Genomic DNA, 85,049 nt, shown 5'->3' with positions numbered 1-85,049 from the left:
AATTGACCGATGCCCAAGTGGCCACTGCGGTGAACAACGAGTTCCCAAACCTGGATACCGACAGCACAGACGATTTCGACGGACAGTGGAGCAGCTTGACAGGTGTTCCAGCAGACTTCGCAGACAATGTGGACAATGTTGACGATGCTGACAACGACCCGGCTAACGAATTGCAGGCCATCACCTCTACCGACGGAACGGTGACGGTAACACCGAACGGCAACGATTTTGACCTGTCCGGCTTCAGCGGTGATTTTGGTGATTTGACCAACTTGCCTGCCAATTTGGACTTGGATGCCACCGACGATTTCGATGGACAGTGGGGCAGTTTGACAGGTGTTCCAGCGGACTTCGCCGATAACGTGGACAATGTTGACGATGCGGACAACGACCCCGCAAACGAATTGCAGACCATCACTTCGACCGACGGAACGGTAACAGTGACCCCGAACGGCAACGATTTTGACCTATCCGGTTTCAGTGGTGACTTTGGAGACTTGACCAATGTCCCTGCCAACTTGGATTTGGATTCCACCGATGATTTCGACGGACAGTGGAGCAGCTTGACCGGGATTCCAGCAGGTTTTGCCGACAATATTGACAACGATACACAATTGACCGATGCCCAAGTAGCCACAGCAGTAAACAACGAGTTCCCGAATTTGGACACTGACAGTACGGATGACTTTTCTGGAGACTTTGGCGATTTGACCAATATTCCAGCAAATCTAGATTTGGATGCCACCGACGATTTCGATGGCCAGTGGAGCAGCTTGACTGGGATTCCAGCAGGTTTTGCGGATAATATTGACAACGATACCCAATTGACCGATGCCCAAGTGGCCACTGCGGTGAACAACGAGTTCCCAAATTTGGATACCGACAGCACCGACGATTTCGACGGACAGTGGAGCAGCCTATCGGGAGTTCCTGCAGACTTCGCAGACAATGTGGACAATGTGGACGATGCGGACGCTAGTGTCACAAACGAAATCAATACGCGTTTTGAAGTAAGTGGAGCCAATCTCGAAATAGAGGATAGCAACGGTACACTTCAAGTAGCCTTGGTTGATATCGATACCGACGACCAAACGGCAGCACAAGTGAATTCAGATTCGCCTGTAGATGTCGATGGAGACGGCAATACAGAGGCTACGGTCGAAGATGTCATTCAAGACATAGCACCGATTACATCAAAAGCGGCAAGAATATTTTACCCTCCTTCCATAGCCATTGATGCGTCATCAAATGGAACAGGAAGAACCGTGGATTTGTATGCACAGTACGTTGCACAATATGGAACCCCAGCAGTATCAAGTGCAGGAGCTCCAACAGCGCTTCCAACCTATAGTGCAGCCGAATTGTATTATTACGTAACCTATGCAGACCCTACGGTGTTCGACAATATGAGTATTGATGCCAATGGGGTGTTGACCTACGATATTATTGGTCAACCAGCTGATTACAACGCATTGATCAACGTAGTGTTTGTGGTAAAATAGTAATGACTAAAGACAAATCTATTTTGAAATCCGACACCTCATATAAGTCTTTATTCATTGGACTATTCATTTTCTTCTTGGGAATGAACCTTGCCAGCGCCCAATTTTTGTTGCAGGCGCCCAATACTGAAGATGAAACCAATTACCGTTGGTATGAAGCATCGGATACCTCAACAGTTCTTGGTACCAATTCATTCTACGAAGCGACCCAACCCGGCATCTATTTTGCCACTTACGACGGTACGCTTTGTGGCTCCAATGCAACGGGGTATTTTATTTTGACCGACTGTGAGGCACCCAATAATCAGGTGACCTTGGATATTTCGGCCAGTGTCCCTTCGGGAGCTACCGTAAGCTGGAGTCCTGCTTTGACAGGTGATCAATCTAGACCCACGGTCACCAGCACACAGACCGTGATGCGATATGTGGCCACAATAACCAAAGTAGGGAACAGCACGGCACTTCCCAGATTTACGGTGGTGTGTATGAGTCAAGCCGCTAATCTGTCGGATGACCTGATTGCTGTCAACGAGGACATTTCGGTCATTGTACCCATTTTCGACAATGATACCGACATACCTACAACCGGAGTGCTAACAACCACTGACCCGGCGAACGGAGCGGTGAGTATTGATGACAACGGTACAGCTAACGACCCTTCCGATGATGTGGTCACATACACCCCAAATCCCGATTATAATGGTAGTGATAGTTTTGATTATACCATTTGTAATTCCTTCGGGGATTGCAGCACCGCGACCGTGACCATTGATGTGGTGCCCATTGTGGATACCTTGGATGATTCGGTTTCCACGGATATCGGTGTCAATGCCACGATATCTTGGAGAGCAAATGACAATGATATACCAACCCTAGGAACGATTACAGTGACCAACCCATCAAACGGAACAGTTGTGCTAAACGACAATGGAACAGCCAATGATCCTTCCGATGACGATATCATATATGTGCCGAACCCCGCATTTACCGGTACAGACTCCTTTACGTATACTGTTTGTGATGATGACGGAAATTGTGATACCGCAACAGTAACTGTCATCGTCAATGACCTTGGCGTCGATATCGATAGTGATAACGATGGCATCGTGGACGTCTTCGAGGATTTGAATGCGGACAGCGATGATGATCCATCAACCAACCCAACGGACACCGATGGGGATGGAATTCCAGATTACCTCGATATCGATAGTGATAATGATGGAATTCCTGACAATATTGAGGCACAGCCTGCCCTGGGATATCTTGCGCCCAGCATGGCAGATGCCAACACAAATGGCCTGGATGATGCTTATGAAGCCGACGGCAATCTTGGACTGATTCCATTGGATTCCGATAATGACGGTATTCCAGATTATGTGGATGAAGACAGTGATAATGACAATGTGCCGGATGCTATTGAAGGACACGATTTAGACCATAATGGAGTACCAGAGGTAACCTTGATCGGTTCCGATAAGGATAATGATGGTTTGGACGATGGATACGAAGGTGAAACCATGATTGATATCGATATCAATGACGAGATGGACGACCCAACTACAGCGTTGCCCGATAATGATGGAGATGGCATTCCAGACTTTAGGGATTCTGACGACGACGATGACGGTATTGAGACCATTGATGAGGATATGAACGGAGATGGCAATTATGCCAATGACGATTCCAACGAGGACGGTATCCCTAATTATCTAGACCCCGATTTGGGTGAGGCCACCGTTGATGAAGAAGTAGTTGATGTCATTAATGTTATTACACCTAATGGCGACGGCGTACACGATACCTTGGAGATCCGTGGACTTGAAAACTATCCGAACAACACGGTAAGAATATATAACAGATGGGGTGTAATGGTCTACCAGACCAAGGCCTACGCTTCCAGCGGAAATGTATTCGATGGGACATCCCAAGGAAGGGTGACCGTGGATAAAGACAATAAATTGCCTGTAGGTACCTACTTCTATGTTATCGATTATCAAGAAACAAGTGGAAATATGAAACAGCTAACGGGCTATATATACATAAATAGATAAGATGGTTACTGTGAGAAAAAAGCGAATTAAAATACACATCCAATGGCTGATTGCCCTTCTATTTTTGGGAGCGGTAAACGTACAGGCGCAGCAGGATGCACAGTACACCCAATATATGTACAACACCGTAAGTGTCAATCCGGCCTATGCAGGTTCGCGCGGACATTTGAGCATTGCCGCCCTTTATCGCAACCAATGGTTGGGACTTGACGGTGCTCCAGAGACCCAAACATTGAACCTCCACACCCCAGTAGGGTATCGTGGTGTAGGTCTTGGGCTCTCCATCGTAAATGATAAGATCGGACCCACTTCAGAGACTTATTTTGATGTTGATTTTTCCTATACCATTCAAACCTCTTGGGAAGGAAGGTTGAGTTTTGGCCTTAAGGCCAGTGCCCATATGTTGGATATTCGCTTCTCCGAGCTCGATGAGTTTGAAATAGACCCCCAATTGCAGTCACAGCAGGATATTCAGAATAAATTTTCTCCGAACATTGGAGCAGGGGTGTACTATCATACCGATAGATTTTATGCAGGTTTATCAGCCCCAAGGATACTGGAAACCACACATTTTGATACATCATCCATCTCCACGGCCAAAGAGCAGATGACCCTATATTTGATTACGGGATATGTTTGGGACCTGAATCCTATGTTAAAGTTTAAACCGGCACTTTTGACCAAAGCCGTTCAAGGGGCACCATTGCAGTTGGATCTTTCCGCAAACTTTATGTTCAATGAAAAATTCGTAGCGGGGGTTGCCTATCGATGGGATGCAGCCTTTAGTGGTCTTTTTGGTTTTATGCTATCCGACCAGTTTATGGTGGGCTTGGCCTACGATCGTGAAATCACCGAGCTTGGTGCTGCTACCTTTAATGATGGTTCCTTTGAGATTATCCTCAGGTACGATTTCATCAGAAATATCGGGAACCTAAAATCACCACGCTTCTTTTAGGAAGAATTTACAAGCCTTTACCCTATTATTTTACCTCAAAGGTCATATTTTTACCGTATGAAAGAGGAAAAAGTAATATTGGTGAATGAACATGACGAACCCATTGGCTTAATGCCCAAAATGGAAGCACACGAAAAAGCACTGCTCCATAGGGCATTTTCTGTTTTTGTGATGAATGCAAAGGGTGAAACCATGCTACAACAGAGGGCCAAGGACAAATACCACTCCCCTTTGTTATGGACCAACACCTGCTGTAGTCACCAAAGGGAAGGGGAGAGCAATGTAGAGGCAGGTAAGCGCAGGCTTATGGAAGAAATGGGCTTTACCACGGAACTCAAGGAGTTGTTTCACTTTGTATACAAGGCCCCTTTTGACAATGGCCTCACCGAACATGAATTTGATCATGTTATGATAGGATATTATGAGGATGAGCCCCACATCAATCCAGATGAGGTGGAAGATTGGAAATGGATGTATCCAGAAGATATTAAAAAGGATATGGACCAAAATCCTCAAGAATATACAGCATGGTTCAAGATTATTTTTGAACGTTTCTACGATCACCTAATGGAAAACACTCCTGTACAATGAAAGTAAAGGCAAGTAGGAAGGCAACATTCAACGCAGCGCACCGATTGTTCAGGCCGGATTGGGACGAAGAGAAGAACAATGCCGTTTTTGGCAAATGCAACAATCCTAGGTTTCATGGCCATAACTACGATTTGATTGTGAGCGTAACTGGGGAGATTGATCCAGAAACTGGATTTGTGATCGACCTCAAGGTGCTCAAGGATCTTATCAAGGAACAGGTGTTGGACCCTTTTGATCATAAGAATCTGAATTTGGACGTACCCGAATTCCAGAATTTGAATCCTACGGCAGAAAACATAGCCGTGGTCATTTGGAATAAGCTCAGGCCCCATATCGATGCTGAAAGGGAATTGGAAGTAGTGCTCTACGAAACCCCTCGAAATTTTGTGACCTATACCGGATAAAATGAATCTGTACCCCTTAAAATTTAAACCTATCCTCAAAGAACGCCTATGGGGAGGAACCAAGTTAAAAGAAGTGCTGAACAAACCGATTGAAAGCGATATTACCGGTGAAAGCTGGGAACTTTCAGGTGTGCAGGGAGATATTTCCGTGGTGTCCAATGGTGAGTTGGAGGGCACTTCACTACAAAGTATGATGGAAGAGGAAGGCAATGCACTTTTGGGGAACAGTGTGGTGCAGCGTTTTGGGAACGATTTCCCCATTCTCATCAAGTTTATTGATGCCAAACAAGACCTTTCCATCCAATTGCACCCCAACGACGAACTGGCGAAGAGCAGGCACAATTCCTTCGGGAAAACAGAGATGTGGTATATTATGGATGCCGACCCAGGTGCCAAACTCATTGTAGGATTCAATAAGGATGTAGAGAAAGAAGAATATGTGAAAAGTCTTGAAGAGGGCACCTTGACCGATTTGATGAACTATGAAGAGGTTAAAGAAGGGGATACCTTCTTTATCAACACGGGAAAGATTCATGCTATTGGTGCAGGCGTGCTATTGGCCGAAATCCAGCAGACTTCAGATATTACCTATAGAGTTTTCGATTTCAACCGAAGGGACAAAGATGGTAATTTAAGGGAACTACATACCAGTTTGGCCGTAGATGCCATCGATTACGAAAAAAAGGACGATTTCCGTGTGAACTATTCCAAAGAAGGGGACAAAGTTAATAGCATGGTCGATTGCCCTTATTTTAAAACGAATTTTATGGAGTTGAGCAAACCCATGAAACAAGATTTGACCCAAAGGGACTCATTTACCATTTATATGTGCGTAGGAGGTGAAGCGACCATAAAAAATAATCAGGGGAGCACTTCCATAAAAAGAGGCGAGACTGTTCTTCTGGCTGCTGCCAGTCATCATGTAGAAATCGACACCCAGCACGCCAAACTTTTAGAAGTTACCATTTAATAGTATCTTTAATCAAAACCACAGTGTTATGCCAAGTATCCGTGACTTAAAAAAGGATGTCAATTATGTATTGGGAGACATCATTGAAGCAGTTTATATCTGGGAAGCCGGTTCCGGCAACAAAGAATCCGAAGAAGGGACCGTAATCATTGATGAAGCCATTGAGGTCTACGATAACCTTATGGATAAAATCAACCAGAAAAAGGTAGATGACACCAGAGCACACTTCAAGTCCATCCGTAACGAACTAGAAGAGAAGGCCACCAAGCTTGTGGAACGGCTCAACAGTTTGGAAGCTTAATTGGCCTGGTCCAAGAAAGCTTTAAACTCTTTTCCGTATTTCGATGATGCCACTTCTGGAGCTAGGCTGTTGTAAATAGAATCCAAGTATTTCGGATTTGCTTCCTTTGCCTCTGTCATCATAATATATGGGGTGGCATAGGAATTAGGATTGCTAAGCCCAAAATTAAGGGCGTAACGATAGCGGCCAATAGTGTTTTGATTGATCAAACGCTGAATGGAATCCAAAGCAATGGAATCTTCTTGAAGTTCTGGGGCAGACCCTTGTTGAATGAGGCCAAGCTCCCTTATGTTGAATTTGGAAGCCATTTGATAGAATTCTTCTAACTTTTTATGTGATTTTGACCCTGAAATCTCAGCATTGGTATCAAAAGTGTTCCATGCGGTATTGATGACAATATTCCCTGTCTCACCAAAGAAGGTAATACGGTCGTTGATGTCGTTGTTGTCCTCTTTTTTCAGATATAAATAAAAAATTTCTGGCTCTTCCACTTCTTGTATAAAACTGAAATTTCCATCCCCTTGGATTTGCAAAGAATCCAACACTACCAAGGTAGAGTCCTTAAACTGCTGCAAATAGAGCGTCCCTTTTTTCAGCCCTTTAATAGTACCACTAAGGTTCATGGTGTTTTTCGTACTTTTTTCACAGGCAAGCACAGCGATTCCAATCAGTATTACAAACAATATCCGCTTCATCTTAAAATTTTTGCTGGGCAAAGATGCACATTCTTCTCAAAATATTAAACATTGGAGGCGACTTCCATCAACAAAGCGCACAAATAGGCTCCGGCCGTTCCTACCACATAGCCAAAAACGGCCAATAGTATTCCTACGGAAGTCAACGAAGGGTGAAATTCCGCTGCGACAACGGGTGCCGATGCCGCTCCACCCACATTGGCCTGACTGCCCACAGCCAAGAAAAAGAAGGGTGCCTTTATCAGTTTTGCCATCAAAATCAGTAGTCCTGCATGAATGGTGATCCAAATCAGTCCGATGGCAATAAGTCCAGGGTTGTCCAATACCCTGCCCAAGTCCATTTTCATGCCTATGGTCGCTACCAAAATATAAATGAACATGCCCCCAACTTTGCTCGCCCCTGCACCTTCATAATTTTTGGCCTTTGTAAAGGAAAGTCCAATACCAATGACTGTGGCAAAAACCACCATCCAAAGGAAATCCGAACCTAAAGAGGACAGGACTTTCTGTGGATTTCGGACCACCTCAAAATTGTTCTGCAGGAAATTGGCAAAGTGATGCCCTGCCAAATGGGATATGCCAACTCCCACGAAGGCGAAGAACAATAACATCATCAAATCTCTCAGCGTGGTTACCCGCGCTATTTTTTCGGTGTAGGTTGATACTTTTACCTTTAGTTCTTCAATGGAAGAGGTGTCCGCTTTGAGCCAACGATCAATTTTATCAGTTTTGCCAACGCCCAAAAGAATAATGGCCAACCAAAGGTTGGCGACCACGATATCTATGAGGACCATGCCCCCATAACTTTCTTGATTGTATTTAAAGACTTCCAACATCGCTGCTTGGTTGGCACCTCCACCAATCCAGCTCCCTGCAATAGTGGCCAAACCTCTCCAAACGGCATCTGGGCCAACACCACCGACCGTTTCTGGGGAAAATATCGATACGATCAAAATAGCGATGGGTCCGCCAATTACGATACCGACGGTACCGGTTAAAAACATGACCAAAGCTTTTGACCCCAAATTGAGGATGGCCTTCAGGTCTATACTGAGCGTCATCAAAATCAAAGCAGCGGGCAGCAGATATCTACTGGCTACATAATAGGTATTGGAAGACGATTCGTCTATGATTCCCACACTGGCTAAAATGGCTGGCAACAGATAGCACATGAGTACCGTGGGAACCACGCTATAAAATTTGCTCCAAAAGCCTGTTTTGATGGATGAAGTATAAAATACAAAGCCTAAACAGAGGCAAAGCAGCCCAAAGATAATAGTGTCTTGGGTAAAGGGTAGTTGGTCCATAGATGTTAAGCTAAAAGCTCAAATATAGGAAAATAACAGGGGTGTGTTCGGGCAATTTACTATTTACAAGAGTATGCGCTGGATGTCCTATCAAATATTCAGCCAATAGGTCAATTTTAAATTGACGGAACGGGTCCGTGGCATAAAGGTGTTCACGAAATAATTGTCGTTGTATACCAAGAATAGGTCGGATAGGGGAGCAAAACGCCATTGTAAGCGCGAATTGATGCCCAAATTATCTGCTTGGTTGCTGTATTGTACCAAAGTAGACCAAAAAACGGATTTATTGAAAGTAACGTCTATTCTTGGACTTATCAACCACAGATCTTCACTTTCGTAAGGTTCCGGTAATTTTATACTGTTATAATTGACCCTAACGGAAAACAACATCTTGGGCTGGAGTCGCAAACTTAAATCTCCTTCCATAACAAAGCGATTGCCATTGTAGAAATCACCATAGCCCGGTTGCACAGAATACGAAAATACCTTTCTTCGGTCGCTTTGGAACGCCATTTCGTAACTTGTATAATAGTAGCCTATATCTCCTGGAAGCCCAACCCCGCCATCTGTTCCAGTAGGGTCAAATTCTTCGGTGAGGAAAGTGTAACGGTTGAACATCCGTACCGAAAACTCTTCTTGTGACTTAAATCTGGCCTGCCAACTAGAAAATATGTTATAATCTGTGTTCTTATAATCCAAGGTAGGCCGCCAAATTGCATTGGGGTTAAATCGAAAACCGTGGGAGTTCAATTTTCCCTTTTGGGGCCAAAAGTTGAACTCTACGAACGGTCTGGCTGCCACAATATCTTGCCGGCGCACGAAACCGAGGTCTGATCGGAAATCGTTGCCCACGAAATTTCCGCGGAGGCCAAAGTTGAGGAGCCTCGAATTGTATTGCAAATCAACACCTCCTGATGCATTCCGGTTTCCAATCTCGCGAGCAAAGGATTTATGGTAGAAAAATTTACCGGTCCATGTGTTATCTGCGGAGGCAAGATTGTAATCTAGGCCAACCACCCGATTGTATCTATCCGTTTCCTCCAGAAAGTCGTAGTCTCCAAAACTTTGTCGGTTCACAAAAATGAAGCTGAGGTTGGAACGGGAGAACATCTTTTTTTGGAGCGCCAACACGGTATTGTTGTTACTGGCAATCTCGTTTTCCTCGTCCTTTTCCGTTTGAATGTTCAGAAGACCAAGCCGCCAATTTTCATTTAGTTTACCACTAAGCCGGATTCCTCCAACAATACCATTCTCAATGGTTTCACCATCTTGATTTTTAGCAATACCTATCCTTCGCGAAAAAAAGGGGTTGGCATCCCTTTCGCTCCCAAAGGAACCAAAAAGGTCATTGTTATCGATAAAAAACTGTCGTCTTTCGGGCAAGGCCACTTGAAAACGGGAAAGGTTAACGATTACATTGTCCACCTCCACATTGGAAAAGTCGGGGTTTACGGTCACATCCAGGTTCATTCCATTGCCAATGGAAATTTTGGCATCGCCCCCGACATTGAAATTGTTGAATTCCTCATTGCTTTCGTAATCCTTGGCCAAAATTCCATTGATGTAAGGGATAAGTGCCATTGGTGTTCTTGATTTACCAAGGGGCTTTTCAAAAATCATATCACCCATAAAGGCCAAGCTGTAAATCAATTGATTTTGTGGTATTTTCATCCAACTACTGGTTTCATTGGACTGCATGTCAAAACGATAGCTATTGAACCGCCATTTGGTTTCACCTTGCTTGAATTTAAAAGAGGTGAGGGGTATGGCCAACTCACAAATGTAGTAGCCATCATAGATTTTGGTCTCACCTTTCCATTTTACATCCCATGAAGTAGTAAATCCACTGGGTCCGGAACCACCATTGGATATAAGGGCTTCCCGGCGCACCCCGTATGGGTTCATCCCGAATAGGAAAGCGTTGGTACCATCGTTAAAGGTGTCGAACATTAAACTGATGTTATCGTTGCCCCCAGCTCGGTAATCGCGTTGTAGTGAGGGAATCACATAATTATCACCTTCGGTGTTCAGTTTGATACCAACATACAAGGTAGTATTGTTGTACAGCATCTTAATATCCGTTTGCTGAAAAGCAAGCGTGGTATCGCTTGGAAAATATTGATGGAAATCAGCGGCGCTCTCTGCCATGTCCCAAACACTTTCGTCCATAATGCCATCAACCTTGATGATGTCATCAATGTATTTTACGGTAAAACTTTTCGTGTTGGATTGGGAAAACAGTGCATAGGAACAGAGGATTGTAACGAGTACAAAACTTTTTTTGAGCATTGGTTTAGTTTAGTTGGTTTAACAAATGTAAAGTTTACATAGTTAAAAAAATCCCAAAATTTTAAAATCGGTTGTTCTTTGCCAAAACATTCAGAAATTTCCAGAAATAAAAATCACATTATTTTTTGTCAACCTTAGCTTCGTTTCAAATGAAAAAAATCACATTGTTATTGCTATTGCTTCCTGTTATTGTATTGGCAAATATCACTTGGGGAAAAACTGGTCATCGCGTCACGGGTGAAATTGCCGAGGCCCATTTGACCGGGAAGGCCAAAAGGGCATTGAACGATTTGCTGGATGGGCACAGTTTGGCATTCGTGTCGACCTTTGCCGATGATATCAAAGCTGATCGTGCCTTTTCAAAGTACTCTGCTTGGCACTATGTAAATTATCCACTGGGAACGAGTTATCGGGATGCCGAGAAAAGTGAATATGGCGATATTGTAATGGCCATTGAGGAGTGCACGGCCAAGGTAAAGGACAAAAACAATAGCCGTGAGGACCGGGTCTTTTATTTAAAGATGCTCATCCATTTGATTGGAGACCTTCATCAACCCATGCACGCGAGCAGGGCAGAGGATAAGGGTGGCAACGACATTCAGGTGCAATGGTTTGGTGAGGGCAGCAACCTACATCGGGTATGGGACAAAAATTTGATCGAATCTTACGGCATGACCTATACCGAACTGGCCAATGAACTGGTTGAGGTTAGCCGTACTGAAAGGAAGCAAATCCAAGCGGGTACCATTTATGACTGGGTAGACGAATCCCATCAGATTTGCGCCAAACTCTACGATTCCGTGGAAATAGGGGAAAAGTTGGGGTATCGGTATTCCTACGACTACAACGAGCTGTTGTTCGAGCAGTTGCAAAAAGGAGGACTTCGATTGGCCAAGGTGTTGAACGACCTATTTGCCTAAAGCGATTAGGATTGCAAAACCGTTTTCAACTGGTTCCTATATTCTGAAGGATTTTGGCCAGTAAATGCCTTGAAAGATTTGTTGAAATGTGAAAAGTTATTGAAACCACTGTCGTAGCATACTTGGGTGATGCTAATAGGCTGCTCGGCCAATAGCTTGGAGGCATGTACCAGTCTGTACTCATTTACGAACTGTGTAAAGGTCTTTTTGGTAATCTTTTTAAAGTATCGACAAAAAGAAGGTACTGTCATGCTCACCATATCGGCAATCTGTTCCAAACTAATATCCTCCTTAAAATGTGTTTTCACGTGGTTAAAGACCACATTGATTCGGTCGTTGTCCTTTAACTCGGTTTCTATGGAAAAACCCTCGGCATTAAGCACGTGCATTTCCTTGGAGGTGGCCAAAATGTTCAAAATATTGAGAATGGAGAGCAAACGTTGGAAATCCGTCTGATACTCTAAAATTTCCATTTTCTCCCCTACCTTCATCTTGGTTGTTCCAGAAAAGGCGATGCCCCCTTTGGCAACCTCGAACAGTTTTTGGATGTTTTTCATCTCGGGAATGTTGAAGAAGTCACTTCCCAAAAAGTCCGCTTTCATTTGTACCAAGGTCTCACTTTTATTGCCGGTAAGCTTATCCGTAAAACCACAGTGGGGCAAATTGGAACCAATTAGTATCAGGTCACCGTTCCTGTAATAGGAAACATGGCTCCCTATCTGTCTTTTTCCTGAGCCCCCGTTCACATAAACCAACTCCAGCTCCGGATGGTAGTGCCAACCATTGTTTTTGTTCTCATTGCTTTCATTGAACTTTTGAAAGGTAAATGAGTGGCCAAAACTAGGGGCGATTGCTTCAAATGCTGGTTTTTGAATCATGTACTGCAAATTTTGTTCGTCACTTTAAAGGTATAACAACACCTATCATATAAATGTCTACAATATTACCGCAAAGTTATGCTATTTTATCATTAATACTATGTTAAATGATATAACATGTTAATATAGCACATAAACTGGAAAAAAGAGTGGTGTTCATGTGGAGTATTGCTCCCTACATTTGTCATGTAATCTTAAAAAAACGAAGTGTTATGAAAGTAGTTAAGAATCTAACAGTAGCAGCGGCCCTTTTGATAAGTACAATTGCGGTTGCCAACACAACAGCAACAGAATTTGGTAAAAAAACAGTTGCCAAATACGAAGTTGAAAAGAACTTGGTAAAAGTAAACCTAGATCCAGTTTTTGTAAGGAAAGGTCAAAAAATCATGATGAACCTTTTGAACGTTTCCCAAGGAAAGGTGCTTTTAAAGGTATATGATAGCGAGCAAAGACTTGTTTTTGATGAAGCTATCGATGGTGATATTGTAGTTGAAAAAGCATTCAACTTTGAAAAAGCCTACAGAGGAGAATATACCATTGTTGTAGTGGACAAATTTGGAACCTACAAAAGTAAAATGGTTGTAAGATAGTTTGTTTAGTTAATTTTTATGTGCATTGGGGAGCTGGGAGGCTCCCCTTTTTTTATGCCCATTTCTGAAGTTTCTCCCTTTTTGTCAACGGTAGGGCCTCATTGTTGAGGGCCTGTTGCAATACATGCTGGTCCTTTTCTTTGGCAAAAAGCAGCTCATAGAACTGTGCTATGGTCAAAGTGCTTTCCGATGCTGTTACCAGTTCCATGGAATCACCTTTAGATACGGTACCTGGCTCCAAAACCCGAATGTAAGTGCCCGGCCGCCCATGGTCTATGAACTCTTTCAGTATATTTTGATTGCCAAACCGGATGCCCAATTTATAGCAAGGTTCCCTAGGTTGTGTTATCTGTACCAAGGCTGTTCCCAGTTTGTAGCTGCTTCCGATCTGTAATTTCGATTCATCCAAGCCCTCTATGGTCAGGTTTTCCCCGAACATGCCCCAGTCCCATTCCAAGTGGGGGTATTTCGTCTTCCAATAATTGTAATTGTCCGCCGAGAACAAATAACAGGCTTTGAATGTGCCGCCATGGTATTTGCGATCCACAACGGTATCGCCCTGCACATCTTCGGTATCCAGATAAATAGGTTGATCCACAGGATATTTGTAGATACCCGTAAATGTTTGTTTGCCGTTCCAATTGATTTTTGTCGGCTCCCCTAAATTTGTTGAGATGACTTTCATAACGGAAAGTTATAAAAAAACCACCGCTGGTGGCGGTGGTTTATCAATTTAATCGATGTTTTGAAAATTATTCCTCCTGATACAATTTCTTTGTCATGGTAAAGCCTACAAAAAGCCCGAGGCCTGCCATTAGAAAGATAGTGCCTGGATAGGCCACCTCTTCCTCCACGCCCAAGCTATAGTGCAATATGGATGCTATAAAAATAGCGGCTCCAATGCCCATGAGCAATAGGGAGAGGTTAAGGATAATGATTTTCCACCCGGGAGCTGCTTGATCCCGTTTGCCTCTTACAAAGATGCTGGCATCGGCTCCTTTTTCAATCAAGGCCAATCGTTCCTTGTTCCTAGTTGAAAAATAGAGGTAGGCAATGGCAAAAATGACTCCGAAAATAATAGGTATGATAATTACTTCTGATCCCATAACTGTTCGTTTTAATGATTATTCCATAATTTATTTGTTCATAAGCTATGACGACAGTTTTTCAAAGTAGGTTACACCAAATTAAAAATTTTATTTTCGGTGTAACCTAAATGGAGCATTTGGCGTCCAATGAACAATGCTGACCAATACAGAACAAGAACTGATCTCGGAAATTCGCAGGGGCAATACCCGCGCGTTCTCGGATTTGGTGGAACGCTATAAGGATTTGGTCTTTACGCTGGCGATTCGGATGTTGGGTAATAAGGAAGAGGCTGAAGAGGTGTCGCAAGATGTTTTTATCAAGGTGTATAAATCTTTGTCCAAATTTAAGGGTGACAGCAAATTATCGACTTGGGTATATCGAATTGCCTACAACAGTTGTCTGGATCGGATTAAGAAAATTAAAAAGGAAAGAATCTTTGCCGAGCTTGAGCATATCCATCAAACTGCCTACGCGGATTTGGATAATGCCTTTGAAAAAATGGCCGATGAAGAAAGAAGCGAAATCATACAACTATGCCTGTCGCAATTGTCGTCGGAAGATGCGGGAATTCTTACCTTGTTTTATCTGGAGGAAAAGAACCTACTTGAAATGGAGAAAGCGACCAGCCTGACTGTAAATACGTTAAAGGTGCGGTTGTTCAGGGCCAGGAAAAGACTGGCCAGTATTATGGAAAAGAGTGTGAACAAAGAAATTTTGCAAAGCAATGGATAAACTAGAGGATAAAAAACTGGAAGCATTTATCGATAAATTGATGGAGGAGGCCCCATTGGAATCGCCTTCTGCCGATTTTACCCAAAATGTCCTGCACAAATTGGAAGCCGATGTCCAGAAAGAGGTGTTTCAGTACCAACCTTTGGTATCCGGTAAGGTATTGTCCATGATATCTATTGCGTTTGTGGGCTTACTTGTTTTGATGGGGTCTCAACTTGGACTGGATAGCGGACAAGGTTGGTTCGGAGGCTGGAACATGGACGCATGGTTCCAAACGGATTGGCAATGGATGAAGCAGTATACATCTTCCAGGATAATGGTGTACGCGTTTTTGCTGTTTGGCTTTATGTTTTTTGTACAGGTGGGCTGGTTGAAAAAGCAAATGGACCGAACCTTAGGTTAAACATAGGCATAATAGTATGCCCAGTACATTAAGAAAAATTGAAGGGGAATCCGAAGTATCAATACCCATTTAGGAATTCCTGCTGCGGCTTTTTTACTGGAGAGCATATAAAAGTGTACGGGGAGAAAAGCGGCCAACATCAAAATAATCCCGAAAGTGCTCAATTTTCGGGTGGCATCAAAACAGACCCCTATACCCAACAAAATCTCCGCAATACCGCTCAAATACACTAAAAGTTTATGGTTGGGCAAGTAGAGCGGCATAATCCGCATATACATTTTTGGTTTAATGAAGTGCATGGCTCCTGCCAACACATACATTCCTGCCATTACGTATAAATCCCAAGTTGCCATATGTACTACTTTTTATAATACCAGAACGGCAAGATAACATCTGTTTGGCTTATCACGCTATCTTTGATCTTTCTTTTCCGAAGAAGCCGTAAAATATGCTTGCCTTGCTGCAAGTCCGATATATTTAGATAGGTTTCAAAACCAAGCGTATTGTTAATTCCCGTGGTCAGGATAAATTCCTCGTCCAGTTCCAAACTGTCAATGCGAAAGGAATGGATTTCATTGAAAGTTTTGAGATATACCTTTCGAATACTGTCCTTTTGGCGCCGGCTGGTAATTTCATCGTCCCAACTTGTGCTGAATTCCATGCTGGAGGTCAGCCCGCGACGGTCGATTTTAGGTGAAAGGGAATCGTTGTAGGCAAAAATCCGGTTTTCCAAGCTTTCGGAAAAGGGCACAAATACGTTCAAATACGGTTCGGTGATTACTTTGGCGGGTATCACCAACTTTCCCGGAAAATCCTCTTTATCCTTTAGCATATCCAAATAATTCTCCTTGTTGGCAAAAATACTGGACGATTCGAGGTCTTTTTCCAGATAATTTGAATGGCGATATTCCAAGGTGGTCACCATCAAAATGGCAATATAAATGGGCACCAATAATAGGATCAATCGTTTGCCAAAACGATTGTCCAAAAAATTGTAGACCAAGGGTCGGTAAAGAAACGAAAGCGTGATAAAACTGAATATCCAATACACAGGGAAATACAAACGGGATATCCATTTTTTCCGTTTTAACCAGCCTTGGGTCACAAAATCAATGAATGTAAGGAGCATCCCTAGGATAATAAGAATGATCAGGATGGTGCCTAAAGTCGCGGACAGTGCGTCTGGCAATTGGTCGTTGTCAAAAATAAAGTTGGCCACCAAGACTATGGATAAAATAATCATGGTTAGAGCCAGCACGTAGAAAATCAACAAAAACGAAATGGCAAAAAGAACACTGCAATAATTTTCCAAGTTGGCGATGTAGCGGTCAAACGATACGATACGTTTTTTTAGATAGTTGGTGAACCGTTCGGAGTAGCGCAGTTTTTCAAATTCGATATCACCGGAAACATAACGGAGTCCCAAGGCACCTATCCAAAGTCCCCGAAGGATGACGTGCAACAACAAGTTGAAGAGCAAAATGGAGGATGCGATATGTAAAATAAGGTAAACGAGAAAACTGTAGACGGAATCCTCGTTTTCGGCATGCAACATTTCCAGCCGAAGGGGTTCGTAGGCCGTAAAAAGTCCAAAAATGGCAAAACCCGAAATGATGAGTTCCAGTTCCCAGCTTTGCTGCTGTAGGGAATCCAAAAGCTTTTTAAAGGCTGGACTGTTATAATCGTTATTGCCCACGGTTGGATTGGTTTGTTACACCAAGATAGTCATAAAATGCAAAAGCCGCTCATTTTGAGCGGCTTCGCGTTGTTGATTATAGTGCAAATCCAAATTATTTGATCATCTCGTAGCTGCGAGCGATAAAGTTGGTGAGTTCCTCACCTTTCAATAATCCTTTGGATAGCCGAGCCAAGTCCAAGGATTGATTGATCAATCTTTCCCGCTTTTTGGCGGTTTTAGTGTTCAATATTTCGCTGACCAGTTCGTGATTGGTGTTCACGATCAGGTTGTACATATCGGGCATATTACCCATGCCGAACATACCACCTCCGCCAGTTTTCTGCATTTCCTTCATTCGGCGCATAAACTCAGGCTCGGTGATGATAAAGGGAGAGGCGCTACTTTCCATGGCCTCCATTTGAATAGTGTACCCTTTCTCCTTGGTCACTTCTTCAATCTCTGTCTTTAATTTCTCCTTTTCCTCATCGGACAGCTTTGAAATGGTGGTGTCCTCTTTTTTGATGAGGTTATCCACATGGTCGGCATCCACACGCACAAAGGATAGGTTCTCCTTGCTGGTCTCCAACTTTTGCATTAAGTGCGGTACAATGGGGGAATCCAACAATAGGACCTCGTATCCTTTTTTCTTGGCAGCTTCAATATAACTGTGCTGTGCCTCTTTGTCGGATGCGTAAAGTATCACCAACTTATCGTCCTTATCGGTTTGATTGTCCTTGATCTTGGCTTCCAGCTCTTCAAAAGTGTAAAAATCACCATCAATGGTAGGGTAGAGGGCGAACTTGTCCGCTTTCTCAAAGAATTTGTCCTCGGAAAGCATACCGTACTCGATTACTACTTTGATGTCGTTCCATTTCTTTTCAAAGTCCTCTCGGTTGTTTTTGAAAAGGGATGTCAATTTATCGGCAACCTTTCTGGTGATGTAGGAAGAAATCTTCTTAACGGCACCATCTGCTTGCAAATACGATCTGGAAACGTTCAACGGAATATCTGGTGAATCGATGACTCCTTTCAACATGGTCAAGAACTCTGGAACGATTCCCTCCACATTATCGGTAACGAATACTTGGTTCTGGTAGAGTTGTATTCTATCCTTTTGAATGCTCAGATCGTTGGTCAATTTAGGGAAGTATAGAATACCTGTCAGATTGAACGGATAATCCACGTTCAAGTGAATATGGAACAGCGGCTCTTCGAATTGCATTGGGTAGAGCTCACGGTAAAAGTTTTTGTAATCTTCCTCTTGTAAATCTGTGGGCTGCTTGGTCCAAGCAGGCTCGGGGTTGTTGATGATGTCATCCACCTCCTTGGTCGGCGCCGGATCGTCCTCTTTGGCTCCCTCTGGTTTGGGAAGGGTTTCCTTTCGGGTCCCGAACTTGATCGGAATGGGCATAAACTTGTTGTACTTGACCAACAGTTGGCGAATCCTTGAATTTTCCAAAAACTCAATGGAATCCTCCGCGATGTGAAGAATGATTTCGGTTCCGCGTTCCGTTCTATCGCTGGGCTCAATGGTAAATTCAGGCGAACCATCGCAACTCCAATGTACGGCAGGCTCATCTTTGTGGCTTTTGGAGATGATCTCTACTTTTTCGGCAACCATAAAGGCCGAATAGAAACCAAGACCAAAATGCCCTATAATACCAGCATCCTTACCAGCATCTTTGTATTTGTCCAAAAATTCCTCAGCACCGGAAAAAGCCACTTCGTTGATATACTTTTTTACTTCTTCCTCGGTCATACCGATACCTTGGTCCAAGATATGGATGCGTTTGTTGTCCTTGTCCACCTTCACCTCAATGATGGGGTTTCCATAATCTACCTTCGCTTCCCCGATGGAGGTAAGGTGCTTTAATTTTAAGGTTGCATCCGTAGCGTTGGAAATAAGCTCCCTCAAGAAAATTTCATGATCACTGTACAGAAATTTTTTGATCAAGGGAAAAATGTTCTCAACTGAAACATTGATTTTACCTGTAGCCATTGTTTTGTCGTTTTATGCTTTTTTAGACCTATATAGTCAAAAAAAATACCAGAATATAAAATCTGACAAACTGACATTTTATAAGGATTGGCAGCCCATTGGATAGTTTTAACAAAATTTTGTTTATTTATTTTTCAAAAAGATTAAACATAATGAGTATCTTTACATCGTTATGGGAAAATTGCTATGAAACAGTAATACTATAACAAGTTTGTTTATTTATTGGTTAGGTTGTGAAAATGCACTTTCGCTCGGAAGTGCATTTTCTTTAAAAGCGTAATTTTGTAAACAGCACCACACGACGATATTAGTAATCCATAAAAAATACCACAATGGCAAATACATCAAAATCCAAAATCACCGAGGATAAAATTATAAGCCTATTCATGGAATCCGTTCTGGAACATGAAAAGGTGCCAAGCTCGGTATTCAAATTCTGCAAGGAAAACAAGATAACCGAAGAGGAGTTCTACGGCTTTTTTGGTTCGTTTGACACGCTTCAGAAGTCTATCTGGAGCAAATTTTTTGACAATAGCTATGGTCTGATGCAAAAGAACAAGGATTACGAGTCGATGACCAATGAGGAAAAGATGCTTACTTTTTTCTTCACCTTTTTTGAAAATTTGACCCTCAACAGAAGTTATGTGTTGTTTATCATGAACGAGCACAAACATTCCATGGAAGGTCTGATGCAATTAAAAGGACTCCGAAAAAAGTTCAAGGATTTCGCTTCAACTTTGATTGAAGAGGGCAATGAGGAGAAAGATCTCAAAATATTTAGATACAACGTTCCTCTGTTTTCCGAAGGGGCATGGCTACAGTTCTTGTTCATCCTAAAATTTTGGATGGAAGACGGCTCCCCAGGATTGGAAAAAACAGATATTGCCATTGAAAAATCAGTGACCACGATTTTCCAAATATTCGAGACTACGACTTTGGAAAAAATCGTCGATTTTGGAAAATTCCTATACAAAGAAAAATTAGCATAAGGCCCATGAAAAGTCTGGATACTATTCCCACTGGCAAGATTGAGCGGGCCGGTAAGCTTGTGAAAACAGGCGTGAAAATAGGCGGTAACTACGTAAAGTACTACGGCAAAAAGTTGGTGGACCCAAAGACCTCTAAGGATACTTTGGACCAAGATAATGCCGAAGATATTTATGATGGGCTCAAGAGCTTGAAAGGAAGCGCCCTCAAAGTTGCACAAATGCTCAGTATGGAGAAGAACCTTTTGCCACGAGCTTACGTGGAAAAGTTTTCGCTCTCCCAGTTTTCCGTGCCCCCCTTGTCTGCACCCCTTGTGCGCAAAACCTTTAAAAAGTATCTCGGCAAATATCCCGAGGACGTTTTTGATAAGTTCGAGAAGGATTCTGTCAATGCTGCAAGTATAGGCCAAGTGCACCGTGCCGAAAAGGACGGTAGAAAACTGGCGGTAAAAATCCAATATCCCGGTGTGGCGGAAAGCATCAGCAGTGATTTGGCATTGGTAAAGCCCGTAGCAATAAAAATGTTTAATCTTAAGGGAAAAGATTCTGATAAATATTTTAAGGAGATAGAGAATAAGTTGGTAGAAGAGACCAACTATATATTGGAATTGAAACAAAGCGAAGAGATTACCAAAGCCTGCGCCGTGATTCCCAATATGCGATTCCCAAAATATTATCGAGAACTTTCAAGCGAGCGTATCCTAACCATGGACTGGATGCAAGGCAAGCACTTAGGTGAGTATACCAAGACGGATTTTGATGTTGAAGTAGGAAACAAATTAGGACAGGCCCTTTGGAATTTTTACATGTTCCAAATTCATGGGTTAAGAAGGGTCCATGCAGACCCGCACCCTGGTAATTTTTTGGTGAGTGATACCGAAGAACTGATAGCAATTGATTTCGGTTGTATCAAGGAAGTACCTGAAGAGTTTTATGTCCCTTATTTTGAGCTGGCCAAGGAAGAAAATATAAACAATGATAAAATCTTCATGGAAAAACTGTACGAATTGGAAATCTTGACACCTACCGATTCTGACGAAGAGTTACAGTTTTTCAAGGCCCTTTTTAAGGAGATGCTAACGATTTTCACTTCTCCCTTCCATAAGGAGACCTTCGATTTTGGAGATGAGGTATTTTGGTCAAAGATTGCCAACTTAAGTGAACGTTACTCCAAGGATGAACAGATACGCAAAATGAACGGGAACCGTGGTTCTAAACACTTCTTGTACATGAATAGAACTTTTTTTGGGTTGTACAATTTACTACACGACCTCAAAGCAAAAGTGAAAGTGAATTCATTCAAAAAATATATGGACTAGTCGATTAGATAAGGCGAAAAAAACCTGTTGGATGTTTCCAACAGGTTTTTTTGTTTCAAAGCGGTAACTACGTCATTTCTTTTGCTTCACGTATTTTTCCAGCCATTGGTCTTGTTCCCAAAGCATGTGGAGTATACTTTCCTTGCCTCGGTACCCATGGCTTTCCTTGGGTAGCATTACCAAACGAACCGTAGCCCCCAATCCTTTGAGCGCATTAAAATAGCGTTCACTCTGCATTGGGTAAGTACCAGAATTGTTGTCTGCCTGTCCATGAATCAACAACAAAGGGGTTTTCATCTTATCGGCATGCATAAATGGCGACATGGTATAGTACACCTCTGGTGCTTCCCAGTAGTTTCTTTCCTCACTTTGGAAACCAAAGGGTGTCAATGTCCGGTTGTATGCACCGCTACGGGCGATTCCAGCGGCAAATAAATCGGAGTGGGAAAGCAGGTTGGCCACCATAAAGGCACCATAACTATGACCACCTACTGCAATTCGGTCCCTGTCAATATAACCGAGTTCGTCGACCGCATCAATGGCCGCTTTGGCATTGGCCACTAGCTGGCTCCTGAAGGTATCGTTGGGTTGTTCGTCTCCTTCTCCAATAATTGGGAAAGCTGCGCCATCCAGCACTACATATCCTTTGGTGACCCAATATATGGGTGAACCCCAATAGGGATAGGTAAACTCGTTGGGGTTTGAAGTATTCTGCGAAGCACTGTTCTTGTCCTTGTACTCCCTTGGATAGGCCCATAGAATCATGGGCATCTTTTCCTTTTTCTCCATATCGTAGCCTACGGGAAGGTATAAAGTTCCGGAAAGTTCCAATCCGTCGTCCCTTTTATAAGTAATCACTTCCTTGTGCACGTCCTGGATGCTTTTGTACGGATTGTCAAAATCTGTCAACTGAACAGGTCCACGTCTCTTCACCAAGCTTTTGTAATAGTAATTGGGGTATTCGTTTGCCGATTCGATTCGGACCAATAACTGGTCTTTTTTGGGATCATACTCAATCAAATTTTCCAACTTCCCTTCAAGCTTTGAGGTATATAGCCTTGTTTTCTTAAGGCTGTTCAAGTTCATTTTTTCAACGAACGGAAACTGTCCCTCCTCGGTGTACCCATCACCTATAAGATAGGCATTGTTATTTTTGTCCAAGGACAATACCCAAGAGCCGTTCTCATCTCTTTTGGTGACGAAGCTCCCTGGATTGCTATACACATCCTGATAGTTCCTATCCTCAATGATTTTAGCTTCTTCATCGGGATTGGAAGGATTGAACAAATATGTTTTTGTATTCCTGTTGTTCCACCAGCGGTCGTGGGCAATGGCTACATTATCATTGCCCCATTGGATGTAACTGAATCTATTCTTTGTTTTGAGAATGGACTTTCCTTCACCATCAAACGGAGCCTCCAGCTCAAAAACTTCGTCACGGTAGGGAACTTCGTTTTCTGGATTGCCACCATCCAAGGCCTCAACATAGGTCAAGGTTGCGGGCTTATCATTTCTCCAACTGATATCCCTCATACCTGTTCGTGTGGCCATAAACCCTTGGGGCAAATCTTCGATAAGCGGAACCTGCAAAAGAGTTTTTACCTTGGTTCCGTCTTTTTTGTAAACATTGGTGGTGTTGGGAAATCTATAATAAGGTACCAAATAGGAAAAAGGCTTGTCCAATGTCACGGTCATTACGTATTCACCATCTGGGGAAAAACTGATGCTGGTGTAGAGGTTGGCGTCTTTCCACTTCGTCTTGGTGCCGTCCATCTGGACTTTGTAGAGTTCCGATCGGGCCAATTGCTCAAAGTTGAACTCATCGTTGGGATTCTTTAAAAGATCTTGATAGGTCCTGTTCTGTGCCTTTTTGCCATCGTTGGTAGAAATGGTGGGGCCATCGGGAACAGCTTCATCGGTATTGATCAATGGTTTTCTATCGTCGGGGAGCATTTTTACCAAAACCGACTCGCCATCCTTGAACCAATTGATAATGTCCCTCATGTTTGCATTTACGTTGGTCCCGGTAATGGCGGTAACCGAGGCCGATTTCAAATCGAGAACCATCACCTCCACACCTTCGGAAGTGGTATTGGTGAATGCTATTTTGGACTGGTCTGGCGACCAGTTAAAATTGGCCAGTCTTGGATTTTCTGGAAGTCCCTTAACCTGAGTGGCTTCGTTGTCGCCAATCTTTTTTACCATCACATTGTTGTAATAGTTGGTTCGGCTCCCAATGTTGGTCTTCGGGTTGATGCGGAGGCCGGCCAAACGCAGTTCGGTTTCGGACAATTCGGCAATAGTTTTATAGTAGTCCCTGTACAATAGCACCATGTAGTTGCCCTCGTCATTAATAAGAACACTAGGTGCCAGAGGAGCGTTCACAAGTTCCAGTATTTCCTCGGAAGGCTTTTGATACGTAAGTTTTTCCTGTGCATGGACAATGCCAATGGAGAGCAGTGCCCAAAATACCCAGAGATAATTTTTCATAATTCTGATTTAGTAATTAATTGCATTAGATTTTACGTTTTTAAAAATACGAGTTTTAAAAAGTATTATTTTGACGGAATAATGAATATTTACTGGGAATATTTATTAATTTTCAAATTGCTACGAACATTTTTCTTTAAAAATTATAATAAATGTATAATTCCAAGATTGCTGGATTAGGGTTTTACGTCCCTGAAAATGTGGTCACTAACGACGATTTGTCAAAAGTGATGGACACAAATGATGAATGGATTCAAGAACGTACGGGGATAAAAGAGCGGCGTCATGTTATAAAAGATACCGAAACCACGACCTCCATGGGGGTGGAGGCTGCTAAAAAGGCCATTGAACGGGCAGGTATCGATAAGGATGAAATCGATTTTATCGTTTTTGCCACCTTGAGCCCTGATTATTACTTTCCCGGGCCAGGCGTATTGGTACAACGTGACCTTCAATTAAAACGGACCGTTGGGGCGTTGGATGTTCGAAACCAATGTTCCGGCTTTGTGTACGGAATTTCGGTTGCCGATCAGTATATCAAAAGCGGTATGTACAAGAACGTGTTGGTAATCGGTTCTGAACTGCACTCTCGAGGATTGGACATGACTACTCGGGGTAGGGGCGTTTCCGTAATCTTTGGTGATGGTGCCGGTGCCGCGGTGCTTACCCGGGAAGAGGATACCTCCAAAGGAATTTTGAGCACCCATTTGCATTCCGAAGGGCAACATGCCGAAGAACTTTCGTTGATAGCCCCTGGAATGGGCAAACGTTGGGTACTGGATATCATTGAGGACAATGACCCTGACGATACTTCTTATTATCCACACATGAATGGGCAGTTCGTGTTTAAAAATGCAGTGGTGCGCTTTAGCGAGGTGATTATGGAAGGGCTTACCAAGAATAATTTGACCCCGGCAGACATTGATATGCTGATACCTCATCAAGCCAATCTCAGGATTTCCCAGTTTATACAAAACAAGTTTCGTTTGAATGACGATCAAGTCTTCAATAACATCATGAAATATGGGAATACCACCGCTGCTTCCATACCTATCGCCTTGACGGAGGCGTGGGAGGCCGGTAAAATAAAAGAGGGTGATTTGGTGGTGCTTGCCGCCTTTGGCAGTGGCTTTACTTGGGGCAGTGTGATTATTCGCTGGTAGGTTCGCCAAACCATTTATAAAAGTAAAACCCCGATCTGAAAAGATCGGGGTTTTTGATTAATGCCCCCACAAGATAACCAACCAACACTCGAATATGAGGCATCAATGTTAAACTTATATTATCTGCGCCAAAACATCATCTTGGTGAATAGGTTGTATGTTTTTTGGAAAATAAGCATCTGAAAGATGCTTTGGGAAAAGCTTTGCATGAGCTGTTCGTTTTTTGATTGATGATTGATGACACTATATAGACGCACTTTGGGATAGAATGTTACGGCTTTGGGCCACTTTAACATTCTTTAACCACTAGGAAGCAGGGTTGGGTACACTTTTGTAAGGAGTTGTGTGTTGATGTGACATAACAAGAACACTTATAAAGAAGAAACCCCGGCTAAAAGCCGGGGTTAAACATTGATAAGCTATACTAAACACTAACCATTAACTATAAAAATACAGTCTTACCAATGACGATAAGTTATGAATAAAAGACGACTTTTGTACTCAAAAGTTACAGTCAATTCTAAGTTTAACACAAAAATTAACAAATGTCAAAAACACTTGTTGTAGGGGCTTCTACAAACCCGGGAAGATACAGTAACATAGCTATACGTAGGTTGGTCGAACACCATATTGAGACGACCGCATTTGGGATACGTGGGGGAACTGTATCAGAAGTGCAAATTAAACACAACTTGGAAGAATTTCAAAATATTGACACGGTAACTTTATATTTAAATCCAAAAAATCAAGAACCCTACTATGAGCAAATATTGGATTTAAAACCACGGCGGGTCATTTTTAACCCAGGTACCGAAAACCCGGAGTTCTACAAAAAGCTTGAAGCTCAGGGGATAAAGGTAGAGGCGGCCTGTACCTTGGTTCTCTTGGCTACTGGGCAGTACTAGTGTTAGGAACCGATTTTTTGTTTCGGATAAGCCAAAGCCCGATGAATGTCAACAATCCGTTGAGTGGTAACAATTCATAGCCCATTTGGTAGCCACCTAAATATTCCGTGGGCACATTGGCGACCAATACAATGGTCAGCACGGAGGCGAGAGCAACCATCCATACATAACTGTCCTTGATTTGGTGCTTGGTAAAAATACCAAAGGCAAATAGCCCCAATAAAGGGCCGTAAGTGTATCCGGCCACGGTAAGCAAACTGTCTATAACATTGCTACTAAGAATGTACTTAAAAGCAATGATCACGATCACCAAGGCAACGCTCATCAGTATATGGGTACGCTTCCTGATTCGTTTCTGCTCTTTTTCCTCTTTTTCCTGGACGTTCAAAAAATCTACACAAAAGGAGGTTGTGAGCGAGGTCAGGGCGCTGTCCGCACTACTGTACGCCGCAGCGATAAGGCCCAACATAAAAGTGATGGACAAGGCCAATCCCAAGTCGCCGTTCAATGCAATTTCTGGGAATAGAAGGTCTGTTTTGGGTGTTCCATCCATCAAGGGGATGGAAATACCGTCCCGCTTGGCATAAATGTAAAGCAAAGCGCCCAAGAGCATGAAGAGAAAGGTGACCCCGACCAGCACAAAACTGAAGGACACCATATTTTTCTGTGCATCTTTCAAGGATTTACAGGTTAGGTTTTTTTGCATCATGTCTTGGTCCAAACCTGTCATGCAGATGGTAACGAACATACCGCCCACAAAGGATTTGATAAAGTAGTTCTTGTCCAGAAAACTTTCGGTCACCAGAAAATCATCGTAGTTTTTCAATGCGTCGGATGACAAAAATTCACCAAAGCTCCATCCCAATTCCTGATTGATCATTACAATGGAAAGGATGACGGCCACAATCATAAAGAGCGTCTGCAAAGTATCGGTCCAAACAATGGTTTTGATACCACCTTTATTGGTGTAGAGCCAAATCAATAAAATGGAAATGACCACGGTAAACTCAAAACGTACCCCTAGATCATCGAACACAAACTGCTGAAGCACAATGGCCACCAAATACAATCTAAACGCAGCACCCAACACCCTCGAAACAAAAAAGAAGAAGGCCCCGGTCCTGTGGCTCACCTTGCCGAAGCGGTCCAGCAAATACTCATATATCGAAGTCAGGTTTAATTTGTAATACAGAGGCAGTAGCAAAAACGCCACTACAAAATAGCCGAAAAGGTAACCAAGCACTACCTGCATATAGGTCAACTGGCTGTCGCCCACCCAACCTGGAACAGAGATAAAGGTCACCCCTGATAATGACGCACCCACCATTCCAAAAGCAACTATATACCAGGGCGATTGCTTGCCCGCCTTAAAAAAATCCGCGTTGGAATCATTCTTTCCGGTAAAATAAGAGATAAGGATAAGCACCAAGAAATAGGCGCCGATGAGCAACAGAATTTGGGTAGCTGTCATATATGTAATTTGAATTGCAAAGTACGAAAGTAAATTGGTAAAGGTAAAATCGTAATTTTGTGATAGAATTGATGCTATGGAATTTTCGTCGAAGCTATTGGAAAACGCCGTGTACGAGATGTCACAATTGCCGGGAATTGGCAAAAGGACAGCGTTACGGTTGGTATTGCACCTGCTCAAACAGCCGGAAGAGCGAACCGAGTTGCTGGCTCATGCCCTCTTAAAGTTGAAGAGCGAGGTGAATTTTTGTAAAAACTGCCATAACATTTCCGATACCGAAATTTGTGAAATTTGTGCGAACCCAAAGCGTGACGAGACCTTGGTCTGTGTGGTGGAAGACATCAGGGACGTGATGGCCATTGAGAACACCTCACAGTACAACGGCCTATACCATGTACTGGGCGGTAAAATATCTCCCATGGAAGGCGTCGGTCCGCAAGACCTTACAATTGCCCAGTTGGTAAAAAAAGTAAAGGAGGGAACTGTTAAAGAACTAATTTTGGCGCTAAGCTCAACCATGGAAGGAGATACCACCAATTTTTATATTTATAAACAATTGGAAGGATTGGAGGTCACCACCTCCACCATAGCCAGAGGAATCTCGGTGGGTGATGAGTTGGAATACGCCGATGAAGTGACCTTGGGACGGAGCATCATTAATAGAGTGCCGTTTGAAAGTTCCATAAAAGCGAATTAGTGAACATAAATCAAAAATAAGTCGATTTCTTTAGTATTTTTGTAAAATACAAATCAAAATCAATTTGATAAATACGAATATGTCAAAATTTGAATTGAAATTACCGCAAATGGGAGAAAGTGTTGCCGAAGCTACCTTGACCAACTGGTTGAAGGAAGTAGGGGACACCATTGAGATGGATGAGGCCGTCTTTGAGATTGCCACCGATAAAGTGGATTCCGAAGTGCCCAGTGAAGTGGACGGTGTGTTGTTGGAAAAACGGTTCGATGTAGATGACGTAATAAAAGTAGGTGAAGTTGTGGCCGTAATCCAGATTGATGGAGATGCGGACGATATAACCGATGATAGCTCAGGGGAGGAAATGACCCAAGAGGAACCGGCAGAAGTTCCAGCGCAAGAACTGGAAGCCCAAATGGCCAGTGTAAAGGAGTCTGTTTCAAACGCAACCCCGGATTATTCAAGTTCTGAGCGTTTTTATTCACCTTTGGTGAAAAATATCGCCAAGGAAGAAAATATATCGATGGACGAATTGGAAGCCATCGTGGGAACAGGTAAGGAAGGAAGGGTCACCAAAAATGATGTTATGGCCTATTTGGAGAATCGTTCCAATGGAAACCAGCCCCAAGTTCAGGCTGCTCCCCAACCTGAGGCCAAAAAAGAAACTCCTGTGGCACCGGAGCCTACAAAAGCGGCACCAGAAAAGCCCAAAGAATCCAAAGTAACGGTAGGAGCTGGGGATGAGGTCATCCCATTGAGCCGTATGGGCAAATTGATTGCCCATCATATGATCGAGAGCGTATCCACTTCGGCCCATGTACAAAGTTTCGTGGAAGTGGATGTGACCAATGTGGTCAAATGGAGGGATAAGGTGAAAAATGCCTTCCAGCAGCGTGAAGGTGAAAAGCTGACCTTTACCCCCATTTTTATGGAAGCTGTGGCCATGGCCCTAAAAAAATATCCGATGATGAACATATCCTTGGATGGGGATAAGGTCATCAAAAAGAAAAACATCAATTTGGGTATGGCAGCCGCCCTGCCCGATGGGAATTTGATTGTGCCCGTCATCAAAAATGCCGACCAATTGAACTTAGTGGGCATGGCCAAAACGGTGAACGACCTTGCCGATAGGGCCAGGAACAACAAATTAAAGCCCGATGAAATCAAAGATGGTACGTATACCGTAACCAACGTAGGGTCTTTTGGTAGTGTCTTCGGAACGCCTATCATCAATCAGCCGCAAGTAGGGATTCTAGCTTTGGGGGCGATAAGAAAGATGCCTTCGGTAATCGAGACCGACCAAGGTGAATACATTGGCATCCGTAGTAAAATGTACCTTTCGCACAGTTATGATCACCGGGTGGTGAACGGTGCTTTGGGTGGAATGTTCGTAAAAGCAGTGGCCGATTATTTGGAGGCGTGGGACATCAATAGGGAAATATAACCGAAAAACATTCGTATTCCTTTCACTATTCTTAATTTAGGAGCCTAGTGAAGTTTATTTAAAAGTCCCAACATGCAATTACAATTGACCAAGCCTATCTGCTTTTTTGACCTTGAGACCACAGGAACCAATGTGGCAAAAGATCGGATAGTCGAGATTTCCATTTTAAAGGTATATCCGAACGGGAACAAGGAGAGTAGGACGTGGTTGGTAAATCCAGAAATGCCCATTCCGCCAGAATCGACCGCCATACACGGTATTTCCGATGAGAAAGTGGTCAATGAGCCCACCTTTAAACAATTGTCCAAGGAAATTTATGCCATGATCAGGGACAGCGACCTAGGCGGATTTAATTCCGACCGGTTCGATATTCCGCTATTGGCTGAGGAAATGCTCCGTGCGGACATCGATTTTGATATGAAAAGCATGGTATCCGTCGATGTGCAGACCATTTTCCATAAAATGGAAAAACGCACTTTGGAGGCGGCGTATCAATTTTATTGTAACAAAAGCTTGGAAGATGCCCATAGTGCCGAAGCGGACACCTTGGCAACCTATGAAGTGCTTTTGGCACAGTTGGAACGCTACCCCGAACTGGAAAATGATATTAAGAAACTCTCCGAGTTCACCACCAGAAGGCAAAATTTGGATTTTGCAGGTTTTATTGGATTGGACGAGGACAATAACCCCGTATTTTCCTTTGGAAAACATAAGGGGAAAACGGTGGATGAAGTCATGGAAAAGGAACCTGGCTATTTTGGTTGGATTTTGAATGCCGACTTTCCACTGTACACCAAAAAAGTACTTACCCAGATAAAGTTGAGCAAGCTCAACAACAAGTTTTAATAGAAGCAAGCGTTAACCCCCGTACACATTATGAAGCTGATTTGTATAGGACGTAATTATGTAGACCATATTGAAGAGTTGAAAAATGAGCGTCCGGATAAACCTGTGGTTTTTATAAAGCCTGATTCGGCAATTCTGCCCAAAGAGCAGGATTTCTATATCCCCGAATTTTCCAACGATGTCCACTATGAGGTGGAAGTTTTGGTGAAAATCAAAAAAGTGGGAAAGCACATTGCCAAGGAATTTGCCCATAAGTATTATGATGAGGTGGGGCTGGGCATCGATTTTACCGCCAGAGACCTCCAATCCAAATTGAAGGCCAAAGGATTGCCCTGGGAAAAGGCAAAAGGTTTTGATGGAGCTGCAGTAGTGGGTCATTGGGTGTCCAAAAAGAAATTTCATGATATGGACAACCTGAGCTTCTCGTTAGCAAAAAATGGTGAAATGGTGCAGGAAGGAAACACCTCATTGATGCTGTGGAAGATAGATGAAATCATCGCCTACGTTTCTACCTATTTTATGCTGAAAAAGGGCGATATCATATTTACCGGAACGCCTGCCGGTGTTGGTAAAGTAAGCCCAAATGACTACCTTGTCGGCACTTTGGAAGGAGAACAACTTTTTGATATTAATGTAAGATAATGATATACAACCTCGATAAAATAAATGAAATGGCAGAAGGAGATGAAGATTTCATCGTCTCTGTAGTTTCTGTGTTTTTGGAAGAAGTCCCTGAAGATTTGGACGGCTTGGAAAAAGCCATCAATAACAGGGATTACGAAAACATTTATAAACTGGCCCATAAAATAAAACCCAATGTGGACATATTGGGCATGGAGCAGACCCGGGCCAAGGCCCTCGAAATAGAAACCTTGGGTAAAAACACGGGTAGTATGGCGGAAATCGAGGAAAAATTTCCTATCCTTAAAAAAGATGTCCTGCAAGTGGTGGCAGAACTAAAAAATGACTTCGATTTATAGATGCAGGCTGAAATCATCACCATTGGGGATGAAATTCTCATCGGGCAGATCGTGGATTCCAATTCCGCATTTATTGCCAAGGAACTGAACAAAATAGGGGTTTCTGTCTATCAGATTACTTCTATTCAGGATGATAGGGAGCATATTCTAAAATCATTGAAAGAAGCCGGTGAACGGTCCTCGGTCGTTATCATAACAGGAGGTTTGGGCCCTACCAAGGACGATGTGACCAAACACACCCTATGTGAATTTTTTGACGATGAACTGGTTAGGGACGAGTCGGTTTTGAGCCATATTGAAGAATTGTTCCGAAAATATATTTCAACCCCTATTTCCGATTTAAACCGCGAACAAGCGATGGTACCCACCAAGGCAACGGTTTTGCACAATTCTTATGGCACAGCGCCAGGACTCTGGATGAAAAAGGGGGAGACTGCCTTTGTATCCCTGCCCGGCGTTCCCTACGAGATGAAAAATCTGATGCTAAAATCGGTGCTGCCCAAAATCGTGGAGGATTACGAACGCCCGCATATTGTCCATAGAACCATTTTGACCTATGGTTTGGGCGAGAGTGCAGTGGCGGAGAAATTGGAAGATTGGGAGAATAACCTACCGCCCTATATCAAGTTTGCCTATTTGCCCAGCTTGGGAAGTGTGAGGTTGCGGCTATCGGCAAAAGGAGATGATAAAGCGGCTTTGATGGCGGGTATCGATGAACAGGTAAAGAGACTGTATCCGTTAATTGGAGATATCATCTACGGGGAAGAAGAGGAAGACGGCCGCGTGGAGAAACAGATTGGTGCATTGTTGAAAGATAAAAAAATGACCCTGTCCACGGCGGAGAGCTTTACCGGCGGAAGCATAGCCGAGCGCATTACTGCCGTTCCAGGAGCATCCAACTACTTTAAGGGAAGCATGGTTTGCTATGCCACTGAGGCAAAAGTAAAAGTGTTGGGCGTACCACAAGCTTTGATTGATGCCCACTCCGTAGTTAGCGAAGAAGTGGCTGTGGCCATGGCCCAAAATGCAAAGGAAAAACTGGGAACGGATTTTGCCATAGCGACTACGGGCAATGCTGGACCCACCAAGGGAGACTCCAACGTTGAAGTAGGTACGGTGTATATCGGAATAAGTAGCCCCAAACGAACTTTTGCCCAAAAATTCGTTATGGGCAAGCACAGGGAAAGGGTAGTGGAAAAGTCTGTGAACAAGGCTTTTGAGCTGTTGTACAAAGAAATTTTAAATTTCTGAAAAAGATTTTTGTACGTCCCGTTAAAAAGGTATAAATTTGCAGCCTCAATAAAATCACTCAAATAGTTAGGGAGATGTCTAAAGTTTGTGAAGTAACAGGAAAAAAGGTGATGTTTGGAAACAACGTTTCCTTTTCTATCAATAAGACCAAGAGGAGATTCGATGCAAATATCTCCAAGAAGAGATTTTATATTCCCGAGGAAGACCGTTGGGTAACCTTGAACGTTTCTGCACGTGGGTTGAAAATCATCAACAAAAAAGGAATCTCTGCTGTCTTGAAGGAAATCAATTCCAAAAAGTAAGTTGTAAAAGCATTATAAGTACGATACAATGGCAAAGAAAGGAAATAGGGTTCAGGTAATTTTAGAGTGTACAGAACACAAAGAATCTGGTATGCCAGGTACTTCTAGGTATATTACCACCAAGAACAAAAAGAACACGCCAGATAGGATGGAAATCAAAAAGTACAATCCTATCCTTAAGCGTATGACCGTTCATAAAGAAATTAAGTAATCACCTTTTTAAGAAAAGGGCAGAAAAATATAAGCCATGGCAAAGAAAACAGTAGCAACACTTCAGTCATCCTCCAAAAGATTGACAAAGGCCATTAAAATGGTTAAATCTCCAAAAACCGGGGCTTACACATTTGTGGAGTCTGTAATGGCACCGGAAATGGTAAATGACTGGTTGAACAGCAAATAAGAAGTAATTCTTCTTTCATAAAAAAAAGCCGCTATTAGCGGCTTTTTTTATTGGCTTATTCAGCTTAATTTTTATTGACACGGTAAGTTACCCTTCGATTGGTGATTACTGTGTTCACCTGAAGCCTCAAGGTTGTTGTATTGCTGGTGGTTGCACCGCATACAAAGGCATCATTACTTGCCAAAAGTCTGTAGGGTGTGTTATGTTCGTTTGGAGTTGGGTTGGTAATGGTCAATACATTTGTTGAGGTTCCGGAGTAAATGCCCGTATCTGAAAGGTTTACCCAAGAGCTACCGTTGTAATATTGCCATTGGAATTGATCTGCGGTCACTATGGCGGATATACTCGTGGTACATCCCGGACAGGTAGTTACATCCACTGGCTGGGAGGTAATAATAGGGGCTGTCCCTACCTCTCTGTAATCAAAGGTTGAATTGGAATCGTTATCATTGGGTGTAGAGTAGCCATCAGAGCCACTGGTCACCATTCCTTCGGAATTAATGGTAACAGGATTGGGTCCCAAAAGACCATCATCGTTATTATCCGTAAAACCGGATTCTACCACATCGGTACAGCCATCGCCATCGGCATCCAGTGTGTAGGCATCATAAGTGCCATCACTATCGGAATCAAAAATGGTATAGGTCAATAGGGCATAAGCCGTATCGTTATCCTCGATGCCGGAGTAGATTCCATTGGCTCCGGAACTACTAACTGCACCGTCGATTCTACCATCATTATTGTTGTCGTTGACCCCGGATTCTTCCAATGCACCTGATTCTACCAAGTCGAATATCCCATCATTATCCGAATCAAGGTCCAAATGATTGCTGATGCCATCACCATCCGTGTCACAAATAGCACTGGCAAATAATTCGCCTGTGAAGCCTTCCGGACCAGGTCCTTGCTGGTTGGTCAAGGTAAAGGTATTGTTGTTGCCCGGTATCCAGGCAATGGTATTGAACGGCGTGCCCCCTTGTGCCTCCATAAGTTCCAAGGAAGTAGAGGAAGTGTTTCGGCTGCCATATAGGCTTATCTCTCCATATTCGTCTACAATCAACCGCAATCGTGGGATACCGTTGGAGTTGGCGACCCACGGCTGACTGATAAAACTCCCATCGGATTGAAAAACAAAGTATTCATCCCCCGCATCCAGTGCACCATTCTCAAACTCCAGTATAGATGGATGAACCGTGTTGCCGTTGATATCCAATTGAAAGGAATTGTCCATGGAAGAAAAATCTATGCGCAAGTAACCGGTATCCGTATGATTGATGACTACGTTTCGTTCTCCCACATTTGAAGAGGCAAGAAACGAAGCAATAACCGTGGAACAGTATTCTTCTTCATCGGTTATGCCATCGTTATCGTCATCAAGATCAACCACATCTATGGCACCATCCCCATCAGTATCAATTAATGGGACAGAAGTGGCCGTTATCAAAACGTTATCAATGTAGGCACGGTCGTTACTTCCGGACCAGTTACCGCCACCTTTTATAAAACGTATGGTGGTATTGGCCGACATATAGGCCGAAATGTCTTGGCTGAAAGAGCCTGTTTGACTACCTGAGAAGGTATCCAAGGTTGTGAACGAAGAACCATCGCTGGAAACTTCAATGGAAAGCGTCTCTCCACTCTCCAAACTGGAAGTTCGCCAATCAAAGGTAAGGGTAGCAGCGCTATAACCGCTTAAATCGGCCGACCGTCGGATATTTTCATTCCATAGATAATATAAAAAAAGCTCCCCGCCAGTGATACGGATATATCCGTTCGATGCGCTATTGTTATCGTTGTATTCCAACCAATTGGTAGACCAGCTTTGGTTACCATCAGTATTGGAATAGGAGACGGAGCCAAAATTATCTGCAAACGTATCTTGCCCCATAACAGGTAAGCATACTGCAAGGGATATTATAAACAATAGTTTGTTTAAACTTTTGGTCATGTAAGGGTTGTTGTTGAGGTAGGTCAAAAATAGCCCACTATATAGGTTTGATCGCAACTTTTGTTGTGAAGCACTTTGTATAGATGGTAAAACGCTGCATTTCTTGGGTTTAAGAGATGCTATTTATTTGCTATCCCAAAGGAATCGGATAGGGCGTATTCTGAAATTAGACTAAACAAAACTCCCCTTACTTTGCTATCTTTGGTCATTCTCAAAGAACACAGGATGAGCTTATTCAAAAATATATTTTCAAAGGATAAAAAGGAGACCCTGGATAAGGGTCTGGAAAAATCCAAGACCAGTTTTTTCGGAAAATTGGGCCAGGCGGTGGCCGGTAAATCCAAGGTTGACGATGAGGTCTTGGACAACCTGGAAGAAGTATTGGTAACTTCGGATGTTGGAGTGAACACCACCCTTAAAATCATTGAGCGTATCGAAGAGCGTGTGTCCCGGGATAAATATATGGGCACCGATGAACTCAATACCATTTTACGCGAGGAAATTGCTGGACTGCTTTCCGAAACCAATTCAGGGGAAGACAGCGAGATAACCGTTCCCACCGATAAAAAACCCTATGTGATCATGGTGGTTGGCGTAAATGGGGTGGGTAAGACAACAACCATTGGTAAATTGGCCCATAAGTTTAAGGCAAAAGGATTGAAAGTGGTTTTAGGAGCTGCGGATACCTTCCGTGCGGCGGCAATTGATCAGCTGGAAGTCTGGGCCCAACGAGTTGACGTGCCTATCATTAAACAAAAAATGGGCAGTGACCCGGCATCCGTGGCATTCGATACCCTGCATTCCGCAGTTGCGGAAAAGGCCGACGTAGTATTGGTCGATACGGCAGGCCGCCTTCACAATAAAGTCAATCTGATGAACGAACTTTCCAAGGTAAAGAGGGTGATGCAAAAAGTAGTGCCCGATGCGCCCCACGAAGTACTTTTGGTTTTGGATGGTTCCACCGGACAAAACGCATTTGAACAGGCCAAACAGTTTACCAAAGCCACCGAAGTGACCAGCTTGGCCGTTACCAAACTGGATGGTACAGCCAAGGGCGGCGTTGTCATCGGAATTTCGGACCAGTTTCAGATTCCGGTAAAATATATCGGTGTCGGGGAAGGCATCGAAGACCTTCAAGTGTTCAATAAATACGAGTTTGTCGATTCATTTTTTAATTTATAGTAAAAAAATGAAAAATTAAATTTGGAAGGATGAATCAATCAGAAGATGTTGAAAACCTAATTAACGATAAAATTTCTAGTTATTTTGAATCAATTAATAGTCTTTTTAAATATCGAGAAAGAAATAATTGGAAGTTTGAGGTTTCTTGGGGTGTTTATTTTTGGTCAACCATATTTTTCATTGTAAATATTGTACCTGTTCTTCCGGGAGGATTTGAGGGAAATTATTTTTATTCACTTTTTAAGTTTTTGAACCGTGAACTTCTTCAATCGTATTTTGAGAGTTATAATTTTTGGTTGAGATGGCTTTTAGGTGTTTTGATTTCTGGTCTTATTTGGGTTGTATTTCGTTTAGTTTATGAATATTGGTCGAAAAAAGAATCAAAAAAAGCCTTAGCTAAGAAGTATCTTCCATTTTGCTACATTTTTTCTCTAAGAAAGGAATTAAAGGATTATTTGATAAGTGGCGATGAGAGACAACTATCAAATTCTGATAAATATTTGGAAAAGGCTATTCAGCATTTTGGAGAAATGAAATACGATAAACTTCCTGTTTCCGTTGCGAACATAGAAACCAGATTAGTTAAAAAGTTTGATTGGATAGAATTTTCAGATTTAACCAATAAAATTTTGAAAGCTTTTTCGCAGGTGAAGGATAAGCTTGGCAAAAGAATAAATGAAAGAAAGGAGATTGAAAAAATAATTTCTCCAATAGATTTTCTAATAGCCTACGAATTTACTCATATCAAACCAGATAGTACTAACGTACCTAATAATAAGTTAGAAGGTTTAAGAAAAAAATATATGGAGATGTTCGCTGACGAAGTGAACAATATGAATGATTTAGTAGTGCCGACTCAGGATACTTTGAAACCTAAAAAAAGGTTAAGGACTACATTTCAAATATTTATAAAGGCACTAATGAGTTCGAACATTTTTATTTTGTTTTTTTCTTGGTACATATTTTTACTTTTGATTTTTTGGATCGTAGGCTATTTCACGGTTAATTATTTTGATATGGTTTTTGACTCCACAATCATAGCCACCTTACTGGGAGCTCCATTTGCTGGGGCAATAGCCTTATCCACCGCCATTTACTCTAAAAATCACTAATAGTATGTACAAAAACCTCTTATTTTTCTTTATCCTGATTGGATTCATTTCCTGTAAACAAAAAGAAGCAACACCTAAAGACGATGTTGTTCTTTGGACGCCCTACAACGATTCTTCGGAAGTAGCGGCAAGTGCAGATAATGAAAGCCCACGGATGCGCTATAAGTTTATCCAAAGTAAAGTTTTGGACAAAAATGAGGTGTTTTTGCCCCTTTACGAAGAGGTTTCCCAATATACGGATGAAAAGTATGAACGTATGAAGCCTTTGGTCTTGGAGCAGGATATCCCGACTATCCAAAACCATATCAAATCTGGTGAGTTCACCTACGAAGATTTGGTGCTCTTCTATCTGCACCGAATCTACAAATACGAACTTCCCAACAATACTACCCTGAACACCATTATCGCGCTCAATCCCAATGTACTGGAAGAAGCCCGTAAGTTGGACGCCAACCAAGGCGACCACCATCCCATTTACGGAATGCCCATATTGTTGAAGGACAACATTGGTACCTCCGAAATGAAGACGACCGCAGGTGCCATTGCCTTGCAGCAAAGCCAGACCGACGATGCCTTTATCGTGAAACGTTTAAAAGAAAAAGGTGCGCTAATTTTGGGCAAGGCCAACTTGAGCGAGTGGGCCAACTTTATCTGTGGCGTTTGTCCAAATGGCCAGAGTGCGGTAGGCGGTCAGACCTTAAACCCTTATGGAAGACGGGTATTTGACACCGGTGGCTCCAGTGCGGGCAGTGGAACATCCACAGCGGCCAATTATGCCGTAGGTGCGGTGGGTACCGAAACCTCAGGCTCTATACTTTCACCCTCCAGTCAGAACTCGGTGGTGGGCCTAAAACCTACCATTGGTTTGCTGAGCCGGACAGGAATAGTGCCTATTTCCAGCACCCTCGATACGCCGGGCCCCATGACCAAGAATGTCACGGACAATGCCATTTTATTGGATGCCATGTTGGGCAAGGATAACGAAGATGACAAGTCCGTTGGTCAGGAACAGGATATGTTGTCCCTAGCCATGGATTCAGCATCGATTCAAGATTTCCGATTCGGGGTCATGACCAGCCTCATGGAAGCGGATTCTATCTACGCTGCCAATGTGGAAGCCTTGCGTACAGCTGGTGCGGAGATTATCGAATTTGAACCTGAAAATATTCCCTTGGATGGCTTTGTGACCTTGCTGAACTTGGACATGAAGCAGGACTTACCCTCATACATTGGTGCCCAGGTCAAAAATAAAGATGTGGTTACAGTAGATAGCGTTGAAGATGTAGTGAAATTCAACCAACAGGATTCCTTGGTCAGGATTCCTTATGGTCAAGAGCGATTGGACGGGATTTTGGCGGATTCCACTACGGCAGAACAATTTGAGGAAATCAAAATCAATCTAAAAAAATCGGGTAGGGCATTCTTCAACATCATGGAAGAGCAAGACTTGGACGCAGTTTTGAGCATCAATAACTACCATGCAGGCTATGCGGCTGTGGCAGAATACCCAGCCCTGACCGTTCCGATGGGATACAAGGCCGATGGCGAACCGGAAAGCTTGACCTTTATTGGAAAACCCTTGTCGGAAGCTCAATTGTTGCGAATGGGAAAAGCCTTTGAAGATTTGACCAAGGCCCGAAAGATTCCCGAAGGGTACAAAAACTAGATGCCTCTTTAAAATTATGATCTAATGGGGTTGTAATGCATTGTGTTGTTGTATTTTTGCACTCCATTTTAAGGAACTATGCGCACAAAATCGCTTAAAAAGAACAAAATCAATGTGGTGACTTTGGGTTGTAGCAAAAACGTCTACGATTCCGAAGTATTGATGGGCCAATTGCGGGCCAACAATAAAGAGGTTGCCCATGAAGAGGAAGGTAATGTGGTGGTCATTAATACCTGTGGGTTTATTGCCAATGCCAAGGAAGAAAGTGTGAACACGATTTTGGATTATGTGCAGCGCAAGGAAGCCGGTCATGTCGATAAGGTTTTTGTGACAGGTTGTTTGAGCGAACGCTATAAACCCGATTTGGAAAAGGAGATTCCCAATGTGGATGCCTATTTTGGTACCACCGACCTGCCCAACTTGTTGAAGGCCCTTGGTGCGGACTACAAGCATGAGCTGATTGGGGAACGTTTGACCACAACGCCAAAGAACTATGCTTACCTTAAAATCGCAGAAGGTTGCGATAGACCTTGTTCCTTTTGTGCAATTCCATTAATGCGTGGTAAGCACCGTAGCACACCCATTGAAGATTTGGTGAAAGAGGCCGAAAAACTGGCTGCTAATGGCGTTAAGGAATTGATTTTGATAGCCCAGGACCTTACGTATTATGGTTTGGACCTCTATAAAAAAAGAAACTTGGCCGAACTCCTCCAAGCTTTGGCCCAAGTGGAGGGTATTGAATGGATTCGCTTGCACTACGCTTTCCCAACAGGCTTCCCTATGGATGTTTTGGAGGTGATGCGCAACGAGCCCAAAATCTGCAATTATATCGATATTCCGTTGCAGCATATATCGGACAGTATCCTTAAAAGTATGCGTAGAGGAACCACCCAAGCCAAAACCACAAAACTGTTACAGGATTTTAGGGCTGCTGTACCTGGAATGGCTATCCGAACTACCTTGATCGTGGGGTATCCCGGAGAAACCGAGGAAGACTTTGAGACCTTGAAACAATGGGTGCAAGAGATGCGCTTTGAGCGATTGGGCTGCTTTACCTATAGTCATGAGGAAAATACCCATGCGTATCAGTTGGAGGACGATGTTCCTGAAGATGTAAAGCAAGAACGGGCCAATGCTATCATGGAAATACAATCCCAGATTTCTTGGGAGCTCAACCAAGAAAAAATTGGCAAGACCTTCCGTTGCATCATCGATAGGAAGGAAGGGCATCATTTTATTGGCCGTACCGAATTCGATTCTCCCGATGTGGATAACGAAGTGCTTATCGATGCGACCAAGCATTACGTCAAAATCGGTGATTTTACCAACATCAAGATTACCGATGCATCCGACTACGACCTTTTCGGAGAGCCCGTTTAATCAAACTGTTTCTTTTCAATTGATATACTTCTTGGCATAAAACACCACGGTTATGCCCCATGAATTCCATGGTATGTGATGTCAGTCTCACATCTGCCCTGTATTTTCCCTTCTTTTTTCCGTAAACCACTGAAACTGACATTGGTCATGGTTTGTCAGCAACCTGTAGGCTACTTTTAGTACTTCAAAATATATTTCCAACAGTTGATGTCCCCAATATGGTACAAACCCTTATGTGGAGCTGCATTGAATATTGACGATTAACTATAACCATTATGAACCAAAATCACAATAAACTAAAAGCAAGTGTTACCCTGCTTCGCATATTTATAGGGTGGCACTTTTTATTTGAAGGTGTGGTGAAAATGTACAACCCCGAGTGGACTTCATTCGGGTACTTGGCAACCGCACAAGGACCGTTTGACTGGTTCTTTAACATGTTGATAGGCGATGCGACCATCGGTTGGGTGGACACCTTGAACATTATTGCCCTTATGGTGGTGGGAGTGACCTTTACCTTGGGCATTTTTGAACGTATTGGCGCCATTGTAGGCATTGGCCTGCTTGCCCTTTACTTTTTGGCACACCCGCCCTTCCCTGGCCTTACGCAAATGAATGTGGAAGGAAACTATTGGCTCATCAACAAAAACTTGATTGAATTGGTGGCCTGTATGGTCATCTTTCAATTGCCGACCGGCCAGTATTTTGGATTGGACTATCTCAGAAAACACAAACTTAAAACCCAGGAGCAATGAAATGGACTAGAAGAGACCTTTTGATAGGATTGGGAGGCCTTCCCATATTGGGCGCTGTATGGTGGGCCGGAGCTGCCACTTCGGTCGGTTCCAGAAAAAAGCGTTCAGAAATTTTGGAACAACTCAACATAAAGCCATCGATGCCACCTGCCGTACCTGGAATAGGGGGTGACCCCGTTCGTATCGGCGTAATCGGTTTTGGTATTAGAGGCGAACAGTTGACAAGGGCCTTGGGTTTCGCTACGGATGAATGGAAGGAAGAGATGCGTTTGGCTGCCATTGAAGACCCCAATAATAAGAGATTGGAAGATTTTGAAAGCCAAGAACGCCTCAATGTCAAATTGGTGGGTATCTGCGACATCTTCGATGTGAGGGCAGAAACATTTATCAATTCCTTTTCCACTACAGATGATAAAATCAAAAGGTACAAAACCTATAAAGAGATGATCCAAAGTGGGGAGGTGGACGCCGTTGTCATCGCAACACCAGATCACTGGCACGCTCCCATGTCCATCGAAGCTTTGAACAACAATGTGCATGTGTATGTTGAAAAACCGATGACACATACCGTAGGTGAAACCTATACATTACGTGAAGCTGCGGAAAATTCAGATGCCGTTTTTGCCGTGGGTCACCAGCACAGACAAACCCTTAGTTTTGGAACAGCAAGGGATATTGTGGAAAAAGGGACATTGGGCCACGTGTCATTGATTCAGACCAATACCAACAGAAACGATGACAATGGTGCCTGGAACTATGATATCCACGAGAAAGCCAGTCCCGAAACTATTGATTGGGAGCAATTCTTGGGCTCTGCACCAAAGGTGCCTTTCAATAAGAACCACTTCTTTAGATGGCGTAAATGGTGGGCCTATGGCTCTGGGCTATCCGGGGATTTATTGACCCACGATTACGACCGTCTGAATTGCGTGCTCAATATGGGGATACCTGCTTCGGTAAGTGCTTCAGGAGGTATATATACCCATAATGATGGCAGAAACGTTCCCGATGTCATCCAAGTGAATATGGAGTTCCCGGATTTCAGCACGGGCAGCAGCCAGACCAAGGGTAAAGAAAAAGGCATGACATTCTGTTATAGCGCTACCTTGGGCAACGGCTTCAATAGACCAACCGTTTTGATGGGGCATGATGCCACCATGGAACTGGGCAATAGGTTGACCGTATGGCCAGATGGAGCATCCACTCGCTATGCCGCTATGCTGGAGGCTGAAAAAATGAGACCCGATGTGCCCATTTATCAATACGATCCTGCGGGTGCCGCCACCGATGCGGTTTCGTCCGCAACCTCCCAATATTTCGCCGATAAGGGGCTCATGTGGACCTATATTGATGGGGTCCGTGTGGATTCCACCTTTTTGCACATGCGGGAATGGTTGAGCGTGATAAAAAACGGAGGAAAGGTCAGTTGCGGTATCAACGAAGGCTTTGATGAAGCGATTTCGGCCCACATGGCAGGTTTGTCTTGGAAGTTGGGAAGAAGAATAGAATGGGACGCTGCAAGTCAGACCTTAAAGCCCATCGAGGGTATCGATTTTGACCAAGTACTCTTGGCCAACGAAAATTGGAATTTACAACCAGAAATGGTTGGATGAGGTTTCTTGATTTTTAATGATTTTAGTCCGGAAAGTGGGATATTGTAAAAAGGATTTTTCCTTGGTCAATGTCCCACTTTTATTCAGATACACTTTCAAAAGATCACAGTGTGACATAGGAAACCAATTGTTCCACATTGGGATGGTCGCTTCCGCCCGCAGGTTCAATGGTAATGTTCAGGGATTCAGCGTTTTCGATATATTTTAGGGATACCAGTTCGGTGTCGGTGGGAAAGGTGCCCATATTGATCATTTCCCCATCCACATCGCTCCACATTTGATACGTTTGATGGCTCGGTAGGGTAGGTAGACCTTTTGGGTTGACCAGCACCAATTGGTTCTTGTGGTTTACATAGGCTACGGCTTTTCCGTTAGGGGCCTTTTGATTACCGTACAGTACCAACGGAATTACATCGGGATTGTTGATACTTTCCAAACGATTGGAGGTCAATCGAAATTCCGATTCCAAATTGTCCACTTGGCGTTGTAATCTATAGGTCTGTGTTTGGAGCATCTCCAAGTTGCCTTCGGCATTTTGCCATTTTTCATAGAGCCAAAAGCTGCTCAGGCCAAAAATCAGGGCAAAACCTGCCGCTATGGAAAGGGGCATCCAATTGGTCTTGCGAATCAAATTGGGTTGCACGGCATCTTTTATTCGTGCCTTTACCGCTGGGGGCGGCACAATGGCCTGCTCCATGCCCATACGCTCAAAATCGGCTTCCAGAGCATCGAATTGCTCCTGTAGTGATGTATCTTGGCCCAGGGCTTCTTCCACCATGGAGGCCTCTTCTTTTGAAAGCTCTCCGGTAAGATAAAGCTCCAGAAGTCCTTCTTCCAATATCTTTTTCTTTTCCATCATGCCAATAATTCTAAAACGGCCCAAATATAGATGAGTTTGGTGCCATACGTCTCCCTTAATTGTTTTAGTGCTTGTCTTACATAGGACTTAAAGGTGCCCAACGGTACTCCCATTTTTTCATGGGCTTCCCTGTGCGTGTACCCACTATAATATACCAGTGCGATTGCTTGCTGGTGGTGTGGTTCCAACGATTTTATGGAACCTTTCAATTCTGAATAATCTGGTGCCTCTTCATCATCCTTTATATTAGTATATACACTCAAATCATCTGTTTGGATGAGCTTGTCCTTGGTTCGCAATGCATTAAGGGTCGTATTTCGGGCGATTCGGTATGCCCATGTGTAAAATCTTCCCTTGGATGCATCGTAGCCATCTATGCTTTTCCAAATTTTAATAAAAGTTTCCTGGAGTAGATCTTCTGCTTTGTTCTGGTCCCTGCACATACGGAGGATGACCCCAAAAAGTGCCCCGGAATATTTGTCGTAAAGCTCGTAGAGCGCCGTGTTGTCGCCAGAAAGCAACCGGTCAATGGTCTCTATATCGTTGGTTGTGGTCCTCATTATCGATGTTAAAGATATGATAAAAAATCACAGACTTCATCCATAAGGTAAAAGCATGTGTAAATACTAATAGAAAGCGCTTTAAAAACAATAATCATTAAAATTTAAATCTGAAAACATGAAAAAATTATTTTTTGCACTAGCCGCCTTTACACTTTTGTTGGCACCTAAAACAACTATAGCACAGTCTAAGGATATCGTGGATGTTGCGGTATCCGTAGATGACTTTTCAACCTTGGTCACCGCACTTAAGGCTGCCGATTTGGTGGGAGCTTTAAAAGGGGATGGACCTTTCACAGTATTCGCTCCTGTCAACTCAGGATTTGCCAAAATCGATTCCGAAACCTTGAATTCCCTATTGCAGCCTGAGAACAAAGAACAACTATCCGCAATCTTAACCTATCACGTGGTTTCTGGAAAGCTAATGGCTTCTGATGTTGCCGCGGCTCTCGGAAAAGGAAATGGCAAAGCGGAACTTACAACCTTGAACGGTGGGAAATTAACTGCTATGAAAAAGGACGACGGTATCTATTTGAAAGATGCCAAGGGAAATTGGAGCAAGATCTCCAAAACTGATGTCGTTGCCTCAAATGGAGTAATCCATATTATTGAGGATGTTGTAATGCCCTAACGAATCAAGCGTTGTTCGTTTTGATGCTGAAAAGCACCGCCTTGGCGGTGCTTTTCTATTTCTGTCCAGTTTGTGAAACTATCTTTTCCGGGCCAATTCGATTTGGTACAGCTCCCTACCCAATTGGGCCAAAAATGGAATGCCCACCTCTTCGTATTCATAGGCGTCATCATTGAAGACTTCATCGCTATTTACCAAAATAGTGGCCGTTAGCATAAAATCGATATTGTTTTTGGTATCCTGTATATAGGCGTTGTCCGTAAGAGTGCCATAGGCATAGCCCACTTTGTTATAGATTTTGATATGCTCCGGCATGGGCTCGGTACTATCGCCAAACAGAAAGAATTTGACATAACTATCGTAATACTCCACTGGGTCGTATCCCACTTTTGAGGGCAAGGTGTGCATAGCCTCCAATAGAAATTCCCGTTGTTCCTTATTTAGATTGAATTGTTGGGACTTGGGAAATGCCTCTGGAAAAATGATTCTTTTCAACAATGCGGATTGGGCATCGATGGGGAAATAATTCTTCAAACTGAAATCAAAGGCACCCTGTTGATAGGTCTCATCGGCAATATATCCTTTTCCTTTTTCGATATCGTCCAAATCGAGTGGACGAATGGCGGCATTTATGATAGAACTGCTCAAGGCAGTGGTCGAATCGTTCAAATAAAAAACCAAAGGTTTAGTGGTCACATCGTCTGCATTGTCCGTGGATAGGCGATGGGCAATCCTGATAGGGGAAACTCCTCTTTGTTCCATCCTACGGTTGAGGTCGTCCTGTCCCAAAAATTCCAACAAACGGTTGTTTGCTGCATTGTCCGAAACGGCAAAGATTTCTGAAACTGCCTTGGCAAAAGTGGTCTGTACGGAATCGCCCTCCACAAAAAAACGGGTGTCCATCGCTAGCGAATCGATCTCGTTCAATTTTTCCAAAGCGGCGACAGCCGCAGGAAACTTTACCGTACTGGCTGGATAAAAATAGCTGTTCGCGTCCACTTGAAAATCGTGGTCCGTGAAAATGATGCTGTCGTTTCTTCTGTCGATTTGGGTGTAGCGGATCTGGACTTCGTAGTCGTCCAAGTTATCCATCACCTTTTGTATGCTTGGGTTTTGGGAAGCAAGTGCTTTGTCCAACGGGGGGATTGGGTCATTTTTTGCACAGGACACGCCCACGAAAGCCATGCCTAAGATTACGAATCTGGTCCACATAAGCAATACCTTAGATGTCACCGGTGTATACTTGTCCCCTGTGTGGTTTGAGAATACTGCGAACCTCCTTGAGTTCAAATTCGGCTACTACCAAATATGCAATACTGTGCGTGGGACTAAAATGCTCCACTCCCCCAAGGTCGTATTTAAGTTCCTCTACATCCACGAACTCCTCAAGGTGTTTCAGGTAATGTGCTGCAGTGTGGGCCGCGTTAGGTCCACGAAAATCCCAAATAATCTTGATTTTTCTATCCAAAAGTATATCCATTGTATTTAGTTATTTAGTACCGATTCGCCTTTTTCGGCAAATGCTTTAAAATCTTCCATATAGGCCAGAGACTGCTTTTTAAACGCTCCGGGCATCAAGAGTCCCATCAATTTCATTCCAAGGCCGGAAAATTGGAACTCGGACTCCGAAATCCACCGGGTTTTGTTTCCTTCCTCCTTAAAATAGTTTTTTTGAATGTTGTGCACTCCTTTGGTATCGTAGGTCATATGTATCTCTTCTGGCAGGTTTTTTTTGATGATGGTCTCCACCATGCTCAGGTCGCGTTTCCCCATTTTGTAGCTCAAGCTCATTTGGGCGCCTTCCTGTCCGGGCTTGGGTGAGAGTTGCTCATATCCGAGTAGTCCTTTTTGCCAATGCTTCATATTCTCGGGATCCATCATTTTTAGGATGAACTCTTCCCTTGGAACATCAACAACAACTTCGGTAGTATACTTCATGTTGGTTTGGTTTTGCACTAATGTAACAAATTCTGCTTATCTATCCCGCACCAAAAAAATCTGTTAATCATATGAGAACCTTCTTGTAAGGGATTTTGTAATTGTTATTTTTGCGAAATGCTTAAGCTCCAAAAAAATAGGTTCTTCCTTCAATGCTGTTTTATGGCGATGTTAGTTTCCTCTTGTGAGGGAATGTTCAATAAGGAAGAGGAAAAAGAACCCTTGGCGCGGGTCGGCGATACCTATCTTTATAGGGAAGATATCGCATCTTTGGTCCAAGACGACATGACTGCTCAGGACAGTGCCATTTTCGTGACAAATTACATCAATAATTGGGCGTCGAAGCAATTATTGCTCGACAAATCCAGGATTAACCTTCCTGAAGAAAAGCTAAGGGAATTTGACCGTTTGGTTTCTGACTACCGTGCCGACCTTTATACACGCGCCTACATTGAAGCCTTGGTGCTTCAATCCCAAGATACAGCCATTACTAAAAACCAGCTCCAAGAGTTTTACGATCGGGAAAAGGAAAACTTTAAACTGAACGAAAAATTGGTGCAGTTGCGCTTTGTGGGCATGTCGGAACAGTTTTTGGACCGTGATGGGGTAGAGCAAAAAATCAAGAATTGGGACGATACGGACAAACGATATTTGGATTCCATAGCCGTTCAATTCAAAAAAATCCATTTTAACGACTCCATTTGGGTAAGTGCCAGTCGGGTAATAGAGGAAATACCCCCATTGACGCAGGCAAATGAGGAATCCCACTTAAAAAAATCACAATTTTTTGAGCTACAAGACTCGTTAGAGGTATATTTGGGCTGGGTGACCAACGTTCTGGAAGTCAATGAAACAGCCCCGTTCGATTATGTGGAACCGGACATAAGGCAATTGATACTCAACCGGAGACGTTTGAATTATGTAAAAAAACTAGAAACCGAAATAATAGATGAAGCTATCAAGAAGAATGAATTTGAGGTTTATGACAAAGAAAATTAAGGCACTCTCCATCGCACTCTTAGCGATTGTGGGAATGGTGCAGGCACAGGAAGTGGACCAAGCTTTGAGCGAGACAGACTCCACCACTAATACCAACCGGGTAAAATTGGACGGGATCGCCGCTGTAATCGGGGATTATGTAATCCTGGAATCGGATATAGACAAAACCTTGATCGATTTGCAGAACCAAGGAGCGTCCACAGAAGATGTGACCCGCTGCGGATTATTGGGCAAACTTATGGAGGACCGGTTGTATGCGCATCAAGCGGTGCAGGACAGTTTGTTGGTCTCCGACGATATGGTAAATGCCCAGAGCGACCGTCAAATCCAGCAACTGACCCAACAGATCGGTAGTGTGGAGAAGATGCTGAGCTACTATAAAAAATCGGACATGGAAAGTTTCCGTGAAGAGCTGTTTGAAATCAACAAGCTACGGATGCTTTCTGAAAAGATGCAGGGAAAAATCGTTGAGGAAATTGAAGTGACCCCAGAGGAGGTGCGCCAGTTTTTCTATAAAATTCCAGAAGACGAGCGCCCAGTATTTGGAGCTGAACTGGAAATTGCCCAGATTGTGAAACAGCCCGAAGCCCCCGAAGAGGAAAAGCAAAAGGTAATCAACCAACTGAAGGAAATCCGTCAAGATGTGTTGGAGAACGATGCCAGTTTCAATGTGAAAGCTATTTTGTACTCACAAGATCCGGGATCTAAATCAAAAGGTGGATTTTACAGTATGACCAAGGAAACTCCTTTTGTAAAAGAATTCAAAGATGTTGCCTTTAGCCTTAGGGAGGGAGAAATCTCAGAGCCTTTTGAAACTATTTTTGGTTATCACATTATTTATATCGAAAAAATCAGGGGTCAGGAATTGGATTTAAGACATATCTTGATGATTCCAGATATTCCCAAAAGTGCCATCGACAAAGCGGTGAAAGAACTGGATAGCATCCGTCAGCAGGTTATCGATGGAAAATACACCTTTGCGGAAGCTGCATTAAACTTTTCCGATGAAAAGGAAACGAAGTTTGATGGTGGATTGCTCCGTAACCCTATTAATTTCGACTCCCGTTTTGAACTGACCAAAATGGACCCTACGCTCTACAATCAAGTAAGGAATCTCAAGGACGGGGAAATCTCGAGGCCCATCCGGGAGGATGACCCAAGAGGAGGCCCACCGAAGTTCAAGATCATGAAGATTTCCAACCGCTATGACGAGCATGAGGCCGATTTTGCCAAGGATTACATGAAGATACAGGAGTTGGCCCTGCGCGAAAAGCAGTTCAAGGCCATTAAGGAATGGATGGACGAACATATTGAAGACACTTACATTCACGTTGACCCAGACAATAGGGACTGTGATTTTGCAAACAACTGGGTAAAGGAATAATTGTATGTCGGATGTTGTTGCAGTAGAAAACCTGGTCAAAAAGCATCAAGAGCTAAAAAAGGAAATTGCCAAGGTCATCGTGGGGCAAGATGCGGTGATAGAACAAATACTCTTGTCCATCTACACTGGTGGACATTCCTTGTTGATAGGTGTACCTGGTCTGGCAAAGACCTTGATGGTCAATACCATTGCACAGACCCTTGGTTTGGATTTTAAAAGAATACAGTTTACTCCCGATTTGATGCCCAGTGATATTTTGGGCAGTGAGGTACTCGACCAGAACCGCAACTTTAAGTTCATCATGGGACCTGTGTTCGGGAATATCATCCTCGCGGACGAAATCAACCGAACACCACCCAAAACACAAGCAGCCCTATTGGAGGCCATGCAGGAACGGGCGGTGACCATTGGAGGAAAACAATACAAGCTCAACCAACCCTATTTTGTGCTGGCCACACAGAATCCCATTGAGCAGGAAGGAACCTATCCCTTGCCAGAGGCCCAATTGGACCGTTTTATGTTCGCCATCGAACTCAAATATCCGTCCATTGCGGAGGAAATACAAGTAGTTAAATCCACCACTACCGATGATCAGGTAACCATTAACACGCTTTTTGATGCCGACGAGATCATCGAGGTGCAGCATTTGATTCGTCGCATACCAGTGCCGGACAATGTCATCGATTATGCCGTGAGGCTGGTGAACAGGACAAGGCCAGGACAGGAAGACGCTCCCGATTTTGTAAAGAACTACATCGATTGGGGTGCAGGACCAAGGGCTTCACAAAATCTGGTGTTGGCTGCCAAAGCCCATGCGGCCATTCATGGTAAGTTCTCTCCAGACATCGAAGATGTGAAGGCGGTAAGCCTGGGAATCCTTCGCCACAGGATCTTGAAAAACTACAAGGCGGAAGCCGAAGGCCTCACAGAAGAAAAAATTATCACAGAATTGTTGTAAAAATAATTTGGTCAAGACGGATTTAGTTCGATTCTAATTCCAAATTACTATACGATTTAGTAAATTTACCGAATTACGAAAATCTTAAAAACTCTATTGTAGAATGGCATTTGATATAGACATGATAAAGGGTGTCTACGCTTCCATGGGGGAACGCGTGGAAAAAGCCCGTGAATTGGTGGGCAAGCCCCTTACACTTTCAGAAAAAATCTTATACTCTCATCTTTGGGACGGTAAACCGGAAAGAGCCTTTGTAAGAGGCAAGGATTACGTTGACTTTGCCCCCGATAGGATTGCTTGTCAAGATGCAACGGCCCAAATGGCCTTGTTGCAGTTTATGCAGGCTGGTAAAGACAAAGTAGCCGTACCCACAACGGTACACTGTGATCACTTGATTCAGGCTAAGGATGGTGCCGCACAAGATTTGAAACATGCCAACGAGACCAGCAAGGAAGTTTTTGATTTTCTGGAGTCTGTATCGAACAAATATGGAATTGGCTTTTGGAAGCCTGGAGCAGGTATCATTCACCAAGTGGTGTTGGAAAACTATGCCTTTCCTGGAGGTATGATGATCGGGACCGATTCACACACCGTAAATGCCGGTGGATTGGGAATGGTGGCCATTGGAGTTGGAGGTGCCGATGCTGTTGATGTAATGGCAGGAATGGCCTGGGAGCTTAAGTTCCCTAAATTAATAGGTGTAAAGTTGACCGGAAAACTATCTGGTTGGACCGCACCCAAGGATGTTATCCTTAAAGTAGCGGAAATTCTTACCGTAAAAGGAGGTACAGGTGCCATTGTAGAATATTTTGGCCCAGGAGCAACCTCTATGTCATGTACCGGTAAAGGAACCATTTGTAATATGGGTGCCGAAATCGGTGCGACCACATCAACCTTTGGTTACGACGAGTCCATGGAGCGCTATCTAAGAGCTACCGACAGGTCAGATGTTGCCGATGAAGCCAATAAAGTAAAGGAACACTTGACCGCAGACCCAGAGGTGTATGCCAATCCGGAACAGTATTTTGATCAAGTGATCGAAATCAACCTTACCGAATTGAAACCTTTGTTGAACGGTCCATTTACCCCAGATTTGGCCACAGAGGTGGGAACCATGAAAGAAAAAGCGGAGAAAAATGGATGGCCATTGGCCGTGGAGTGGGGATTGATAGGTTCCTGTACCAACTCTTCGTATGAAGATTTATCACGGGCCTCATCGATTGCACAGCAAGCTTTGGACAAAAAACTTAAGACAAAGGCCGAGTTCGGAATCAATCCAGGTTCGGAGCAGGTAAGATACACCACGGAGCGTGATGGTATCCTCGAAATATTTGAGAAGCTGGATGCCAAAATATTTACCAATGCCTGTGGACCATGTATCGGTCAGTGGGGACGATACGAAGATCCAAAGAACGCACCCAAGAACAGTATCGTACATTCCTTTAACCGTAACTTCGCAAAGCGTGCGGACGGTAACCCAAATACCCACGCATTTGTGGCATCACCGGAGATGACTGCGGCGATTGCCATTGCAGGGCGATTGGACTTTAACCCGTTGACGGATAAGTTGATCAACGAAGATGGCGAAGAAGTCATGTTGGATGAACCAACAGGATGGGAATTGCCACCAAAAGGTTTTGAAGTGAAGGAGAACGGTTACTTGGAGCCCGTTAAGGATGGAAGCGGAGTTGAGGTAATCGTAGCCGAAGGTTCTGAAAGGCTGCAATTATTGGAGCCTTTCGAGCCCATCACGGCAAAAGATCTTCAAGGTATGAAACTGTTGATCAAAGCCTTTGGAAAATGTACTACGGACCACATTTCCATGGCAGGACCATGGTTGCGCTTTAGAGGACATTTGGACAATATTGCCAATAATACGTTGATTGGTGCCGTAAATGCCTTCAACCAAAAAACTAACTTCGTCAAGAACCAATTGACAGGGGAGTACGGTGGAGTTCCAGATACCCAGCGCGAGTACAAAAAGAAAGGTATCAAAACCATCGTGGTGGGAGACCATAACTACGGAGAAGGTTCTTCCCGTGAGCATGCTGCCATGCAACCCAGACATTTGGGCGTAGCTGTGGTTTTGGTAAAATCCTTCGCTAGGATACACGAAACCAACTTGAAAAAGCAAGGAATGTTGGCCTTGACCTTTGTGAATGAGAACGATTACGATCTCATCCAGGAGGACGATACCTTCAATTTTGTGGATGTTGCAGAGTTTGCACCGGACAAGCCTTTGACCATAGAAGTAGTTCATGCTGATGGTAGCAAGGACACTATTATGGCAAACCATTCGTACAACGATGCACAGATCAAATGGTTCAATGAAGGTTCTGCCTTGAACTTGATCAAAAAACAAAATGCTTAATTGTATCTAAAATAATCTGTTGAAACTCCTGATGTCGCTAATTGATATCAGGAGTTTTTATTTTTTGAGAAAAACCATTCCATGAAAGTCAATAAAAAGACCGTCCTCAATATCATTTTGATTCTCTTTGTCCTGTCATTTTTTGTAACCCCCATCGGTTATTATGGAAAAATCTGGTTGAACCGCCTGTTTTCATTTGCTCCAGCGGTCATTGAGGAAACAGAGCAGCAACAGATTACGGATTACGATTGGCGATTAAAGGATGCTGATTGGAACTTCTTCAATTTTGAAAAATCCAAGGGAAATGTGGTCTTCATTAATTTTTGGGCCTCATGGCGTTTGCCTTCGGAGGCAGAGCTTGCAAGTATCCAGGAATTGTACGACAAATATAAGGGGCAAATGGACTTTTACATTATTACCAATGAAGAGCAAGAACCTGTAGAGACCTTTATGGAAGAGCATGGATTTTCTTTTCCGGTCACCTATTTGATCATAGGGGAGAAGATGCCCGTGAGCGCCGACAAAGTACCATCTTCCTATCTGCTCGATAAGGAAGGCCATATTGTAATCCATGAAGAGGGTATCTCCGATTGGAGCTCGAAAAAGGTATACCGATTATTGGATGAATTGATTGCAGAATGAAAATCACAAAAGAACAGATCGGCAATGTTATTTGGATTGTAGCCATATTGCTCATTCTCTTTACGCCGTTAGGATTTCATGTTCGGGTGTGGGTCAATAAAGTGGTCGCTACCGTGATTAGTCCGAGCACGGTGGATGAAAGGGAACAGACCGTACTGGAGAATTATCACTGGGAACTTATTGATATGGAAGGTCATAAAGTGAACCTTAAATCAAAGGAGGGCCAAGTTGTTTTGATCAATGTTTGGGCCACATGGTGCCCACCCTGTGTTGCAGAGCTACCTGGTTTTGCTACACTTTACGCAGACTATAAGGACAAGGTCGTATTTGCCTTTGTGGCCAACGACGAGAAGGAAAAAGTGAAAACATTCTTGGAGAAAAAGGGCTATGATTTACCAGTTTATTTTCAGGCATCGGCAACACCAAAAGCGTTAGAGAGCGGAAGTATTCCCGTTACCTACATCATAGATAAAAAAGGCGATGTGGTGGTGGACAAAACAGGTGCGGCCAACTGGAATTCGGACAAAGTCCGCAATCTTTTGGACCAACTGCTGGCTGAGTAACATAAAAAAAGGATTCGGTAAACTTATCAAACGTTAATCAGCGAAAAGTAAATGAAAAAGAGTAATTGAGCAGTGTACAGATGGTAGGAAATGGTCTTGTTTCCCGTAATGTGGAACCTCTTTAGCAAAAGTTGCATGGAAAGACCGATGACGAACCAAGTGACATAGTTTTTTAAGGGGACTTCCCCATTAAATGTCCAGAAGTCAAAATTTGGGGCGTTGATCTCCATAAAAAAGTCCAAAAGTACCATCAATCCGGCCCCAATACATAATTGTAGCCAAATCGGAATGCCTTTATACTTGGCTATTTCATAGGTAATAAATGCAAGTAGCCCCCAATAGCAACCAATCAACCAAGGAACACCATCGAGTTTTGGACCCAATGCTTCGCCGTATTCGTATTCTCCAAACAATAAGCCATAGGTTACGCCAAGCCATTCTGCCAGCATACCCATTCCGAAAAAGAGCACAAACAATAGCGCCCTTTTCATGGTATTGATTGGAAAAATCCAAAAGAAGAGAACAAGACTCAAGCTAAGGTTCAATGGGGTTTTTTCTAAAAACCAATCTTTATGACCCATTGTTATGCCAATCATTGCAGAAACATGAAACAGCCATATCAGGAATGAGGCGAACCAAACCTGGAATTTAGTAGACAACTTATTGATCATTGTTTGGAATTAGTTCACTAACAATTTTTGCGGACAGCAGGCAAAGGGGAATACCCCCTCCTGGATGGACAGACCCTCCGCAGAAGTATAGATTGTTGATTTTTGACGAAAAATTTGGATGTCGTAAAAAAGCAGAGAAACGCGAATTACTGGCCGCACCATACAGTGCTCCTCGATAGGAACTGGTATTGTTCTCAATTTGGACCGGGTCCAGTGTAAATTCAGATACAATATGCTGTTCTAGGTCCGTGTTGAGACACCGCGACAGTTTTTGCACTATATTTTTTCTGGATTGAGATTTTAGACTATCCCAATCTTGCCCAAAATTTCCCGGTGCATTTACCATTACAAACCAATTTTCGCAACCTTCTGGTGCATCATTAGGTTCTTCCTTACTCGTGATATTGACATATATCGTTGGGTCGGGGTGCAAGGATTTCCGCTGAAAAATGTGCTCAAATTCATTTTTGTAATCTTCGCTAAAGAAGATATTGTGTAAGTCAAGCTGTTCAAATTTCTTGGAAATCCCCCAATAGAATATGAGTGCCGAACTCGAACGTTCTTGCTTCAAGGTCCTTACGGGCTGTTCTTGGGTTGGTAAAAGCTTTTTGTACGTTGGGTAGATATCCATGTTAGAAATGACGATATCGGATGCGTATTTCCCCTTTTTGGTCCGGACCCCAATCGCAGTTCCACGCTCAACCATGATTTCCTCCGCACTCTCACTAAAGCGAAACTCCACTCCGATACGTTGGGCAAGTAGATATAAAGACTTAGTGATTCGGTGCATTCCACCCTTTGGGAAATAGGTGCCGTAATGCATTTCAAGATGGGGAATCATGGACATTATGCCTGGGGTCTCATAGGGCGACGAACCGTTATACGTGGCAAACCGATTAAAAAGTTGAATCAATTTCTCGCTTTTAAAATTTGCTTTGTTGGTTTCATCCAATGTTTTTCCGATATCCAATTGACCGATTCCCAAAATAGCCTTAAGGCAATCTTTGTTAAGATAGGTATCCCGTTTATGCAACGATTTTTCAAGAAATAAGGGAGCCGTTAGATCATATTTCCTTTTACTCTTTCCTAAATACTTTTCAATACGCTCTTTACTTTCACCAAAGATTCTAGATGCCTCTTGTGCAAAGGAGTTTGGTCCATCCGTAGCAGAGAATCGGGTGCCATCTTCCCAGAAATAATTACAGATGACTTCTTTTTTTTTGTAGTTGAAATAATCACGTGGATTTTGTCCGTGAAGTTCAAAAAGTTCATCTACAAAATGTGGCATTGTGAACAAGGAGGGTCCAAGGTCAAAACGGAATCCTTGATTTTCTGTGGCGTGCAATTTACCACCGGGGTACGCATTGCTTTCAAGTACAGTGACGTTGTAGTTCTTTGCACGTAATCGTATTGAAGTGGCTATTCCGGCAATCCCCGCGCCAACCACAATGGCTCTCTGCATTATTTTTTGAAGTATTTGAAAGGAACAAAGAGCATTCCGAAGCATTCACCATCTTCCTTACCTAAATGTTTGTGATGCATTTTATGGGCTCTTCTCACACCTCGGGCGTACCAATTGTTCGCATTTCTAAATAGCTTGAAGCGTTGGTGAATAAAAATATCATGTACAAAAAAATAGGCGATGCCATAAGCGAGAATCCCGAATCCAATGGGCCAGCCATACCAAAAATCAGTATTGTTCGCAATCATTATAAAACTCATGCTTACCACTGCATAAAAGATAAAAAAGGCATCGTTTCGCTCGAACCAAGAATCATGGTCCTTTCTGTGATGGTCTTTATGGAGACTCCATAAAAAACCGTGCATCACATACTTATGGGTAAACCATGCCATGAATTCCATAAAGCAAAAAGTTGACAAAAATATCAATATCCAAAGTGCTACTTTCATTGTACCAATTGTAATTTATAATTTACATAGGATTGTGCCAAAAGTCCAAATTTTTGATAATTGGGTACACGAATCCTAGTGTTTTTTATTTCCAAAGGAGGGGTGCTCTGCAATTTTTGCAACAGCTTTTTATAATATCGGTAAGCGGTGTAAACTCCAAACTTTGCCTGTTCGGGTAATTCCACAATACCTGCATAACCTACTTCAAAATCCGTTTTTATTTCATCTACGATACGTTTTTTGGACACTTCGTCCAGCTCCAAAAGATCGGTGTTGGGAAAATAGGTACGGTTCAAGTCCTCATAATCTGCTTTCAGGTCCCTTAGAAAATTTACCTTTTGGAACGCAGACCCTAGTGCCATGGCAGATTCCTTCAACCTTTCATATTTTTCCTTGTCCCCATCCACAAATACACACAGGCACATTAGCCCCACCACATCTGCAGAACCATAGATGTACTCCCTATACTCATCAAAGGTTTCGTAGTTTTTCTTGGTAAGATCCATTCGCATACTTTTCATAAAGGACTCCACCAAGTGGTGCGGAATATCATATTTGTGATAGGTATGTTGGAAGGCGTTTAAAATGGGGTTAAGACTGATTTTGTCCTCGATGGCCCGTTCCATATCCTTTTCAAAGGTGTCGAACAGCTGCGCCTTGTTGTAATCATGGAAGGTATCCACGATTTCATCGGCAAAACGAACAAAACCATAAATGTTGTAAATGTCCGCCCTAATCGAAGGAGCCAACATTTTGGTCGCCAAGGAAAAGGAGGTACTGTAAGATTTGGTTACGATCTTACTGCAGTCGTACGAGACGTTGTCAAAAATAGTTTTCATCGGTTTTCATCTTTAATGATTAAATCAGCCACCAGTTTGCCGGATATCAGGGAAGGTGGGACCCCTGGGCCGGGTACGGTCAACTGACCGGTAAAGAACAAGTTTTTTACCTTGCTACTTTTGAGGTTAGGTCTTAAAAAAGCGGTCTGACGCAATGTATTGGCCATCCCATAAGCATTTCCCTTGTAGGAGTTGTACTGTTCCACAAAATCGTTTACACAGAAACTCTGCCGAAAAATTACAGAATTTTTTACAGATTGATGAGTTAAATTTTCAAATCTGTCCATGACAATATCAAAATATTGATCTCGCAATTGCGGGGTATCTTCCAACCCGGGCGCAATCGGTACCAAGAAAAAGCCTGTTTCCATGCCTTCCGGCGCCATTGAGGCATCCGTTACCGATGGGAAATTGGCATAGAACAATGGATTGCTCGGCCACTGTGGATTATCATAAATTTCTTGGGCATGCTGCTCAAAATCGGTATCGAAGAACAGGTTGTGGTGTTCGATATTGTTCAACTTCTTATCAAAACCGATGTAAAACAACAGCGAGGAAGGTGCATAGGTCTTTTTGGCCCAGTATTCCTCCGAATATTGTCGGTATTTTTTATCCAGTAGGGTCTCGGAATGATGGTAATCCGCGCCACTGACCACATAATCGGCCAAGTGGTTGTTTCCGTTGCTTCGTATCCCCATCACTTCGCCTTCGGATACCAAGATTTCGCTGGCCGGACTGTTGGTATGGACGATAACGCCCAAATCTTCGGCCACGCTCTTCATTGCCTTGATGATTTCATACATCCCACCTTTGGGATGCCAAGTACCCAAACCAAAATCAGCAAAATTCATGAAATTGTAAAAGGAGGGCGTTTTGCTGGGTTTTGCTCCCAAAAACAGAACGGGAAACTCCAATGTAGATACCAGTTTAGGGTTTTTGAATCTTTTTCTAACCTGTTGGCTTATGGTCTTGAAAAATTGGTCCACCTTTAGCACGGTTTCCTTGGTCACTAGCTCCAAAGGGGATAGCCCGGGACGCAAGACCACCTTGTTTATGGCGATATCATAATTTTCCTGTGCCTCGCCAATAAATTGCTTCAAATGTTTGCTACTGCCCGATTCTATGCGTTCGAACTCCTCACAAATACTTTCCATACAGTCACCAATGGTGATGATATCATCTTCGAAAAAGATTTTGTAAGCCGGGTTCAATTTGTCCAACTGGTAAAAGTCAGAAGTTTTTTTTCCAAAATCGGCGAAGAATTTTTCAAAAATATCGGGCATCCAATACCAACTCGGGCCAATATCGAAGGTAAATCCATCCTTGGTCAGCTGGCGGGCTCTTCCTCCCACGGTGTCGTTCTTTTCGAACATTTCCACCTCAAATCCAGCCTTTGCCAGATAGCAGGAGGCCGAAAGCGATGAGAAGCCGGAACCTATTACAATTACTTTTTTCATTGGATTTTAAAGCGAATCTAGCAGTTGGTTGATGGATTTGAATATAACAATGGGGTCCTTAACGGAATCTTCGTCGAAATCCTGTATTTGGTGGCCAAGCACCCATAGTTTGGAGCCTGGCGATTTTTTAAGCACTTCTCCAAAGCGCTCAAAATAGGTGTCTATTTCGTCCTTGGTAGGCGTAACAGTGAAATAAGAAATAAAGCGTATGTTGTTGTAATATTTCAGCAGGTCTTCCAAACTCTCCACAGGCATCGTTTGGCCCAGATAAACGGTTTTGTAGCCATTGAGCGCCAATTGATAATTAACGTACAGGAGTCCCAGTTCATGAATTTCGTTCTCAGGGAGGAAGAGCACATAGACCTCATCATTTTTTGTAGGTGCTTCAAACTGTAACTGCTCCGTATGGATATAAATTTTTTGCTTGATTAGATTGGTAATGAAATGTTCGTGGGCAGGACTAATCGTATTGGTCTGCCACAGCAATCCCAGTTCGTTCAAGAGCGGCAAAAAGACATCGTTGAAAATCTGGGTGAAGGTTTTGTCTTCCGTTAGCTCATTATACGTATTCAAGAAGAGTGCCTGATCAAAATTGAGCATAGACAGTTTAAAGGAGTTCAGCGCATGGCTCTTTTCACTTTTTTCAGCAATGATTTCGTTGACCAAAACTGGGATATTTTCTTCTCCCAATTTGGCAATTTTGGAAATCTTGTAACCATTGTTGTAGAGCAAAGTGACATTAAGCAGCTTTTGCAAACTTTCAAGACTGTAGGTGCGAATGTTGGTATCCGTTCGTTCCGGGCTGAACAAATTGTATCTCTTTTCCCAAATCCGAATGGTGTGTGCCTTGATTCCCGAAAGGTTCTCCATATCCCGAATACTAAAGGAAGTCTTTACGTTGTTCATCATTTTCATTTAAACGTTAAACAAATTTACGATTAAATAGATGCCGTCCTAGTTTTTTATCATAAAATTTGGATATGCCTGTATAAAAATCAGTGTTTTGTGAAAAGGGTTGCGGATTTTTCAGGAAGTGTTGAAAGCAAAAAACCGCAACGGATTGCGGTTTTCTTTTGTGCCCACGACTGGAGTCGAACCAGCACGTCCTTACGAACACTACCCCCTCAAGGTAGCGTGTCTACCAATTCCACCACGTGGGCCTTTGGATTTTCGGTGTGCAAATATAAATTTTTTACGCAAAAGGAAGGGGCTGAAAGGTGATTTTATGAGACAAAGAAGTTCTTTTCCCTGGTTTCCGGTTCTCCCCATCCATACTTTCTTGACCCACCTTTAAAATGATAGGATACTTCCATAGAAAGGTAGATTAAATCCTGTAATTTTACATGCTAATTTCTACAAGGAATAACTATGGATAAAGATCTGGGGCGTTTGCTGTACAATTATTTATTGGAAACGGGCATGGCCGAAGGTTTGGCGGCGTACATCAATGTTTTTGTATTGATGCTGGTCGTGCTGGTACTGGTGTTTTTGCTGGATATCCTTCTTTGGAAGATATTGCGGGCCGTTTCCGTTCGATTGGCCCGAAAGTCCAAAAATAATTTTGATAATTTTTTGGTCGCACATCGGGTACCGCGCTACGTGGCGCACGTTATCCCATTGTTGATTTTGTTGAGGTTTGTTCCGGTTGCCTTCGAAGATTTTGACTATGCAGCCATTATAGCCCTTAAGACCATCAAGATCTTATTTGTTTTTTTGACCTTGGTCATTTTCCGAAAGTTCTTAAAGAGCGTAAATAGCTACTTAAAAACCCTTCCAAAGTTTAGGGATAAGCCCATCGACAGTTACGTGCAAGTTTTTATGATCTTCGCATGGGCGATTGGGATACTGACCATTTTTGCTATCGTAACCGATACCACTGTATGGAAATTTTTCACGGCCTTGGGTGCTGCCTCAGCCGTGGTGTTGTTGATCTTTAAGGATTCCATTCTCGGACTGGTAGCCAGTATTCAGGTCACTATAAATGATATGGTCCGGATAGGGGATTGGATCACTTTTGAAAAATATGGGGCGGATGGGGACGTTGTTGAAATCAGTTTGGCTACGGTGAAAGTGCGGAATTTTGATATGACCACTACCACGATACCAACCTATGCCTTAATTTCCGACTCGTTCAAAAATTGGCGTAGTATGCAGGCCTCGGGTGGGCGACGAATCAAACGTTCGTTGATTATTAAGCAGAAGAGCATCCGTTTTCTCACAGATGAAGAAGTGGAGCGTTTGAAAAAAATATACTTGATCGAGGCCTATATCACTACACGGAGCCAACAGATAAAATCGCACAACCAAGATAACCAGATCAACAAGGAATTATTGGTCAACGGTAGGAACCTTACCAATTTTGGGGTGTTCCGGAAATATGTGACCAATTATCTGGAAGGTCATTCTGCCATCAACAAAAAGATGACCTTGATGGTTAGGCAATTACAGCCTACTTCGCAAGGTATTCCTTTGGAGGTTTATGCCTTTAGTTCGGACAAACGTTGGGAAAATTATGAATATGTAATGGCGGATATTTTTGACCATTTGCTGGCAGCATTGCCCTATTTTTCATTGGAACTGTTCGAACTTCCGTCATCTACTACCTTTGTTCCCACATCGGAAGAGGAAACTAAAATTTGATTTACGGCATAGCGGCGGCCAAAGCGATTTGCACCATTTCCCGGAATGAGGACTCCCGTGCTTCGGCGGAAAGCTGTTCTCCAGTAATCAAGGAGTCGGAAATAGTTAAGACCGTTAGCGCTTTCACCTTGTATTTTGCAGCAATGGTATAAATACCGGCAGCTTCCATTTCAACACAAAGAATACCGTATTCCGCCCAGTGCTTGTAAGCTTTGGGGTCATCTTCATAAAATTCATCCGAAGAGAGCACATTGCCGGCCTTTATTGGAATATTGTGCTGTTGGGCATAGTTTACCGCTTTGATGAACAGGTCAAAATTGGCGGTAGGGGAGTAGTCTGAATTGACGAATCTTGAATTATTGATTCCCGAGGTAGTGGATGCGGCCATGGCCAAAACAATATCATTGAGTTTGATGTCCTTTTGATACGATCCAGCCGAACCGACCCTGATTACATTTTTAACACCGTAATCCTTGATGAGTTCGTGCAAATAGATCATGGCCGAAGGCATGCCCATGCCACTGCCTTGAACGGAGATTCGTTGACCATTAAAGGTCCCCGTGTAGCCCAACATACCCCTTATTTGGTTGTAACAAAAGGAATCTTCCAGAAAAGTCTCGGCAATCCATTTGGCCCTTAAGGGATCTCCGGGCATTAAAACCGTATCTGCTATTTCCCCTTTTTTGGCCTGGATATGTATGCTCATGGTCTATTATTTGATCAGTTCGGGGCCAGAGGAGGTACCTATTCGAGATACACCAAGGGCGATATATTTTAGGGCTTGCTCTTTGGTTTTTATGCCACCAGAGGCCTTGACCTTAAGTTGGTCGGCTACCACGCGCTTCATTAATTGCACATCGGCCAAGGTTGCCCCACCATTTCCAAAACCTGTGGAGGTTTTTACGAAATCGGCGTTTGCTTCAACAGCTAGCAGGCATGCTTGCTCTTTTTCTGCTTCGGTCAAGTAGCAGGTTTCTATGATGACCTTTAAAATTTTAGGTCCGATTGCTTTTTTGATCGCTTTGATTTCATCTCGCACATCATCAAGGCGTTTCGATTTGATCCATCCTAAATTAATGACCATATCGATTTCATCCGCACCATTTTCAATGCAGTCCATGGCTTCGCATATTTTGGCCTTGGTGGCCATGGCCCCTAATGGAAAACCTATCACCGCGGCCACTTTTATCGGGGTTCCTTTAAGGGTGTCCCTGGCGGCCGGAACATGGCATCCGTTAACGCAAACGGCATAAAACCCATTTACTATGGCCTGTTTGCAAAGCGCAACGATGTCCTCGATGGTTGCTGTTGGTTTTAGATTGGTGTGGTCAATGTATTTTGCCAGGTCCATATCAATGGTTGAACAGTTGTTTGAGCTTAAAGATAGCCAACATCTCAGATCTATTCTTCCCAGCGAACGATTGGGCTATGGCTTCAGCGGTTCCCACAATCAACTTTTTAATGGGTTCCGAAAATTTATCGGGATGCTCTTTGTAAAATTCCTTGAATTCATCAAAATATGTTTCACCCTCTTTTTCTTCCCCGTCCAACCAATCAAAGACAATTTCAATCTGATAGGCGGCATCGGTATGGAACTCATCTTCAATTTCATCCACATCCAACCAGTATTGGCGGACGTATTTTCGTAGTCTTTTTATCTCGACGGGTTTTACCGTATGGTCGGCCATGGCCACGAAATAGAACAGCTTGCCCAGGCTTTGGTAGAATTCGTTCCCTATTTTTTCTGAGTTGTACATGATTATTGATTTAAGACTCCCTTAAAATTAGGATTAAAAAGAGCGTATTTTTATGACATTCCTCAATTCTTGTTCCTTTTGAAGAATTTGCTCCAGCGGTGCTTTTAGAGGTTTATTGTGTAGCCCTTTCCAGTCGATCGTTGATGGACAACCCTAGTCCTATGTTTGGCACTCGCTCGGCAATGATCATATCCAGCTTCATGCTGTCCAATCGGTGTAAAGCTCCGTAAAGATTGGTGGTAGCCTCGGCGAGATCACCTGAGGGGGACAATACTTCGATATGATCGTATTTGGGGTCTTCGGACTTTCCGGTAAAGCGGAGCAACCCCACCTTTTTTCCTTCCATAAGGGATGCCATTTCTTTGGCGTTCTCGGTCAAGTACGTTTTGGTAGTAGGGGCATAATGCTTTTTCATCATGCCAGGGGCATTGGGCGCTGATTTGGCTTTATTTTGAATACGGACCTCGCCAACCGTTTCTTCAATGCTTTCTTTGGAAATAGACCCCAATCTGTACAGGACGGGTTCTTCACCATCAAAACCGATAATGGTGGATTCTATGCCTTTCTTGCAGCTTCCACCGTCCAAAACGGCAAGTGCGTCCTGGAAGTAACCGGTAACGTGGGCAGCGCTTGTAGGGCTTATCCTGTTGAATGGGTTGGCACTGGGTGCAGCGATTGGGAAGGGAAGCTGTTCCAACAAGGCCAATGTTACGGGATGGTCGGGAATTCGAATGGCGACCGTATCCTTACCTCCCGTGACCAAGTCGGGTACATTGTCCCCTTTTTTTAGAACCAGTGTCAAGGGGCCGGGCCAAAATCGTTCGGCGAGCAATTTTGCCTTTGGAGGAAATTCCTTAACGATTTCCTGTAGTTGTTCCATCTTGTGCAGATGCACGATCAATGGATTGTTGAGCGGTCTTTTCTTAAGTTCAAAAATCTTCGCAATGGCTTCTTCGCTGTAGATATTTCCAGCCAATCCATAAACCGTTTCGGTGGGTATCGCCAAAACATTATTTTTCTTCAAAATGGCTACTGCCTTTTCCAATTCATCTGGACCTAGTACCATGACAATTTTTATTTTATCAGACTTTTTACTTTAAAAAAGTTGCGCAAAGTACGGCATTTTTTGGACGGAAAAAGCGCACCGACCACAAGGATCGATACGCTCGCTCAAAACACATCCAAAATGGTTGTACTATTCTCCTTGACCTAGCGAAAACCCTCGTTTGCCATCAAACTCATAGAGGTTTTCTGTTTTGATCACATCAAAACCTAGATGATGCAATTTGGACAACAGGGCTACTACGTGTTCGTAGGTAATGGGTGCATATTTTAGTTCGGGGCCGCTTATTTGTGCACCCGTACCTACAAACCTGCATCGCCAATGGTCAGTGCAGTAAGTTTCTTTTATCCCTTCGGGATATACCTTTACTCCACGGTTGGTAATCATTTTCAATTTAAGTTGATATACCTCTAGCTTTGCGAGGGTATCACCAAGTTCGTTTGGGTCTGTACCTTGCCAATCCAAGAACACATCTACGCCTACCAATTCCTTGGTCTCGTTTTTGCGGACATATTCTGGTATTTGGATGGTTCCCTTACCTTGCACCAGTAGGCTTTTGGGAAGTGTATTTGGAGTCTCTCCCAAATTGGCGATGACCTTATCGGCAAATTCTTGTGTGCCAACTTTTGCGATACTAATGCCCTCTTGATAAATGTCTGCCGTATGGAAACCCTGCTCCAAGGTGGTCAACCAGGCGTTTTTTACTTTATCCGCTACTTCTGCTTGCCCAATATGTGCCAACATGGAGATGGCTGCGTTGATAAGGCCGGACGGGTTGGCTATATTTTTTCCTGCAATGTCAGGTGCAGATCCATGGATGGCTTCGAACATGGCAACTTCAGTACCGATGTTCGCGGAGCCGCACATACCCACCGAACCGCCAACTTCAGCAGCAATATCGGAAATAATGTCTCCGTAAAGGTTCGCCGTTACCACTACGTCATAATCCTCTGGACTTGCCGCCAAACGCGCGGAACCTATATCGATAATCTGTGTTTCGTTTTTGATTTCAGGGTATTCCAGCGCGATTTCATCAAAAACCTGATGGAACAATCCGTCGGTCAATTTCATGATATTGTCTTTCACCATGCAAGTGACCTTTTTTCTTCCAAACGCTTTGGCATATTCAAAGGCATATCGAATGATGCGCTCGCATCCTGGTCTTGTAATGAGCTTTAGGCATTGGTAGACTTCTTGGGTCTGCCTATGCTCGATTCCCGCGTAGAGGTCCTCCTCATTTTCTCGGATGATGACCACATCCATCTTGGGAAAGTTTGTGGGTACATAGGGGGAGAGGGCGGAAACAGGCCGTACATTGGCAAAAAGACCTAGTGATTTTCTCAAGGTCACGTTCAAGCTTTTGTAGCCTTTGCCCTGTGGTGTGGTAATTGGTGCCTTGAATATGATTTTGTTGCTTCGGATGGCTTCCCAAGCCTTGCTGTCGATTCCAGAAGTATTGCCGGATAAGTAGACTTTTTCACCCAAATCAATGTATTCAGGTTCAATTGGAGCGCCTGCGGCTTCTAAAATGCGCAGGGTAGCCTTCATGATTTCGGGACCGATGCCATCACCGTTGGCAACAGCAATCTTTACTGGGGTATTGAGTTGTTTTTTTGTTTTTTGTTCAGTTAATGCTTTTGTACCCATTGTGGTTATGTTTACGTTTACGATGCAAATATGCAGGTAAAAAACCATAAATCATTATTTAAATAAATTACATAAACCATAAACATATTTTATAATAAATCGGTAAAAAGCCGTATCATCTAGGTTGTGGGGTTTGGAAAAGGAGCGAATTTTTGAATTGAAAAAGGACTTTCTGACTTACATTTTGATAGTGGAATGAACTAAAAAACTATCGCGGTCATCAATTTTTCATCTATTTGGGAAGTGATACGTGGGAAGTGGCACGGATATACCATAAGAAGTATAAATAAACCACTCAAATCCGCGCCACATCCTTTTGGCAAAATCATTTGCATTCATGGCTATCCGTCCAATCATCGGGAATATTGAGCTATCTACGATCAAGCGTGTTTGCCGAGGCCGAATGATTTCAACTTGTATCAAATCAATTTTTACGGTTCGTTGCTTTTCTTTCTAATGTATCGGCTTATGGTTGAATGGTCCATTACGGATTAGGAACCCTTCCTCAGACCAAAGGTCTGTTCATTTCCCTTTTAAATGATTTAAAAACCGATGTTCCTTCACAAGACTATTTATGATGATGGCTGCTACGATAACAAGCGATATTGTTCCCGAAATCAGGATATACTTATAAAAGCCCTCGGAAAACTCCTTTTTGAAATAGGGTAAGAGCATCGTAAATCCGAAAATATACACTCCAAAACATAGTGGGGTGATAATGTAGTTTGTTCTCAACCTCATTCGGTAATACGCTTTCAGATATTTTTGATAGGCTACGTTATCCAGCATGATGAGCTGGCTTTCTTTGCGATACATACTGATAAATTCAATGATGACCCTAAAAGCGAGACTGGAAATCATAAATAGAAGGCCCAGTGTAAAATTATTCCAGTTACTGTTGGCGTATTTGATAGTAAAGCTTATCAAAATTAATAGGGTCACCGATAGCACGGCGATGGTGATCAATTGTCCATTTCGTTGTTTTTTGGCCTTTTTGATGATATTGTCGGGCCCATCGAGGGATAAGTCGCTAGGCTGACTTTTCCATATTTGGGATAAATTATCGTTTTTCATTGGTCATACATTTTAAAAGTGAATTTCTAATTCTGCTCAGTCGGGTTCTCAAGGCACCATGGGCAATTCCCTGCATTTCTGCAATTTCGGCCTGAGGAACGTCTTCCAATTCCAGAAGGATGATTGCTTTGTTGTTTGGAGTAAGTTTCTGAATACATTGGTACATTTTTTTGATTTGGGTATCCTGTTGTTCCTTATTTCCATCAATTTCGTCCTTTTCCAGAATGGCTTCGTTGATAGGAACATGTTTCTTGGGCTTTCTTAAATCGCCCAAACAGGTATTTACTGCAATTCTATAAATCCAAGTACTCAACGATGATTCACCCTTAAAGGCATTTCTATGGTTCCAAACCTTGATGAAGGTTTGTTGTTGCCACTCCTTGGCCAAATCTTCATCCCCCGACGCATACCCTAGGCATAGCCTATACACTTTAGGGGCATGCACCTCATATACTTGGGAAAATTGATTTGTGATGTCCATTTAGTTGGATGCTAGTATATTTAAGATTTGTTGCATGAACCACTCTGGCTGGTCGAACATGACAAAGTGCGCAGCATTATCGGCCATCATCAAATCGTATTGGGCTAAGTTAGCGTATTGATTTTTATAGGTTTGCGCAGCCATTTCTTTTCCGTAAGGTTTATCGGCCGCGATAATGGTCACTGGAACCGAAATATTTTTCAGGGCCTCCCTCATGTCCAGCTTCAAATAATCGGTGTAGCCGTACACATAGGTTTCCCTATCGGCCAATAGTATCCAATCTTTTATCCTTTCTTGGGTTTCTGGATGTACGCTCATGCCTTGGGCCATACCTTGGGCCATTTTCTCAAACTCAACTTCGTTCATAGATAAGAGTTGGTCATTATATGGACTTTCATAGGCTAGATTTTCAGGGTCAAAGTTTGGAATCATCAGGGCACCGGCTGCCGGTAATGCGTCTACCAATATTAGTTTGGATATGCTGTTGTTCTCCCTACTGGCAAGCCAAGTTGCAATGGTCCCGCCCAAACTATGTCCAATCACGGTCAGATTGTTGAGTCGGTTCTCTTGGATATAGTTTTCAATGGATGTGTTGATTTTTGGTAGCCAGGGGAAGTCGATAGGATGCTTTCCTCCAAAACCAGCTAGGGTAAGCACATGACACTCGTAGTTTTTCTCCAATTGACTTACGGTGGCATCCCAACTTTCGCCTGGAACGGTAAAACCTGGAATGAGCAGAATAGGAGCTCCACTGCCGCTAACCTTTACGTGAATGGGTTGGTCGTTTTGCTGAGCCTGAACAGCAAGAGAAAGTAACATTGCGAAGAGAAAATAGATTTTTTTCATGATTTCTGTATTTAATTTTGGCTTTAGATGCAGAAATCAAAAAATGTTACATGCGTCGAGTGGTTTCTTAAAACTGATTTATGTCGACATGGAGTTGTTGCTTCCCATAAACCATACGTTAATCAGTTATTCGGAACTTTTCCTTGAAAAAACCATCAATACTCCATCCTGTTATTTGAACTGTTCCCTTAAATAGGAAAAACTACCTTCAATATTTTTAAACAAATCTTCCTCGGGTATCAAATCGGGAATAATATCAATCGCTTTGAGCATGTCACAGGGTTGCTCTTTCAGCCCTACAATGATGACTTCGATGTTTTTTGCACGGAGGTCAAAAATAATCTCCTCCAAGGCATATAATCCCGATTGGTCAATATAAGGTACCCGATCCATTCTCAATATTACGGCTTCGATATCGTGTGGCAGGGCTTTTACTTGATCTTTCAAATAGGATGTAAAACCAAAAAACAATGGTCCGTACAGGTGTTTTATAACAATTTTGTTCTTGTACTTTTCATAGATCTCCATTTCATCCTGCCACGGTTTTTCATCTTCCAAATCCGACAATCGTTCCACTTGAAGGCCTTTTTCTCCAATATCGCCCGATTTTTTCATGAACAATAGGCAAGCCAACGCGATACCGATGCCCACGGCATGAATCAAACTTCCGAACGTAGTTACCGTCAATACAAGGAAAAGAACAACGGCATCCGCCTTTGGAACTTTTAATAGATGTTTTAAGCCCTTGAAGTCAACAATTTTAAATCCGATGGGAATAAGCAAGCCTGCCAACACCGAAAGGGGTATATGGGCCGCTAGCTTTCCAAGTCCAAGTAAAACAGTAAGCAGGAATAGCCCATGTATGATTCCCGATAATCTTGTTTTTCCACCAGCATTGATGTTCACCACGGTTCCTTTGGTGGCACCGGCACCGGGTATTCCCCCGATTGCAGCTGCCAACATATTGCCAATACCCTGTCCGATCAGCTCTCTATTGCTGTTGTGCTTGGTTTTGGTCATGTTATCGGCAATAACCGACGTTAACAAGGAATCTATACTTCCTAACACCGCCAATACCAGACCGTATTCTATGATTTTGGGATAGATGCTTGGGTCAACACTGAGGATACCCCCAAGTTGGAACGAGGGAAGACCCGAAGGAATCTCACCTATCAATGGGACATCCATTTTGGCAAAATAGGCAATGAGCGTGGCACCGATTAGGGCTACCAAAGCACTTGGGACGGCCTTTGTTATTTTTGGGAAAAGAAAATAAATGACAATGGTTATGCCTCCCAATAACAAAGCGGACAGGTTAGCTTCTTCAAAAAGGCGGGGTACATCTTGAATTACGGCCCAAGTGGATTTCGCCGAATCCAACCCAACCAATGGGAATAGTTGCAAAATCACGATAATAAGGCCCACACCGCTCATAAAGCCTGATATTACAGGGTAGGGGAAGTATTTCACATAACTTGCAATATTTAAAAAACCAAAGACCACTTGAAAGAGTCCCGCTAAAAGGAAGGTCAGCAGAATAATACTCATCGCATTATCCAGGGAGCCATTCGTTTGAATACCAAAAGCTACCACTGCTGCGGACACGACCGTCATGGGACCAGTGGGACCGCTTGCTTGGGTCTCTGTTCCACCAAACAAAGCGGCAAAAATACCAACAGCTATGGCACCATAAAGACCGGCCGTTGCTCCCATTCCCGATTGAACCCCGAACGCAAGAGCAAGCGGCAAAGCCACGACTCCTGCTACAAGACCACCTGTAAAATCCCTTTTGAGATAGTTTAAATTGAAAAATGATTTCCCCATGCTGTTTAATTAAATTGGTTAGTAAGGCAGCGATTGTCTTTTCGTTGTTGACCTCTATAACGAAAAATACAATATTTAATCTGAAACCTACATGGATTACTCCTTTTAAATTTAACAAGGATATGAGACCTGGACTGCTTGGAGCTGTATTTGAAATGGGATGAACACTTTATGGAAACTTCCGCATTATAATTACAAATATGGGTTGCTATCGATTAAGGGATAACAGTATTTTCTTCCAGGTTTCTTTTTCTTCCGTCAAAAAATGACCTTTATCGGAAATAAAATTCTTTTTGGAGTATGGAAGGATATTGCCCAGTTTTTGTATGGGTTCTATGGGGGACATGTCTCCCAACGAGTACATCGAAATGAATCAAAATAGCCCCGATTCTCTAGTTATGACCGGTACCTAATATTGGGAGGAGGTCAATGCTGTGTCTTATCAGTTTGGATGTTGCAGCACAATCCTATTTTGGTTTGTTGTCCGTTGGTTTTGCAGGCGTACTAGGTTACAGGTCAATAAATGGTTAGTTATTTTACTATGTTCATTTATTTCCAGTATAGCAGAATCCAATGGAAAGCGTTTCCACTCCTGTAAACATTAGAAAGTATATAGATTCAGCCATTTGTTGCTTAATGGTCAATACCCTCAAGGAAAAGAATAGGTTCCTGGAAAACGAACCACTAAGAAAATACACATTTATTCCGGTATTCCCCCGTTTGTTGAATGAAGGAGATTACCAAAGGATACTGAACATAATTTTACCTAAAATTACTAAAATGGTTGACTGTTTTATTGCCAGTATGATATTGTTCCTTATCATGCGAGCTGCTACAGCTCATGTCGTTGAGAAAGATCGTCCTTTTTTGATGGAATTCCACAAAGCCCCCATCGGGAAACTTTGGATAACCACTTTGGGGTTTAAAACACCTTTATCCGGGTGGCGTGGTATAGCCCTGAAAGGGTGCTACGTGCCCAAACTCGTGCTACCGGTAAACAATTTGATTGGCTATTGGCCCGAGTCCCTATTTGAATTGAAGCACTTGGAGGAACCTAACTTGCTTTTTAACCGGATTAAAGGAAAAGTATTTTCTAGGATAGGAGAGGCACAATCCTACAGGTCTTGAATTTGACCCTGAACAAGTTTGATGGTAATATCCATAAACATTGGAGCCATTCAAAATACGGTTGTAGTAATATCAAAGACAAGTTTTTGATTTTGATTCGAGGGTGCTCAATTTTATTCGGAGAGCGTGGGACACTTTTTCCTGTGTTTTCAATTTGTTCAAATTCATCTGACGATAAAAGACTTTTTTCTATCAACAGGTTTATTTATGTCAAATTTCAAATCTTTCATGAATTAATAGCGTGTAGAATTTACTGATTAGGTAAATAATGTCTTTTGCGGTCCGTGTTTTCAGTTTTTATTTTTGATACCTTGAGTAAGCAATGTATGTTTTGAAACTTTTGTTTGGGATTTTAGGTTTAATTTGAGTAACTATTTTTCTATGCCACTTTTTATTCATAATAAACAGTTAAGGGGATTTTTAATCTTTTTTTTATTCTTTTCCATTTTGTTCTCCTGTAATTCCGATACGGCAGACAATTTGGAGCCTACCCCGTCAGCAAAATTTGACCCCGTAATTGCGGACAGCGAGTTTTCCGGAATCGATTTGGAGTCAAAATGGAGGTATCTGCTAAGAGTTATAGAAGGAGATTATGAAAACCTTGGAGACTTAGAATCCTGGTTTCTGGAAAAAATCAATAAACTTAAGGATGCAGATCATTTACCGGACCCTGATGTTTTGCGCAGGCTAAATCGTCGCACGCTGGTGTTGGATTTGAATGATGCCGGTTTTTCCTTGGCACACTTCACGCGTAATGCCGAGCAAAATGCCTATAAATCTTCAATGGATGTGGCCAATGCCATTTTGGTAAATCGATATGTTTTCTTTCAAACAATCGATTCGTTGTCCATTTACCTGGATGAAATGGAATCGCATCTGGACTCGGAGAGTGAGCCGTTTGTTATCATGACCTATTTTAATGGAAAAGCGGTAAGGGCTAATCTGGAAGGCAAGTTATTCGAGTCGGTTGTCAATTACAAAAAGGCTTTAAATTATGCCCCGGAGGAGAATCTTTACAACCGATATGTTTTGCATTTAAATATTGCCTCGATGTATAATGATTTTGATTTCGATGAAAAGGCAAAATATCATGCCGATAAGGCTGTCGAACTCGTTGGGCTCGATGGTATTTCGGAAAGGAGCATGAATTTGTTGGGTGTTATCGAATCGAAATCGGGAAATTTAGAAAGGGCCGAGATGATATTTAACCGGGCCATTGGATTTGGATTGAAAACCAAAAGAGTCGATATTTTGGCTCCGGCCTATGCCAATTACGGGAATCTCAAACGCAAGCAAGGAAAATTTAGGGATGCTCTTGAAAATATTGCGAAATCCGATTCTATCTGTAATGTTTACGGAATAGATATTGGGCTTATCATTAATCGGATTAATCGCGCCGAGGTTTATTATTCTCAAGGTCGGTTTCAGGATGCCTTACAGGAATTGGAACAAACTTATGCACAGGTGAAAGACGTTAACCTTACCTATTTAAGCATAGGTTTTTTAGAATTGCGTTATAAGATTTACGACGGTTTGGGCGATATAGCAAGTGCAGACCGAAATTTTAGGGAGTATATCAGACTTAAGGAGGCACACCAGGGCGATATTAGCAGGAGTGCCGTATCGGAGTGGGAATTGGCAACAGAGCGAGAAACGGCGCAAAGGTTATCCGATCAATACAAACTGGAACTGGAGAATGAGGTAAAGAGGAAATACCGCATAGCCTTTGTGCTTACTGCAGTTTTATTACTGATGACCCTGGTGTTTTTCGCTAAATATCGACAGCGCAGTCGGGAGCGGGAAAAGCTTCATAAGGAAAGGCTGCAATTGCAGTTTGAATTGGAAGGTAAGTCCAGGGAATTGCTATCAGAGTCATTAAATAATCTTACTGTAAAAAATACCAAAGACGATATATTGGGAGATTTGGAAGTAATCCTCAATCAGTTGCCTGAAAAATTCAGAAAACAATTCTCTGGTCTAACCTATAAATTGAATTCCGGTAAGGATTATAATTTTTTGGAAGAATTTGAACAGCGTTTTACGGGAGTATATGAGTCGTTCAATCAAAAAATATTGGATCTGGCACCGGATCTCACGCCAAATGAGCTCAAGGTATGCGCTTTTATCCGGCTAAACATGACCACTAAAGATATTGCCCGGCTCACAGGGAAAAGTTTGGGAACGGTCGAGAATACGCGAATTTTAATCCGTAAAAAACTCAATTTGAGCTCTGATGATAATTTGCAGCAATTCTTGTTGAGATTGTAGGGTGATTGTATTTTCTTTTTAGCCACTACAGTAAAATAACCTAAAATTGGATGGGAAAGTTGAAGTTTTCCATTTTAAAAAGAGGTGTCATCATTTTATGGTTTTACAGCTCTACTCTTCGCTTCTAATGTCTTGATAGATAAATATTAATACATGTCGTCTACCACTTTTGTGGGGTTTTTATGGGTCGAAAATCTCACATGTGTGGGATATTTGTGGGGGGCTCCAACAGATTGCATTAAGATTTAATAAGAAATTTTGCGTCCTAAAATAAGCGCACATGAAGGTTAGGTTCCTTTTGATTTCTTTTTTTGCATTGGTTGGAAGTTTAACAGCCCAAACCCTTACAGTTTCCTCCTCCGGGGAAACAGGTACGTCCGGTACCAATTGGAGCATTACAGGTACTACCCTTACGGTAACCGGTACAGTCAATATTCAGGCTTCGGTGATTGAAACGGCTTTGGCCTCGGGTAATCTGCTTATTGAGGGCAATACCGGCAATTTTGGGGTGACGGTTAGTGAAGCTATCTCGGTAGGATCAGGATCGGGCGATTTAACAATCGGAGCAGTGGGAAACACGGGGGCTGCTACGCTGAATGCTGCGGTTTCAACCAGAGGGGATATCATAGTTAACGTTGGGACGTTTTCCCTAAACGATGGCATTAATCTTTCAACCGCCACGGCATCTGACATCACCCTCAGCATACTTGGCGATTTTGGCACAATCGGTACTACGCGGCGGAATATCAGCAGTGCAGGGGGAAATATTACCATACATGCAGACAGTGATGCCAATGGTAGTGGACAGCTGGATCTGGATTATTTAACAATTGATCCGGGCGCAGGGAATATCATCATTCGGGGAGAGACGTTTTATTGGTCAATAGCTGCCGACGCAGAAAAACCCTACATCAACGGAACAGGAAGCTTCATTATCGAGCCAAGTGATGCAGCATTTGGTGGGACATTGGAAACAACCTATTTGCGGATTGATCAGGACGGGAATGGTTTGAGTGGAGTCACGCTGGGTAAATCGGGTAATACCGCACTCATCAACATTAATACTTCATTAACAGTTGCAGGATCCGTATCAGTTTACGGATCAGCAATTGGTATTACGGCTGATGTCACCACTGACGGGGATTTCCTCGTTCGTTCCACCACTCATATTGATCAGTCAGGAACGAGCACAACGACGACCAACGGTGGCAATGTCATCTACTGGTCAGGCGCGAATGACCAATCTTACATTCGTTCCGGTACCCTGATCACTAATGGCGGACATGTGTTTATGGGCGGTGATTGGGAGACTGCCGGTACACGCACTTGGAATGGTCTTACTGTTGGTGCGGGCTATGCTGCCTCATCAGCCTTCCCGGCGGCGGCCTTGAGAGGGAATATCGACACTAGGGTTACCGCCAACCCGAGTACCGGGGGAGATGTGTTGATTGCAGGTGAAAGTGGTGTAACTAGTTACGGTGATGTAGCCGCAGAGAATGCCAACAGAACGATTACTACCGGCAATGGGGATATTACCCTGATGCCATTGAGTGAAGTACTTCAGACCAATGGTACTTTTGTTATGATCCTTGAGACCACCGGAAAAATTTCGGTGGCACCGATTAGTGGCGGTAGTTTTTGGACAGGACGCAATCCCGCATTCACTTACAGCGGAAGCTTCAGTAGCGGCACCTTCACCGGAAGCAGTGCTCTCGCAGGTGTACAGATTCCTAATTTTGCCAGTATTGGTGGCTGGGAATTGGGCACGTATAGCGGCACCGGAGAAGCAGGTGATTCGCCTTATGTGGATGGTAATATCAAGAATATGACCATTGATGCTGCATTTACTTTGGCAGGACCAATCTCGGTGTATGGAGATGCTGTATATGTGAAGCAAAGTCTGGAAACTTCCGCTTCGGGTGCAGCGATTCGCCTGAAAGGCAATGGTCCTGGAACCGGATTTGACGAAGGCTGGGTGATTATGGATGTCAATACCAATCTCACCACCGCCGGCGGTGATATCATTCTTTGGGCAAACGCGGCCAATCGTAACAGCGGAAGTGCGAACAATGAAATCGCGTTAAGAGGTACAAATATACTGACCTCCAATGGGGGTAAGATTGTACTCGCTGGTGGGCTTGATGATGGTAGCAATGGCGGCACAGCCAATGATGGCATTCCGGATGGTTATGCCTACCGCGGAGGGGCTAACTGGAGTGCGGTAGATTTCAATAACAACGTGCAGCTCCTCTCCGGTAACGGCGATGTAATCATTCGCGGTCACTCCAACCCCAGTGGCGTGGCCGGTAGTTTTAATGGTGGGTTAAGAGGTTTTGGTGTAGAAACCGATAATGGATTCGTAATCAACTCGGGCACGGGTACCATCAATATCAAAGGATTGAGCAACAGTGACCATGCGGTTTGGTTCGATGATGGAAACGTAGCCATTACCTCTGCCAGCACCGCAACGGATGCCATCGTTATTGATGGAGAATCCACCATTAATTTCTCCGGTTTCGGGGTGGGTTTCAATGCAGGGTCCGCAGCTTCCCTGATTCAGACCACGGGTGCTTCCGATGGGAATATCACGATCAATTCCCGATCAAATGGCGCCTCCAATAGTATCTGGCTGGGTAACGAAGATCCCAACAGTACGCTCCAGATTCTAAGTAATACGGGTGATATCAGCATCAGCTCAAGTGATGTGTTGTACATCGCTAATCAGAACTTATATCTCGGCAATCGAAAAGATGCCACACCTGTACAGGGCATCACGCCTGTGGCTACTGCGGCATCGGGTAATATTACTATTCAATTCAATGGCTTAAATTTCCAGGCGACCCATGGCATTGGGCTGGGCACAACAGGTGCATTGGTGTTAGAACCTTACAGTAATAGCTTTACCAATGCCTTGTCCTGGCCCATCAACAATTTCAATGTAGCCAGTGGTTTAACGGGTTTGCGTTTAGGCAAGGAAGGCAACACAGCAAACATAACCGTTTCAACCGCCCAAACCATCGCCGGCCCCATTACCCTATACGGAGGCAGTCTTGCTATCAATGGAGACCTGAATGCAATCAGTTTTTCAGGCTATGGTAGTCGTGCTACCGTTAATAGTAATATCACAGCCACTTCAGGGGACATCCTAATTGATGCGGATAGAGGATCTCAATTTTCTTTTGATGGTTCAGGCGTGCTCATAGCAGATAATGTTCGTTTGGAAGCCAATTCAGGGAACATCAACATTTCTGGCAGAGGGGGAGATAACAATACCGGTTCGCAGAAGGGTGTGAAGATCTCTGACGGGGTGGAACTCTCAACAACTAGCGGAACGATTACCATCAGCGGGGTTGGGGGAGCCAGCTCTGGAACTGATAATCATGGGGTTGATCTTGGTGGTAGCACCACAACGGCATCGATTACCACCACAGGTGGAGATATTACCATTACCGGCGTTGGTGCTGGAACCGGTTCTTCATCACGAAACGATGGCATCAGTACCAACAAAGTGAATATTTCTTCAGGGGCCGGATCAATTACCTTGGACGGTAAAGCTCATGAAGTTTCGGGTTCGATTACCTCAAGCTCCGAATCTATCGCGTTTGATGGGGAGAGTGTTTTTGGTCATGCCACCAATCAATCCGGTTCCATTACATTCATTGGCGATGTTTTCTGGATACCAAGCTCGGGTACCAACCGTCAAGCACTTACTTCTGGAGCAGTGGTTTTTGAATCAGAATCCGCATCCTTTAGGAGTTCCTTTACTTACCGCTTGTTTGACCTGAATGCCAATACATCTTCCCTTCGATTGGGAAAATCAACAAACACATCAGACGTTACAATAGATTCTGATATAACCACCGCCGGCCCTATTACCCTATACGGCGCTAATCTGGCGCTGAATAATGCCCTTACCGCTACCGGTGCAGACATCAACCTTCACGCTAGCGGCGCGGTGACACAAAGTGCTGCTCTTACATCCAATGGCCTGGGCTTGCATGGTACTGGTACATTCACCCTGCAAAACGCAGCCAACAACATTGCGACCCTAGCCGGTGGCATTGCTGGCGCTCGTTTGGGTAATATAGCCTATCGCGATGCGGATGCCCTGGAAATCGGTTCCGTCAATCCGAATGGGATTTTCTCTTCCGGTACCATCTTGATTGAAACGGAAAATGGGGACATTACCTTATCAGAGGACTTAAACACAACGTCTGGTTCTACCGATGCGATTATTGTCAATGCAGGTCGTGCCTCCGCAGCAGGCACGACTACTGGGGGTAATATTCTCGTAAGTGGCAGTCCAACCCTTAGCTATGGAAGTGGAGGTATAGCCAAACTATTTAGTGGGGTGGAAGGCTCCAGTACCGGACTCTCCGCGCTTGCCGATGAGACACGAACAGGCTTTGATGAGACGTCTTCCATCACACCGGCCTTGGCAGGGGATAATACCTATGCGATTTATCGCGTGGAGCCAGGCGCGGGTGATCTGATCATTGTGGCTTCCGGGGGTGATGCACTGAATTCCACCTGGGCATTTTCCAATGGAGTATTGAGCACGATTGGCTCACCGGCCAATGTAAATGCGGCTGATGTAGAGGCTTACCTAGCCAGCGGGGATTTGCGCATCGAAGCCAAGACCGTTTCCATCGAGGCAGATATTACCAGTACGACCGCCAATACACTGACCTTAAAAACCCTAGACCATATTGCCGCTAACAGCGGTACAACCATCACCACCAACGGGGGTAGCGTAGTGCTTTGGTCGAGTGCCGAAGGGAGTACTGCAGGATATATCCGAGCTGCCAATATTATCACCAACGGCGGACACGTCTGGATGGGGGGTAGTGTTGCGGCAGCCGGCACGGCAACATGGAATGGCTTAACCGTTGGCGATGGCAGCACCATTCGTAGCGGGCATGCAATTGAGCTCATCGGTGATATCACGACAGATGGCGGGGATGTATTGCTGGCTGCCAGAAGTACATCGGGTACTCACTCAGATATAGCGGCTGTTTCCGCCAATCGTACTCTTAATACAGGCAGCGGTGATGTTGCCCTCTTGTCAGAGTTTAGCAGTTTCTTCACAGGAACAACTTACAGAATAAATATTACCTCAACAGGGATATTATCATTTGCCCCCTTAAGCGGCCGTGACTATAACCTAAGCAATTTGACGATTAGTGGCTCCACGTCTGCTGGAAATTTTACGGGTACGGAGGATTTAAACGGAATTGTCATCAATGACATTGCCAATGTAACCGGTTTGGTTTTCGGTAATTATTTGGGAACCGGAGTTTCAGGTGATACGGATTATACTTATTCCAACACAACGGATACAGATGTTAACCCGGAATTTTCCATTGCGGGGCTGATAGCTGTTTATGGTGCAGACATTTACTTGAAACACAACCTCACTTCCACAGGGGCCGGAGCAGATATCAACATCATCGCATCAGGTTCTATATTGAGCACCACCCGCTCTAAAACCATCAGCACCAATGGGGGGGATGTCTTGTTTGCGTCAGACAGCGATGGAAACGGAGCCGGAACCATTCGCTCTTCAGAATCTACCTTCACCTTGGCCATTGATACTAGGGCTATAGTAGAAGGCGTAAAAAGTACAGGCCTAACAGGCGGTGGAAACATCACCTTTGGCGGTGGGGATATGACGGGTAGCGGATACGCTTCTGGTTTTTCTTCTTCAAGAGCAGAAGGTATCCGTATTGATCGTGGTTTTACGGCTCAGTCTGGTGGAGGTGACGTTACGATGCGTGGTCAAAGTTGGAGTGGCGCTGTATCAGCCGGTTTAGGTGCATGGGGTCTTGGTTTTTGGAGTGGAACCGTGAACATCGATGCAGGTGCCGGAAAAGTTTACCTGGAAGGTGTCAGCCGTGTGCAAGATAATGTAAATTCATACAAACAAGGTTTTGTAACTCACAGGCAAACCGAAATCTATTCGGCCTATGAAGGTAGTGATGCCATTACCATCATCGGTAAACAAAACACGACTTCCCCAAGCTTCAATATCGGCCTCGATTTTGGTGGCAACGATGGTGTTAACCCATCACGACCGCTCAAGATCGTCGCTACCGGACAAGGTGGTGGTATTACCTTAGAAGGTTTAGGTAATAACTCGGCAGTTGTAATACGAGATGCAACAGATCTGGTGACTAATGGAGGCCCTATTACCCTGATAGGCGCTCCGGGTACAGGCAACGCGGGTGGTAGGTTAGACATTGCCAATCCTTCAAACGTCTGGTTGGGTAGCCGCTCAGGGCAATACAATGATATTGTTGCTGGCGATTTAACGGTTCGATTTAATACCTATAGCTGGTCAGGGCGCCCCAATATCGCTGTAACCGGTGAGGTGCTTTGGGAGCCGTTTTCGGATTCTTTTGGTCAATCTGTTAACACTAACGTTTTCAATTGGAATCAGAACAGCCAAACCATGACCGGCCTAACCATTGGAAAAGAGGGCAATACGGCGACATTTACACAGAGCACAGCAGATTTTACGGTCAATGGGCCAATCTCTGTATATGGCGGCAATCTTGCTTTTAATGCCGCCCTTACCGCAACCAGTTCAGACATCAACCTCCACGCCAGCGGTGCGGTTACGCAAACCGCGGCCTTAACCGCCAATGGTCTTGGCTTGCACGGTGCGGGTACATTTACACTTACCAATACCAGTAATAATGTAGTCACCATAGCGGGAGGTGATAATACGGACAAACTGGGAAGCCTTAGCTATGTGGATGCCAGCGGTGGATTGGAAATTGGTTCGGTTAATCCGGATGGTATTTATTCCACCGGTCCGATTTTGATCGAGACCTTGGATGGCGATATTACCTTGTCCGAAAATCTGTCTGCCGAAGATGGATCTACCGATGCGATTATCCTCAATGCGGGTAAAAGTACCGACGTTGGGACTTCCACCGGAGGTGACATTAAGGTCTCCGGAACACCAACAATCACTATGGGTTCCGGCGGTATTGTGAAGTTGTTTAGCGGTTCGGAGTCGGGTAGTAACGGATTATCCGATTTGGTAGGGAGTTCAAATATCAAGGTTGGTTTTGATGAAACTTCGGACCTGTCCGGTGAAGGACTGGTTGCCGATAATGCCTACGCAATTTATAGGGCCCAGGGCGGCCCAGAAGCGCCGGGAAATGTTTCGGCAGCAGCTTTGGATGGCGAAGTGTTTATTAGCTTTACCGAGGTAGTGGACAATGAAAACCCCATTACGAATTACGAATATACGTTAGATGGCGGCGACACTTGGACGGCATTCGATCCGGCCGTAACAACCTCTCCTGTATCGATTACCGGTCTCACCAACGGTACAGAATATTCCATCCAGATTAGAGCGGTAAACAGTAACGGTTCCGGTACGGCAAGCAGTACGGTAACGGTTACTCCGAATATTATAAATCTTTCCACCTTGGGTGGTTTAACCATTGCTGCCAGTGGCGGGGATGCCGAGAACACCACGTGGGTGTATCGCAACAATGTGATTCGGCCCATTTCTTCAGAAGCCGTAATTATAAGTGTTGCGGACGTTACAGCTAAGATGGAACTGGATAACTTAAGTATAGCGGCCTCTGCCATTACGGTTCAGGACGGAATCAGTTATTCAACCGATTCGGCTTCTCTAACATTGGAGGCTTCGGGAACCATTACCGTAGGTGGGGCAATTGGGATATTGGGATCTTTAAATTTGAATGGAAATGCCATTTCGGTTAACAATAATCTGGATATTTCTTTAGGAGGTACGGGCAGTAATATAGTTTTAAAGGCATTAAGTAATATCACTGTAGTATCCTCAGCATCAATTACTACTGCTGGAGGAAGTCTAGTTATTTGGGCAGATACCGATGGTAGTGGGGATGGAAATGTAAAATTAAGTTCAACTATTACCACCAATGGTGGAGGTGTCTGGATTGGTGGCTCTTACCTTACGAACGGAAGCGGTACTACCTCCTGGACACCTTACACATCAGGTTCACCCATCACAGTTGGCGCCGGATATGCGGTAAGTGATGGCAGTAGTTATGGTGTAAGTTTAGATCAGAATGCAAGTATTCAAACCTCAGGAGGTAATATTTCTATCTATGGATACGGAGATCAATATTTCAGTATACCTGGCAATTTCTATGCTGGCGGATTAACAATCGATGGTTCTCAAATTATAAGTTCCGGTGGCGATATTTCACTGGAAGGTGTGGGACTTTTTACCGGGACCTTAAATGCGGCCGCAGACTATCTTACTGGTTTATTGATACATTCAGGAGCTATTATTAACTCCGCAGCCGGATCAGTTACCATGGTCGGTACGCTTCCAAATTCTGATTTGGATTATGCATCTGCCGTTTGGATTGGATCAAGTCCTGGGCGTGTAGTAAATGGTGATGTTACCATATTGAGTACTTCCGGTGATATTTCCATTACGGGAAATACTCAAAACTCAATTGCACGTAATCAATACAAAGACGGTATCAGATTACAAACTACAGGGAATTCAGGAGATGATATTCAGATAAGTAGTACAAGTGGGAATATAACTTTAAATGGTACAGCCGGGCGTTCAGGCGAAACTCGGGTTAATGTAGGATTGAGAATAAATTCTAATGATGTAGATTCAAAAATTGCCATAACCTCACAATCTGGTGCAATCGTACTTAAAGGAGTGAATAGAGGAGTTGAAGGAGCTAACCAAGTTGCGATTGAGTTCAATGCTGGCAATGCTGCCGATCAGATAAAAATAGGTTACGATGGGTCTAATCCCTATTCCGGAGATATTTTAATTCAAGGAAATAGTATAAAACAAACCCTTGCGGCCGCTACATCGGGGACTATGTCATTCCAAACTACAGGTGAATTGGTGATTGAACCTGTAGATGATGCCTTTACCGTTTTAAATCTTGCCGGGACAGATGGCAATTTAGTTTTTGATAACAACTGGAATTTTGGGAATAGTTTAAGTGGTTTTACCCTTGGTAAGGCCACAAATACAAAAAATCTCACCATTGGTTCTTCTTTAAATGTTGCCGGACCAATTCGTATTTACGGTGGTAATCTGGCATTAAATGCCGCAGTGAGCGCAACAGATGGAGCTGCCGAGCCAACGCTTAGCGATATTAATCTTCATGCCACCGGTACCGTTACGCAAACCGCAGCCTTAACTGCTGATGGTCTTGGACTGCACGGTGTGGGTACATTTACACTTACCAATACCGGCAATAACGTAGTAACCCTTGCGGGAGGTGAAAGTGCTGCAAAGCTTGGAAGCTTAAGCTTTGTAGATGCCGCGGACGGATTGGAAATTGGCACAGTGAATCCTACCGGAATATTTGCAACAGGACCGGTGCTAATTGAAACCTTGGATGGCGATATTACCCTCTCGCAATCCATATTAACAGATGATACTTCTACAGATGCTATAATTCTCAATGCCGGTAAAAATACCGCTGCAGGAACTACAACAGGCGGCGATATTGTGGTTTCCGGCAGTCCTACACTTACAACAGGAAGCGGAGGTATTGCGAAATTGTTTAGCGGTTCAGATGCAAACAGTACCGGGCTTACAACTTTAGTAGGAGGTAATACCAATGTTAGAACTCAGGTAGATGAAACTACCACTACGTTCTCTCCGGTTTTAAGCAGTAATAATGCTTACGCATTGTACCGGATGAATAGCGTACCGCAGGAAATCAATAAAATAGCAGGAGATTATACTGCCCCATTCTTGGGCTCTACTGTTATTCCGGCCCCAACGGTTTTTGTCACCGACTCATTTGGTTATCCTTATGCCGGTCAGGAAGTAACTTTTGAAATCGGAGACGGAGGAGGAACCTTTAATAAGGTGGTACTGGCAAATGTATCGGATAATCTGGCGCCAGGGGGTAGCACTATTAATGCCTTGGATTGGAAGGGCATTGTTTTTACTACCGGCTCGGAAGATTTGGATGTGCGATCCATAGCCTTGCGCTTTACAGCAGATGGTTCAAGTTACCCTTACGATGTAGATGTCGCGGTTTCATTCTACGATCTTTCGGCCGGGTTGCCGAATACGGAATTGGCAACCACAGGGGTACAAACAGTTAATTTGACCGGACATGGAATGTGGGAAGAATTTTTACTGTCTTCCGATCTTACTCTTTCTGCCAACACCAGTTATGCCATGATTGTTCAAGGATCGGGAGCAAGCTCGGTTAAATGGTCCAATACCTCAGATACCCCGGAACGTAATCCACAGGGTTTTGAAGGCTATGTTTATGAAGAGACCCTTAGTTCTGCCGATGGCGGAAGTACTTGGAGTATAATTCCTGCCGCTAAGAATTTCTTCCAATTGGCCGTTACTGATGGATCTGATTTAACGTCAGTTACGGTAGAAACGGATGCCACGGGAAGGGCAGGCCTTGGCCGCTGGAATCTGGGTGGAGGAGCGAATCCCGAAACCATTACTGCCACGGCTACCGGACTAACCAATTCCCCGCTTACGTTTTCGGCAACTGAGACGCTAACGGTAGATTCAATAGCCGATCAGACCTATACGGGTTCTGCCATTGAGCCATCGGTGGTGGTAAAGGACGGTGCAACAACCTTAACCGAAGGTACCGATTACACGTTATCTTACAGCAACAACACAGATCAGGGTACGGCCACGGTAACCATAACACTTACTGGAAGTTACAGCGGTTCTAAGCAGGTTACCTTTACCATTAGCGGGGAATCTCTAGCCGGATTTAGTGTAGAAGCTGTAGCAGACCAGACGTACACCGGCTCGGTTATTGAGCCTTCTGTTGTTATTTCGGATGATGATTCAAATACCTTAGTGGAAGGCACGGATTATACGTTAAGCTATGCAGACAACACTGATGTAGGTACGGCTACCATTACCATTACCGGAGCCGGCACGTATATTGGCACTCAGGATGTTACTTTTGATATTACTGCCAAAGAACTTACTATTACAGGTATAACGGGTAATAACAAGACCTACGACGGCACCACGGATGCTACGGTCACAGGAGAGGGCTCTGAGAGTCTAAACGGTGTAATCGGATCGGATGCGGTAACCTTAGGGGGCACACCCGTCTTTACCTTCGCGGATGCAAACGTAGCAGACGGCATCAGCATTACCACTACGGGTTATACCCTTACGGGAGCGGATTCGGGGAACTATACACTGACCCAGCCGACGTTGAGCGCGAACATTACAGCGGCAACGTTAACCATTACCGGTCTAACTGGAGACAACAAGACCTACGACGGCAC

The 85,049-nt window shown here is 43.5% G+C and carries 72 protein-coding genes and 1 tRNA gene; 40 read left to right on the top strand and 33 right to left on the bottom strand.

Going from position 1 to position 85,049, the window contains the following annotated elements; translation table 11 throughout:
- The 7 genes from EO130_RS07940 to EO130_RS07910 all read left to right on the top strand — a co-directional run.
- On the top strand, positions 1-1,502 hold a 1,502-nt coding region (locus tag EO130_RS07940; RefSeq protein ID WP_164732901.1), incomplete at its 5' end, for a hypothetical protein.
- Between the two features lie 2 nt (positions 1,503-1,504).
- Entirely contained in the window at positions 1,505-3,553 is a 2,049-nt protein-coding gene (locus EO130_RS07935) for a T9SS type B sorting domain-containing protein (RefSeq protein ID WP_241244323.1), read from the top strand.
- A gap of 1 nt (position 3,554) precedes the next feature.
- On the top strand, positions 3,555-4,508 hold the full coding sequence (locus EO130_RS07930; RefSeq protein WP_127140985.1) for a PorP/SprF family type IX secretion system membrane protein: 954 nt from the start codon (positions 3,555-3,557) through the stop codon (positions 4,506-4,508).
- A 57-nt stretch (positions 4,509-4,565) separates the two neighbouring features.
- A complete protein-coding gene (gene idi, locus EO130_RS07925; RefSeq protein ID WP_127140984.1) occupies positions 4,566-5,099 on the top strand; it encodes an isopentenyl-diphosphate Delta-isomerase in 534 nt (177 codons plus the stop codon).
- Entirely contained in the window at positions 5,096-5,503 is a 408-nt protein-coding gene (locus tag EO130_RS07920) for a 6-pyruvoyl trahydropterin synthase family protein (RefSeq protein ID WP_127140983.1), read from the top strand. The genes idi and EO130_RS07920 overlap by 4 nt, the downstream gene beginning before the upstream one ends.
- Positions 5,504-5,510: 7 nt before the next feature.
- The gene (locus EO130_RS07915; protein WP_127141239.1) at positions 5,511-6,473 is read left to right on the top strand and encodes a type I phosphomannose isomerase catalytic subunit; all 963 of its coding nucleotides are present in this window, start codon (positions 5,511-5,513) and stop codon (positions 6,471-6,473) included.
- Positions 6,474-6,501: 28 nt separating this feature from the next.
- A complete protein-coding gene (locus tag EO130_RS07910; RefSeq protein WP_127140982.1) occupies positions 6,502-6,774 on the top strand; it encodes a hypothetical protein in 273 nt (90 codons plus the stop codon).
- Here EO130_RS07910 and EO130_RS07905 read toward each other — a convergent pair.
- The 3 genes from EO130_RS07905 to EO130_RS07895 all read right to left on the bottom strand — a co-directional run bounded on the left by EO130_RS07905 (position 6,771) and on the right by EO130_RS07895 (position 11,065).
- Positions 6,771-7,469 (bottom strand): DUF4369 domain-containing protein, encoded by a 699-nt coding sequence (locus EO130_RS07905; RefSeq protein ID WP_127140981.1) that lies wholly within the window; start codon positions 7,467-7,469, stop codon positions 6,771-6,773. The genes EO130_RS07910 and EO130_RS07905 overlap by 4 nt on opposite strands.
- Positions 7,470-7,513: 44 nt before the next feature.
- Positions 7,514-8,776 (bottom strand): DUF819 family protein, encoded by a 1,263-nt coding sequence (locus EO130_RS07900; RefSeq protein WP_127140980.1) that lies wholly within the window; start codon positions 8,774-8,776, stop codon positions 7,514-7,516.
- 90 nt (positions 8,777-8,866) lie between these two features.
- Positions 8,867-11,065 (bottom strand): DUF5916 domain-containing protein, encoded by a 2,199-nt coding sequence (locus tag EO130_RS07895; protein ID WP_127140979.1) that lies wholly within the window; start codon positions 11,063-11,065, stop codon positions 8,867-8,869.
- Between the two features lie 149 nt (positions 11,066-11,214).
- On the opposite strand from EO130_RS07895, the gene EO130_RS07890 reads away from it, so the two are divergent.
- Positions 11,215-11,985 carry a S1/P1 nuclease gene (locus EO130_RS07890; protein ID WP_127140978.1) on the top strand — a complete coding sequence of 257 codons (771 nt, stop codon included), beginning with the start codon at positions 11,215-11,217 and terminating at the stop codon, positions 11,983-11,985.
- A gap of 5 nt (positions 11,986-11,990) precedes the next feature.
- Here the strand turns inward: EO130_RS07890 and EO130_RS07885 are convergent, their stop codons facing one another.
- On the bottom strand, positions 11,991-12,863 hold the full coding sequence (locus EO130_RS07885; protein ID WP_127140977.1) for an AraC family transcriptional regulator: 873 nt from the start codon (positions 12,861-12,863) through the stop codon (positions 11,991-11,993).
- A 212-nt stretch (positions 12,864-13,075) separates the two neighbouring features.
- Here EO130_RS07885 and EO130_RS07880 point away from each other — a divergent pair, with 212 nt between their 5' ends.
- Complete coding sequence (locus EO130_RS07880; protein ID WP_127140976.1) at positions 13,076-13,453, top strand: hypothetical protein; 378 nt, start codon at positions 13,076-13,078, stop codon at positions 13,451-13,453.
- 52 nt (positions 13,454-13,505) lie between these two features.
- Here EO130_RS07880 and EO130_RS07875 read toward each other — a convergent pair whose 3' ends face one another.
- Both EO130_RS07875 and EO130_RS07870 read right to left on the bottom strand, forming a co-directional pair.
- Positions 13,506-14,138: an MOSC domain-containing protein gene (locus EO130_RS07875; RefSeq protein ID WP_127140975.1), complete on the bottom strand. Its 633-nt coding sequence runs from the start codon at positions 14,136-14,138 to the stop codon at positions 13,506-13,508.
- Between the two features lie 67 nt (positions 14,139-14,205).
- A complete protein-coding gene (locus EO130_RS07870; protein WP_127140974.1) occupies positions 14,206-14,559 on the bottom strand; it encodes a DUF6249 domain-containing protein in 354 nt (117 codons plus the stop codon).
- Positions 14,560-14,695: 136 nt separating this feature from the next.
- On the opposite strand from EO130_RS07870, the gene EO130_RS07865 reads away from it, so the two are divergent.
- Complete coding sequence (locus tag EO130_RS07865) at positions 14,696-15,274, top strand: RNA polymerase sigma factor (protein WP_127140973.1); 579 nt, start codon at positions 14,696-14,698, stop codon at positions 15,272-15,274.
- On the top strand, positions 15,267-15,677 hold the full coding sequence (locus EO130_RS07860; RefSeq protein ID WP_127140972.1) for a hypothetical protein: 411 nt from the start codon (positions 15,267-15,269) through the stop codon (positions 15,675-15,677). Before EO130_RS07865 ends, EO130_RS07860 begins: the two co-directional genes overlap by 8 nt.
- Here the strand turns inward: EO130_RS07860 and EO130_RS07855 are convergent.
- The 3 genes from EO130_RS07855 to htpG all read right to left on the bottom strand — a co-directional run bounded on the left by EO130_RS07855 (position 15,674) and on the right by htpG (position 19,354).
- Entirely contained in the window at positions 15,674-16,030 is a 357-nt protein-coding gene (locus EO130_RS07855) for a DoxX family protein (protein WP_127140971.1), read from the bottom strand. The two genes, EO130_RS07860 and EO130_RS07855, sit on opposite strands and share 4 nt — an antisense overlap.
- A gap of 5 nt (positions 16,031-16,035) precedes the next feature.
- Positions 16,036-17,373 (bottom strand): hypothetical protein, encoded by a 1,338-nt coding sequence (locus tag EO130_RS07850; protein WP_127140970.1) that lies wholly within the window; start codon positions 17,371-17,373, stop codon positions 16,036-16,038.
- 94 nt (positions 17,374-17,467) lie between these two features.
- Positions 17,468-19,354: a molecular chaperone HtpG gene (htpG, locus tag EO130_RS07845; RefSeq protein WP_127140969.1), complete on the bottom strand. Its 1,887-nt coding sequence runs from the start codon at positions 19,352-19,354 to the stop codon at positions 17,468-17,470.
- Positions 19,355-19,686: 332 nt separating this feature from the next.
- On the opposite strand from htpG, the gene EO130_RS07840 reads away from it, so the two are divergent.
- Together EO130_RS07840 and EO130_RS07835 are read left to right on the top strand one after the other, a co-directional pair.
- Positions 19,687-20,343, top strand: a complete 657-nt coding sequence (locus EO130_RS07840) for a TetR family transcriptional regulator C-terminal domain-containing protein (protein ID WP_127140968.1) — start codon at positions 19,687-19,689, stop codon at positions 20,341-20,343.
- Positions 20,344-20,348: 5 nt separating this feature from the next.
- Positions 20,349-21,659: an ABC1 kinase family protein gene (locus EO130_RS07835; protein WP_127140967.1), complete on the top strand. Its 1,311-nt coding sequence runs from the start codon at positions 20,349-20,351 to the stop codon at positions 21,657-21,659.
- Between the two features lie 72 nt (positions 21,660-21,731).
- Here the strand turns inward: EO130_RS07835 and EO130_RS07830 are convergent, their stop codons facing one another.
- On the bottom strand, positions 21,732-24,149 hold the full coding sequence (locus EO130_RS07830) for a S9 family peptidase (RefSeq protein WP_206513137.1): 2,418 nt from the start codon (positions 24,147-24,149) through the stop codon (positions 21,732-21,734).
- A 152-nt stretch (positions 24,150-24,301) separates the two neighbouring features.
- Between EO130_RS07830 and EO130_RS07825 the strand changes: the two genes are divergently transcribed.
- On the top strand, positions 24,302-25,312 hold the full coding sequence (locus EO130_RS07825) for a 3-oxoacyl-ACP synthase III family protein (RefSeq protein ID WP_127140965.1): 1,011 nt from the start codon (positions 24,302-24,304) through the stop codon (positions 25,310-25,312).
- Between the two features lie 545 nt (positions 25,313-25,857).
- Complete coding sequence (locus EO130_RS07820) at positions 25,858-26,217, top strand: CoA-binding protein (RefSeq protein ID WP_127140964.1); 360 nt, start codon at positions 25,858-25,860, stop codon at positions 26,215-26,217.
- Here the strand turns inward: EO130_RS07820 and EO130_RS07815 are convergent.
- Positions 26,201-27,688: a sodium:solute symporter gene (locus EO130_RS07815; RefSeq protein WP_127140963.1), complete on the bottom strand. Its 1,488-nt coding sequence runs from the start codon at positions 27,686-27,688 to the stop codon at positions 26,201-26,203. The genes EO130_RS07820 and EO130_RS07815 overlap by 17 nt on opposite strands.
- A gap of 76 nt (positions 27,689-27,764) precedes the next feature.
- On the opposite strand from EO130_RS07815, the gene recR reads away from it, so the two are divergent.
- The 9 genes from recR to EO130_RS07770 all read left to right on the top strand — a co-directional run bounded on the left by recR (position 27,765) and on the right by EO130_RS07770 (position 33,605).
- A complete protein-coding gene (gene recR / locus EO130_RS07810) occupies positions 27,765-28,385 on the top strand; it encodes a recombination mediator RecR (protein ID WP_127140962.1) in 621 nt (206 codons plus the stop codon).
- A 79-nt stretch (positions 28,386-28,464) separates the two neighbouring features.
- Positions 28,465-29,826: a dihydrolipoamide acetyltransferase family protein gene (locus EO130_RS07805; RefSeq protein WP_127140961.1), complete on the top strand. Its 1,362-nt coding sequence runs from the start codon at positions 28,465-28,467 to the stop codon at positions 29,824-29,826.
- Positions 29,827-29,898: 72 nt separating this feature from the next.
- Positions 29,899-30,672, top strand: coding sequence for a 3'-5' exonuclease (locus EO130_RS07800; protein ID WP_127140960.1), 774 nt, complete (start codon positions 29,899-29,901; stop codon positions 30,670-30,672).
- A gap of 30 nt (positions 30,673-30,702) precedes the next feature.
- Positions 30,703-31,314, top strand: coding sequence for a fumarylacetoacetate hydrolase family protein (locus tag EO130_RS07795; protein WP_127140959.1), 612 nt, complete (start codon positions 30,703-30,705; stop codon positions 31,312-31,314).
- The gene (locus EO130_RS07790) at positions 31,314-31,652 is read left to right on the top strand and encodes an Hpt domain-containing protein (RefSeq protein WP_127140958.1); all 339 of its coding nucleotides are present in this window, start codon (positions 31,314-31,316) and stop codon (positions 31,650-31,652) included. Before EO130_RS07795 ends, EO130_RS07790 begins: the two co-directional genes overlap by 1 nt.
- Positions 31,653-32,903 carry a competence/damage-inducible protein A gene (locus EO130_RS07785; RefSeq protein WP_127140957.1) on the top strand — a complete coding sequence of 417 codons (1,251 nt, stop codon included), beginning with the start codon at positions 31,653-31,655 and terminating at the stop codon, positions 32,901-32,903. It abuts the gene before it with no gap.
- Positions 32,904-32,977: 74 nt separating this feature from the next.
- Positions 32,978-33,205 (top strand): 50S ribosomal protein L28, encoded by a 228-nt coding sequence (gene rpmB, locus EO130_RS07780; protein WP_100817573.1) that lies wholly within the window; start codon positions 32,978-32,980, stop codon positions 33,203-33,205.
- A gap of 28 nt (positions 33,206-33,233) precedes the next feature.
- The gene (rpmG, locus tag EO130_RS07775; RefSeq protein WP_100817574.1) at positions 33,234-33,416 is read left to right on the top strand and encodes a 50S ribosomal protein L33; all 183 of its coding nucleotides are present in this window, start codon (positions 33,234-33,236) and stop codon (positions 33,414-33,416) included.
- 36 nt (positions 33,417-33,452) lie between these two features.
- On the top strand, positions 33,453-33,605 hold the full coding sequence (locus EO130_RS07770; RefSeq protein WP_108245252.1) for a DUF4295 domain-containing protein: 153 nt from the start codon (positions 33,453-33,455) through the stop codon (positions 33,603-33,605).
- Positions 33,606-33,669: 64 nt separating this feature from the next.
- Here the strand turns inward: EO130_RS07770 and EO130_RS07765 are convergent, their stop codons facing one another.
- The gene (locus EO130_RS07765) at positions 33,670-35,553 is read right to left on the bottom strand and encodes an immunoglobulin domain-containing protein (RefSeq protein WP_127140956.1); all 1,884 of its coding nucleotides are present in this window, start codon (positions 35,551-35,553) and stop codon (positions 33,670-33,672) included.
- A 225-nt stretch (positions 35,554-35,778) separates the two neighbouring features.
- Here EO130_RS07765 and ftsY point away from each other — a divergent pair, with 225 nt between their 5' ends.
- From ftsY to EO130_RS07735, 6 genes are all read left to right on the top strand, one after another.
- Entirely contained in the window at positions 35,779-36,735 is a 957-nt protein-coding gene (gene ftsY, locus EO130_RS07760) for a signal recognition particle-docking protein FtsY (RefSeq protein ID WP_127140955.1), read from the top strand.
- Between the two features lie 29 nt (positions 36,736-36,764).
- On the top strand, positions 36,765-37,847 hold the full coding sequence (locus EO130_RS07755) for a hypothetical protein (RefSeq protein WP_127140954.1): 1,083 nt from the start codon (positions 36,765-36,767) through the stop codon (positions 37,845-37,847).
- 4 nt (positions 37,848-37,851) lie between these two features.
- On the top strand, positions 37,852-39,513 hold the full coding sequence (locus EO130_RS07750; protein WP_127140953.1) for an amidase family protein: 1,662 nt from the start codon (positions 37,852-37,854) through the stop codon (positions 39,511-39,513).
- Positions 39,514-39,591: 78 nt separating this feature from the next.
- Complete coding sequence (gene rimO, locus EO130_RS07745) at positions 39,592-40,893, top strand: 30S ribosomal protein S12 methylthiotransferase RimO (RefSeq protein WP_127140952.1); 1,302 nt, start codon at positions 39,592-39,594, stop codon at positions 40,891-40,893.
- Between the two features lie 275 nt (positions 40,894-41,168).
- Positions 41,169-41,648 (top strand): DoxX family membrane protein, encoded by a 480-nt coding sequence (locus EO130_RS07740; protein WP_127140951.1) that lies wholly within the window; start codon positions 41,169-41,171, stop codon positions 41,646-41,648.
- Positions 41,645-43,261, top strand: coding sequence for a Gfo/Idh/MocA family protein (locus tag EO130_RS07735; RefSeq protein ID WP_127140950.1), 1,617 nt, complete (start codon positions 41,645-41,647; stop codon positions 43,259-43,261). Before EO130_RS07740 ends, EO130_RS07735 begins: the two co-directional genes overlap by 4 nt.
- 103 nt (positions 43,262-43,364) lie before the next feature.
- Here EO130_RS07735 and EO130_RS07730 read toward each other — a convergent pair whose 3' ends face one another.
- Together EO130_RS07730 and EO130_RS07725 are read right to left on the bottom strand one after the other, a co-directional pair.
- Positions 43,365-44,120: an anti-sigma factor gene (locus tag EO130_RS07730; RefSeq protein WP_127140949.1), complete on the bottom strand. Its 756-nt coding sequence runs from the start codon at positions 44,118-44,120 to the stop codon at positions 43,365-43,367.
- Positions 44,117-44,680: an RNA polymerase sigma factor gene (locus EO130_RS07725; protein ID WP_127140948.1), complete on the bottom strand. Its 564-nt coding sequence runs from the start codon at positions 44,678-44,680 to the stop codon at positions 44,117-44,119. The genes EO130_RS07730 and EO130_RS07725 overlap by 4 nt, the downstream gene beginning before the upstream one ends.
- Positions 44,681-44,798: 118 nt before the next feature.
- Between EO130_RS07725 and EO130_RS07720 the strand changes: the two genes are divergently transcribed.
- Positions 44,799-45,311 carry a fasciclin domain-containing protein gene (locus EO130_RS07720; RefSeq protein ID WP_127140947.1) on the top strand — a complete coding sequence of 171 codons (513 nt, stop codon included), beginning with the start codon at positions 44,799-44,801 and terminating at the stop codon, positions 45,309-45,311.
- Positions 45,312-45,389: 78 nt separating this feature from the next.
- On the opposite strand, the gene EO130_RS07715 is transcribed toward EO130_RS07720, so the two are convergent.
- From EO130_RS07715 to EO130_RS07705, 3 genes are read right to left on the bottom strand one after another with little or no spacing between them, the layout of a single operon-like run.
- A complete protein-coding gene (locus EO130_RS07715) occupies positions 45,390-46,523 on the bottom strand; it encodes a serine hydrolase (protein ID WP_127140946.1) in 1,134 nt (377 codons plus the stop codon).
- Between the two features lie 10 nt (positions 46,524-46,533).
- On the bottom strand, positions 46,534-46,791 hold the full coding sequence (locus EO130_RS07710) for a hypothetical protein (protein WP_127140945.1): 258 nt from the start codon (positions 46,789-46,791) through the stop codon (positions 46,534-46,536).
- A gap of 5 nt (positions 46,792-46,796) precedes the next feature.
- Positions 46,797-47,249, bottom strand: coding sequence for an SRPBCC family protein (locus tag EO130_RS07705; RefSeq protein ID WP_127140944.1), 453 nt, complete (start codon positions 47,247-47,249; stop codon positions 46,797-46,799).
- A 162-nt stretch (positions 47,250-47,411) separates the two neighbouring features.
- Between EO130_RS07705 and EO130_RS07700 the strand changes: the two genes are divergently transcribed.
- The 6 genes from EO130_RS07700 to EO130_RS07675 all read left to right on the top strand — a co-directional run bounded on the left by EO130_RS07700 (position 47,412) and on the right by EO130_RS07675 (position 54,166).
- Positions 47,412-48,248, top strand: coding sequence for a peptidyl-prolyl cis-trans isomerase (locus EO130_RS07700; RefSeq protein WP_241244322.1), 837 nt, complete (start codon positions 47,412-47,414; stop codon positions 48,246-48,248).
- A complete protein-coding gene (locus EO130_RS07695) occupies positions 48,232-49,632 on the top strand; it encodes a peptidylprolyl isomerase (protein ID WP_241244321.1) in 1,401 nt (466 codons plus the stop codon). The genes EO130_RS07700 and EO130_RS07695 overlap by 17 nt, the downstream gene beginning before the upstream one ends.
- Positions 49,633-49,636: 4 nt before the next feature.
- Positions 49,637-50,590 carry an AAA family ATPase gene (locus EO130_RS07690; RefSeq protein WP_127140942.1) on the top strand — a complete coding sequence of 318 codons (954 nt, stop codon included), beginning with the start codon at positions 49,637-49,639 and terminating at the stop codon, positions 50,588-50,590.
- A gap of 103 nt (positions 50,591-50,693) precedes the next feature.
- Complete coding sequence (locus EO130_RS07685; RefSeq protein ID WP_127140941.1) at positions 50,694-52,961, top strand: aconitate hydratase; 2,268 nt, start codon at positions 50,694-50,696, stop codon at positions 52,959-52,961.
- Positions 52,962-53,042: 81 nt separating this feature from the next.
- Positions 53,043-53,603, top strand: a complete 561-nt coding sequence (locus tag EO130_RS07680; RefSeq protein WP_127140940.1) for a TlpA family protein disulfide reductase — start codon at positions 53,043-53,045, stop codon at positions 53,601-53,603.
- Entirely contained in the window at positions 53,600-54,166 is a 567-nt protein-coding gene (locus EO130_RS07675) for a TlpA family protein disulfide reductase (protein WP_127140939.1), read from the top strand. The genes EO130_RS07680 and EO130_RS07675 overlap by 4 nt, the downstream gene beginning before the upstream one ends.
- A gap of 26 nt (positions 54,167-54,192) precedes the next feature.
- On the opposite strand, the gene EO130_RS07670 is transcribed toward EO130_RS07675, so the two are convergent.
- The 7 genes from EO130_RS07670 to EO130_RS07640 all read right to left on the bottom strand — a co-directional run bounded on the left by EO130_RS07670 (position 54,193) and on the right by EO130_RS07640 (position 60,204).
- Positions 54,193-54,747, bottom strand: coding sequence for a carotenoid biosynthesis protein (locus EO130_RS07670; RefSeq protein WP_262707324.1), 555 nt, complete (start codon positions 54,745-54,747; stop codon positions 54,193-54,195).
- A gap of 79 nt (positions 54,748-54,826) precedes the next feature.
- Positions 54,827-56,299, bottom strand: a complete 1,473-nt coding sequence (gene crtD, locus EO130_RS07665; protein ID WP_206513136.1) for a 1-hydroxycarotenoid 3,4-desaturase CrtD — start codon at positions 56,297-56,299, stop codon at positions 54,827-54,829.
- On the bottom strand, positions 56,299-56,748 hold the full coding sequence (locus tag EO130_RS07660; protein WP_127140937.1) for a sterol desaturase family protein: 450 nt from the start codon (positions 56,746-56,748) through the stop codon (positions 56,299-56,301). Before EO130_RS07660 ends, crtD begins: the two co-directional genes overlap by 1 nt.
- On the bottom strand, positions 56,745-57,587 hold the full coding sequence (locus EO130_RS07655; RefSeq protein ID WP_127140936.1) for a phytoene/squalene synthase family protein: 843 nt from the start codon (positions 57,585-57,587) through the stop codon (positions 56,745-56,747). Before EO130_RS07655 ends, EO130_RS07660 begins: the two co-directional genes overlap by 4 nt.
- Positions 57,584-59,044 (bottom strand): phytoene desaturase family protein, encoded by a 1,461-nt coding sequence (locus EO130_RS07650; RefSeq protein WP_127140935.1) that lies wholly within the window; start codon positions 59,042-59,044, stop codon positions 57,584-57,586. The genes EO130_RS07655 and EO130_RS07650 overlap by 4 nt, the downstream gene beginning before the upstream one ends.
- A 6-nt stretch (positions 59,045-59,050) precedes the next feature.
- Positions 59,051-59,950, bottom strand: a complete 900-nt coding sequence (locus EO130_RS07645) for a MerR family transcriptional regulator (protein ID WP_127140934.1) — start codon at positions 59,948-59,950, stop codon at positions 59,051-59,053.
- Between the two features lie 170 nt (positions 59,951-60,120).
- A tRNA-Leu gene (locus EO130_RS07640) sits at positions 60,121-60,204 on the bottom strand.
- 208 nt (positions 60,205-60,412) lie between these two features.
- On the opposite strand from EO130_RS07640, the gene EO130_RS07635 reads away from it, so the two are divergent.
- A complete protein-coding gene (locus tag EO130_RS07635; RefSeq protein WP_127140933.1) occupies positions 60,413-61,684 on the top strand; it encodes a mechanosensitive ion channel family protein in 1,272 nt (423 codons plus the stop codon).
- Position 61,685: 1 nt separating this feature from the next.
- Here EO130_RS07635 and deoD read toward each other — a convergent pair whose 3' ends face one another.
- From deoD to EO130_RS07590, 9 genes are all read right to left on the bottom strand, one after another.
- Positions 61,686-62,390, bottom strand: a complete 705-nt coding sequence (deoD, locus tag EO130_RS07630) for a purine-nucleoside phosphorylase (RefSeq protein ID WP_127140932.1) — start codon at positions 62,388-62,390, stop codon at positions 61,686-61,688.
- A 6-nt stretch (positions 62,391-62,396) separates the two neighbouring features.
- A complete protein-coding gene (deoC, locus tag EO130_RS07625) occupies positions 62,397-63,035 on the bottom strand; it encodes a deoxyribose-phosphate aldolase (protein WP_127140931.1) in 639 nt (212 codons plus the stop codon).
- Between the two features lies 1 nt (position 63,036).
- Positions 63,037-63,441: a hypothetical protein gene (locus EO130_RS07620; RefSeq protein ID WP_127140930.1), complete on the bottom strand. Its 405-nt coding sequence runs from the start codon at positions 63,439-63,441 to the stop codon at positions 63,037-63,039.
- Between the two features lie 112 nt (positions 63,442-63,553).
- Entirely contained in the window at positions 63,554-64,507 is a 954-nt protein-coding gene (locus EO130_RS07615; protein ID WP_127140929.1) for an L-threonylcarbamoyladenylate synthase, read from the bottom strand.
- Positions 64,508-64,636: 129 nt separating this feature from the next.
- Entirely contained in the window at positions 64,637-66,151 is a 1,515-nt protein-coding gene (locus EO130_RS07610) for an NADP-dependent isocitrate dehydrogenase (protein WP_127140928.1), read from the bottom strand.
- A 522-nt stretch (positions 66,152-66,673) separates the two neighbouring features.
- Positions 66,674-67,225, bottom strand: coding sequence for a hypothetical protein (locus EO130_RS07605; RefSeq protein ID WP_127140927.1), 552 nt, complete (start codon positions 67,223-67,225; stop codon positions 66,674-66,676).
- Positions 67,212-67,706 carry an RNA polymerase sigma factor gene (locus tag EO130_RS07600; RefSeq protein WP_127140926.1) on the bottom strand — a complete coding sequence of 165 codons (495 nt, stop codon included), beginning with the start codon at positions 67,704-67,706 and terminating at the stop codon, positions 67,212-67,214. The genes EO130_RS07605 and EO130_RS07600 overlap by 14 nt, the downstream gene beginning before the upstream one ends.
- Positions 67,707-68,552, bottom strand: a complete 846-nt coding sequence (locus EO130_RS07595; protein WP_127140925.1) for an alpha/beta fold hydrolase — start codon at positions 68,550-68,552, stop codon at positions 67,707-67,709.
- A gap of 171 nt (positions 68,553-68,723) precedes the next feature.
- A complete protein-coding gene (locus tag EO130_RS07590; RefSeq protein ID WP_127140924.1) occupies positions 68,724-70,376 on the bottom strand; it encodes a SulP family inorganic anion transporter in 1,653 nt (550 codons plus the stop codon).
- Positions 70,377-71,885: 1,509 nt separating this feature from the next.
- On the opposite strand from EO130_RS07590, the gene EO130_RS07580 reads away from it, so the two are divergent.
- The gene (locus EO130_RS07580; protein ID WP_127140922.1) at positions 71,886-73,772 is read left to right on the top strand and encodes a tetratricopeptide repeat protein; all 1,887 of its coding nucleotides are present in this window, start codon (positions 71,886-71,888) and stop codon (positions 73,770-73,772) included.
- Positions 73,773-74,052: 280 nt separating this feature from the next.
- A partial coding sequence (locus tag EO130_RS07575; protein WP_164732899.1) for a YDG domain-containing protein occupies positions 74,053-85,049 on the top strand: 10,997 nt, incomplete at its 3' end.

Source organism: Flagellimonas marinaquae (genome assembly GCF_003992675.1).
In the GTDB taxonomy this organism is placed as follows: domain Bacteria; phylum Bacteroidota; class Bacteroidia; order Flavobacteriales; family Flavobacteriaceae; genus Flagellimonas; species Flagellimonas marinaquae.
This window is presented reverse-complemented; position numbering and strand designations above follow the sequence as displayed.

Bases quoted from the DNA above. Each gene is read 5' to 3' on its own strand.
- EO130_RS07935 (WP_241244323.1), top strand. From the start codon at position 1,505: ATGACTAAAGACAAATCTATTTTGAAATCCGACACCTCATATAAGTCT.
- EO130_RS07930 (WP_127140985.1), top strand. From the start codon at position 3,555: ATGGTTACTGTGAGAAAAAAGCGAATTAAAATACACATCCAATGGCTG.
- idi (WP_127140984.1), top strand. From the start codon at position 4,566: ATGAAAGAGGAAAAAGTAATATTGGTGAATGAACATGACGAACCCATT.
- EO130_RS07920 (WP_127140983.1), top strand. From the start codon at position 5,096: ATGAAAGTAAAGGCAAGTAGGAAGGCAACATTCAACGCAGCGCACCGA.
- EO130_RS07910 (WP_127140982.1), top strand. From the start codon at position 6,502: ATGCCAAGTATCCGTGACTTAAAAAAGGATGTCAATTATGTATTGGGA.
- EO130_RS07905 (WP_127140981.1), bottom strand. From the start codon at position 7,469: ATGAAGCGGATATTGTTTGTAATACTGATTGGAATCGCTGTGCTTGCC.
- EO130_RS07900 (WP_127140980.1), bottom strand. From the start codon at position 8,776: ATGGACCAACTACCCTTTACCCAAGACACTATTATCTTTGGGCTGCTT.
- EO130_RS07895 (WP_127140979.1), bottom strand. From the start codon at position 11,065: ATGCTCAAAAAAAGTTTTGTACTCGTTACAATCCTCTGTTCCTATGCA.
- EO130_RS07890 (WP_127140978.1), top strand. From the start codon at position 11,215: ATGAAAAAAATCACATTGTTATTGCTATTGCTTCCTGTTATTGTATTG.
- EO130_RS07885 (WP_127140977.1), bottom strand. From the start codon at position 12,863: ATGATTCAAAAACCAGCATTTGAAGCAATCGCCCCTAGTTTTGGCCAC.
- EO130_RS07880 (WP_127140976.1), top strand. From the start codon at position 13,076: ATGAAAGTAGTTAAGAATCTAACAGTAGCAGCGGCCCTTTTGATAAGT.
- EO130_RS07875 (WP_127140975.1), bottom strand. From the start codon at position 14,138: ATGAAAGTCATCTCAACAAATTTAGGGGAGCCGACAAAAATCAATTGG.
- EO130_RS07870 (WP_127140974.1), bottom strand. From the start codon at position 14,559: ATGGGATCAGAAGTAATTATCATACCTATTATTTTCGGAGTCATTTTT.
- EO130_RS07865 (WP_127140973.1), top strand. From the start codon at position 14,696: ATGCTGACCAATACAGAACAAGAACTGATCTCGGAAATTCGCAGGGGC.
- EO130_RS07860 (WP_127140972.1), top strand. From the start codon at position 15,267: ATGGATAAACTAGAGGATAAAAAACTGGAAGCATTTATCGATAAATTG.
- EO130_RS07855 (WP_127140971.1), bottom strand. From the start codon at position 16,030: ATGGCAACTTGGGATTTATACGTAATGGCAGGAATGTATGTGTTGGCA.
- htpG (WP_127140969.1), bottom strand. From the start codon at position 19,354: ATGGCTACAGGTAAAATCAATGTTTCAGTTGAGAACATTTTTCCCTTG.
- EO130_RS07840 (WP_127140968.1), top strand. From the start codon at position 19,687: ATGGCAAATACATCAAAATCCAAAATCACCGAGGATAAAATTATAAGC.
- EO130_RS07835 (WP_127140967.1), top strand. From the start codon at position 20,349: ATGAAAAGTCTGGATACTATTCCCACTGGCAAGATTGAGCGGGCCGGT.
- EO130_RS07830 (WP_206513137.1), bottom strand. From the start codon at position 24,149: ATGAAAAATTATCTCTGGGTATTTTGGGCACTGCTCTCCATTGGCATT.
- EO130_RS07825 (WP_127140965.1), top strand. From the start codon at position 24,302: ATGTATAATTCCAAGATTGCTGGATTAGGGTTTTACGTCCCTGAAAAT.
- EO130_RS07820 (WP_127140964.1), top strand. From the start codon at position 25,858: ATGTCAAAAACACTTGTTGTAGGGGCTTCTACAAACCCGGGAAGATAC.
- EO130_RS07815 (WP_127140963.1), bottom strand. From the start codon at position 27,688: ATGACAGCTACCCAAATTCTGTTGCTCATCGGCGCCTATTTCTTGGTG.
- recR (WP_127140962.1), top strand. From the start codon at position 27,765: ATGGAATTTTCGTCGAAGCTATTGGAAAACGCCGTGTACGAGATGTCA.
- EO130_RS07805 (WP_127140961.1), top strand. From the start codon at position 28,465: ATGTCAAAATTTGAATTGAAATTACCGCAAATGGGAGAAAGTGTTGCC.
- EO130_RS07800 (WP_127140960.1), top strand. From the start codon at position 29,899: ATGCAATTACAATTGACCAAGCCTATCTGCTTTTTTGACCTTGAGACC.
- EO130_RS07795 (WP_127140959.1), top strand. From the start codon at position 30,703: ATGAAGCTGATTTGTATAGGACGTAATTATGTAGACCATATTGAAGAG.
- EO130_RS07790 (WP_127140958.1), top strand. From the start codon at position 31,314: ATGATATACAACCTCGATAAAATAAATGAAATGGCAGAAGGAGATGAA.
- EO130_RS07785 (WP_127140957.1), top strand. From the start codon at position 31,653: ATGCAGGCTGAAATCATCACCATTGGGGATGAAATTCTCATCGGGCAG.
- rpmB (WP_100817573.1), top strand. From the start codon at position 32,978: ATGTCTAAAGTTTGTGAAGTAACAGGAAAAAAGGTGATGTTTGGAAAC.
- rpmG (WP_100817574.1), top strand. From the start codon at position 33,234: ATGGCAAAGAAAGGAAATAGGGTTCAGGTAATTTTAGAGTGTACAGAA.
- EO130_RS07770 (WP_108245252.1), top strand. From the start codon at position 33,453: ATGGCAAAGAAAACAGTAGCAACACTTCAGTCATCCTCCAAAAGATTG.
- EO130_RS07765 (WP_127140956.1), bottom strand. From the start codon at position 35,553: ATGACCAAAAGTTTAAACAAACTATTGTTTATAATATCCCTTGCAGTA.
- ftsY (WP_127140955.1), top strand. From the start codon at position 35,779: ATGAGCTTATTCAAAAATATATTTTCAAAGGATAAAAAGGAGACCCTG.
- EO130_RS07755 (WP_127140954.1), top strand. From the start codon at position 36,765: ATGAATCAATCAGAAGATGTTGAAAACCTAATTAACGATAAAATTTCT.
- EO130_RS07750 (WP_127140953.1), top strand. From the start codon at position 37,852: ATGTACAAAAACCTCTTATTTTTCTTTATCCTGATTGGATTCATTTCC.
- rimO (WP_127140952.1), top strand. From the start codon at position 39,592: ATGCGCACAAAATCGCTTAAAAAGAACAAAATCAATGTGGTGACTTTG.
- EO130_RS07740 (WP_127140951.1), top strand. From the start codon at position 41,169: ATGAACCAAAATCACAATAAACTAAAAGCAAGTGTTACCCTGCTTCGC.
- EO130_RS07735 (WP_127140950.1), top strand. From the start codon at position 41,645: ATGAAATGGACTAGAAGAGACCTTTTGATAGGATTGGGAGGCCTTCCC.
- EO130_RS07730 (WP_127140949.1), bottom strand. From the start codon at position 44,120: ATGATGGAAAAGAAAAAGATATTGGAAGAAGGACTTCTGGAGCTTTAT.
- EO130_RS07725 (WP_127140948.1), bottom strand. From the start codon at position 44,680: ATGAGGACCACAACCAACGATATAGAGACCATTGACCGGTTGCTTTCT.
- EO130_RS07720 (WP_127140947.1), top strand. From the start codon at position 44,799: ATGAAAAAATTATTTTTTGCACTAGCCGCCTTTACACTTTTGTTGGCA.
- EO130_RS07715 (WP_127140946.1), bottom strand. From the start codon at position 46,523: ATGTGGACCAGATTCGTAATCTTAGGCATGGCTTTCGTGGGCGTGTCC.
- EO130_RS07710 (WP_127140945.1), bottom strand. From the start codon at position 46,791: ATGGATATACTTTTGGATAGAAAAATCAAGATTATTTGGGATTTTCGT.
- EO130_RS07705 (WP_127140944.1), bottom strand. From the start codon at position 47,249: ATGAAGTATACTACCGAAGTTGTTGTTGATGTTCCAAGGGAAGAGTTC.
- EO130_RS07700 (WP_241244322.1), top strand. From the start codon at position 47,412: ATGGCGATGTTAGTTTCCTCTTGTGAGGGAATGTTCAATAAGGAAGAG.
- EO130_RS07695 (WP_241244321.1), top strand. From the start codon at position 48,232: ATGACAAAGAAAATTAAGGCACTCTCCATCGCACTCTTAGCGATTGTG.
- EO130_RS07690 (WP_127140942.1), top strand. From the start codon at position 49,637: ATGTCGGATGTTGTTGCAGTAGAAAACCTGGTCAAAAAGCATCAAGAG.
- EO130_RS07685 (WP_127140941.1), top strand. From the start codon at position 50,694: ATGGCATTTGATATAGACATGATAAAGGGTGTCTACGCTTCCATGGGG.
- EO130_RS07680 (WP_127140940.1), top strand. From the start codon at position 53,043: ATGAAAGTCAATAAAAAGACCGTCCTCAATATCATTTTGATTCTCTTT.
- EO130_RS07675 (WP_127140939.1), top strand. From the start codon at position 53,600: ATGAAAATCACAAAAGAACAGATCGGCAATGTTATTTGGATTGTAGCC.
- EO130_RS07670 (WP_262707324.1), bottom strand. From the start codon at position 54,747: ATGGGTCATAAAGATTGGTTTTTAGAAAAAACCCCATTGAACCTTAGC.
- crtD (WP_206513136.1), bottom strand. From the start codon at position 56,299: ATGCAGAGAGCCATTGTGGTTGGCGCGGGGATTGCCGGAATAGCCACT.
- EO130_RS07660 (WP_127140937.1), bottom strand. From the start codon at position 56,748: ATGAAAGTAGCACTTTGGATATTGATATTTTTGTCAACTTTTTGCTTT.
- EO130_RS07655 (WP_127140936.1), bottom strand. From the start codon at position 57,587: ATGAAAACTATTTTTGACAACGTCTCGTACGACTGCAGTAAGATCGTA.
- EO130_RS07650 (WP_127140935.1), bottom strand. From the start codon at position 59,044: ATGAAAAAAGTAATTGTAATAGGTTCCGGCTTCTCATCGCTTTCGGCC.
- EO130_RS07645 (WP_127140934.1), bottom strand. From the start codon at position 59,950: ATGAACAACGTAAAGACTTCCTTTAGTATTCGGGATATGGAGAACCTT.
- EO130_RS07635 (WP_127140933.1), top strand. From the start codon at position 60,413: ATGGATAAAGATCTGGGGCGTTTGCTGTACAATTATTTATTGGAAACG.
- deoD (WP_127140932.1), bottom strand. From the start codon at position 62,390: ATGAGCATACATATCCAGGCCAAAAAAGGGGAAATAGCAGATACGGTT.
- deoC (WP_127140931.1), bottom strand. From the start codon at position 63,035: ATGGACCTGGCAAAATACATTGACCACACCAATCTAAAACCAACAGCA.
- EO130_RS07620 (WP_127140930.1), bottom strand. From the start codon at position 63,441: ATGTACAACTCAGAAAAAATAGGGAACGAATTCTACCAAAGCCTGGGC.
- EO130_RS07615 (WP_127140929.1), bottom strand. From the start codon at position 64,507: ATGGTACTAGGTCCAGATGAATTGGAAAAGGCAGTAGCCATTTTGAAG.
- EO130_RS07610 (WP_127140928.1), bottom strand. From the start codon at position 66,151: ATGGGTACAAAAGCATTAACTGAACAAAAAACAAAAAAACAACTCAAT.
- EO130_RS07605 (WP_127140927.1), bottom strand. From the start codon at position 67,225: ATGAAAAACGATAATTTATCCCAAATATGGAAAAGTCAGCCTAGCGAC.
- EO130_RS07600 (WP_127140926.1), bottom strand. From the start codon at position 67,706: ATGGACATCACAAATCAATTTTCCCAAGTATATGAGGTGCATGCCCCT.
- EO130_RS07595 (WP_127140925.1), bottom strand. From the start codon at position 68,552: ATGAAAAAAATCTATTTTCTCTTCGCAATGTTACTTTCTCTTGCTGTT.
- EO130_RS07590 (WP_127140924.1), bottom strand. From the start codon at position 70,376: ATGGGGAAATCATTTTTCAATTTAAACTATCTCAAAAGGGATTTTACA.
- EO130_RS07580 (WP_127140922.1), top strand. From the start codon at position 71,886: ATGCCACTTTTTATTCATAATAAACAGTTAAGGGGATTTTTAATCTTT.